A 115,343-nucleotide genomic window follows, 5' to 3' on the forward strand; every position below is an offset into this window, starting at 1 on the left:
TCCCATTAAAGACAAGATTTGCTGGGGACTACAAAACGGAATTTGATTAAAAAACAGCTGTTTCGAATATATAAAACACAATTTTAAAGGTAAAAAACCTACAAAGATTATTGAAAAAATGACTTGTTTAACAAATAATTAACCTTTATTGCCGTTCAATCCTGCAAGTTGGGTTAATATTCTCTTAATTGCTTCATCATATCTTTTTTCATAATCTTTATTTACTCCATTTCCATTTCCCCCATCATAAATAACAATATTATAATCATAAATATGATTTTTTATAATTTTGTAAAATGATGTCCAATTTTGTCCAGACATTACATAGTTTTCAACTAAATTATCAACGGAATTGAATCTTGGTGCTTTTATTTTTTCAAATCCTTTTACTTTGGTTAAAGCACTTGTTTTTGGATTAATTAAATACAGATTGTATGTCCAATTACTCCTTACATCTGAAATATTTTGAACTAAAACATCTTTAACTTTATCATTATTATAATCAACAAATTCAATTTCTTGAAAACTACTAAATATTGTATCTCTAAAGATTTCTTTTTTTAAACCATTTACTTTTTTTTGAAAAATAAATACTGAATTCTTTTCATTGTCATAGCCTTCGTTTTCATTTTCATATCTTATAAGAGTAATAAAAAGTCCTTTTTTTGAATAAATCGAATCACAATCAATATTTAATGTGTCAATTTCATTATTTCCGTTTTTTTCTGAATTTGGATGGCTGAATTTTCCTTTACAGGTTTGTTCCTTTTCAGAAATAGTAAATCCATAAATGCATAATGGAACTAATATTCCTATAAAAAGTGCTTTAATATTTAATAGTGTTTTCAAAATTATTAAATTTACAATTTGTAGTTTTAAGCGATTTACGATTAAATCATAAACAATGTAATCAAATTTCATATTCAAACAAATATAATAATTTGTAATGATTTTGCTTCAACATGCCAACTTAATAACAAAACCCACAAGAATTCAAAATAATTTGAATTCTTGTGGGTTTTGTTATTGATTATAATCTTCATTTTTGTCATTCCGACGAAGGAGGAATCCCAGGCGATGAGATTTCTCCTTCGTCGAAATGACAACTTTATGAGTAAACTCTTAACTTGTAAACTTCAACGGCACATGCACTACTTTCTTCGTTTCGAAGAATTCATCTTCAAAGAAATCGGCTAAATTGTATTCTGTGGCTTTTGGAAAATCTTTTAACTCTTCGGTTAAATCGCCACCTTTTAGATATAGAATTCCATTTTTCAATTCGTGTTTGTTATTTTTCTTGATTTTGGTTTTCACCCAAGAAACAAAATCCGGCATATTAGTGACAGCACGACTCACAATAAAATCAAAATCGCCTTTTACATTCTCGGCGCGAAGTTGTTCTGCTTTTACGTTTTTCAGTTCTAATGCTTCGGCCACAGCCTGAACCACTTTGATTTTTTTGGCAATAATATCTATTAGAAAAAAACGGGTTTCCGGAAAAAGAATCGCCAATGGAATTCCAGGAAATCCACCACCAGTTCCAACATCCAAAACATAAGTTCCCGGTTCAAATTTTATGATTTTCGCAATTCCCAACGAATGCAAAATATGTTTTATGTATAAAGCATCAATATCTTTTCTCGAAATGACATTGATTTTTTCGTTCCAATCGTGGTATAGAAAATCCAATTTTTCAAATTGCTCTTTTTGAATATCGGTTAAATAAGGAAAATACTTAAGAATCTCGTCCATGCTCTAATTTTTTAACAAAAGTACTATTTTTAGATTGTAAATATTTAACTCAATTTTGCATATTGAAAATTTATAATAATTATCTTTGGGGATTATTATAAAATTATATGAACAAGACCGCTCCTACATTTGCAAAGCAAGACAATCTGAAGTTTTTCAGAACGCTTAACTCGCGGGTAAACAATTACTTCAAGGAAAATAACATCCAAAAAACAGGAAATTGGAAACTTTATTTGAAAACCATAATTCTGTTTACCGTTTTTCTTGCGCCCTATTTTTTGATACTAACCCTGGATATGCCATTTTGGGCCCATGTATTATTGACTATTGTCATGGGAATAGGTATGGCTGGAGTGGGAATGAATGTGATGCATGATGGAAACCACGGCTCTTATTCTAATAAAAATTGGGTAAATAAATTCATGGGTGGAACTATTTATGTTCTTGCAGGAAATGTATATAACTGGCAAGTACAACACAATGTTTTACACCACACCTATACTAACATTCCCGGTCATGATGAAGATTTAGATGCTGGACGTGTCATCCGTTTTACAAAAGAAGCAAAATGGTATAATTTTCACCGTTTTCAACAATATTATTCTGTTTTCTTATATGGATTACTAACTTTCAATTGGGCTATAACGACTGATTTTAAACAAATGAGAAGTTACCTAAAAAGAAAATTATCCTATGGTGAAGCTAAAAGCCCAAAAATACTTTGGACTACTTTAATCATTACAAAAGTAATTTATGTTTCCATTTGGATTGTATTACCTATTTTTATAGGAATTACATGGTGGAAAGTACTTATTGGCTTTTTTGTAATGCATTATACCGCAGGATTAATACTAAGTGTTGTTTTTCAATTGGCACACGTAGTTGAAGAAACCACTAATCCTTCTCCAAATGAATTAGGGGAAATGGACAATACTTGGGCGATTCACCAATTATTCACCACAACCAATTTTGCTCCAAAAAACAGCATCGTAAATTGGTACACTGGAGGATTAAATCACCAAATAGAACACCATATTTTTCCAAATATAAGTCATGTACATTACGGTAAAATTGCAAAAATTGTAAAAGAAACTGCTCAAGAATGTAACTTGCCTTATTACGAATATAAAACGATGCGAAGTGCCGTTATCGCTCATTTCAAACATTTAAAAGAGTTAGGAATGAAACCGGAACTTATATAATCGCATTAGAGCACTGCAGTGCGTCACAATAAAAAACTAAAAAAACTAATTACAATTAACTAAAAATGAATCCACTTTCAGACAGAATTAACAATCTAGCTACATCACAAACACTAGCAATGGCTGCTTTGGCCAGAGAATTAAAAGCGCAAGGAAAAGATATCATCAGCTTAAGTTTAGGCGAACCTGATTTCAATACCCCAGACTTCATTAAAGAAGCTGCCAAAAAAGCGATTGACGAAAACTACAGTACGTATTCTCCAGTAGAAGGATATGCTGATTTAAAAGAAGCAATCTGTAGAAAATTCAAAAGAGACAATAATTTAGAGTACAAACCATCTCAAATTGTAGTTTCAACAGGAGCAAAACAATCTTTATACAACATTGCTCAAGTAATGTTAAACGATGGTGACGAAGTAATTTTACCCGCACCGTATTGGGTTTCCTATTTCGAAATCGTAAAATTATCAGGTGGAGTTCCTGTAGAAGTACCAACTTCTGTAGATACTGATTTCAAAATCACACCAGAACAATTAGAAGCAGCCATCACACCAAAAACAAAAATGATGTGGTTCAGCTCTCCTTGTAATCCAAGTGGATCTGTGTACAACAGAGAAGAATTAACGGCTTTAGCAAAAGTGTTGGAGAAATATCCAAACGTTTATGTTGTTGCTGATGAGATTTACGAACACATCAATTTCTCAGGAACTTTTTGTAGCATCGCTTCAATCCCGGGAATGTTAGAAAGAACGATTACCGTAAATGGAGTAGCAAAAGCTTTCGCCATGACTGGATGGAGAATTGGATATATTGGAGCTCCTGAATTCATTGCTAAAGCGTGTACAAAAATACAAGGTCAAGTAACAAGCGGTGCCAACAGTATTGCACAACGTGCTACCATTACTGCTGTAGATGCTGATCCAAGCGTTTTAAAACACATGGTTGACGCTTTCCATAGCCGTAGAGATTTAGTGGTTGGATTATTGAAAAACATTCCAGGAATAAAAATCAACGTTCCAGAAGGTGCTTTTTACGTATTCCCAGACGTTTCTTCTTTCTTCGGAAAAACATTGAAAGGAACTTTCATCAAAGATGCCAATGATTTCTCTATGTATCTTTTGGGCGAAGCTAATGTGGCAACCGTAACAGGTGATGCATTTGGAAACCCGGACTGTATTCGTTTTTCTTATGCGACAAGCGAAGATTTATTGAAAGAAGCGTTACGCAGAATAAAAGAAGCGGTATCATTAACCGAAGTTCCAGCATAATATAAAATTTGTTTAAAGTTTCAAAATAGTTTAAGGTTTAAAGTTTTACCGCTTTAAATTTTAAACTATTTTTTTATGGGCGTGACCCGCTGAAAAAGCGGGTCGGGCTATTCGTTGCAAGTCCTCGCAAAACTCCATTTCATTCCGTCTTGCTGTGGGCTTTCCTCTTCTATCCCTCACGCAAAAAATGCCTGACAACCACTAATCATTAAACCAAAAAATCATCTATATTCTCTGGCGTAACCACCAAAGTTTTATTTATTGCATAATTATCAATAAATGTTTTCGGAAAAGCTTTATTTGATTTTTTAGTATTCCATTTGAATTCAAATGCTGAAAAAGCACCATCTATTTCTTCTATCCAATCTATTTCTTGTTGTTGATACGTCCTCCAAAAATAAAAACGACCATACCAATTATTGTAATTCAAAAATTTTATTCTTTCTGAAATAATAAAATTTTCCCATAAAGCGCCTATATCTTGTCTAAATTCTAAAGATTTAAAATTTCCAATAATAGCGTTTCTAATTCCGTTATCATAAAAATAAATCTTTCTAGAAGTATTCATTTCATTGCGTACATTTCTACTCAAAGGTTGTAATCTAAAAACAACAAAAGCCTTTTCTAATAATGAAATATACTGTTCTACAGTAGCTCTATCAACGCCAACCGTTCTGGAAAGCTCGTTATAATTCACTTCCGACCCCAATTGCAAAGCCAACGCAAGCAACAATTTATCCAAAACTTCGGGTTTACGAATTCCTTGATATTGTAACAAATCCTTGTAGAGATAACTTCCTGCGATTTGTTTCACAACACTTTCGGCATCATTAAAATTAGTAATCACTTCAGGATACATACCATAAATCATATAACGAGGAAGATTTTTAGCATTTTGCATATATCCAAAATGATTTTGCAATTCATGCCATGAAAAAGGAAATAAATTAAACTCCCATTTTCTACCCGTTAGTGGTTCATTAATTTCATTGGTAATATCCAAAGCAGAAGATCCACTTACTACCAAACGAATTCCTTTAATTTGATCATTAATAATTTTGAGCACCATACCAATATTTCTTATTCGCTGTGCCTCATCAAAAAATATCGTTTTGTAGTTTCCAATAATACTTCGTAGTTTATTTTCGCCTGCATTTTCTAAAAGCAGCCTGTCTTCCGGATCATCCCCATTGATAAAAAGATAATTACCCTCCGCTTCGCAGAGTGATTTTATCAAGGTAGTTTTACCAACTTGTCTTGGACCGATAACAATCAAAACTTTGCCTGAATTCCATTTTTCAAGTAAATTATCCTTTAATTTTCTGGCTATTTCTAACATAATTCACTCCTATACATTAATACAAATATATAAAAAATATATAAATATGAAATTATAATCTATTTTTTACATATAAATACGTGATTACATTCTATTATTTACATATAAAAATAGGATTATGAAGAATCCTAAAAGTAAAAATATAATAGAATTCAAAAAGAAATACTTTCAAAAAACAGTATTTTTGCTTTAGTTATAAATTGCATTCATAACCTTACGCAACTTTAAACATTAAACTTCAAACATTAAACTTTTTTCATGAAAATACTACTTCTCGGCTCAGGCGAATTAGGAAAAGAATTTGTAATCGCAGCACAACGCATCGGACAAATCGTAATCGCAGTTGACAGTTACGAAAATGCTCCTGCTATGCAAGTGGCTCATGATTTTGAAGTTATCAATATGCTCGACGGCGAAGCCTTAGATCGAATTGTTGCCAAACATCAACCTGATTTTATTGTCCCTGAAATAGAAGCTATTCGTACGGAACGTTTTTATGATTACGAAAAGCAGGGTATTGCTGTTGTTCCTTCGGCAAAAGCGGCAAACTTCACCATGAACAGAAAAGCGATCCGCGACTTGGCATCCAAAGAATTAGGTTTAAAAACGGCTAATTATCGCTACGCCACAACTGCCGATGAATTACAAAAAGGTGTAGAAGCTGTTGGAATGCCCTGCGTGGTAAAACCATTAATGTCTTCTTCTGGAAAAGGACAATCGACTATAAAAACGGAATCCGATATCGAAAAAGCCTGGAATTATGCCGTTGAAGGTTCCCGTGGAGATGTTGTAGAAGTGATTGTTGAAGCCTTTGTAAAATTCAATTCGGAGATCACTTTATTGACCGTAGTTCAAAATAATAATCCTACTTTATTTTGTGCTCCAATTGGTCATAGACAAGAACGTGGCGATTATCAGGAAAGCTGGCAACCCGCCAGAATTTCCGATGCAGCTTTATACGAAGCGCAAGATATGGCCGAAAAAGTGACAGAAGCTTTGGGCGGAGCAGGTCTTTTCGGTGTCGAATTTTTCCTTGCTGATGACGGTGTTTATTTCTCGGAATTATCGCCAAGGCCTCATGATACCGGAATGGTAACTTTGGCTGGAACACAAAATTTCAATGAATTCGAATTGCATTTACGAGCTATTCTTAGTCTGCCTATCTTCGAAATCACATTAGAAAAAGCTGGAGCCAGTGCCGTGATTTTGGCTTCGGAAAATTCAACAAATCCAACTTACACGGGCATCGAAAAAATTGCTTCTTTACCTAAAACTGATTTCAGAATCTTTGGCAAACCAACTTCAAGATCGTATAGAAGAATGGGAGTAGCTTTAGTCAATGACACTTTAGAAACATCGATTGAAGAAATTGTAGAAAGAGCAAAAAAAGCCGCCAGTTTAGTTACTGTGAATTCGTAGTTACCTTTGACTCTACCACGAATTGTGCGCATTGTGTTTTTTCGCCACGAATTAATTCATTATAATTTTAAAGAAATTAGCGAGAATTCGTGGCTAACTTTTTTTACTCAATTTAGGTCACACTCAACACGTAGTAAACCTCACCTTTTAAAAATACGGAAAGCAGTCGGTGTCATTGCAGTATGTTTTTTAAATAATCGTGTAAAATAGGAATAGTCATCGAACCCTAATTCCGTTGCAATTTCGTTGACAGTCATTTTTTTATCCATCAACATTCGTTTTGCTTCGAGAATAATTCTATCCGTAATTACTTCGGTAGTGGTCTTTTTCAGGATTTCGTTGCATATCCTATTCAAATGTTTTAATGTAATGTGGAGTTGTGATGCATAGAAAGAAGGCGTTCTTTCTGTCTTAAAATTCTTTTCCAAAAGCACTTCAAAATTTTTAATTTTCACATTATATGAATGCGCTTCATGGAGAAGAGTTTCACTATATTTTCTGGCAATTTCAATATGTATACTATCTAGCAGATTCATGATCTTATCTTGCTTCAGCATTTGGTTTCCCTGGGTTTCCGAAATTATATTATCAAAATAAGGCAAAATTGCTTTGGACTCGACTGCATCAAACACCATTTCAGGGGTATTATTCACCGAAGAATAAAAAGGATAGTCGCCAATTATTTTTTGTCCAAAATAGAGATTATACATTTCCTGTGAATAAAAAATCACAAACCCTTCCACATCATCCGATAAATCCCAATGGTGCATTTGTCCGGGCTGCAAAAAAAACATACTTCCCCGCTGAATCGAAAACACATCAAAATCGATTTCATGTGTTCCCGAACCTTTGGTAAAAAAAACCAAAACATACGAATTATGCCGATGCGGTTCCTCAACAAAACTATGGTCGATTAAGTGATTTTTGAATGTATTAATGTACAAATCACTATTCACAGAATTACAGTTAAACCGCTGAATGTTATAAATAGGATATTTTTTCATGATTACCCAATGTCTTTATTGTGCTATAATTAGCGAATATAGAAAACATCCTTGACGTGGATAAGAAATACCTTTGATAAAAATAATAAAAATGTCATACGCTATTGCTCACATCCTAAATAATGATTGCCCTCATTGTCTTGAAGGCAAGGTATTTAAAGAAAAAAACATTTTTTTCAATATTGGATTCCCTAAAATGAATCCCTATTGTTCGCATTGTCAATTTAAATTCGAAAAGGAACCTGGCTATTTCTTTGGTGCTATGTATGTTAATTATGGCCTGACAGTAGCTCAAGGAATTGCCACCTATGTTATTGCCCATTTTTTTTTTAAGGAAACTTTCGATTTAAGAATCATTCCTATTATTGCTGTTGTTATTATTACAATGGCTTCTTTTAATATTCGTTTTTCCAGATTATTATGGATTTATATGTTTAAAAATTATTCAAGCTAAATAGTAACACTTAAAATATAAAAAACTGTTATCTTAGCTAGTGTAAATTCATAAACTATGAAACAGTTAGCAATTCTAATCTTTTTATTTTCTACAGCTTTAGTTAGCGCACAAGATAAAAAAGAACTACCAAAATCACAAATTGCAGAAGCTTCTTGCGGTCAATGCCAGTTTGGAATGGAAGGACACGGCTGTGAATTAGCCGTTCGAATAGATGGAAAAGCCTATTTTGTAGATGGCACTTCTATTGATTCTCATGGTGATGCGCATGCTGATGATGGTTTTTGCTCAGCTGTAAGAAAAGCCGAAGTGGCAGGAAAAGTAGAGAACAATCGATTCAAAGTGACTTCATTTAAACTACTTCCCGAAAAATCAGAAAGTAAATAGGAAGCCAAAAGTTCTAAAATAGCCCCGATAGAGCCGATATCCTCGTAGCGTAGCGAAGAGATAAAGGCGATAGCGGGACAACTCGTGATGAAAAAATATAAAAACACCTGCTCCTAAAAGTCATCCCGATAAATCCCAAAAAAGTAGTATTTTTGTAGCTTAATTTAAATTTTTCCGCAACATTGCAGAACTTTAAACTTTAAACAAAAATATATGAAATGCCTTTTGGCATTCCATCTGACAAATAAAAAACAATAAAAAAACTACAGATGAAAGCATACGTATTTCCGGGTCAGGGCGCACAATTTACAGGAATGGGCAAAGACTTATATGAAAACTCTCCATTAGCAAAGGAATTATTCGAGAAAGCCAATGAAATTTTAGGTTTCCGCATCACTGACATCATGTTTGAAGGCACAGCCGAAGAATTGAAAGAAACCAAAGTAACCCAACCGGCAGTTTTCTTGCATTCGGTGATTTTGGCAAAAACTTTAGGTAAAGATTTCAAACCAGAAATGGTAGCAGGACATTCATTAGGTGAATTTTCAGCATTAGTGGCAAACGGCGCTTTGTCTTTTGAAGACGGATTGCGATTGGTTTCTCAAAGAGCCTTGGCGATGCAAAAAGCCTGCGAAATAAAACCTTCGACTATGGCAGCAGTTTTAGGATTAGCTGACAATATTGTGGAAGAAGTTTGTGCTTCGATTGACGGAATTGTAGTGGCTGCCAATTACAACTGTCCGGGGCAATTAGTGATTTCTGGAGAAACATCAGCAGTGGAAAAAGCCTGCGAAGCGATGAAAACGGCGGGTGCAAAACGCGCTTTATTGCTGCCTGTTGGCGGTGCTTTTCACTCTCCAATGATGGAACCGGCAAGAGAAGAACTGGCTGCTGCTATTGAAGCAACGACTTTCTCGACTCCTATCTGTCCGGTGTATCAAAACGTAACGGCAACTGCGGTTTCAGATCCTGCCGAAATAAAGAAAAACTTAATCATCCAATTAACTGCTCCCGTAAAATGGACACAATCTGTACAACAAATGATTGCCGATGGCGCGACTTTGTTTACTGAAGTGGGCCCAGGAAAAGTATTAGCCGGATTGATTGGAAAAATTGATAAAGAAGCGGCTACTGCTAACGCGTAATTAGTGTTCAGTCGCATCGCAGTGTTCAGTCATAAAATCGTTTACAAATAGAATCCTCATAAATGAAAGTTTGTGAGGATTTTTTTTATCTTTATAGGATAAGTTCACTCAATTATTAATTTTTTAAAATGAAAAAAATGAAAAAAGCACTTTTAGGATTAGCATTTGTTGCAACTTTAATAACTTCTTGTAAAAAAGAAACAAAAGATGAAGTAAAAGAGGCTACTGAAGCTATTGGAAATGAAATGGAGGAAGCGATAGATACGGCAGCTGTAAAAGTTGATGCTGCAGCTGATTCTACTAAGGTTAAAGCAGGGGAAGTTCTTGAAAAAGGGGCTGATAAAATGAATCAAGCCGCGGAAAAACTAAAAGAAGCAGCAAAAAAATAATCCAAAAAAAAGGCTGTCGTTGACAGCTTTTTTTTATTTCCTGATTTTCTGTTCCCACTTCCAGGCACTTGCCATAGCTTCTTCTAAAGTGGATTGTGCTTTCCAGCCTAAAACATTATTCGCTTTATCAGTATTGGCATAAGCCTCTACAACATCACCTTCTCTACGGGCAACTATTTTGTAAGGTAATTTTTTACCGCTTACTTTTTCGAACGCATAAATGACTTCTAAAACGGAACTACCAGTTCCGGTTCCCAGATTGAAAGTCTCTACTTTAGCTGTATTTTTTTTATTTAATAATCGTTGTAAGGCAATAACGTGGGCTTTTGCCAAATCAACTACATGAATATAATCTCGAATACAAGTTCCGTCCAGAGTTGGGTAATCATCCCCATAAACTGATAGTTCATTTCTCAAACCCATCCCAGTTTGAGTAATAAATGGCACTAAATTTTGCGGCACTCCAATAGGTAATTCACCAATTTCAGCCGAGGGATGAGATCCAATCGGGTTAAAATAACGCAATAAAATCGCATTAATATTGGTTACTTTGGCAGTATCAGTGATAATTTCCTCCCCAATTTGTTTTGTATTTCCATAAGGAGACATGGCAGTTTGAATCGAAGCATCTTCAGTAATTGGCATTTTTTCAGCTTGACCATAAACGGTACAAGATGAGCTAAAAATAAAACTGGCTTCTGGTTTTTGTTGCAATTCTTGAAGTAAGTAAACTAACGTATTAATATTATTTTCATAATACAACAATGGATTCCCAACACTTTCACCAACTGCTTTTGAAGCCGCAAAGTGTATGACACCTGAAATATCGTGATGTCTTTTGAAAAAATCCTGTACTTTATCTTTGTCGCGTAAATCTAACTTTTCAAAAGCGGGAACTTTTCCAGTAATATTTTGGATTCCATCTAATACATTCAATGATGTATTTGACAAATCATCTACAACTATCACCTCAAAACCTTCATTTTGCAATTCAACAACGGTATGAGAACCAATAAAACCTAAACCTCCTGTTACTAGTATTTTCATTTTATTTTTTTGTACAGACGCGATTTATCACATCTCATTTTATAAAAAAGACGCGATAAATCGCGTCTCTACATTATTTTAAAAACTCTAAAACGCTTTCCGTAATGAATTTTATTTGCTCATCATCAAGTTCCGTGTGCATTGGCAACGAAATTACTTCTTTTACCAACTGATTCGTTACCGGAAAATCTTCTTCTTTGTAACGAGCGTCTGCGTATGCTTTTTGCGAATGCAAAGGAATTGGATAATAAATTGCACATGGAATACCTTTATCAAGTAAATGTTGCATCAACCCATTTCTATCTGCATCAATGATTCGTAATGTATATTGATGAAAAACATAATCGTCTTCATTTTCATCAAAAAAAGGAACAATTATATTCGAATGACCCAAAAATGCGGCGTTATATTTTACAGCAGCACTCCGACGAGCATTGTTATATTGATCTAATAAAGGCAACTTAACATTCAAAACTGCTGCCTGAATACTGTCTAAACGAGAGTTCACTCCTACAACATCATGGTGGTAGCGTTCGTACATTCCGTGATTTACAATTCCGCGAAGTTTGTGCGCCAAAGCATCATCATTCGTAAAAATAGCACCGCCATCTCCATAGCATCCAAGATTTTTTGAAGGAAAAAACGAAGTTGCCCCTACGTGCCCAATAGTTCCGGCTTTCTTTTTGGTCCCATTCGAAAATTTACAATTACCACCAATGGCTTGTGCATTATCTTCGATAACGTATAGATTGTGTGCTGCGGCAATAGCCATAATTGCTTCCATATTGGCGGTACGACCAAACAAATGCACCGGAACAATCGCTCTGGTTTTTGGCGTAATTGCTTTTTTAATTCCTTCGATAGAAATATTCATATTATGCATATCCACATCAACCAAAACCGGCGTCAATTGCAGTAAAGCAATCACTTCAACGGTTGCTGCAAAAGTAAAATCGGCAGTAATTACCTCATCGCCAGGCTTTAAATCCAATCCCATCATCGCAATTTGTAAGGCATCGGTTCCATTGGCACATGGAATTACATGTTTTACATCCAGATATTCTTCTAAAGATTTTTGGAATTGATGAACTTGAGGTCCGTTGATATAAGTATTTGTGTCTAAAACTTCCTGAATAGATGCGTTTACAACGGCTGCAATTTTATCATATTGACTTTTTAAGTCAACCATTTGGATTTTTTTCATTGAAATTTTTTGTTTAAAGTTCGAAAGATTACCGTTTCTGGAAACAACAAACACTTTCTTAAAACGAAGAACAAAAATAGTTATTTAATGAGTTTAAACCAATGAAACCCACATTAAAAAAGATATTATTCCGATGAAATAAAAAAGTGGGTTCCTGACAACCAAAATTTAAATATTTCTTTCGGAAGAAATTAATATAAAGAAAACGTATTTTAGCCACAAAATTTCAATGATGCTTTTTCTTTATAATCTAATTGTTCGAATTGCAGGTTTTTTATTAAAAATCATAGCCTTTTACAGTCCAAAAATCAAACTTTTTATTGAAGGCCGGAAAGTTGTTTTTCCTACTTTGGAACAAAAAATAAAACCTTTTGATAAAACGATTTGGTTTCATGCTGCCTCATTAGGCGAATACGAGCAAGGCTTGCCTGTAATTGAAAAAATCAAAGAAAAATTTCCTTTACACAAAATCGTGGTTACATTTTTCTCCCCTTCGGGTTACGAAGTTCGTAAAAATAATACCGCTGCTGATGTCACGGTTTATTTGCCTTTAGACACAAAAAAAAATGCACAGGAGTTTTTGAAACTCGTTCATCCCGATTTAGTGTTTTTTATCAAATATGAATATTGGCTGAATTATTTAAGCGAGCTTAAGAATCAAAATACGCCTACTTATTTAATATCCGGAATTTTAAGAGAAAATCAGATGTTCTTCAAATGGTACGGAGGATTTTACAGAAAAGCTTTAGATGCTTTCACTTATTTTTTTGTACAAAATGAAAACTCTAAAAAATTATTACTCCAATTAGGCAAAACCAATGTAGCCGTTTCTGGAGATACGCGTTTTGACAGGGTTGCTGCTATTTTAGAAAAAAACAATGCTTTGGATTTTATCGCCAATTTTAAAAACGATACTTTAACAATCGTTATTGGCAGTTCTTGGCCAAAAGACGAACATTTAATAGTTGATTTTATTAACTCCAACAATTATAATGTCAAATTTATAATTGCGCCTCATAATATAAAAGAAGAACAGATTCAACAGCTGAAAAACAGCATTACTAGAAAAACGATACTTTTTTCTGAAAAGGAAAATGCAGCTCTTGCCGAATATGATGTTCTGATCATTAACACCATTGGTATCCTGACCAAAATCTACAGTTATGCAGATATTGCTTATGTTGGCGGTGGCTTTGGAAATCCTGGAGTACATAACATCCTTGAACCTGCGACTTTTGGTGTTCCAATAGTGATTGGACCAAACTATTCTCATTTTGCCGAAGCAACTGCTTTAGTGAATCTGGAAGGCTGTACTTCCGTTTCCAATAAAAAGGAGTTGGATGCTGCTTTTACAAACTTAATTCTAAATGAGGTGGAAAGACAGGAAAAAGGGCATATTTGCAGCACTTTTGTACAAATGAATAAAGGCGCAACAAATATGATTATGAATACCATTTCAAAATTTGGAACTCATTAACCTTTCAGTATTTACGCTATGTAAGCTAACAATAAAAAATAATTTACACCAATATTCCATCATTAATTTTTTTTTAACAGGAACAAAACTGGACTGCTATTAGTTAAAATCGAATTACTTAAAAAGTCTGTAAGAGTATTACCCATTAAATTTGCACTATATTTTTCACACAATTGTTCTTGTGGCATAATAGTTGTTGCAAATGGGAATGTTGGACTTAAATATTATTTTAAAAAAAAAAATAAAAAAATATTTTACATATTAAAAAATTTATATCTTTGCCACGAATTAATAATTAACCTTTTATATTAAATTAAGATGAAAAAAGTATTTTTAAGTTTAGCTGTTGTTGCTGTTTTGACTGTTGTATCATGTAAAAAAGCTGATGCTCCTGCTGAGGACGCTGCTGCTGTAGTTGATTCTGCTGCTGCTGTTGTTGATTCTGCTGCTGCTGTAGTTGATTCTGCTGCTGTTGTTGTTGATTCTGCTGCTGCTGTTGCTACTGATGCTGCTGCTACTGCTACTGAAGCTGCAAAAAAATAATTAGAATTTAAATTCTAAAAATTTTAAAGCCATCCGCTATGCGAGATGGCTTTTTTAATTTATAACATCCCCATCTTTCAAGAAACTGAATTACAAATAAAAAAAGAGAGCAATTGTAGGTAGGTACAATTGCTCTCTTTTTTTATTTGTAATTCAGTTTTTTTCAATCTTAATCACTGAAAACAAAATCATTTGCAGAGAAATCTAATGTTTCCGACATTGATCCATATCGTACAATTTCATCAATTCCTTTTTGAAGTCTTAATGAAGTGGTGTATTTTCTACTTGTTGCAAAATGATTACCTCCTAACATCAATTTAAAAAAGTACTTCCCATTGGAAGACTTAAACTTTAAAAAGTCAGCCGATCCAATACCTGCTTTTAACTTTTCAATATCTTCTTCACATTCAAACTTAAGTTCATAACTTAAACTTGTAAAAATAATTTTCCCCTTTCTTGAAGTAAAAACAAATTTATACTCTTCATTATATCTTTTACTTATTACAAAAGCTCCCATACTATACCTTGAAATGAATTGCATCATTAAAGTTAAAACTGAAATGATTATATTTTTAAATTACATAAACACTAAAAGCACTGCACTTTTAAGTACTTGTAATTAACACTATAAAAATCTAAATGGATTTATTTTAAAATAAAAAAAGCTCCAAACATAGTTTGAAGCTTTTTTAGTACTCAGAGCGGGACTTGAACCCGCACGAACATTGCTGTTCACTGGATTTTAAGTCCAGCGTGTCTACCAATTTCACCATCCGAGCATTATGTGGTGTTGGAGCGAAAAACGGGGCTCGAACCCGCGACCTCGACCTTGGCAAGGTCGCGCTCTACCAACTGAGCTATTTTCGCATTTTCAATTCTTAGAAAGAACCGCGATACTTGTCCTGTATTGCGGATGCAAATTTAGGACATTTATTGAATTAAACAAGCCTTTTTTATAAAAAATTTACATATAAAAGTTAACGTTCTGATAACCTAAACATTAAAATAAATAAAATTATTTTCTAGTCAACATTCTTTTAATTTCATTGAGTTTCATCAATGCTTCCATAGGTGTAATGGTATTTATATCTAAATTGAGAATCTCTTCTTTGATTTCCTCCAATAAAGGATCGTCCAGATTGAAAAAACTCATTTGCATTTCGTCTTTCGCAGCTTTTATTCCGTTCAGCGCATCGCTAGAATGATTCTTTTCTAATTTTTTCAAAAGCTTTTGTGCTTTCAGAATTACGATTTGTGGCATTCCAGCCATTTTCGCCACGTGTATTCCAAAACTATGCGCACTTCCGCCTTTTACCAGTTTTCGAATGAAAAGCACCGTATCTTTCAATTCTTTGACAGCCACATTATAATTCTGAATTCTAGGCAGTGATTCACTCATTTCATTCAACTCATGATAATGCGTTGCAAATAATGTTTTAGGCTTAGAAGGATGTTCGTGTAAGAACTCTGCAATAGCCCATGCGATTGAAATCCCATCATACGTGCTGGTTCCTCTCCCAATTTCATCTAAGAGCACTAAACTCCTATCAGAAATATTATTCAAAATGGAAGCTGTTTCATTCATTTCGACCATAAAAGTGGATTCACCCATCGAAATATTATCGCTAGCTCCTACTCTTGTGAATATTTTATCAATAATACCCATTCTCACGCTATCTGCGGGAACAAAACTTCCCATTTGAGCCAAGAGCACAATTAAAGCAGTTTGACGCAAAATAGCCGATTTACCAGACATATTGGGTCCAGTAATCATTATCAACTGTTGCGTTTCTCTATCCAAGAAAACATCATTGGCAATATAAGGCATACCAACCGGCAGTTGTTTTTCGATAACAGGATGTCTTCCGTTTTTAATTTCCAGTTCGAATGTCTCGTCTAATTCTGGACAAACATATTTATTTTCGATAGCCAATTGAGTGAAAGAGCACAAACAATCCAGTTGTGCAACCAAATTAGCATTCATTTGAACCGGTTTGATATAAGTGGCAATCCAACTGACTAATTGTTCGAATAACTCTACTTCTATTTTATGAATTTTTTCTTCGGCACCAAGGATTTTGGTTTCATATTCTTTTAATTCCTCAGTAATATAACGTTCCGCATTGACCAAGGTTTGCTTTCGAATCCATTCCGAAGGAACTTTATCTTTATGCAAGTTTCTAACTTCGATGTAATATCCAAAAACATTATTAAAAGATATTTTCAAAGAAGAAATACCTGTCAATTGTGATTCCCGTTTTTCAATTCCTTCCAAAAATTCTTTACCAGAAGTTGATATTGCTCGCAGATCATCTAATTCTGCATTGATTCCTTTAGCAATAGCATTTCCTTTGGCAATAGCCACGGGAGCATCCTGATTTAAAACCGTTTTTATTTTTTCCCGCAATAATTCGCAGCTATGCAAACTGTCACCAATCACTTTTACTGCTTCTTGCGGACTTTCCAAGGCCAGCGTTTTTATTGGAATAATAGCATCCAATGATTCTTTCAAATAAACTACTTCCCGAGGCGATACTTTTCCGGCAGCAATTTTCGAAATCAAACGTTCTAAATCCGAAATCTGTTTGATTTGCTTTTGAATATTTTTTAAAACGTCTTGATTGTCTTTCAAGTAAGAAACTACCTGATGACGGCTTTTTATTTTAGTACTGTCTTTCAAAGGAAGCGCCAACCATCGTTTTAACAATCGTCCGCCCATTGGCGAAAGCGTTTTGTCAATAACATCGAGAAGCGTAACCGCATTTGGATTATAACTATGGTACAATTCCAAGTTACGAATCGTAAATCGATCCATCCAAACGTAAGCATCTTCGGCGATACGCTGAATTGCGGTGATATGTTGAACTCTATTGTGTTGCGTTTCGGATAAATAATACAAAATGGCTCCCGAAGCAATAATTCCTTCTTTCAATTCTTCGATTCCAAATCCTTTCAAGGAAATAGTTTGAAAATGCTTGGTTAAGGTTTCGAATGCATAATCTTCTTTGTAAATCCAGTCTTCCAGATAAAAGCTATGATAGTCATCCCCGAAAATTTCTCGAAAATCATTTTTATTATTTTTTGGAATCAGAACCTCACTTGGATTAAAATTCTGTAACAACTTATCAATATATTCTGCATTCCCTTGCGCTGTTAAAAATTCTCCTGTTGAAACATCCAAGAACGAAATCCCTATTGATTTATTTGCAAAGAAAACAGAAGCTAAAAAATTATTGGTTTTAGATTGTAAAACCTCATCGTTCATAGAAACACCCGGAGTTACAAGTTCAGTAACACCCCGTTTCACAATCGTTTTTGTCATTTTTGGATCTTCGAGTTGATCGCAAATCGCCACTCGAAGCCCTGCTTTGACCAGTTTTGGCAAATAGGTATTCAAAGAATGATGCGGAAAACCTGCAAGAGCTGTTTCGGTCTCGGAACCTGCTCCACGTTTGGTTAATACAATTCCTAAAATTTTTGAAGCCCTTACAGCATCCTCTCCAAAAGTTTCATAAAAATCTCCTACTCGAAACAACAAACACGCATCAGGATATTTCCTTTTGATCTCGTTGTACTGCTTCATTAATGGCGTTTCCTTAACCGTTTTATCTTTAGATGCCAAGTTATTTTATATTTAATAAATGAAAAAAAAATGTGTCAGCGAATTTATATATTTTATAGCGAATAACTATCACTTCAAAAATTAAAATATTTTTAAGGAAAATTTAAGATGTAATTTCTATTTTTTCTATAGATTTGTGTTTAATTCTTAAATTAAAACTGACATGAAAAAAATAGTTACTCTAGCGATGCTAGTAGTTTTAGGAGTCACAGCTTCTAATGCACAAGAAACATCAAAGGTTACAAAAAAAAAAGCTACAACTACTAAAGTAAGTGGCGCTGGAATGGTTTTTGTAAACGAAGTTATTGATTACGGGACTATTGCACATAATGCAGATGGAAAACGTGAGTTTGTTTTTACTAATAATGGTACCAAACCATTAATTATTACAAATGCCCAAGGTTCTTGTGGTTGCACAGTACCAACGAGCCCAAAAGAACCAATTGCACCGGGTGCAAAAGGAGTTATTGGTGTAAAATATGCTACTGATAGAGTTGGTGCATTTACAAAAACGGTAACAATTACTTCAAATGCTGAAGGACAACCTACTAAAGTACTTACAATAAAAGGAACTGTTTTAGCAGATAACGCAAAGAGCTAAATTCTAAATTAATTATAACAAAAAAGCTTCCCTAATTTCGGAAGCTTTTTTTATTAAAACAAACCTAAAAATATATGAGAAAACTGGAAAACAGCGAACTCGAAAGAAAATCCATTGAAGCTTTTAAAGAATCCGAAAAAACACCCCTCATTTTGGTGTTAGATGATATTCGTAGTTTGCATAATATTGGTTCCGTATTTAGAACTGCCGATGCTTTTTTAATAGAAAAAATATATCTGTGCGGTATCACTGCAACACCTCCAAACAAAGAAATTCATAAAACAGCACTTGGCGCAACTGAAACCGTAGCTTGGGAACATAATAACAGCGTTCTTGAAGTTATTGAAAAATTAAAAAAAGAAAATATTACCACACTTGCAATCGAACAAGTAGAAAGCGCTGTTTTTCTTCAAAATTTTGAAGTTGAAAAGGAGAAAAAATATGCTTTAGTTTTTGGAAATGAAGTATACGGCGTTTCTCAAGAAGCAGTTGCACTATGCGATGGCTGTATTGAAATCCCACAATTAGGAACCAAACATTCTTTAAATATCTCAGTAAGTGCAGGCATTGTAGTCTGGGATTTGTTTCAAAAATTAAACTGGCCAAAATAATTTTTTTTTAAAATAAGAATAGCAATACTTTTATCGCATGAGAATTTATCATTTTTTGAAAATAACTTTAGCTTTTTTATTTATTTCGAATGTGACTTACGCAACAATTCTATTTTATCCTATAAAAAAAGACACCATAACAGCACCTAATCAAGTTATTTATTTATTGTTTCATTCGGAAACTAAAAACAAGTTTGCCATAGCTATTACACCGCCCGTAATTAAAGCTACTGGAAATCAAATATATTGCCCCGGTTCTTCAATAAAAATTGTAGAAAATATAACAATAGCAAACGATCCAATTGAACCTAGTACTGATGCCATTTATATTCAAATTTCTTCAGGTTATGTAAACGGACAAGACCAATTATCTTTTTCAGACGCATATAATATTACATCGAGTTGGGATTTTACAACTGGAAAGCTAAAACTATACAGCCCAACTGGAATAAAAGTAGCTTATACTGATTTTGTAAATGCCATAAAAGAAGTTGAATTTAGTAATTCATCAGCTTCTCCTTCAGGCATTCGAAATTTCTCAATCACAATAGGACAAGCAAATTATTTACCTAGAAACAAACATTTTTACGAATATATTTATAACCCAGGAATCAGTTGGACAGAAGCAAAATTAGCTACGGAAACAAAGATTTATTATGGGTTAAAAGGTTATTTAGCCACTCTGACAGCGGCTGATGAAGCCCAATTGGCAGGAGCTCAGGCGGCTGGAAACGGCTGGATTGGAGGCAGTGATACCGAAACAGAAGGCGTCTGGAAATGGGCTACAGGGCCGGAGACAGGAATGGTAATGTCTTATACAAATTGGAATGCTGGTGAACCAAACAACAGTAATGGTAATGAACATTATGCACACGTTAAAGCACCTGGAGTATCTGGAATTCCAGGATCATGGAACGATCTGCAATTAAATGGAGATTCAACTGGAGATTATCAATCAAAGGGATATATTGTAGAATATGGCGGAATGGTGCCAAATGATGTTGAAAATCTTCAAATTTCAGCTAGTACAACTATAATAATTCCTCAAATTACTTCTACTACACCAGCTTCAAGATGTGATTCAGGCACAGTTACGCTTCAAGCAACCGCTTCTAACGGTAGCGTAAACTGGTATGGTGCGGCAAGTGGTGGAACTTCATTAACAACTGGAAACACTTATACAACACCATTATTAACAGCCACAACAACTTATTATGTTGATGCCGGATGCACAACATCAAGAACTGCAGTTACAGCAACCATATACACAATTCCAACTATAATAGCTACCAATTCCCCCGTTTCCAGATGTGGAGCAGGAACCGTAACACTAGAAGCAATCGCTTCGACTGGAAATATAAACTGGTATTCTAGTCTAACCGGCAGCACTATCATAGGAACTGGGACAAGTCTGACTCTACCCAATGTTACTCAAAACACAACATTTTACGGAGAAGCCATAAATAACGGATGCACTAATGGTAATCGGATTTCGGTTGAAGTTAATGTTTATACTCCACCAGTTGTTATGGATCAGGAATTAACACTATGCAAATCCAGTACACTAACACTTGATGCACAAATTCCTAATATGACTTATTTATGGTCCACTGGTGAAACAACTCAAAAAATTGTCGTTTCTACGCCAGGAACCTATACTATAAATGTAACAAGCCCAGCTCCCGAAAACTGCACTAGTACAAAAAAAATCACTGTTATTGAACTCAACACCCCCGAAATAGACCGAATTGACGTCAATAAAAGTACCGTTGTCATTTATTTAAAACAAGAAGAAGTTTATTTTGAATATTCCGTTGACGGAATCAATTACCAAAGTTCAAATGTGTTTTTTAATGTGCCAAGTGGATTGCAAACTGCCTATGTAAGGGAAATAAACTATTGCGGTTACGACGCAGAAAATTTTATTGTTCTTATTATCCCTAAATTTTTCACCCCAAACAACGATACTTATAATGATTTTTGGGAAGTAAAAGGATTAATTAATTACCCTGAAGCCGAAGTGACCATATTTGACCGATATGGAAAAATGATTACCCAATTAAATGCATCAAAACTAACTTGGGACGGAACATTGAATAAAAATCTATTGCCCGCATCCGATTATTGGTATATCTTAAAAATAGACAATACCAAACCCGAAGTAAGAGGTCATTTTTCACTTAAAAGATAGTTTTGTAAATTACCTAATTTTCTGCTGAATTTCATTTAAAACATACAGATAATCTTCCTGGTTTTTTACAAAATCCCGATTAGAGACATCAATAATCAGAACATTCAGTTCCGTTTGTGATTTAATGTAATCAAGATATCCGTTATTAATTTTATCTAAATATTCTGCCGGGATTTTTTGCTCATAGCTTCTGCCCCTTTTCTTAATGTTTTGTAATAAGCGTTCTGAATTTTGGTACAAATAAATATACAAATCTGGTTTCGGCATTTCTCTGTAAATGATATCAAACAAATTTCGATACAAACGGTATTCGTCTTCAGCGAGTGTTATTTTGGCAAAAATTAAAGATTTAAAAATATGATAATCAGCCACTAAAAAATCTTTAAATAAATCAAATTGCGATAAATCATCTGATAATTGCTGGTATCTGTCGGCGAGAAATGACATTTCCAATGGAAACGCATAACGGTTTTGATCTTTATAAAATTTAGGTAAAAAAGGATTGTCTGCAAAACGTTCCAATACGGTTTTAGCATTAAAATCCTCAGCAATTTTCATAGCCAAAGTTGTCTTTCCTGCTCCAATATTCCCCTCAAAAGCAACATAATTAAATTGCTCCAAAGCAATACTTTGAAGAGGATTTTCTAAATCTTGTACAACTTCACAAACGCTTAGATCCGGAGAGGCTTCAAGCAACTCCGAAATTGTTTTTTTTAAAACAGGATGCTTCCAGTCTAAATTCAAATCTTGTATTGGCAACAAAACAAATTTTCTGTTTTGCATTAATGGATGAGGAATTTGGAGTTTTTCAGAATTAATAATTGCTGAATCGAAAGTGATTAAGTCAATGTCTATAATTCGAGATTGGTATCCTAATTCTTCTCTGCGAATACGCCCCAATCTTTTTTCAATTTTCAAAACCTGAGACAGAATTTTATTTGCCGAGCTAAAAGTGTGAATTACCAATGCGCAATTATAAAATGCACTACTGTCAAAACCCCAAGACGGCGTTTCATATAGTTTTGAAACTTTGATTACCGTTCCCACTTCTTGGTGTATCAATTGCAAGCAACGCTCGATGTTTTCCAATCGGTTTCCTTGGTTACTTCCTATCGCTAAAATAACTTGATGTTGTGATTTCATATTAAGCACAAATTAACTAAAAGAATTTTAGAATAGAAGTATCTTTGCAAAGAGTGTTGATAACTAAATTTAGATTTTACAAAATTAAATCTGTAACAATTCAACCTCTTTTTAGACTTATTAAAAAAATACAATTATGAAGTTTTTAGGAAATGTGTTGGCAACCATTATAGGTATTTTCATCTTTTTTATGTTATTCTTTTTTGGGATACTAATTATTGGAGCCATTTTTGGAGGCGAATCCGAAGGTGTAACCGTAAAGAACAATTCAGTTATCGAACTGGACTTAGAAAACATAAAAAACGACTACGCCGGTAAATACAAAGACCCTTGGATGGAGTTATTTTCCGATGGCAAAAACATAGGTCTTTCGGACATTATCAATGCAATTGAAGAAGCAAAAACTGACGATGACATCAAAGGAATCTCGATTTTGAATACCGATTCTTCACTGGGAATGGCACAAAGCAAAGCATTACGAGATGCATTAGAAAGCTTTAAAAAATCAGGAAAATTTGTAATGGCTTATGCCAATTCATATTCGCAAAAAGAATATTATTTAAACTCCGTTGCTAATCCCATTTATTTGAACCCGGTTGGAGAAATGGATTTTAAAGGATTGTCTTCAGAAATTATGTTTTTTAAAGATTTTCAGGAAAAATCTGGAGTAAAAATGGAGGTGATACGCCACGGAAAATACAAAAGTGCCGTAGAACCTTTTTTAGAAAACAAAATGAGTGATGCTAATAGAGAACAAATCTCAGCATTATTGAATGCCGTGTGGAACTCCGTTACAACCGATATTTCTAAAAGCAGAAACGTATCAATAGCAAAACTAAACGAAATTGCAAACGGGCTTCTAGCCAGAACTCCTGAGATGGCAAAAAAACAAGGATTAGTTGATATTGTGGCATACGAAGATGTGTATCATAATGCAATTAAAAACCTATTAAAAGTAGCCAAAGACGAAGATTACAATAAAGTAACTATTTTGGATTATGCCAAAAAAGTGGCTACTACTTCAAAAATTACTGATGCTAATGACAAAATTGCCATCATATATGCTCAAGGTGAAATTCATAGTGGTGAAGGTGATGTAAACGTTATTGGCGAAGGCTCTATGCGTCGTTCACTTCAGGAAGCCAGAAAAGATAAGAATGTAAAAGCAATTGTGCTTAGAATTAACAGTCCGGGCGGAAATGCTTTGACTTCAGATTTGATTTGGAGAGAAATTGAATTAACTAAAAAAGTAAAACCTGTGGTCGTTTCTATGGGTAATTATGCAGCTTCAGGCGGGTATTATATTGCATGTAACGCGAATAAAATTTTTGCGGAAAACAATACCATTACAGGTTCTATTGGTGTTTTTGGAATATTGCCTAATTTTAGTCAATTGATAAAAAAAATCGGGATAAATGTAGAGCAAGTAAAAACTCATGAAAACGCTGCAAAATATAGCCCTTTTGTTCCATTGGATCAAAAATTAAAAGCAGTTACTCTGGAAGAGGTTGAAAAAATCTACAAAACTTTTGTTACTCACGTTGCCGAAGGACGAAAAATGACATTTGCACAAGTCGATGCTATCGCACAAGGAAGAGTTTGGGCTGGTTCCGAAGCTTTAAAAATTGGGCTTGTAGATAAAATTGGCGGCTTGGATGATGCTATACATGAAGCTGCTGCTTTGGCAAAAACTAAAACATACAGTACTCAAAACTATCCTGAATACGAAAAAGATTTTAATGATGTTTTAGCCCGTCTACCATTTGCAAAATCCAAAGAAACGTTTATTAAAGAAGAAATAGGTGCAGAAAACTATAAAATCATGGAAGGAATAAAAAGATTGCAAGCGCAGACAGGAACTCAAACAATGATGCCTTTTGAAATTAATATCCATTAGAATACAATCATAATTCACTAAAAAATCCGTTTAATCAATTGATTAAACGGATTTTTTTATCCTATAAAGTTAAATTATTGTTTATAAAAAAACTCAGAAAACCACTACATTATAAAAACACTATTTTTGTAAAAAAATACAAGGCACCATTTTTGCTCCGTTTATAGAATCTAAAGAAATTAAATTATGATGAAGAAAATTTTAAAAATCATTGGAATTCTGATTATCCTACTCGCAGCATCTTTATTTGCTGTTCCCTATTTTTTTAAAGATCAAATAAAAGCCAAAATTTCAAAAGCTATCAATGAAAAAGTAGATGCCAAAGTTTCTTTTGCAGATGCTGATTTAAATTTATTCAAAAATTTCCCAAATGCGAATGTAACTTTAGACCAATTGGTCATTATAAACAAGGCTCCTTTTGAAGGAGACACGCTGGTATTGTTAGGCGAATTGAATTTAAAAATGTCTATCAAAGAACTTTTTAAAGGAAAAGAAGAAGTGATAAATATTGACGGAATAACTTCAAAAAATGGATTAATCAATATCATCTTCAATAAAGACGGAATAGGAAATTATGACATTGCTTTGAAAGATGACAAAACCAAAGACGATGGAAAAAGCAGTCCGTTGTCATTAAAAATCCAAGATTATAAAATCGAGAATTTCAAGTTCCGCTACTTTGACGAAAAATCAAAAATCAAAATGGTAATCGACAGCTTAAATCATGAAGGAACTGGAGATTTTGCAGCACAGAAATTAGATTTGGTTACTAAATCTACTGCGAAAATATCTCTCGACATGGATAAAGTCAATTATATGAAAGATATCGCTTTGACTTTAGATGCAGTTTTAGGCATTGATTTAGAAAAAAGTAAATACACTTTCAAACAAAACAAAGCGTTAATCAATCAATTGCCACTAGAATTTGATGGATTTATTCAAATGGTTGAAGCGGGTCAGGAATACGATTTAAAATTTAAAACTCCCACTTCCTCCTTCAAAAATTTCTTGGGTGTTATTCCGGCAGCTTATGCCGCCAGCTTAAATGACGTAAAAACAACCGGCGATTTTACCGTTGTAGGTTTTGCAAAAGGATTATATTCCGACACCACTGTACCAAAATTCAAAATTGAAATTGTCTCCAATAATGCTTCATTTCAATATCTTAATTTACCGAAATCGGTTCAAAATATTGTTATTGATACTAAAATAATAAATGAAACAGGAATTCTGAACGATACTTATGTCAACCTTGATAAACTTTCTTTCAAAATAGACCAGGATGTTTTCAATGCAAAAGCCAATATCAAAAATATAACACAAAATGCAATCGTCGATGCAGCTTTAAAAGGAACCATCAACTTGGCCAATCTTTCCAAAGCTTATCCTATAAAGTTAGACAAACCTTTATCAGGTATTTTAAAAGCAGATGTAACAACGAAATTCGACATGCAATCCGTTGAAAAAAATCAATATGAAAACATTAAAAACGCGGGGACAATGAGTTTATCCGGTTTCAACTATGTGGATGAAAACGGCAAAACAATGAACATTAGCAATGCCTTAGTTCAGTTTAATCCAAGTCAGGTGAATTTGAAAGAACTTAATGCGACAACTGGGAAAAGCGATATAAGTGTAACGGGAGTTTTAGAGAATTTTTACGGTTTTATATTTAGAAACCAAGAATTGAAAGGAAACTTCAACATGAATTCAAATCAATTGGCCGTAGATGATTTTATGACAACCGGGGAAGCCACTAAAACGCAAACTAAAAAAGCGGAAGCCATGAAGATTCCTGCTTTCTTAAATTGTACGCTAACCGCAAAAGCGAATACGGTATTATATGATAATTTAACACTGAAAGACGTTTCGGGAAAACTGATTGTGAAAGACGAAAAAGTGACTTTGCAAAATGTAAAAACCTATATTTTTGGTGGAACAATTGGAGTAAACGGAGCTGTTTCCACAAAAGGAAAAACGCCCATTTTCAATATGGATTTAAATTTAAATCAAGTGGATATTGCACAGTCTTTTACACAACTCGACATGTTGAAAAAAATTGCGCCAATAGCCGGAATCATTAATGGAAAATTGAATTCAACCATCAAATTAAACGGAAATCTTGATGCAACAGAACTAACTCCTGACTTGAAAACACTTACGGGAGATTTATTGGGACAACTGCTTTCAACCACTATAAACTCCAGTAATTCGACTTTGCTGACTGCATTGGGTTCCAACTTGAAGTTCATCGATGTAAGCAAAATCAATCTGAATGATTTAAAAGCAGCGGTGACTTTCAAGGACGGAAAAGTGAATGTAAAACCATTTAACATAAAATACCAAGACATTAAAGCAACAATTGGCGGTTCTCATGGTTTTGACCAAAGTATGAATTACAATATCAAATTTGATGTTCCCGCTAAATACCTTGGTTCAGAAGCGAATGCACTAATTGCAAAATTATCACCAGCTGATGCTGCAAAATTGGAAAATCTCCCTATAAATGCCCTTTTAACCGGAAACTTTACTAATCCAAAAATCACAACTGATATAAAAAGTGCTGTTAACAATCTGACTACTCAATTAGTAAAACAACAAAAAGAACGATTGGTAAAACAAGGAACTTCGGCTTTAACTGATTATATCAATAAAAATAAGAAACCAAGCGATACCACAAAAACTGCTACTCCTACAACCAAGGAAGAAACTACAACTGCAGTGAAAACAAAAGCCGCTGATTTATTAAATGGCTTGTTTAACAAAAAGAAAAAAGTGGAAGAACCTAAGACAACACCTTAAACTGTTTTCCAGACTAAGAAAGCCTAAAAGTTTCAAATCCTTTTAGGCTTTCTTTTTATACATTAATCTTAACCACATATCCTTCGGAACCTCTTATATTGAAAACCGTTCCATCATCAAAAAGCAGATATTGTCCTTTTATTCCGGTAAGTTTTCCTTGAAACTGTGGTGTTTTATCTAAACTCAAACTATTTACTTTATTTGGATATTGTAAAACGGGATAATGCATCTCGTATAAGTCATTCTTTTGCGAATAGAAATACTCCTGAACTTCTGTCGGAATTAAATTTTCTACTTTCAATCTTTCAGCAACTAAATCAATTTGTTCTATGTTGTTGGTCAACATTTTTCGCCAATTGGTTTTATCGGCATAATGATTTTTCAAAGCAACTTCGGTAATTCCGGCTAAATACCGATTCGGAACTTCCACAATAGAAATGGCTTGTGTTGCGCCTTGATCTATCCAACGAGTTGGCACTTGTGTTTTTCTGGTCACTCCCACTTTTACTTCACTAGACAAAGCTAAGTACACAATATGCGGCTGCAACTGAACCTTTTCTTCATAAACCAAATCTCTATCCTGAATTCCAAGATGAGCGGTACTTAATTCGGGTTTCATAATCCAATCTCCAACTGCCGGACTGGAATAAAAACAATCATAGCAAAATCCTTGTCGGAATATTTTTTTCTTCTTTCCGCAATTCAAACATTGATATCCGACAAAATTAATTTCGATATTTTTATTCAACAACTGATTCACATTCAAAAAACTATTCTCAAAAACCAGATAATATTGAATTGGGTTTCCAAATTCAGTTTGCATTTTTGCTAGTACACCTTCGTAAGTCATTCTATTTAAAGTTTCGGATTAACGTTTCAAGTTAAACAAATTTTGTTATTTTTGGTAAAGTTATAACTCGTAATTCATAATTCATAATTTAAAAATGCCACTAACCATAATCAATTCGTTTGCCTCATGGGTTCTGAAACAACGAATCCATCAGATTGAACTTTTCCTAAAATATCCTAATGAAGTTCAGGAAGAATTGCTTATGAATCTAATTCAGCTATCCAAAAATACTGCTTTGGGCAAGCAATATGATTATGCTTCGATAAATTCTTATGTCACCTTCGCAGAGAGAATTCCTATCTCGACTTACGAAGAATTACAACCATTGATTGAAAGAACTCGTAAAGGTGAACAGAATGTTTTTTGGGAAGCACCCATAAAATGGTTTGCTAAATCAAGCGGTACCACGAATGCCAAAAGTAAATTTATTCCGGTAAGCAACGAAGCGCTGGAAGATTGCCATTATAAAGGAAGTAAGGATTTGTTGTGTTTGTATTTAAATAACAACGAAGACTCCGAACTATTTCTTGGAAAAAGTCTACGTCTTGGCGGAAGCTCTCAAATATATGAGGATAACAATACTTTTTTTGGAGATTTATCTGCGATATTAATCGAAAACATGCCCATTTGGGCTGAATTCAGCAGTACGCCAAGCAATAAAATTTCACTAATGAGTGAATGGGAAACAAAAATTACTGCTATTATAAATGAAACAAAAAACGAAAATGTAACCAGTTTTGCAGGAGTTCCTTCGTGGATGTTAGTTTTAATGAATAAAATGCTGGAGGAAACCGGAAAAGGAAATTTATTGGAAATTTGGCCTAATTTGGAAGTGTACTTTCACGGCGGTGTAAATTTTGAACCCTATCGAGACCAATATAAAAAAATACTACCCAAAAAAGATTTTAAATTTTACGAAATATACAATGCCTCCGAAGGTTTTTTTGCTATTCAAGACCTCAATAATTCGAGCGATTTATTATTGATGCTGGATTATGGAATTTTCTATGAATTTATCCCAATGGATACTTTTGGAACACCAGATCAAAAAATAATTCGTTTAGCAGATGTGGAGCTTTTCAAAAATTATGCATTAGTGATTACTACAAATTCCGGTTTATGGCGTTATTTGATAGGAGACACGGTTCGTTTCACCTCATTGAATCCATATCGAATTCGGGTTACGGGTAGAACCAAACATCACATTAATGTTTTTGGAGAAGAATTAATGGTCGAAAATACGGATCAGGCTATTGCCAAAGCCTGTAAAATGACTCAAATGGAAGTCGTTGAATATACCGTTGCTCCTGTATTTATGAATGGAAAAGAAAAAGGCGCTCACGAATGGATGATTGAATTTAAAGACAATCCTGCTGATGTATCCCAATTTCAAAAAGCATTGGATGAATCCATACAATCCCTAAATTCTGATTACGAAGCGAAACGGTACAATAACATGACGTTAAATCCGTTAGTAATTAATGTAGCCCGAAAAAATTTGTTTTATGACTGGCTAAAAGGAAAAAATAAACTGGGTGGACAACATAAAATTCCAAGATTATCAAACCAAAGAGATTATCTGGAACAATTGAAAAGCATGCAGTTTCAAACAGTATAAAAAAACAGGAAGATGAAAAACACCTTCTACATCTTGATAACGCTAGTTTTTCTGAGTTCCTGCGGACCACACAGAATGCGTTGTGGAGCCAGAGGAATTTGTAAATCTCCCGAAAAACAAACATTGGAAAATCCTGAAAAAGTATCTACCATTAAGGTATAAAAAAAGACTGTCCGAAAAGTAATTTTAGACAGCCTCTTTTTGTATTATCATTTGCACTATTTACTCCTCATCCATCATATCAATATGCCTGTCGTGGTAGCCTAACAGGTATAAAACACCGTCGAGACCCAGGCTAGAGATTGAAGTAGCTGCATTTTCTTTGACTGTTGGTTTGGCATGAAAAGCAATTCCTAAACCGGCCAGGTTCAACATAGGTAAATCATTTGCACCATCACCCACAGCAATGGTTTGATTGATATTTATGCCTTCTTTTTCCGCAATAGCTTTTAGATATTCGGCTTTCTTTTGTCCATCAACAATTTCACCCAAATATTTACCTGTCAATTTACCGTCTTTAATCTCCAATTCATTAGCGTGAACGTAATCAATCCCTAATTCCTTTTGTAAATAATTACCAAAGTAGGTAAATCCTCCTGATAAAATAGCGGTTTTATATCCGTAATATTTTAAGGCCTTCATCAAGCGATGTGCCCCTTGTGTTATGGGCAGATTTTCAGCGACTGTTTGTAGCACATCTTCACTTAAGCCTTCTAACAAAGCCATACGTTGTTTGAAGCTTTCACTAAAATCAATTTCGCCATTCATAGCCGATTCAGTAATGGCTCTGACTTGTTCGCCTACACCCGCTAATTCAGCTAATTCATCAATTACTTCCGTTTGAATTAAGGTAGAATCCATATCAAAACACACCAAACGTCTGTTTCTTCTATACATATTGTCTTCTTGAAAAGAGATATCCACATCTAAAGTTCTGGAAATTTCCATAAAACTAGCAGTCATCGACGTTTTATCCACAATATTACCCGTTACGGATAATTGTACGCAAGAACGAGGATATTCTTCTTTTTCAACCACAGAAATTCTACCAGTTAATCTTATGATAGAATCTATATTCAAATTTTGGTCCGACATTATTTTGGTCACAGCCGCCAATTGTACAGCTGTCAATGTTTCTCCCAAAACATTGATGATGTAGCGTTGTTTGCGTTGTGCTTTTACCCAAATTTCGTAATCCGGAATAGAAATTGGACTAAAGTTAACTTTAATCCCCAATTCATAAGCTTTGAACAATAAATCTTTCAAAACAGGTGCCGAACTTGACCCTGCTTGTATTTCAAATAAAATCCCCAAAGACAGCGTATCATGGATATCGGCTTGACCAATATCTAAAATAATGGCATCATAAGTCGCTAATATGGATGTTAAACCAGCTGTTACTCCAGGTTTATCCTGACCAGAAACTTTTAACAAAATAATCTCTTTATCTTCTACTGCCATTTTTATTACTATTGATTTACAAGGGGCAAAAATCGGCAATCTATTGCTTATAAAAAAGAATATCCCGTATTTTTTCACAAAGAGAAAATGGAAGTTTGAATTTCTTATGTCATTTTTAATTCTCTAAATTAATCATTAGCTACAAAAAAAAACCTGCTCCAATAAATGAACAGGTTTAGTATTACCCTTTGTCAAAGTTTTAAACTTTGACAAAGGTATTTTTATTAAAACTTTAAGATGCAATCTCCAATCGCTTCAATAAATTTTATTCAAGGTTTTTTTTACATAATCCACGTTGATTTCTACTATTGTAGCATCAGAACTTCGCAATTCAAACATCGCATCCGTTAAGATCGCTTCGCATAAAGAATGCAATCCCAGAGCAAACTAAAATTTGTTTTAACGATAATTATTTTTCATTTTCATCAAAATTCATCATCCAATTGATTCCAAATTTATCTGCAAACATTCCAAAATAAGCGCCCCAAAAGGTTTGATTCATTGGCATAGTTACCGTTCCTCCTGCCGAAAGTCCGTTAAACAATTTGTCGGCTTCTTCTTTGCTCTTAGCATTGATTGAAAGTGAAACGTTTTGTCCAAAAGCAACTTCTCCACTTGCCGAATTACTGTCGCTTCCCATCAGGATTGATCCATCACCGATTGGCAAAGTAACATGCATAATTTTATTTCCCTCTGCTTCAGAAAGCACGGGATTCCCTTCTGCCGGTGGCATGTCTTTAAATTTTCCAATATAAGGGAACTCCCCACCAAATACAGATTGATAAAATAGAAATGCTTCTTCGCAATTTCCATTAAAAATTAAATACGGATTAATTGATGCCATAATTCTATTTTAAGATTAATATCTTATTTTTCCTCTGAAAGTTTCTTTACCAAATCTAAGCCTTTTGGCAATGTAGTTTTGAAATAATCGACATGCTTTTCTACTGAATCCATTTTAACCTCTAAAACAGTCGAACCATTATTTTCAGTCAATTGATACGTTTCCATAGCACCAGCCCATTCTTGAGTTACATCATCAACAGGCATTTCCTTAAAGTTTTTGATTTCACCCAAATGTTTAAAAGCAATATATTCATTATCCATTTTCTTGTAAATAATACTATTCATCCCGTCCCCATTTGGAGATAAAAAATGAATTTTACTGCCTTCTTTCCAATCACTTACTGCATAACTCCCTTCACAAAAAACGGATGTCCATTGTTTGTATGTTTCTTCATTCCATAAAACGTCCCAAACTTTTTCTTTTGGAGCATTTATCTCGATTTTAAATTCCAGTGTTGTCATTTTGTGTTTTTTTAGATTAACTTGCAACCTACTGTTTTGGTACTTTACTAAAATCCATATATAACATATTCCAGCGATGTCCGTCTAAGTCCGCAAAGCCACAACCGTACATCCAACCTTGAATTTCGGCTGGTTTGTCGAAAACTGTACCTCCGGCTTCTTCTACTTTCTTTGCGAATTCATCCACTTCTTCTCTACTTTCTGCATCAATAGAAATTAGAATTTCTGAGCTTGATTTAGTATCTGTAATTTTATTTTGCACAAAACCTTCAAACATCGATTCCTCAAAAAGCATGACCGCAAAATTAGTAGCTCCAACTGACAGACATGTTGATTGCGGAGTAGCGTATTGTTCATTAAAAGAAAAACCTATTTTAGCGAAAAACTCTTTTGATTTCGCCACCTCTTTTACCGGCAAATTAAGCCATATTTGCTTTGTCATAATATTATTTTTAGGGTCAAATTTTCAATTATAAATTTACAAAAATATTTAAACTTCGTTTTGATTTTATAATCAAAAAAGGACTTTGAAGAATTAACAGAAAATAATTCATAAAAAAAACCTGCTCAAATAAAATGAACAGGTTTAGTATTACCCTTTGTCAAAGTTTTAAACTTTGACAAAGGTATTATCTTAAAACTTTAAGAAGCAATCTCCAGTCGCTTCAATAAGTTTTTATTCAAGGTTTCTTTTGCATAATCCATGTCGATTTCTAAAATTTTAGTATCAGAACTTGGCAATTCATACATGGCATCAGTTAAGACTGCTTCGCATAAAGAACGCAATCCACGAGCACCTAATTTGTATTCTAAAGCTTTATCAACAATAAAATCCAATGCTTCATTTGTAATGATAAATTCAACATCGTCCATTAAAAATAATTTCTCGTATTGTTTGATTAACGCATTTTTAGGTTGAGTCAAAATCGCACGCAAAGTTTCTCTGTCTAAAGGATCCATGTGTGTCAATACTGGCAAACGACCAATAATCTCCGGAATCAATCCAAAATCTTTGATATCCTTTGGGATAATGTATTGCAACAAATTGTCTTTGTCAATATTATCTACATTTTTAGAAGTACTATAACCAACGGCTTGACGATTCAATCGTTTTGAAATAATACGTTCGATTCCATCAAAAGCACCACCGGCAATAAACAAAATGTTCTGTGTATTCACCTCAACAAATTTTTGGTCTGGGTGTTTACGCCCTCCTTTTGGTGGCACATTCACAACGGTTCCTTCCAATAATTTCAATAATGCTTGTTGCACACCTTCCCCAGAAACATCACGCGTAATAGACGGATTGTCACTTTTACGTGCAATTTTATCTATTTCGTCAATGAATACAATTCCGCGTTCGGCTTTCGCAACATCATAATCAGCAGCTTGTAAAAGACGAGTCAAAATACTTTCGACATCTTCCCCAACATAACCTGCTTCTGTTAAAACTGTCGCATCAACAATAGCTAAAGGCACATCCAACATTTTTGCAATGGTTTTAGCAACCAATGTTTTTCCTGTTCCTGTTTGTCCCACCATGATGATGTTACTTTTTTCAATCTCAACCTCATCGTCCAGTTGCTGTTGCATCAAACGTTTGTAGTGATTGTAAACTGCAACCGACATTACTTTTTTAGTTTGGTCCTGTCCAATTACATATTGATCCAAGAACGCTCTGATTTCTTTTGGTTTCTTCAAAATCAAATCTCCAACCAGTTTTGAACTTCCGCTAGATTTCAATTCTTCTAAAACAATTCCATGCGCCTGTTCGATACATTTATCACAAATATGTGCATTGATACCAGCAATCAACAAATTGGTTTCTGGCTTCTTTCTTCCACAAAACGAACACTCTAATACTACTTTTGCCATCTTCTTCAGTTAGCAGTGGTCAGTGGTCAGTAGTCAGTGGCAGCGGTCAGTCATCGTAGTTCGGCAATCAGCATTATAATAAAAAACTGAAAACTGAAAACTATCTAACTGAAACTGATTACTGAATACTGAACACTGAACACTAAATTTATCCTCTTACTAAAACTTCATCAATCATTCCGTATACCTTTGCTTCTTCGGCAATCATCCAGTAATCACGCTCACTATCAGCATGAACTTTCTCGAATGTTTGTCCTGAATGATGAGAAATGATTTTATACAACTCATCTTTTAGTTTCAACATTTCGCGAAGGTTGATTTCCATATCGGTAGCAACTCCTTGTGCACCACCCGATGGTTGGTGAATCATTACTCTTGAATGCGGCAAAGCCGAACGTTTTCCTGCAGTTCCTGCACATAATAAAACGGCACCCATTGATGCTGCCATACCCGTACAAATAGTTGCTACATCTGGTTTGATGTATTGCATCGTGTCATAAATCCCCAATCCTGCGTAAACGCTTCCTCCGGGAGAATTCAAATAAATTTGAATGTCTTTTGAAGCATCAGCGCTTTCAAGAAACAACAACTGTGCTTGAACGATGTTTGCAATTTGGTCATCAATTCCTGTCCCCAAGAATATAATTCTGTCCATCATCAGCCTGGAGAAAACGTCTAATTGTGAAATATTCAACTGACGCTCCTCGATGATATATGGAGTCATGTTTTTAGGAGTCATTGCGCCTACGATTTTATCGTAATACATTGAGTTTACGCCGTGGTCCTTTGTAGCAAATTTTTTAAATTCTTTACCGTAGTTCATGTTTAAAAGTTTAAAGTTTAAAGTTTAAGGTTGCTCAACTTTGAACTTTAAACCTTAAACCAATAAAAATAAAGAGCGTCAAAAAAAAATATCCTTTTGACGCTCAAATATACTTATTTTTTTAGAAATTATTCTCCGTATGAAGCGGCAATAAATTCTTCGTAAGTTACTTCTTTAGTAGTAGGATTTGCTTTCTCTTTGAACAATTCCAATAATTTCTCCGCAACAACTTGGTCCGAAAGTCTTTTTACTTCGTCTTGGTTTGACAAAACTCTTGCAACAATTCCCTGAACTTCTTCGTCAGTAGGATTTGTTTGCCCGAATTGAGCCATTTGTTGTCTGATTGATTTTGTAGTAAATGATTTCAAATCTTCAAAAGTAATTTTGATATCACTTGAAGCCATTGCTCTACCTTCGATTAACTGAAAACGCAATCCTCTTTCAGATCTTGCATATTCTACTTCAGCTTCTTCAGGAGACAATTTTTTATCTCCAACCGTTTGCAACCATTTTTTCAAGAATTCAGATGGCAAGTCGAATTTTGTGTTTTCGATCAAGAAATCCTGAACATCAGCCAATAATTTTTGGTCTGCTTGTTGAGCAAATTGATTTTCAGCATCTTCTTTGATTTTTGCTTTCAATTCTTCCAGTGAAGCAACAGTTCCTGCTCCAAAAAGTTTATCAAACAATTCTTGGTTCAATTCAGCCAATTCAGCTGTATTGATTGCTTCGATTGTGAAATCTACATCAACTTCTAATCCGTGAACGTCATCATGATTTACTTTCATAACATCCATCAATTGATGATCGTCTTCGAATAAACCTTTAGTGTTTACAGTCACGACATCCCCTACTTTTTTACCGATAAATTTATCAGCAGTAGCTTTGTCTTTGAAAAGATCCAAAGAAATAGTGGGAGCGTTATTAATTCCTTTTTCTTCGTTTGTGAAAGTCCCGGTAATATCCGAACCTGCTTCAACCACATCTTGAGGAATTGCTTTTCCAAATTGTTTTTGGATACGTTCTACTTGACCTTCGATTAATTTATCATCAGCAGAAATTACATATTTTACAATGTCGTTTTTAGCTTCTAAATCCAATTCGAAGTTTGGCACTAAACCAATTTCATATTCAAAAACCAATTCTTCAGTATCCCAAGAAAAATCTTCGTTTACTTTAACAAGTGGCGTTCCAAGAAGGTTTAATCTTTCCGATTGTACGAAACGCTCTAAAGCTAAATCCACAACTTTCTGAACTTCTTCTTGTTTGATGGCGCGACCGTATTGTTTTTCAACAAGATCTTTAGGCACAGCCCCTTTTCTAAATCCTTTAACAGTTGCCAAAGGCATTTTTTCGTTTATTCTTTTTGCTACTTGCCCTTTGTAATCCATATGAACAACTGTCATTACAATTGTCTCAGTTACAGCGTCTGTTGCTACTCTTTTAATATCCATCTTCTTCTTTAATTTACATAATAAAATTGGACTGCAAAATTATAAAATTTTTCCAACCCAAACAAGCTTTTTAGTCCTGAACCTTCGGGATTGAATTTTAGGCGGTTATTTGAAAAAATCCCAAGCCTGAAACGGAAAATAATTTGGGCGTGTCCCTCCGTAAAAACTACGGGTCAGGCTGTACGTTCCCGCTTTTTATCGCCTGCCAAAAAAAGGCAGCCCATAAAAGAGCTCCACTGCCATCCTTCACGCGGCTCGTGGTATTCGACAATAAAAAATTACTTTGAAAATTTGTAATAATTTATTTATATATTTGAAATTAAATAATATATGGCTATTATCGCACACATACACCTAATATGGGTGACTTTGTGTAATTTCGTCACACCTATATACAAGTTGTACGTAATCTTAAAAAAAATCGTAAATGAAAAAACATCTGCTTTTAATCATAATTTTTATTTCTAATTTTATTTTTTCGCAAACACCACATTTAGAAAGAACTATAAATTTAGATATAGAGAAAGGTTTGGTTACTTGCGTTTTTAAAATTTCAAATATTGACAGAAATAATTCTTATTCTATATTACTAAATAGAGGTTTTAATGTGAAATATTTCAAACTTAACAATCAAGTTTTAGATGCAGGCAGAAAACCAAATTATAATTCAATAGAATATGATATTTACAAATCAAATTCAACTGAAACACATACCCTACAAAGAAAACGAAACAGATTTTTATTATAAAACCCAAATAAATTGTAACTATGATCCCTATAAAAATAAATGGATTAATAATAAGAATCATTAGCTTTTTTGTTTTATTCTTTTTGATTTCTTGTGTAGCTAGCAAAAGCAAACTTGCTGAAAGAAACTACTTTAACAAGAATTATTTTTACAATGACTCCCTCAAGGTTGCCATAGATTTTGAAGATGATTTAGAGTTTTCGGACGTTTCTTTTTTGAAAACTAAAGAATACAAACAGTTTTTGAATCTTCATAAACAATTAGTATTTAAAGATTTGTTTTTAGCCGTAAAATCGATTAAAAATGAATATGAATTATCTTTGTTCACTAATAAATTAAAGGATTTTAAAGATACTTTAATAAGTCAAAAAATAGTATTTAAAGATAGCATAAACAATACAATAATTTTTGAAAAACAAAAAGGTTTAAATAAAATTATTGGTTTTTTGAAAAATAAATCAAAAAATAATATTTCAGACTTTTCATTGCAATTAGCCTCAAAAATCAATATGGATTCTGTGGAGAAATGGCAGTTTTCTTCTAAATCAATTTTTGAAAATTATTTTGAAAATACACATCCAAATGACCTACTGGCTCGTAAAAAATTTGACAAACAACCTTTTAAAAATTATAGAAAGGATGAATGGAGATTTGATATTGTAGCGGCTGTTAACTCATTTATTTCAAACAATATAAAATACGATTCAATAATAAAAATATACGAAAAAGTAATTAAAGAGAAATACAATCCATTTATTTCGAATATAGCCGGTAAAGTAACTACTTATAAAAATAATTCGGTTTTTGATAAAATAGCCGAAATTGCTAAAAATAATCAAGTAATAATGCTCAATGAAAATCATTTTTACCCAAACAATCGCATTTTTTCCATGCAGATGCTTAGTGTTTTAAAACAAAATGGTTTTACACATATTTCATTAGAAGCCTTTGACCCACCAGTAGATAGCAAAATGCAATATTCGCCAAAATATGAAGACGGACAATACACCAGCGAGCCTTATTATGCCCATTTTTTAAGAAAAGCCAAAGAACTTGGCCTTGTAATACAAGGTCATGAAAGTTATGGCGGATGTGAAGGTAGAGATAGTAGAGAAATTGGTCAAGCAAAAAACATATATAAAATTTTGAAAGAAAAACCAGCTGCAAAAATTTTTGTTTATGTTGGTTTTGGGCATATAGAAAAAGACACTGTAATTGGTGATAAAAGAAAGAAAATGGCTTTTTATTTTAAAAAGTTATCAGGCATTAACCCTATAACAATCAACCAAACGCTATTACATACTGATAACAAAGAAGATTTATTATTGATAGCTCGCACTATCATAAATGATAGTATTAAGAATGAATCGTCGGCGGATTATTTTTTGGTCAATAATATAAAACCAAATTTAAAACTTATATATCCTAATGCAGTTTTTGTAAAAAGCAAAATTCAGAGTAAAAAATTTAAAAACTACAGAAAGAAAGAGGTATTGGTAGAAATCATAAATTTTGTAGAGTATCATTTATTAAATAAATCGGCAGTACCTATTTCGAGTTTTTTAGCAACTCCAAAAAACAAAGAAATCGATTTTGAATTGCCTATTGGTAAATACCATGTTTATGTAAAAACAACTGATAATACTATTATTTATGATGATAATTTAATTGTAAATTAACTTCTATTATTTACCATCTATATTCCCCCGCTAGCGCGAGCGTCCCGCTCGTGCCCACAAACAAGAGCAGGAAAACAAAAGCTAAATCTTAAAAAAGTCAAATTTTTTCTGCTTATAAAGAAAGATTTAGAAGGAATTTAATTAGTTTTTCAGCTTATAATTGGAGTGGTTTGAGTACTTAAACATAAGCAAATCTATGAGCACAAAATATAAATTTGGAGAAAGTACAGGAGCTTATTTTGTAAGTTTTGCCACAGTAAATTGGATAGATGTATTTACAAGGGATGCGTATTTTGGGAATATCATTGAATCATTGGACTTTTGCAGAAAAAATAAAGCGATGGAAATTTATGGGTATTGCATTATGCCAAGCCATGTTCATTTAATATTTCGCTCAGGAAATGGCGATCCATCAGGATTGATGCGAGATTTCAAAGGATTCACATCAAAAAAAATGCTTCAAACAATCGAAGAAAATGCTCAAGAAAGCCGACGAGAATGGATGCTTTGGATGATGGAACGAGCAGGAAAAAAGAACAGTAATGTAACGTATAGACAGTTTTGGCAACAGGATAATCATCCAATAGAAATTTGGTCGTTGAAGGTTTTTGAACAAAAACTTAATTATATACATCACAATCCCGTCGAATCTGGTTTTGTAACTGACCCAATAGATTGGAAATATAGTAGTGCCAGAAATTATGGAAATAATGATCAAACGATTTTAGAGATAGATTTGAATTGATTTTGATAGTGGGCACGAGCGGGACGCTCGCGCTAGCGGAGGATCGTGCTCCAAACCTCGATCTGTCACTTGAGCTTCTTGCAATTTAATTCCACCTAATGATTTTACAGGATAAATCCAGATTTCTGAAAGTTGTAACATAGCACTATATTTTTCCCAAAATTATAAAAACAAAGTATTCTGTTTTTAATAATTCAAACTCAACCCAAAACCCATTCCCATATCGCTATCATAGTGCGTTCTGATACCAAAGTTTCTTTTGATAATATATTTTAAACTAGCCATATATTCTTTATCCGTATTCCACATTAAATCCATACGTAGTCGTTTAGAAACAGGAATGTCTTTTCGTTCGAATTGCAATCTGAAATTTCCGTCTGTAAATACTTCTGCTTGAGCTTTGATAAGCATTGGCAAGGTATATTCGACTCCGGCACTAAAAACTGCTCGATTGTCTTTGGTGTTTGTTTGACCAAATAGATTTCTTTCCTGTTCGTCTATCCCCATTTTTCTGTAACGCCAATCAAAACCTACAAAAGGCATTATCCATTGCATTTTGTCGATGTATCGCCCTACATGGGTTTCGGTTTCATAACCGTGGTGTTCTTTGTAACCTAAACGCCATTCGGTACCAATACTCCAACGTGTGCTTCCTAACATCACCTCACCATCGTTTCCGTTTGTGGCAAAATCATTTTCAGCCATAAAATGAAACTCTCTATCGTCAGCAAATAATTTTCGTTGTGCCAATTTTGGATTTGGAATTTCGGGATTTGGTGCTTGATTTTCGTAACTAAAAACCCTACCCATTCCACTCATCATATGATACAAAATATGGCAATGAAAAAACCAATCACCACTTGCATTTGCATTAAATTCTAATGTATCTGTTTCCATTGGCATAATGTCAACAATATTTTTTAATGGTGCATGATCGCCTTGTCCATTGAGCAACCTAAAATCGTGACCATGTAAGTGCATTGGGTGTCGCATCATAGAATTATTGTGTAAAACGATACGCACATTTTCCCCTTTTTTAATTAAGATTTTATCGGCTTCCGAAACTACTTTGTTGTCCAAACTCCAAACGTAGCGGCTCATATTTCCTGTTAGTTCAAACTTCAACTCTTTCACCGGCACGTCTTTTGGAAGATTGGTTTTTGTAGGCGATTTAAGCATCGCATAATTCAACGTAACGATATCAGAAAGTGCATTAGAGTCATACATGTTATGGTTTGCATGCGCATCATCCATTTTCATATCGGTTTTTTTAGCCTCCCCTCCTTCGGAGGGGTTGGGGGAGGATATTTCAGGATACATTACCACGTTCATATCCATTTGGTTAAGCGACATCTGCATTCCCATATCGTCCAAATCACCGTTCATTTTCATCATGCCGTTCATCATCTTCATTCCTTCAAAATATTTTAATTTTGGTAGAGGGGAGGCCAATTGCCTGATCCCATTACCCAGATACAGGGATGCCGATTTGGTACGATCCTCCGGTGTAACCAAAAATTCATAGGCCGTATTTTCGGCTGGAATGGTGACGATAACATCATAGGTTTCGGAAACGGCAATAAGTAATCGATCCACTTCAACGGGCTCTACGTCGTTTCCATCGTTTGCCACAACGGCGATTTTGCCACCGGCATAAGTAAGCCAAAAATTAGTTGACGCCCCGCCGTTTGAAATTCTTAAACGGGCTTTATCGCCTGCTTTAAATTGGGAAAGTTGGCTTTCGTTTTTTCCGTTAATTAAAAATTTATCGTAAGCCACATCGCTCACGTCCATGGCATTCATACGTTTCCATTCGTTTGTCAATTTGGTTTTAAAATGCCCGCTTCTTATGGCCTCTGCATAACTTTGGGTTGTTCCTTTTTTAATGGCAAACCAATCAGAAGCATTATGTAGCATTCGGTGTACGTTCTCAGGATTCATATCCGTCCATTCACTTAAAACTAATGGAACGGTTGGCAAATCATCAATACCTTTTCTAAAATCCTCTCCCTCCGCCCTCTCCGAAGGGGAGGGAACTTTTTTGTTCATGATAAAGGAACCATACATACCAATTTGTTCCTGCAGACCGGTATGACTATGGTACCAATGCGTTCCGTGCTGAATGATTGGGAACTTGTACAAATGCGTGGTATGGGGCTTTATGGGCATTTGCGTCAAATTGGGCACGCCATCGTATCGATTAGGTAACATTAGTCCGTGCCAATGCAAGGATGTTTCTTCGTTCAATTCATTGTGCACATAAATTTCAGCGGTATCACCTTCTGTAAATGTAAGTGTTGGCATTGGAATTTGTCCGTTTACGGCAATGGCTCTTTTAGGTTTGCCTGTAAAATTTACAATGGTGTCTCGCACATATAAATCGTATCGAACTGTTCTTGGCGGTGTGTTTTTCCCTATTCTTTTAACAGGTTCCTCTTTCACTTTGATTTTATCTACAGGAACATTTGAATGATTTTGATGCAAATCATCACTTGCAGTTTCCGTTTGAATAACGCTTGTTTTTAAAGGCACTTCTTTTTTCACAACTGCTTTTGGCGCTTGCTTTTTTGGAACGGATTTTTTTACAGGTTTTGCTTTTTCTTTAATTAAATCCATACCGCATTTGGGGCATTTTCCCGGTTTACTTGCATGAATTTCAGGATGCATTACACAGTTATAGGTTGCAGGCTGCACCTGGAAAATTTCCGATTTTTTAGAAATGCTTGTCTCATTCCTATTTTCTGCTTGTGCAAAGGAGTTTATTGCGAGTATAAATACTAATAGTACTGTTTTTTTCATTTTTATATTTGATTTTTTAACAACATTTATCTCCTGCCTGAATTGGAGGACACTTTACAGTTCCATAGCTACAATAAACGCAACAGTCACCCTGTTTTGGTTTTAATACAGTCTTACAATTCTCGCATTCGTAAAAGAATTGACAAGCATCGGCAGGCATTCTTTCGTCTTTTTTACAGCCACAATTTGGACACGTCAACGTTGATTTTAGTTCTACTGAATTACCATTATAGATTACGCAAGTGTCGCATGTACCGTATAATTTATTTCTGTAATAATTAATTCCAGTTGCTAATAACAAACCAAACATCCCTATGTAAATAAAATAAGTATTGCTGTTAAAATAATATTCGTAATAAATTAATACAACCGATGGTATGGCAATTAATAGCGGAAAAACATTCCGATGCTTTTGATAAGAAATAATTAAACCTATAATAGAAATTAAAACCATGAAGAGAAATATCCACATTGTCCATCCGCCAAACAATTCAAAACTACCCAATCCAAATGTCGATGCTCCGAATGCAAAAAGAGGAAAACAGCAAGGTGAAAACAGTGCTGTCGTAAAGAGACCCACTGTCCCTAATTTATCCATATTATTAATTATTTTCATTTTAAAGTTTTAAATTCCTTAATCGTAAGGCATTTGCAATTACTGAAACAGAACTAAAACTCATTGCCAAAGCGGCTATCATTGGCGAAAGCAAGACTCCAAAAAACGGATACAAAACACCCGCTGCAATTGGAATTCCTAATACATTGTAGAAAAAGGCAAAAAATAAATTTTGCTTGATATTTCGCATTACTGCATGACTTAAATTTTTGGCTTTGACTATCCCTTGCAAGTCTCCTTTTACCAAGGTAATTTTAGCACTTTCAATAGCAACATCAGTTCCGGTTCCCATAGCAATTCCGATATCGGCTTGCGCCAAAGCCGGAGCATCGTTAATTCCGTCACCTGCCATTGCAACAATTTTTCCTTCGGATTGTAATCGTTTAATTTCCTTGAGCTTGTCTTCGGGTAAACAGCCTGCTTTATAAGAGCTTAAATTCAATGTTGACGCAACTGCTTTTGCCGTATTCTCATTATCTCCGGTAAGCATTATCACTTCAACGCCTTGACGCATTAATTCTTTTATGGCTTCGACACTTGTAGCTTTTATGGCATCAGTAATTGATACGAATCCCACAGCTATTCCATCAACTGAAATATAAGAAACTGTTTTCCCTAGTTTCTGTTCTGCAATAATTTTATTTTCCAATTCATCCAAAACTGTAGCATTCACTTGCTCCATTAATTTTTTATTTCCGAGTGCCACTTTTTTATTGGTTACCGTCCCAATAACTCCTTTCCCTGAAATCGCTTCAAAATCCTTTACTTCGATTAATGAAGCATTTTTCGCTTTCGCAAAATTAACTACGGCTTGCGCCAAAGGATGTTCGCTGTACTGGTTTAAGGAAGCAATACTTTGCAATAAAGTATTTTCATCACTCTCTAATGAAAACACTTTTTCAACAGAAGGTTTTCCTTCGGTAATTGTTCCTGTTTTATCGGTTATCAAAACATTTACTTTATTCATTCTTTCCAAAGCTTCGGCGTTTTTTATCAACACCCCAGATTGTGCTCCTTTTCCAACACCCACCATGACCGACATAGGCGTCGCTAATCCCAAAGCACAAGGACAGGCAATAATCAATACCGCAATGGCATTGATAAATCCATAAACCATTGCGGGTTCAGGTCCGAATTTTGCCCAAACAAAAAAAGTGATTACCGAAACAAAGACAACAATGGGTACAAAATATTTAGCTATTTTATCTGCTAGTTTCTGAATCGGTGCTTTAGAACGGCTGGCATTATTTACCATTTGTACAATTTGTGAAAGTAAGGTTTCCGAACCCACTTTCTCGGCAATCATCACAAAGGATTTATTTCCGTTGATAGTTCCTGAACTAACGCTATCTCCTATTATTTTATCAACAGGAATGGGTTCGCCCGTAATCATCGATTCGTCGATTGCACTTTCTCCATCGGTTATTTTTCCGTCCACCGGAATTTTATCTCCTGGTTTCACGCGCAATAAGTCTCCTTTTTTGATGTCGTGAATCGAGATTACTTGGTCCTTTCCATCGATTACCAAAGTAGCTTCGGTTGGTGCTAATTTCAAGAGTTCTTTTATCGCACCACTAGTTCGACTATGTGCTCTGGCTTCGAGTAATTGTCCTAATAAGACTAATGTTAATATGACTGTCGTCGCCTCAAAATAAAGCAATACGGTCCCATCTTCCGTTCTAAATTCATTTGGAAAAATATCTGGAAAAAACATCCCAGCTAAACTAAACAAAAAGGCTACTCCAGTACCAATTCCAATAAGGGTAAACATATTGAGATTCCAAGTAACAATCGACTTCCAAGCACGTACAAAAAACATCCAACACGCATAAAAAACTACAGGAAGAGACAATCCAAACTGTACCCAATTCCACTTGGAAGCATCCATAATTCTCATTAATGGATTGTCAGAAATCATATCTGACATGGCAATTAAGAACACCGGAACGGTACATAGTACAGCAATTTTCATTTTGCGCACTAAGTCATTATACACTTTGTTTTCTTCACTTTCGGTTGGTTCCATTGGCACTAAATCCATTCCACAAATGGGACAGGAACCGGGACCGTCTTTGATTACTTCAGGATGCATTGGACAGGTATACATTATTTTTGCCGAACTCAATTCTGGAATTTTTTCTAAATTCATTCCACAAACCGGACAACTTCCTGGTTTATCGTACACTTTCTCTCCTTCACAATGCATCGGACAATAATATTTGCCATATGCATTACTTGGTAAAGCCACAATCTTTTTATCTTGTATTTTATTGGATTCGCAACACGATTTTGTTACTGGTTCTGTTGCTATTTTTGAGGTGATATTGGTTGGGGATTCCATAGAAATGGAATATTTACCAGCTTTGGAAAGCGTTTCTTGTAATTGGGCTGTTGGAATATGGTTTTCCATTGTTATTGTTGCTATTGGCGGATCCAAAGTAACTGTTGCTTGAATCCCATCTATAGCATTCAATGTTTTTTCGACTTTGGAACGACAACCGTCACAACTCATTCCAGTGATAATATAAGTATGTTTCATAATTTTGAATTAAAAAAAATCGGTCCCATAAAAAATTATAGAACCGATTTGAAAGAATTTTAATGTTGATGATTTTCTTCTTTTTTATCACTCTTTTTTGGAATCATTTGCATTCCGCATTTAGGACATTTCCCAGATTTATCACTCATTTCTTTCGGATGCATGGGACAAGTGTACATTGTTTTTTGAACTTCTTCAGGAGTCATTTTCATTCCACATTTTGAACATTTTCCTGGTTTGCCAGAAGTTGTACCATCCATTTTGCAAACGTATTTTGTCACAATTTCAGTACTTGTTTTTTTTCCTTTACCCGAGGTGTCGTGTTTTAGGACCTTTGTTTTTACCAGTTCCATTCCACATTTACTGCATTCTCCTTCTTTGTCACTCATTTCTTCCGGATGCATTGGACAGGTGTAGGATGTTTTTTGAGCTTCCTTTTGCGAAGGCTTTGCAACTTCTTGAGCTGATGCCATTGAATTTACTGCTAAGAATAGGCTTAGTACGATAATTAATGTTTTCATTTTTTACTATTTTAAAATATTAAACTAAAGATTCATTTCTACTACCCAAAGGTACATGACCTGTATTTTGACTTGTTGTAGAATTTTGGAAATGATTTGTAAATTTTACAAATTATCAATTTGTAATCTGTTGTTTTCTTTTAATTGTTTAAAATGAGTTGGTGTAAAACCTGTTATTTTTTTAAACTGATTACTCAAATGTGCTACATCGCTATAATTCAATTTAATAGCAATTTCGCTTACTGTTAATTCTTTATACATTAATAACTCCTTTACTTTTTCAATCTTTTGAGCAATAAAATAATGCTCAATCGTTGTCCCTTGAACTTCAGAAAACAAATTACTCAATATGTTGTAATCTTGTCCTAATTGTTCCGACAAATAGCTTGACAAATTAGTTTTTAATTCATTATTTTGATGGTGAACCAAATCAACAATTAGGCATTTAATCCTCTCAATAGTTATAGTTGTTTTATCCTCTAATAATTCAAATCCGAGTGATTGCAATTTTATTTCTAAATCTTGCTTCTGATTCTCTTTGAAATCTTCTAATAATTCAATTTCGCCTAATTCAACTGAAATTGGAGTAAGTCCCAATTTTTCCAGCTCGAACTTTACAACCATAATACATCGATTGCATACCATATTTTTAATAAAGAGTCTCATTTTACGTGATTATTTTGGCATATATTCTTGCTAAACATTTTTAATAGTATTTTATGTTTCATAAATTTATTGATCATATAAACCAACCTTGTCAATTTTACAGCAAGGTTGGTTTGGTTTGAATACGAAAAAATTAAGCTTTTATTTATCGTTTTTTATGGATAATTCAGTAACTGGCTCGGTTAACTTCATTCCGCATTTTGAGCATTTATCATTCAAATTACCTTGAACTTCCGGATGCATCGGACAGGCATACATTTTTTTAGTATTGTTCATCATTTTTGAGTTTTTTCCCATCATTGTTGTGTCATTATCCATCATTGTAGAATCATCATTCATCATATGAGTCTCATCAGTTGCTTTTCCTTTATTTTTATCATTGCAAGAAAGCATTACAAAAGCCATTAGCAGGCCTAAAAAAATAGATTTTTTCATTTTAATTTATTTTAATAATACATTTTGAAGTCTCCAGCTCTTTTCTATAAAAGATGCCATTAAATTTCTGCCTTATAATAGTACAATACAATGGTATTTACACAGTTATAAAACTAATTATTTTACTTATATAATTAACACAAAATAATCACTTAATCTCTTCAATTGTTTTTCCACAACTCAACATTTGAGAACCATAATAAGGGTTCTTAATCGTGTCATCTTTGCTCAACCAATTAGCACCTTTTCCATCATTTGCCATTGGGCAAAACTGGTAAAAAACAGGCGTTTCATACTTAGCGACTTTTATCAAATCGTGCATGTTTTTTGATAAAGACATAAACAGCGTTCTTTGTTTTTTAATATCTTGTGTTTCGGAAATGCTTTTAGCTCCAGTTGTCAAATCTTTCATAACTTTCATCCAAACCAAGTGAGCATCCATAGCAAGTTCATCCATTTTCACGGCGTTTAATGACGCTAATAAATCTTTTGCTACAGAAGAAGCCATTTTACCATCCGTTTTGACCAAGGCATCTTTCAACGAAAAGTAATTATCAAAAACTGGTTTTAATTGATTATTGGTTGCCTGTTCTTGATTTAGAGTATCCAAATTTTTATCGTGATCTTCATGATTTTTCATAGTTCCCATTTGCTTCGCCTGTTCGCTATCGCTCGGGTCAGTTTTAGTTTCGGATACCACAGCCACTTTAGCTTCTCTGTCGTATTGACAACATCCGGGAAGATTATTATAAGCTGCTGTTGGAGCAAGAAAGCTGTTGCTGTCATAACCCGCCAAAGCAATGCGTTTTAATATTTCCTCTTGATTCGTTTTTTGTGAATCATAAGTCAGGATAGCCATTTTGGTATCTTCATTCCAATCTACCTGAGTCACTTTTTTCAAGTTCCCAGCTTTCTCTATAGTTGTTTTACACATTCCGCAATTCCCGTAGATTTTTACCGTTTCGGTTTTGGTATTTTTAATTTGCGCATTAGCCCCCGTGATTGAAAGCAATACTGTAATTGCCATCACTATTTTTTTTATTGAGTTCATTTTCTAATAATATTGAGGTGAATTAGTCAAAAGCAATATTGAAACAATAGCATGTATTGCTAAAAATTGAATTTGACTATAAATTTAATATGACTATCCATAATGCGGACTAAAATCATTTCGAATACAATTTTCGTCGTTTGTACATTTATAAAGCATAAATAGTAGCCCACAGATTGTACAGATTATACCGATTTACACGGATTTTTTTACTCGGCGAATCAAACTGTTATTTAAATCTGTACAAAATCCGTTCAATCCGTGTTATCTGTGTGCCATATTTTATCCTTTGGAACATATTACGGACTGTCATAAAATTTAATGATTTTAAAGTATTACACTTTGAATTAAGCCCATTTATGGCTGTCTAAAAAGGAATTTAGCTTATTTTAGGTGGAAGCCAAATGGAACGAAAATCAGAAGAAATGAAGATTTCCGAATAATAATAATTTTGTTTTTCTGAAGAAAAATGGAAGATTTTATTGTTTAAATCAGTGTAAAACAATGAAGTCAAACCCAAATAAACGGTTGAGTTACTACAAGAAATATCCTTACAAGCTCCATTACAACCCTCATGATTTTTATTTTTAGAGGCTTTTTCTTTGTTGCAACAGTCGGCCTTCTCTGTTTTTGAAGAAACCTCTTTTTTGCAACACGCTTTCTCGGATTTAGTTTTACATGCAAAAGCTATGCTTGGTGTCATAAAGAAACCAAACACAACTAATAACATTATATAAAACTTTTTTGACATTGTGTATCCTATAGTGAAGTACAAAGGTATTAAATCAGCAGTCAAAGTGAATTTATTCACTCCCAAATACTTGTTAAAAATAATTGATTATTTTCCTTCTCCTAATATCCCATTCATTATAGATTGCAATAATGACAATATGATACTAAAAAACAAGGCTGTCCAAAACGTGTCGACACTAAATCCACCCACAATTTTAGTACACAATAAAATAATCAATGCATTAATGACCAATAAAAACAATCCCAATGTAATAATGGTAACCGGCAAAGTTAGTATTACCAAAATTGGTTTAATAAATATATTAAGTAAGCCAAGAACAACAGCTACAACTAATGCTGTAGTAAATCCAGCCACGTGAACACCCGGCATAAAATTAGCGATTAGCAATACTAAGCCTGATGTAATAAGAATTCTGATTAGTAAATTCATAAATTTTTGTTTTAAAATTTTAATAAATGTAGTGAAAATTTAAAATCATTTAATTTATTTCAAAAAAGAACTCACTTTTTGATAAAATTCGGTTGGGTTTTCGGCATGAAGCCAATGTCCAACATTAGAGATAGTTTCGATGCTTGAATTAGGAAAATGATGCTTTATATTTTCGAAATCACTGTCCAGAATATAATTGGAATTTCCGCCGCGTATAAACAACGTTGGTTTCTCAAAAACTAAATTTTCTTGCAATGAAACTCCTATTTCATCCATTTTTGTATTGAAAACCGCCAAATTAAATCGGAATGCTAATTGTCCCGGCTCTTGCCAATACAAATTTTTCATCAGGAATTGTCTTGTTCCAAAATCAGGGATATATTTTGCCATAATTTCCTCGACTTCGTTTCGGCTTGGTTTTTTCGAAAAATCAACGGCATTTAATCCCGCCAGAATATCCTGATGGTGTTGCGGATAAAATTTTGGTCCGATATCAGCAACAATCAATTTATCAACCAATTCCGGATGAGTCGTTGCCAAAAGCATGGCTACTTTTCCGCCCATAGAATGTCCGATGACATTTATGTTTTCTAAATTATGTGCTTGACAATATTCGAAAACATCCCGAACCATTATTTCATAACTGAATTCTTCGGAATGTAAGCTTCGGCCGTGATTGCGTAAATCAAGAATGTGAACTTGAAAGTCGGAAGCGAATTGTGTTCCTAGTGTTTTCCAATTGTCAGACATTCCAAGAAATCCGTGCAAGATTAAAAGTGGTTTTCCTGAGCCTTCTGTTTTTGAGTAGAGCATAGTATGGGGTTTGGGGAGCGCGTGAGGGATAGCAGTGAAAAGCCCGGAACAAAACGAAATGAAATGGAGTTTTGTGAGGACTTGTAACGTATAGCCCGACCCGTTTTTCAGCGGGTCACGCCCAAATTATTTTATTTTAATTTTTGCAAGTACATATTGATCACATTATCCAATCCCAGATAAATGGCTTCGGAAATTAAAGCATGACCTATAGAAACTTCGAGTAATCCCGGAATATTTTCTTTGAAAAACTGAATGTTATCCAAGCTTAAATCATGACCTGCGTTGATTCCTAAACCTATTTGATTGGCCAAAATCGCTGATTCCATATACGGCTGTATGCCTCTTTCGTTACCCAAACTGTATTCGTGTGCGAATGCTTCGGTGTATAATTCGATTCTTTCGGTTCCAATTTTTTTCGCACCTTCGATCATTTCGAGAACTGGATCGACAAAAATGGAAGTTCTTATCCCATTTCGCTGAAATTCCTGGACAATCTCTTTGAGATAATCAGCATGTTTTATGGTATCCCAACCTGCATTGGAAGTTATGGCATCTATCGCATCAGGAACCAAAGTGACTTGGGTAGGTTTTATCTCCAGAACGAGATCAATAAAGGTTTTCTCAGGATTTCCTTCAATATTATATTCGGTATAAACAATAGATTTCAAATCGCGAGCATCTTGATAACGAATGTGACGCTCATCAGGACGCGGATGAATCGTGATCCCTTCCGCTCCAAACTTTTGAATGTCGGTTGCCACTTTTAATAAATCGGGAACATTTCCACCGCGAGCATTTCGTAAAGTAGCTATTTTATTGATGTTTACACTTAACTTTGTCATTGGAACACTTTTTGATTATGTTAATAGTATTTATTGACGCAAAAATACAAAGTAAAAGGTAGGAGTTTTTGCTTATTTTTGATTATTTTGCATGAAATATTTCCGATTGATTTATGACAGAAATTACAAACTATATTACCAATGATTTTAAAGCGATTGACAGCCAAGAAACTATTGCGGTTGTTCAAGACTTTTTCAATGAATTACACTTTTCACACTTTCCGGTAGTCGAAGAGGGAATTTATATTGGCAGTATTGTATCCGATGATATAGAAACATTTGACAGGGATAAAAAAGTAATTGATTATAGATTCACACTTGAAGGATTTTTTACCAGAACAAATACAATTTGGCTGGATGTTTTAGAAATTTTCGCAAAAAATCATACCAATTTAGTTCCTGTATTAGATGAAAATAACAAATATGTTGGTTATTATGAAATAGAGGACATCATGAAGTTTTTTCATGAGACGCCATTTTTAAAGGAACCTGGCGGAATCATTGTTGTCAAAAAACCGATTTTGGATTATTCGATGAGTCAAATTACTCAAATTGTTGAAAGCAATAACGGAAAGCTTTTGGGTTTATTCATCTCTGACGCTGATGTTGATAGTGTTCAGGTAACTATGAAAATAAGTTTAGGAGCCATGAATGAAATAATACAAACTTTCAGAAGGTATAATTATGAAATTATATCGGAGCATCAAGAAGACAATTACATTAATAATTTAAAGGAACGTTCTGATTATTTAGACAAATACCTTAATATATAGTTTACTCTTTAATTTGTTTATTTACTTCAACAAATTAACAGATTTAACTAAATAACGATTAAACAACAGATGAAAGTAGCTATATACGGACAATACTATCTTGTAAGCACAGAACCAATCATAAAAGATATTTTTGTTTTTTTTAACAAAAACAATGTTGAAATGGTTATTGAAGCAGAATTCCTTAAAATGCTTTATGAAAAGAAAATCATACAAAAAGAATACAAAACTTTTTCATCACATACAGAATTAGACCAAAGTTTTAATATGCTAATCAGCATTGGTGGTGATGGAACTATTTTAAGAGCTGTTACATTAGTCCGGAATTCTGGAGTTCCAATATTAGGGATAAATGCAGGCCGGTTAGGTTTTTTGGCAACGGTTCAAAAAGAGAATATTGCCGCATTTATGCAGTTTGTCATTGATAAAAAATACACTATTTCAAAAAGAACATTATTAAGTTTGTCCTGCACTCCCGAAAACGAATCCCTATTAGACATCAATTTTGCTATGAATGAAATTTCAGTTAGCCGAAAAGATTCCACCTCGATGATTACCGTAGAAACGTACTTGAATGATGAGTTTTTAAATTCCTATTGGGCAGACGGTTTAATTATTGCCACTCCAACAGGATCAACAGGATATAATTTAAGTTGCGGAGGTCCTATTTTAACCCCAGATGTAAAAAGCTTAGTTATTACCCCAATTGCTCCTCATAATCTAAACGCCAGACCACTCGTTGTCCCAGACGAAACAGAAATTAGATTGAAAGTTTCCGGCAGAGAGGATCAATATTTAGTATCCTTAGATTCCCGAATTGCATCTGTAAAAAACGAATCGATTCTAACCATTAAGAAAACTCCTTTTCAAATAAACATGGTAGAAATCCCAGAAGAAACCTTTCTAAAAACATTACGCACCAAACTGCTTTGGGGAGAAGACAGAAGGAATTAATCCATTTTAATTAAACACTATACGATTCTATCTGTTTTTCACGTTTGGATTTATCTAACGCCTATTTATTGTTAATTACTCAAAAGAGAGGACAATTAACTTAATAGGTATTGAATCGTATTGATAATTATTATATTTGCACGCAATTTTAACTAAATGAACAAAATTTTTAATTTTTTGTTATGCCTATTTCCATTTTTAGCAATTCATGCACAAATTCATGAAGTTGGTATTTTTGTAGGAGGCAGTAACTACGTTGGAGATGTTGGCCCCACGACCTATATATCTCCAAATGAACCTGCATTGGGATTGCTTTATAAATGGAATAAAAGCCCAAGACATGCCTACCGATTTTCGTATACACAATCAAAAATTGTTTCTAACGATTTGGATTCTGAAGAAGGTGGTAGAAACCAAAGAGGATATCGTTTTGAAAATAGTATAAAAGAAGTATCTTTAGGCCTTGAATTCAATTTTTTCGATTTTAATCTTCATGAATTGAGGAATAAAATCTCTCCTTATGTATATTCCGGAATAAGCTATTTTAGATATGACGAGTTATATATTTTAGCAGGTGAAACCAGGAAAGATAAAGGTTCCGGCTCTTTTGCAATTCCAATTATCTTAGGAATAAAATCAAACATTACACCTAATTTCATATTGGCTGTAGAAGTTGGAGCTCGATATACGCTTACGGATAACCTGGATGGGAGTAATCCGAAGAATGAGAATTTGAAAACGTTACGATTTGGGAATTTAAATAATAATGATTGGTATGTTTTTTCGGGATTAACCCTTACTTATACCTTTGGAAACAAACCTTGTTACTGTGCAGAATAAAGAAATGGATTTACTACCTACAATAGACGCAACAAATTTACCCAAACATTTAGCCATTATAATGGATGGCAACGGTCGTTGGGCAAAACAAAAAGGGCTTTTAAGAGCTTTAGGGCATGAAAGCGGAACAAAATCAGTTAAAAAAATAATTCAAGCTAGTGCCAAATTAGGAATAGAATATCTTACGCTATATGCCTTCTCTACCGAAAATTGGAACAGACCAAAACTGGAGGTAGAAACTTTAATGAGGGTGTTAATCAATTCATTAAAAAAAGAACTGATAACACTCCAAAAAAACAACATCAAACTGAATGCTATTGGTAATCTGGAAAAATTACCAAAATCTGCGCAAAAGGAACTTCTCGATGTAATAAATAAAACAAAAGACAATACGCAAATGACATTAACACTGGCATTAAGCTATGGCTCCAGAGAAGAATTAGTCAATGCAGTTAAAAACATTTGTAGTAAAGTTAAAAATAATATAATTTCAATAGACACTATTGACGATTCAATTATAAATGAGCATCTTTACACGCAAAATTTACCTGATGTAGATTTATTAATACGAACCAGCGGAGAACATAGAATAAGTAATTTTTTGTTGTGGCAAATTGCCTATGCAGAATTATATTTTACTGACATCTTGTGGCCAGACTTTAAAGAACAAGATTTATATGAGGCTATTATTAGTTATCAAAAAAGAGAACGTAGATTTGGAAAAACAAGTGAACAAATTAAATAATTTTTTAGTGTTACATAAAAGCATAAAAACAGTCCTTACAATTTTGATTTTTGGTAGTTTTACTCAAATTAAAGCTCAAGATAGAGTTCCTTTTGACCAAGGAAAAAAATATATTCTAGCCGATGTAGCAGTTATTGGAAAAATAAGTTTCAATTCTCAAACCGTGGTAACTTTTGCAGGACTTCAAAAAGGACAGGAAATAACAATTCCAGGTGAAGAAATAAGCAGTGCCATTAAAAAACTTGGAAAACTAGGCCTTTTTGATGAAATTTCATTTTATGTTAACAGAATCCAAAACGACAGTATTTATCTTGACTTAAACATTGCAGAATTACCCAAGTTAAACGAGGTAAAATTTGTTGGTATTAAGAAAAACAAAACCGAAGCTTTAATTAAAGATAACAGTCTTACTAAAAATAAAATTGTAAACGAAAATTTAATTACCACCACTAAAAATTATATTGAAAATAAATACAAAAAAGACGGTTACTACAATACTAAAGTAACTATAAATACCACCAAAGACACTGCAACAGTAAATCAAGTAAACATGCTTGTAAATATTGATAAAGGGGAAAAAATAAAAATTCAAGAGATTGGTTTTGTAGGTAATACAAAATTATCTGACAAGGTTTTGCGTAAAGCAATGAAAGATACGAAACAGAAAAATCCAATTCGAATCTTAAAAGCGTCTAAGTTTATACAAGCAAAATATAAAACCGACTTAGAAAAAGTAATCGCTGCCTATAAAGAAAAAGGATACCGAGATGCTCGAATACTTTCGGATTCAGTTATTTACAACAAAGACAAAAATGCATTGTCGATTAAAATAAATGTAGAAGAGGGAAACAAATACTATTTTGGAAACATTAAATTTTTAGGAAATACGGTTTATTCAGACCAATTATTGAGCAGAATATTAAGTGTTAAAAAAGGAGAAACTTACAACGGTGTACTTCTAGAGAAAAGAATCGCAGATAAATCTAAACCGGACGGTGAGGATATTACCAATTTATATCAAAATAACGGGTATTTATTTTCAAATATAAATGCCGTAGAGGTAAAAACTGCAAATGACACTATCGATTTTGAGATAAGAGTTACCGAAGGACCTTTGGCTTATTTCAATAAGATTACGGTTGTAGGAAATGACAAAACAAATGACCGTGTTATTTATAGAGAATTAAGAACTAAACCAGGAGAAAAATACAGCAAAGAAGAACTGGTAAGAACCATTCGTGAGATAGGACAATTAGGATTTTTTGATCCGGAAGCAATTGATCCAAAATTCAAAAATGTAGATTCTGGAGCCGGGACTGTTGATATAGAATATAACCTTGTTGAAAAAGGATCAAGCCAGATAGAACTACAAGGTGGTTATGGCGGTGGTGGTTTTATAGGTACTTTGGGACTGTCATTTAACAATTTTTCGGCGAGAAACATTTTTAAAAAAGAGGCCTACAAACCTTTGCCAATGGGTGACGGTCAAAAAGTTTCCTTACGATTACAAGGAAGTACTTACTTTCAAACCTATAGTATGTCATTTTCTGAACCATGGTTTGGAGGAAAAAAACCAGTTCAATTTAGTACGTCACTATCGTACAGCAAACAGTTTTTAAATAATTACATAACACAAAGAGTAGATAAAACTAAAAGTTTTAATATCATGACTTTGTCTGTAGGTCTAGCTAAAAGATTAACTGTACCGGATGATTTCTTCGTTTTATCACAATCAATAAGTTACCAACATTACGATTTACAAAACTACAACACAGGATTATTTACATTTGGAAACGGAACGTCAAGAAACTTAGCCTATACCGTAGGATTAACACGGAGTAATAAAGGGGTGAATCCAATTTTTCCAACGTATGGTTCAGAATTTAGTATTTCAGCAAAATTGACTCCTCCTTATTCGTTGATAAATGGCGTTGATTATGCAACATTAGGGGATCAACAGGAATACAAATACAAATATACCGGTACAACCTATACAGGTTCAAACGGAATACAAGTAAACGAGGGGGATTATGTTGAGGCTATTCCTAGTTCAACAAATCTTACTCCAAATAAAGTTTCCAATTATCAAGATGCTGCTGCTGACCCTGCAAAAGTGGATCAGAAGAAATTTAATTGGTTAGAATATTATAAAATTAAGTTCAAAGCAGACTGGTACACAAAAATTTATGGTAAATTAGTACTCCGAACGTTAACTGAATTTGGATTCCTTGGAGCATACAACCAAGAAAGAGGTGCTGTACCATTTGAAAGATTCTATGTAGGTGGTGATGGATTAGCCAATTATTCCATGGATGGTAGAGAAACCATACAGTTGAGAGGATATCCAAACAACTCATTGACTCCGGTAAACAGTGCTGGTGAACAAATTGGAGCAACGGTTTATAATAAATTTTCATTAGAAATGCGTTATCCAATAACATTAAAATCATCGGCATCTATTTATGCATTAACGTTTTTAGAAGCAGGTTCATCTTATGCTAATTTCAAGAGCTATAACCCTTTTGCATTAAGTCGTTCTGCAGGAGCTGGTCTACGTGTATTTATGCCGGCATTTGGATTACTGGGAATTGATTTTGGATATGGATTTGATGCCTTACCTGGAACAGCAAAAGCAAATGGATGGGAAACCCATTTTATCATTGGACAACAATTTTAAAAAAAATTAGTTAAAAATTTTTCTAATACTTTGAAGTTATGAGAAAACAATTTTTATTTCTATTTTTAGCCCTGATAGCTGCAAATACAGTTGTAGCCCAAACCAGAGGAACCAAAGTTGGTTATATTGACATGGAGTATATTCTTCAGAATGTACAAGATTATACGGAAGCCAAAAATCAATTAGAGCAAAAAGCTCAAAAATGGAAGCAAGAGGTCGAAGTTAAAAAAAATGAAATTGATAAGCTCAAAAATGCGCTAAAAGCAGAACAAGCTTTGCTGACAAAAGAACTTATTGACGAAAGAGAAACCGAAATTAAGTTCCTTGAAAATGAGAATTTGGATTACCAACAGAAACGATTTGGAGCTAATGGTGATTTGATTCAACAAAAATCAGTACTGGCAAAACCAATACAAGATCAGGTTTTTACAGCTATACAAGACATTGCAGAAGCAAAAAAATATGATTTCATTTTTGATAAATCATCTGATTTGACAATGCTTTTTGCAGCAAAAAGATTTGATATCAGCGATCAGGTTTTACGTGTATTGAATCGAACTGAAAAGAGAGAACAGTTAACCAAGAAACAGCTTAAAGAAGAAGAGGCTAAGGAAAACAAAGAGGATGCAATGGATGAGAATCCAGTTTTGGCTGACAGACAAAAAGCACTGGATGAGAAAAAAGCAGCGAGAGACAAAATTATAGCTGACAGAAAATTAATCCAGGAAGAAAAGAAAAAACAATTTGACGAAAGAAGAAAACAACTTCTATCTGAGAGAGAAGCAAAAAAAAATGGCACGGTTTCTGTCTCTGCTAAAACAGAAGATTTAAAAACAAAAACGATAGTTAATGATTCGACTGAAGTGGCTTCAAAAAAAGCAGTAGAAGATGCTAAACTGAAACAAGCGGAACAAAAAGCAAAAATTTTAGAAGATCGTAAAAAAGTCTTGGAGGACCGTAAAAAAGCTTTAGAAGAAAAAAGAAAAAAAATACTGGAAGAAAGAGAAGCTATTAAAAAAGCTGCAGCCGAAAAATTAAAAGAAAATACAAACAAAAATTAATACTAAATATTTTAAAAACGATGAAACAAATCAAAACTTTACTAATTGCCGGAATACTTTTCTTTGGTGCAAACCAAACTATTAACGCACAAGCAAAAACTGCTCATGTTGACGTGAGTGAAATCATGTCAAAAATGCCAGCAATGTTAGACGCTCAAAAACAATTGGAGAAATTGAGTGGTACTTATGATGCTGATTACAAAAAAATGGTTGAAGAATACCAAGCAAAATTAAAAAAATATGAAGCAGAATCTGCAACAGTAACTGAAGCTGTAAATGGAGAACGTTCTAAAGAAGTTCAAGATATGCAAAAAAGAATTGTTGATTTTAGAGACAATGCTCAAAAAGAATTGCAACAAAAAGAATCTGATATTGTAAAACCTTTAATGGAAAAAGTAAGAACTTCTATCCAAAAAGTTGGTAAAGCAAAAGGGTTTCAATATGTGTTAGATGGTTCTACACTTTTACTTGCAGATGGTCCAAACTTGACTGCTGATGTAAAAAAAGATTTAGGTTTCTAAAAAACCGCTCTAATAGTTCAAAAAACTGCTCACCCAAAATTTGGTCTTGAGCAGTTTTTTTTTGTTAAAATAAATTTTAGGAAATTTAAATGCTAGCACTTAACTTTGTTTTTATGAATAACAATCAACCAATAGGAATTTTTGACTCAGGCATTGGAGGCACTTCAATTTGGAGAGCCATTCATGATTTACTCCCTAATGAAAAAACAATCTATTTAGCCGATAGTAAAAATGCCCCCTATGGCCAAAAATCAAAAGAAGAGATTGTTGCTTTAAGCATGAAAAACACCGATTTTCTGCTTAAAATGAACTGTAAACTAATTGTTGTAGCTTGTAATACTGCAACTACAAATGCCATTCGAGAATTACGCGAAAAGTATGATGTTCCTTTCATCGGCATTGAGCCTGCCATAAAACCCGCAGCGACTCATTCTAAAACACAAATCATAGGAATTCTTGCTACACAAGGCACATTGAACAGTGAGCTTTTTAATAAGACTACTGAAATGTATCAAGACACAAAAATAATTGAACAAGTAGGGCATGGATTAGTGCAACTAATTGAAAATGGTGATATCAATTCCCCAGAAATGACAAAACTGCTTCACTCCTATCTCACACCCATGATTGAAGCCAACATCGATTATTTAGTATTAGGCTGTAGCCACTATCCGTATCTGATTCCTCAAATAAAAAAAATACTTCCAGAACATGTAAAAATTATCGATTCTGGTGAAGCTGTAGCTAAACAAACTCAAAAACTATTAGGCGAAAAAATAGGTTTTTCCTCGACCGAAAAAAGCAATCCTGTTTTCTTTACCAATACCAATCCGAAAGTATTATCTGAGATTTTAGAGCATAAATATTCTGTTGAAAAAATCGATTTTTAGTCTATTCAAACTTTCTTTTGACAAACCAAATTCCATCTAAACATAAATTAAGTGACAATTTGTGATAATTTTCTTTGATAAGTCCATCGCTGATTCTACCCTTTTGCCCGTAGGAATAGGTGATATTCAGCGCTGAAAATGTGTTTTCGACAGGAAGTGAAACCCCAAGAGAAAATGACATCGAATTAATTCTTTTATTATCAACCTCCAGATAACCCGTATCATAATTTAGTTCTGTTGAATATTTAATCCTATCAGAATAACTTCTTATCTTTTTTGCCCATTTTTATTTAGAAATTCATAAAGAAACAATTACCCAAAAAAAAATCTAAATCCTATTCCTCTTTAAACCAACTGGAATACATTACATAATTATTCGAAATGCGTTCGATTTCACCTGCAAAATCAGATTGATTAATGTCTTTTACTTTTTTGGCAGGAACACCGGCCCAAATCGAACCTGAAGCAACAACAGTATTTTGAGTAATAACAGCTCCGGCAGCAACAATAGAATTGCTTTCGATAACACAATTATCCATTACTATAGCTCCCATTCCAATCAATACATTGTCATGAACCGTACAACCATGAACAATGGCATTATGGCCAATAGAAACATTATTTCCTATAATTGTTGGATGTTTTTTATAGGTACAATGAATTACTGCACCATCCTGAATGTTTACTTTATTGCCTATTTTTATGAAATTCACATCACCTCTTATTACGGTATTAAACCAAACACTGCATGAAGTACCAAAGCTAACATCACCAACAATAGTGGCATTCTCGGCTACATAACAATCTTCAGGTATTGAAGGCGATTTTCCGTTAACAGATTTAATCAACATGGATAGAGTAAATTAATTGATTGCTGGACAGTAACATTCGTATTTTTCAGCCTTGCAAAATAAATTGATTCCCAAAGTAATTTGATGGAATCCTCCATTATCAAATTTTACAGGACCCGATACATTTGAATACGTATAAGCGAACATAAAATTATTAAAATTGACTCCAACTATAGGAGTAATATATTGAAGTTTTTGTTTAGAAACTCCAGCTCCATCAGTATATTCAGCTCCGTCTAAACTTCGACGGTAAGACAAACCTCCCCAAAGTTTTCCGAAATCCATACTTTTATATGCTTTAACATTAAAGTCAATCGATTTTTCTTTCGTCTTATCTACAAGTTGAAATAAAATCGATGGTTCCCATAATATTTTTTCTCTGTTTCCAAAAACATAACCAGCGCTCAATAAATATTTTCTTAAATTATCACTTTCATATTCAGTGTAAATATCTCTTCTGGTTTCAATCGCATTTTTAACCGTCCCATGAACATAAAAATCTAAATAATTATAGGATGCTCCAATATCAAAATTAAAATAAGAATCTTTTTGCACAATAGTTCCATTAATAATTGGATCGAAATCCCCAGACTGCCTAAACTCCGTTTCATCCAGTTGGCTTTGAATCAATCCAGCACTAATACCAAAAGACAATTGATTCAAATCAATTTCATCTCTGGAAAACATAAGATGATACGCATACGTAAGTTTTATCCCTTTTTGAGAGTGATACCCATTTTTATCATTAAAAAGAATAATCCCCGCTCCTGCTTTTTCCCCCACTCTTCCATTAAAACTTAACGTCTGAAGTTCTGGTGCATCCTCTTGACTAAACCATTGTTTCCGTGCAGTAAGTCTAATTTTTGCACAATTTGCAGCTCCAGCCATTGAAGGATGGATTAAATAATAATTATCTGATAAGTAATCAGAATAAACTGCAACTCCTTCTTGTGAAAAAGAATATTGACACACAAAAAATAGGACCGCAAAAAATTTAATTTTGTTATACATAGAAATACTATTATATAAAGGTGATTGCTGACTCAATGAAAGGTATAAATACCTAGTTAATAACTAAATTTCTGTTAATTTATTTTATTAAAATTCAAATATAGCTATTCGTAGAAAATAACTTTACTAAATTTGTAAAAATTTACAAAGATCATGACAAAAGTTACCATAAAAGAAACACAAAACCCTACTATATTAAAATTTGAATTTCAGGATTTCATTACTCAAAATGAGAGTTTCGAATTCAAAAATATAGATGAGGCTAAATCTTCCCCTCTTGCACAACAATTGTTTTACTTGCCATTCGTAAAAACAATTTATATCTCGGGAAACTTCATTGCTATCGAGAAATATAGCATTGTAGAATGGGAAGATGTAAAAGATGCAGTGGCAGAACAAATAGAGAAATTTGTAAATGATGGCGGAACAATCATAACAATAGATGAAAACAAAACTAAAAAACAGCCCATTACGGTTTATGGAGAAACAACTCCAAATCCAGCTGCTTTGAAATTTGTGGTGAGCAAAATGTTGACCAAAAATGCTATTGAATTCAAAAATATTGATCAAACTGGTGCTTCGCCATTGGCAAAAGAACTCTTCAAATTTCCTTACGTAAAAGAAATTTTCATTGACGAAAACTACATCTCCGTAACCAAATATGAAATCAATGACTGGCAGGAAATCACCTTAGAAATAAGAAGTTTCATTAAACAATATATCGAAAACGGAGGAACCGTTTTAGATGAAAATTTTATTGAAGCCGTAACAGCTGAAGAAAATACTAAAGCAAAAGAATTTGACAATCTGGATGTCACTTCACAACAAATCATCAACATATTAGAGGAATATGTAAAACCAGCCGTACAAGCTGACGGAGGTAATATTGCATTTGACTCTTATAACGAAACTGATAAAACCGTAAAAGTAATTTTGCAAGGCGCTTGTAGTGGTTGCCCGTCATCAACATTCACTTTGAAAAGTGGTATAGAAAATATGTTGAAAAGTATGCTGAACGACGAAGGAATTAAAGTGGAAGCGATAAATGCATAAAAAAAATACACACTTAACTGATAATGTTATAGTTAGATGAAAATAATTGCCATTTTAAATTGAAATTTTAAATAAAATAGGTACATTTAATCTTTAACTTAACAAATAGAAATTATGTCAGTATTAAAAGTAATTGAAATACTTTCCAGCTCAGATATAAGTTGGGAAGATGCAGCTCGAAAAGGAGTTGCGAAGGCGGCAAAATCCGTAAAACACATCCGTTCGGTATACATTAAAGACCATAGTGCAGCCGTAAGTGGAGGAGAAATCACAGAATATAGAGTAAATTTAAAATTAACTTTCGAACTCGAATAGCTTAATTTGACCCAATTAATTTAAGCGTTTCATTTGAGACGCTTTTTTTATTTATAATTTATTTTAGGAGCTATTTCCAGCTATACGTTACAATCTTTCTAGTCCAGAACTTGTTTCAGTATCCTGAAACAAGTTCTGGACTAGAAAGGATTTCCACTTCAAACGAAGTTCACTGAACTCCGATGAAAATGTGGATTAAGTGAAGTAATCTGGGCTAAAACAATCCCAATGAACGAACTAAATTTAAAAACCTGCCTCTATTTATTACAACGCCAACAATCCTGTTAATTGGAAAGCTTAGATTTAGCTTCAAATTATTTGGCAAAAAAAAGAATTGACCCTTTGCGGAGCATAAGCTCTAGATTATTCCGCCAAAACAAACAGCCTTTATATCCCAAAATATTGTTTTGGCAGTAACCCAAAAAACATCAAATCTTCTATTTTTAGCTTCACCGTTTAAAAACGACGAAACACTTTTTTATGCTTATCAAAAACAAACGTATTCAGCATCAAATACTGATTTTCAGCAAATTATTAACGATTTAATAAAGCAATCCTAGAAAAAATTGTTTAATATTGTAACACTAATCAATTTCAAAACACCATGGGACTATCTTCATTTTTTAAAAATTTGTTTGGCTCAGCCAAAGAAACAGCCAGCGAATTAGCAGACAAAGCGGAAACAACTTTTGAACAAGCAAAAGAAACTGCTGCACCTTATATTGAAAAAGCGGAAACATTTGCCGAAGAAACATTTGAGAAAGTAAAAGAAACCACATCCCCATATCTAGAAAAAGCAGAAACTTTTGCGGAAGAGGCATTTGACAAAGTAAAAGAAACAGCTGCACCAATCATAGCGAAAATAGAGGATTTTACTGATCAGGCTAAGGAAACAGCAAGTGATGTTTTAGGAAAAGTGGTAGAAACTGTAAAAGAAAAAACTGGCGTAACTGCAGATAAAGTTGAAGAGGTAGCAACTGAAACCAAAGCTGTAACTTCGGATACCATGGAAACCATAAAAGAAAAAGCTGCAGCTTCGGACACTTTGGAAACTATTTCTGAAAAAGCGAGTGCATTTGCAAGTGATGCAGATGCTGAAGCAAAAGAAATTGCCAAGAAAACCATAAATAAAATAGAAGAAGACGCCGATTAATTGATATAAAAATAATTTATTTATATTTTTGCACTTCAAATTTAACCTTCTCTTTTGAGAGGGTTTTTTATTACTCAAAAAATGAACTTAAATCCTAATCAACTTACTGATTATGCCAATACTTTTGTAAAAGCATTAATTGATTATTCCCCAAAAATAATTTCTGCCTTTGTAATTTTATTTGTAGGCCTTTACACGATTCGACTTATCAATAGATTCATTAGAAAAATAATGATAAAAAGGGATTTAGACCCTACATTAACAAAATTTCTTGCCGATATATTGCTTTGGATTTTAAGAGTATTATTATTTGTGACTTTTATCTCAAAACTAGGAATAGAAACTTCTTCTTTTGTAGCTATTCTTGGCGCAATGGGACTTGCAGTAGGTTTATCGCTTCAAGGTTCTTTATCTAATTTTGCAGGGGGAATGCTGATTATTCTCTTCAAACCATTTAAGGCTGGTCATACAATTGAGGCGCAAGGCGTTATTGGAACAGTAAGCGAAATACAAATATTTGTAACCAAATTAATTACGGCTAACAATCAAACTATTTTTGTCCCAAATGGATCTTTATCAAATGGCACTATTATCAATTACTCCTTACAAGGATACAGGAGAGCCGATTTGACAATTGCCATTTCCTACGATACCAATATTAAAAAAGCAAAAGATATAATTACTACCGTTTTAAACAGTAACCCCAAAATACTAAAAACTCCAAGTGCTGAAGTTTCTGTAAAGAATTTGACTGATAACGCCATCCAACTTGCAGTTAGACCATGGGCAAATAACGAAGATTTTGGTGTTGTTTTTTCTGAAACTTTAGAAAGCTGTAAACTAGCATTTGATACTGCCGGAATTGTCATTCAACCTTATGTAAGAGAATCATCCAAGGCTAATTCTTAATTTAAGTATCTTATTTCTTTGAGGTAGTAATCATAAAATCTTTCAAATAATACGGTTCAAAATAAGCGACATCTACCGTGTCGCTTATTTTGTATTTTTCAAAACTTAACAAGCTCATTTCCTTTGCCGAAGGAAACTTGATTTCATCTAAAAAAACAAAAGTTTCTTTAGTCAGAACTGTTTTGCACTTCTCTGAGCAATCTCCCACAAAATAAAGTATTTCCTGAAAATCTTCAAATGAATTTTCAGTAATGATTTCGGCCAAAGTTGCTCTCCTATTTTCAAAATTAGGGGTAAAAACAGCGCTGTACACTTCCATTCTTCTGGCATCAATCATTGGAATAATCAAGCCATTTGAAACTTTAACCTGAGAAGCTAATGTTTTCAAGGTATCAATAGCTATCAAAGGTATGCCTAAAGCGAAACACAGCCCTTTTGCGGCAGAAACTCCTATTCGCAATCCCGTATAAGACCCAGGACCTTGACTTACCGCAACAGCAACTAAATCTTTGAAAGTAATTCCTGCTTCTTGTATAATTTCTTCAATAAAAACATGTAATCGTTCCGCGTGAGAATAACCTTCTTCAGCAATTTCTTTGCACAGAATCGTTTTTCCTTCTTTTGCAAGAGCAACAGAACAGTTTTTAGTTGCGGTTTCGATGTTAAGTATATAATCCAATTTTATATTTTATTTTTAATGTGAAAATCACAATCATAAAATAAAATTTATAATTGTGATTTTCAAATATATGTACTTTATGTATTACTTCTTGCTTTCTTCTTTATCTTTTTCTGTTTTTAATGTTACTTTATCTCCAGAATTTAGCTCCTTAGAAACTGTAGTGTAAGGACCCGTAATAACTACATCTCCTTTTTTAAGCCCAGTTAAAACTTCAATATTAGTATCATCTTGAATTCCGGTTTTAATGATTCTTATTTTAGCTTTATCACCTACTTTTACAAAAACACATTCAAATTTTTTATCACTTTTAGGTGCTACTTTTTTCTCATCGGATTTAGGATCCTCAATTTTTATTTCCTTAACTGCAGCTGTATCTGATTTTACTACAACTGAACTTATTGGCACAGATAATACATTCTTTTTTGTTTTGGTAATAATATCAACTGTTGCCGTCATTCCTGGTCTAAAAGGAGAATATGCATCTGGTTTTCCTTTTAATAAATCTTGATATGATTCTTTAAGTATTCTTACTTTAACTTTAAAATTAGTTACTTGGTCAGCGGTCAAAGAAGAACTCGCCGAATTAGAAATGCTTGTCACAATCCCTTTAAATTGTTTTTTCAAATAAGCGTCAACTTCAACTTTTGCTTCGTCACCTACTTTTATTTTTACAATATCATTTTCATTTACATCAACTTCAACTTCCATGTTATTTAGATTCGCAACTCTCAATATTTCGGTTCCAGCCATTTGCTGGGTTCCCAATACACGTTCACCTAACTCAACATTAAGTACCGAAACAGTCCCGTCAGCAGGTGCATAAATAATTGTTCGTCCAAGATTATCTTGAGCTTCATTTACTGAAGCAGAAGCACTTCTTACATTAAAATAAGCCGTTTGCTTGGCCGCTTTTGCAACCTCAAAAGAAGCGATAGATTTATCCCAATCTGATCTGGAAATAATTCCTTTATCGAACAAAGTTTTATTTCTGTCATAACTTGCTTTGGCTTCTTTAAAAGAGGCATCTGCCTGACTCAAACCTGCTTTAGTTCCAGACAAATTAGCAACTGTTCTATTTAATCCCGAAGTATACAAATCAGGATTTATCTTTACCAATAAATCTCCTTTTTTTACTACTTGTCCTTCTTTCACAGGTAATGAAATAATTTCACCAGAAACCATAGAAGATATTTTAACTTCAATTTCAGGTTGAATTTTTCCTGTAGCCGAAACGGTTTCAACAATTGTAGTTGCATCAACCTGGGCTATTTCTACTTCTTTCCCTTTATCTTTATTTCCTATAATTCCTTTTTTTGAAAGCACTATCAATAATGCAATAAGTACCACAGCACTACCAATTAAGATATAAATTGTTTTTTTTGACATAATAATCTAGTTTTTAATGATTGGAATTCCAAAATAGAATTCTAAAATTTTGATTTTAAAAATATAATCGTATTTCGTTCTAAGAACCTCTGATTGTGCATTAGTGAGTAAGGTTTGTGATTGGTTGAAATCAAAAGAATTCATCAACCCCACTGCATATTTTTCTTTGGCATAATTATAGGCTTCTTGTCTTGACTCTAATGCTACAACTGAAGATTCATGAGCATTTAGCGCCCCTTTAGCATCCGTGAAAGCAGTATAAACATTTCTTTGCAAATCCAATTCTTGTTGTTCTAATGCGATTTTTGATTTTTCTAAACTCACTTTGGAACGCTCTACATTATTTTTTGCTGAAAATCCATTAAATATTGGAATTGACAATTGAGCACCAAAAGATTGTCCCTTGTTGTCACTAAATTGAGTCCAAAAAGGATCAGGCTTTTGAGCTCCAATTATAGTTCCTGTAATAGGGTCATATTGAGGAACGTCTGCATACGATACACGGCTATTGAAACTATAAAACCCTTGAAGTGTCGGTTGAAAAGCCCCTTTTGCAATAGCAACATTTTTCTCGGCAATTTCCAAATTGGTTTTGGCAATTTTTAATTCTGTTCTACCTTCTTTAGCCTTATCATAAATAACAGTTGGGGTTTGAGCCAAAATATTATTTTCATCTTTAGCGGAAGTCCCATCAATTATATCAAAATTCTCAAAATCTTTTAATTGTAATAATTGGGCTAGACTCAATTTTGAAATTAATACAGCATTATCTGCAGCAATAACATTTTGGTTGTTTGAAGCTACTGTGGCTTTTATATCTAATAAATCTCCACGCGGAATAGATCCTGCGTTTACTAATTCTTGCGAACGGGCATACTGTTTTTCATTAATAGCCAATTGTTCTTTTTGTACTTTTAGATTTTCCTTATTAAACAGCACTTGCAAAAAAGAATTAGCAACATTCAGTGCGACATCTTCCTGCATTTTAAGCAATTGATATTTCGCTGCAACTATCGAAAGATTGGCTTTACGAAGGTTGTTTTGATTTTGCAAACCTTTGTAAATATCTACACCGACATTTGCACCAGCGGAGGTAAACTGAGTAGTTTGATTGCGCAGAAGTCCTGTTGTAATATCCTGATTCAAACCAATATTCCAAGAGTGAGAAGCATTGGCATTTAAAGATGGAAGAAAATTTCCTATCGCGCCTTTTTTATCAATAGCTGCCGTTTTAGAATCTAATTCGGTTTGTTTGATTGAAATGTTGTTTTGTATGGCATATTTTATGCATTCTTCCAAGGTCCAATTTTTAGATTGCGCCTGAATTGTTATGCTACAAACTAACATTAGAATTAAACTAAAAAAACTTCTTTTTTTCATATATTTTGAATAAAAGTACAGTATCACTGCTAAACAAATTTAACTTTTTCTAATAAAGAGCCATGGAATAATATGAAATATTTCACCCATAAATCAGTTATAAAAACAATTAGACTTTGAAAATTACCATTTGTTACAAAAAATCCTAAAAATATATTTCTTTTGTTAATTTTGCTCTTTTAAACTAAAATAAAATGCTAAAATCCTTTACAGTCTTACTGATTACCCTTCTTATTGTGTTGATTTCCGGTTGTTCCACATCTCAAAAAATAGCTACATTAAAACCCGAACCAGATGATGCTATTCCCTTAGTTTACGAAAACATACCTTCTTTTATTAATTTACCAATTAGCATAAAATTAAAGGATATTGAGAACCAAACTAATTCACTCTTAAACGGATTAATCTATGAGGATAACAACATTGAAGATGATGATATTGAAATGAAAGTTTGGCAACAAGCACCAATCACTATCACGAATGATAACGGATCCCGAAGCTTCGGGGCAGGAGAAAAAATAAAAACGATTTTGCCATTGAAGGCTATAATAAAATATAGAATTGGCACAAAAAAACTGGGCGTTGAACTTTATGATACACGCGAATTTAACCTTGATGGTGTAGTCACTTTAATAAGTGATGTGGATTTAATCAATTGGAAATTAAACACAAAAACCGAATTAAAATCATTAGATTGGAATGAAAGTCCAACAATGACCGTTTTTGGAAAAAATATGCCCGTCACTTATTTAATTAATCCTGGTATAAAACTTTTTAAATCGAAAATCGAAAAAAAGATTGATGATGCTATAGCAAAATCTATGGACTTTAAACCTAATGTTCTTTCCGCATTAGAAAAAATTTGCACTCCTTTTCAAATGAGTAATACGTATGAAAGTTGGCTTCGAATTGTTCCTATTGAAATTTATTCTACCAGCGCCAAACTAAAAAACGACACTTTCATACTGGGAATGGGAATGAAATGCAACATGGAAACATTGATAGGACGACAACCAGAATCTAAATTTAACAAAAACAAAATCGTTCTGAAACCCGTCACAAAAATCCCGGAAGAAATGACAGCAAATATTGTTGCAGTTTCTACCTATCAAGAAGCTTCAAAAATAATGACCAAAAATTTCTCTGGACAGGAATTTGGCTCAGGAAGTAAGAAAATTAAAGTGCAAAACGTAGCTATTTGGCATAAAAACGGCAAAATGATAATTGCTTTGGATGTATTGGGATCTGTTGACGGAACTATTTATCTGGCTGGATTTCCACAATACAACGAACAAACCAAAGAAGTATTTTTTGACAAATTGGATTATGCCTTAGACACAAAGAATAAATTAATGCGCACTGCTAACTGGCTTGCTCAAGGATTAATTTTAAAAAAAATTCAGCAAAGTTGTCGCTACTCTATAAAACCAAATTTAGACGAAGGAAAACAAAGCATGGTAAATTATTTGAAGAATTATTCGCCCATGCCAGGTGTTTATGTAAATGGAAAAATGGAAGATATTCAATTTCAAAAAATTGAACTAACAAATCAGGCTATCATTGCCTTTATACAAGTAAAAGGAACTGTAAATGTATCGGTAGATGGTTTAAAATAGAGATCCCCTCCCCAACCCTCCCCGAAGGGGAGGGAGCCATTCAGATAAAATGGAATTTGGGTTGTTTTTTTAAATTTTTAACCCTTAGGCTTTCTTCTTTTTCATTCTATAGATAGCATAACCAATAGCCCCAACTAGAATATAAGGAATTACCATTAAGTAAACGATTCCGTCATTGACAGCTGCCGCTTTCGCTGTATTGCCTTCACTAGCCAATGCTGCACGACACATAGCACATTGTGCATAGGAAGCAACTTCAAAAAACAAAAAACAAAAAACAAAAAGTAAATTTTTCATGTTTAGCACTGAATACTGAACACTAAAAACTGAACACTGAACACTTTCTTTTCTATACATAATATGGTGAAATCATTAAGTAAACAACTACTCCGGTAACAGCAACATACAACCAGATTGGAAAAGTGATTTTGGCAATCTTTTTATGGGTATCAAATTTTTGCGATAATGCTCTAACATAAGTTATTAAAACCATTGGAATAATAGCAATGGATAAAATTATGTGCGTGATTAAAATGAAAAAATAAACGTATCGAATTGTCCCTTCACCACCAAATTTTGTAGAATCAGCAGTCATGTGGTACGCAACATACATAACAAGAAAAGCTACAGATAAAGCAATTGCTGAAGCCATCAATCTTTCATGAAGTATTCTTTTTCCGTTTTTAATGGCAAGTACAGCGGCAATTAAAACAAGAGCCGTCATTCCATTGATAGTAGCGTAAATTGGAGGTAAAAAAGAAAGCGGCTCAACATTGTAGCCAAAATCTTTTAGTTTCACTCCAAAAAGAATCGCGACTACAACCGGAATCACAATCGATACAATGATTATAAACTTACTAAATTTTTGTTCTAATGAATTATCTTCCATTTTTATTCTTCTAATAATATATTGATATCCTGCTGAATGTTTCTTACTCCTTTTTTATCTAAACCATCGTAATATAAAATCGGGTTTCCAAAATCATCTTTTCGGCAACGAATATTACCATTTTTATCAATTAAGGCAAATAATCCCGAATGCTCAAACCCTCCTGTCACCTTAGCGTTTTCACCCGCATAAAGGTTAAATCCCTTATTGGCTAAATCAAAAACATAGGCTTTATCTCCGGTCAAAAAATTCCAATTTGAAGATTTAACACCTAAAAGAGCAGCATGCTTTTTCAACACTTCCGGCGTGTCATTTAAAGGATCTATTGTAATAGAAACAATTCCAAAATTAGGATTCCCAAAAAAACTCTTTTCAATAGCCAACATACTTGCATTCATTTTTGGGCAAATTGTTGGGCATGTTGAAAAGAAAAACTCCAAAACATACACTTTTCCTTTGTAAGTCTCATTAGTTATCTTTTTATTATCCTGGTTTACTAATTCGAATTTTGGTGCCGGACCAATTTTGACTAATTTCTCATCTCCCTTAGTTGTCGGATTGACTTTATCCAGTCGATCCCCTCTTACAACTTCGTTATTTTGAATTTTATCTATTATTTTAGGTACAGCATAAATTCCGAAAATTAATACAATAAATGAAATTCCTATGTATGATTTATTTTTAAGCATAAATTAAAAATTAAATTTTTCTGGTGGCATTATTATTTTTTTTAAGAGCAGCACGATATTCATAAAGAATAACTTTAAAATCATCTAACATTTCGTTACTTAACTCTGCCGGATGAAACGTATTATAACCTTCTTTATAATCCTTCACCAGTTTTCTTCCTCTAAGATTTCTTTCTTTATCAATTATATATACGTTTGGTGTACCTAAATTCCCATCAAGTTCCCCTACCAGTTTTAATTGATCATAATAAGTATTAATCTCCTGAGGAGAGGTGAAAAGAAAATGCCATTGAGAAACATCGGTAAAAGCAGCTAAAGCATCAATCACTTTTTTAGCATCATTTTCAGTTCCGACAGGGCAAATTACAACAAATTGCAAATCTTTGAAGTCATGATACCTTTGATAAATTTTTTGATTTAGATTGAAAAAATTGCCTCTGTTTTTCAAAAGTTCAGTACCTGAAAAACCAAGAATAGTGACTTTTCCGTCTAAACTGATTTTTTTTCCGTCTAGAGATTTCCATTTACCAAAATCAGCAGTTTTTGGAGTTATAACAGGTAATTTTGTAAAACTATTTACACCCGAAGCAAAAAAAAGATAAGCAACTATAGGCAAAATGAAAAGGACAAATAGAACAATATTTTTTTTCATTGTAATGATAAAATTTAAAGTACAAAAATAAAAAAAGGTACGCAATGCGTACCCTTTTTTTGAATTAATATCTTGTTAAAAATTCCATTTAATAGTAGAATTTTTAAAAACCTCATAAATATAATTCCCTTCAGTCAAAAGAATGAAGAGCAAATATAATATCAGAAAAATTACGGGAAAAACAACTGCACTTCTTAAAGTACTTTTTTCACCTTCCATGTGCATAAAAGCCCATACAATATAGTATGCCTTAAAAATGGTAAGAGCATAAAATATCCAATTAAGTAAATTCATACTTAAAAAACTGTTCATGTGGAGAAAATCTGGTTTCAAAATACCAAGATAAACTTCTATTATTGTTACGGCAGATAATATTCCGAAAACTTTCCAGATTCTACCTGTATTAGATACGTGTTCGTGTGACATGATAATTACTTTTTTGAAAATTAAACGAGATAGAAAACTGTAAATACAAATACCCAAACTAAATCGACAAAGTGCCAGTAAAGCCCCACTTTTTCTACCATTTCATAGCTTTTTCTTTTTTCGTAAGTTCCAATTAATACATTAAAAAATATAATAATATTTATTATTACTCCTGAAAATACGTGAAAACCGTGGAATCCTGTTATAAAGAAAAAGAAATCTGCGAATAATTTACTTCCGTATTCGTTTCTGGTTAAGTTCGCACCTTCCACTACATAGCTGGCTTGGCTTAACCTCAATTCAGATTCTTCTCTAGAAAGAATTGTTTTATGTTTTTCTTTCGTTATCACCTCAGTTCTGATCAAAAGATCAGGATGAGCTTTGAAACCTGCCTGAACTTCGGCTACAGAATAAGAAGGCAAACTAGACTCATTCATAAACCATTTCCCTTTATTTCGAGTCAATTGTTCTCTTTCTTCCGGCAAAGTAGCCGCAAAATCAGCAAGAGCCACTCGGTGTCCTTCCTTATCAACAAACTGAAGTAAACTACCTCCTTTTGTTTCAATTGCACCATATTCACCTTTTATGAAATTTTTCCATTCCCAAGCTTGAGATCCTACGAAAATCAAACCTCCGATAATGGTTAAAAACATATAAATAACAACTTTATTTTTTTTCATTTGATGACCTGCATCAACAGCCAAAACCATTGTTACAGATGAAAAAATCAAAATAAAAGTCATTAATGCCACATAATACATTGGAGCGGACACGCCATGCATAAATGGAAAGTGAGTAAACACTTCATCGGCCAAAGGCCATGTTTCAATAAATTTAAATCTAGAAAAACCATACGCCGCTAGAAATCCAGAGAACGTTAAGGCATCTGATACGATAAAAAACCACATCATCAATTTGCCATAACTTGCTCCCATTGGCTCATTGCCGCCTCCCCAAGTTTTTTCTTCACTATTTGCAGTAGTAACTGTCGCTTCCATAAAAGTTATTCGTTAAAAAGTTCCCAAATTTACGTTTTTTTCTTATTTAAAGAAATATAAAAACAAAAACAAATAAACCCATAATATATCAAGAAAGTGCCAGTACATCGCACCTAGTTCAATTCCAAGGGTTTGAGTTGAATTGTATTTTTGTTTAAAATGATTATAAATTACAATTAGAAGTGAAATTACGCCACCAGCAAGGTGAATCATGTGCACAACCGTTACAACGTATAAAAAAGTAGTCGTGATTGAGCTTCCGCTTCCTGTGAAATAATAGCCATTTTTCACTATTTGTCCAAAACCTACAAATTGCAAAATTATAAACAATATTCCCAATGCTAAAGTAGCAAAAAGAAATTTAGTAGTTGCATTTTGATTGTTTTTTTGAATGGCTTTTTTAGCCAAATGAAACGTCACACTGCATCCTATGATTGCTAAAGTACTATAATAAAATGCTGTCGGTAATTGAAAATCCTTTAACCAATCGGCTCTGGATTTACTTACTACGAATGCACTTGTAAGTCCTGCAAACATCATGGTCATACTGGCCATGGCAAACAGCAATATCAATTTATATGATCGCGCTGTTCTAGATTCATGTTCGTCTGTTGTCATTGTCATTTCCATAACTATCTTAAAAATTTATCAAATATATAAACTAATTGCAACAATGTAATATAAGAAACGCTTACCAGCATCAAGGTTCTTGCTGCTTTTGCGGTTCTTAATTTGTATAATTGCACTGCATAATAAAGCATCCAAACACCTAGCAAAAACACAACTATTGCTGTCACCGGGGTAATATATAAACGACCTGTATAACCCAAAACCGGTATCAGCGAAGCTATAATAAGCCAAACTGTATATAAAATAATTTGTAAAGCTGTTCCTTTATCTTTTTTTCCAGTAGGCAACATAAAGAAACCAGCTTTTTCATAATCTTCATACAAAAACCATCCAATAGCCCAGAAATGAGGGAATTGCCAAAAAAACTGTATCAAAAACAACGTCCCTGCCTCTATCCCAAACTCTCCTGTTGCCGCAACCCAACCTAACATAAAAGGGATTGCTCCCGGAAAGGCACCTACAAAAACAGACAAGGATGTCATGGTTTTTAAAGGTGTATAAACACTCGTATAAAGAAATATTGAAATCGCACCAAACATCGCCGTTTTTGGGTTAATCGTATAAAGCAAGACGATCCCAATAATGGTAAGAAGACTTGCGATAATTAAAGCCGCACTTCGAGACATTCTACCTGCTGGAACGGGACGATTTTTCGTTCGATCCATCAAAGCATCTAAATCTTTTTCGATAACCTGATTAAAAGCATTAGAAGCACCCACCATACAATACCCCCCAATCGCTAGTTTCAACAATGTCATCCAACTAAAAGAATGAATATCATAAATCCCAAGCATAAAACCCGCAACAGACGAAAACACAACGCTAACAGCGAGGCGCGCTTTGGTTATTTCGCGGAAATCAATGTAAATAGATTTTAATGAAAGGGTATTTTGTGTTGCGTCCAATGCTACTGTTTATTTGCTCTGTAAAAACTTTTGCAAAAGTAGGCTATCAAAAGCGATTTGGCAAAAAACAATTCATAAAAAAGCTTTTTTAGAAATATAATTAAAACTAATAATCAAAATACCAGTTAAAAACATCGGAACGTATCCCTAAAGTAAACCAATTGGTACTTTCATTGAAAGTGGTTGCCGTATTTTTAGTTGGATCAAAACTTCTATAAATATAGCTTCCAAAAAACTTCAGATTAGTTGCAGGATTTATCAAATAACCGGCTTGAATATCTGTAATAAAAACAGCCGTTTTATTTCCTTGACCTACTTTTACACCGCTGTTTAACGCTCTCTTTTCATCATAATCCTTATAAATATTCCCTCCATAGTTAAAACTGTCTTCTGTAGTATCAAAATCCAATCCACGAGTACCCACAGTTATTTTTGCATCAGCAAAATACCTGTCTTTATGATAACGGGCTATCGCGATGAACTCCTTGAAATTTCCTCCCCATTGATGCCCTATACTTTGGTTGTTATGACCGTAATTTGTGATGGGAACACTATGAGAATATACATAAGGACGCACATGATTATATTCTAACTGCAATACTAAATTATCCACTTTGAAAGCATTGTAATACTTAACTCCTAACTGATAACCATATTTATTTTTCCAACTATTATCCCTTTCTTTAATGTCTCCAAGAGAAAATTCATCAAGTATAAATTGTCCGTATAGGTTTATCTGATTATTCCATTTGTATTTATACGTCAAGCCTAAAACCGCATTTCCCGTTCTGGCAGAAGAAGCAAATTCAACCGAACGATAAAAAATAATTGGATTTACAAAACTCACATCAAATCCTCTATCATTCGTATTAGTCCAAATTACCGATTCAAAGAAACCAAGATTCAATTTATTTGACACATTCCAGCTCAAATAATGGTTTGCCATAAACTTTGTAGCATAGGTTCTTTCGAGTGTAACCTCGGGTCGAACATCTTTCAGCCACATGTAAGTATTGGTGTATTTTATTTTCCAAAAATTAGTATTCAATTTAAAATAGGGATACGAACTCGCCCCATCACTTTCTAATAAAGAACGGTATCCATCCCCAATAAAATTTCTTCCATAACCCAATTGTAAATCGACGTATTTACTAGGTGCAAAAGTTATATTGGCTTCAGCCAAAGGAAAATCATACGCATCTGTTTTAAAATCTTTGGCAATTCCCATACCCAGAATAATCGCAGGATTTCCACCAGCAGGCTTTATAGATTCTGCATAACGATTAAAATAATCCGCAAATCTTCCCTGACTTTCAAAAACCGTAGTCGTAAAATTAAGCTGCTTTCCTAATCCACCACGAAAATTGATTGCGCGCGTATTTATATAAGTGTAATTTGCTTCCGTTTGAGATGCTTTACCAACTTGTAAATCCAATATAGGATTCAAAGTAAACCAATATCCATCACCTTGAATTTCAACCGTATTTTCATTCCATAATTTTCTGGTCCACCAGCCGGAAACATGCTTCTTAAGTTTATCATTTACGGCTTTAAGGTCGTAATACTTTGAAACTTCTACATAAGTATAAGGTTTTGATGCCGTATGATTGTTGCTGCCCACTTGATTTAAAGAAGCGTCAAACTGAGCATAGTAACTGTGCGAAAAAGGAATATTCAAATGACTTTCAAACTGCGGATTGTTGAACTTTTTATAGACCATACTATCTAATTCCGTAAGTTGTTTTGTTTCATTTGGCAAAATTTCTGCTCGAGCAAGTGCTTCCGAAGCCAATTGCTCCGGACTTTTCAATGGAATAGCTATTGCATTTGTATATTTAGAATAGGTTGGTTTCCCATTATAAGTTGCTGGTTTAATTTTAGGGAAAACACCAAAAACTCGTTTAGTTTCTTTTAATAAATCCTCATCGATGGCATTTACATAAATTACTTTGAAAACACCATTACTATCTACTTCAAAAAGCACCTCTACACTTCCTTTGAAGTTGTTTTGCTTAAGGTTTTCAGGAACTTCAAAATTTTGAAATACAAAATTTTGCACTTGATAATAAAAACAATTTTCTAATTCTTTAGATTGTAAGTTTTCACAATTCAAAAAAACAGGAAATCGTTCGGCTGACATACCCGATTGTACTGTACTATTATTTATTCCTTGCGAATAAATAAAAAATGAATAAAATGATAAAAGTAACGTTGACAAACCTTTTTTCATGCTGTTTTCTTTGTGAATTTAGTAATCAGTTTGTGAATTTTGCCCATTCGCAATTGCTTTTGCTCCCGAAGTTCCAATACGTTTTACACCCAATCGAATCATCTCCACAGCTTCTTCATAAGTCCTTACTCCTCCAGCTGCTTTTACCGGAAGTGGCGAAGCATTTTCCAACATCATAATAATGGTTGGAATAGTAGCGCCATTTGGTAAATTATCCTCTGTTTTATAAAACCCTGTTGATGACTTTACAAAAACCGACTGGTACGATTCTTCGGTGAAATTTGAAATAACACTGTTTTTTATCAAAGCAGACAATTGTATAATCTGTTTATCATCGAGTGCTGCCACTTCAATAATCCATTTTACAACCTTATTATTTTCAAGTCCTAATAGCGTGCATTTCAGCACTTCATCTTTAACCAAATCAACATCCCCGTTTTTGAATGCTTCGTAATTACAAACGAAATCCAAATCATCAGCTCCGTCTTCAATCGCTTGAATTGCTTCAGCAATTTTTTCATCTACACTAGACTTCCCTTCAGGAAAATCAATCACTGTCCCTATTTGTAAATTTGAATTGGCATCAACAATCATTTTTTTTGCTGTAGAAACCATGTCAGACCGAATCATAATAAGTTTAAAATGCTCATCGATGGCTTCCTGAATGAATTTTTTAGCTACAATAGCATTTTCGACTTCACTAAGACCTGCTTGTGTTGCGGTTTTTAAATAAGTAGAATCTAAATATTGTTTAATATTCATTTTTCTTGTGATTTTATGATACCATTAAAGTCCAATTAGCAAAAATACATTTTAAATTCACATTTATTTAATATAAATAGTTACTTTATAAACAGGTTTCTTTATTTATAAAATTCTTTGTCGTTAAGAAAGAAAAACTTTCTAACTATAAAAAAAAATCCCACCAAAGTGGGATTGTATTATGGATCAGTTTTTATTCAAACTAGTGTACTTATTAAACATTAAAATCATACAAACAGCAAGAGTCGCTCCTGATAAATTTGCTAAAATATCAAACAAATCTCCTTTTCTAGTTGTGGTAAATAGCGCTTGTGCTATTTCAATTGCTATTCCAAAAAAAATGGAAAGCATAAATGATATTATCAAAGGCTTAAAGACATCTAAACTATTCATTTGCTTCTTAAAAAATAAAAACCAAAGCGATGTAAACACAAAATGAAAAAAGGAATGAACAACTTTATCTAGATTCGTAATCTGAACAACTGGGATATCGTTTGATTTTATTAAACAAAAAAAGACTATTAACCCTGTCCAAGATAAAGCTGCCCAAAAATAGAATTGTTTATGCACCAATAAGCTCTTTGTAAGATTCACTCGAAAGCAACGAATCTATTTCAGCTTCGTTTGCAATCTTTATTTTTATCATCCATCCCGCTCCATAAGGGTCTGAATTTACACTTTCCGGTGTGCTTTCTAATGCATCATTAAACTCGACAATCTCACCTGACAATGGAAGAAACAAATCAGAAACAGTTTTAACCGCTTCAACAGTTCCAAAAACTTCATCTTTTTCTAAAGTCTGGTCTAAAGTTTCCACCTCAACATACACGATATCCCCTAATTCTTTTTGTGCAAAATCAGTAATTCCTACTGTTGCGATATCGCCTTCAATACTAACCCATTCGTGATCTTTAGTGTACTTTAAATTTGCTGGTATGTTCATATAAATACTAATTGATAATTATTAATTGATAATTGAATTTTAGGTGACAAATGTAACAATCTCAATTCAAATCTTGTTTAGATTTTAAAAAAATTAATTCCCAAAATTATAACGTAGCGTAAATCCAGATCTAATATTTGTTAAAGGAAAAGAAGTTGATATTACCGCTTTCGAAAATGAATGATCATAATAGAAAATTGCTGTCAAATTTTTGCTGAATGCATAATCCGCAGTAATTTTTAAAGACCAAATATTTTGTCCTCCCGCCAACTGATTGTTATCATAATCTAAATACCGAACAATCGTTTGATTATTTCGATACGAAAGATCTCCTTTTAAGTTAATGTCACTTTTTATAATTCCTGTTGGGTTGTCCGCTAATCTAGAAGAGAAAATCACATCTTTAAATCGGTAACCAAGTCCTACAACATATTCAATTCCTTTTACTTCCGTCAATAAATTATTGTCAAAACTCATCGATAACGCTCTGTCTTTCTTTATTTCGGTAAGCACTTTTAATGAACTTTTCAATTCAAAATCCATTCTTATAAGCGGACTGAATTGCTCCACTAAATTGATATTTGACATGATAGTTTTATTGAAAATATTTCCTCCCAAATCTGTATTTAGTTCTCCATTAGGTTTGTATCCTGATGGTGCTTTGTCGTATTCAAAATTAGACCTAAACGCATTTATCGTATAAGAAGCTCTGTAACTATGCTGCATAGAAAAGCGTTTGAAATTCTTCTTAAAAAAAGCAAAACGCATCAATCCATTGTATTTTACAGCCCAATTTGGTATTGGAAAGCTTCTGAAAATTCCAAGTGAAACATCCGATGCATTAGTCCCCGAATAAGCAGATAAAAAGGCCGGTAACAATACGGCCTGGCTATTTTTACCAAATCCAATTGGGTAACCCTCATTTGTTAAATAAATGTCCCTTTGCGTATATTTTGGATCTGATGGATCTGTCGGGATAGGATTTGCAGCATCACCATATCTTGGAATTGATCCACCATAAAAATTCTGAGCCAATCGATCAGCGATCATCAATCGATTAGTTTTTAAATCATCAAAAGCTGCTGATGCATTTTCATCACTGGTAGAGAATGACGTTTTTATTAAAACCGTAGAAATTGAAAAAAGACCATAACTGTATGGAGATCGTGGATTATATTCCCCATTAGTAACATCATATTGCTCAGAAAAATTTTTGGAATAGGCTCTGTCCAATGACAAATCAATTTTTAAATCAGGTAACAAATCCACATTAGCTGTAGCTTTAAATAACCTATTGGTAACTTGTGAGTAATTTTGATTAAAATCAGGATAATTGGTAAGCCATCCGTTCTTAGCCGTTTCATATCGAACGTCATCTTGGCTTCCAAAAATAAATCCTAAAGAAGGTCTTGATGAACCCAAGAATCCTACACCCGGTGTATATCCTGGCAAAATTGTACCACTATTTTCAGTGTAATTCATTTGGACATTCTTAATGCTGGTTAAAATACCTCTCAACCCATCTACAAATTCATTGCTTTTTGCAATTTGTTGTGTATTAGTATTCACAACTTTTTCCCCAGGTTTTGGAGCGGCTGCCTTAGGTTTAGGTGCAGATTTGTTTGTGTTTTTTGTTAGCCCCAAATACTTATAAAGCGCATCCATATTAAATGTTGCATTCAAATTATTTGAGCTTGCATTTTGAACAGTATTCCCTAAATTATAGCTATTCCCTTCAATTTCTATTTGTGATAAGGCATTAGACGCACGTTGCCAGCTGTAATCACCTGTATAAGAATAATTCGCTTTTATAAAACTAAACAGCGGAATTTTATTAATGGGTATTTCATAATTCACAACCAATTGCTGCATGTGTTGATTAGGATCTCCCATATCCCAATAACTATCCCATATTGTGAAACTATCAATAGGTTCATTGTTTTCGTTCAAATAGCTTTTCACAATATTACTGGAAGAAGCTGTATAATTTAATTTTAACGATTTTGTCAAATTATAATTAAACCCATACTGGTAATTAAACGCAAAATTTCTTCTGTATAATGGATCAAGACCTATTCCTTCCACATCAACTTGTCTAAATTGCTGACGGTTGTACTGTCTGATAATATTGGTATTAAAAGAAATATTGGAAGGCAGATAATTAAAGTTGAAATCACTCAGTAATTTCCAATAATCACTTTTCTTCATGAAAGCTGTTTTCTTGAACGGCTCGACAGGTTTTGGCTGAAAACTATAGGCATAATCTATAGATGAATTGGCTTGTTGATCTACATAATCCTCTATTTCAAAATCATGACGTTCTACCTGATTAAAAGACTGCGAAAAAGTGAAATTTTCCGGATCATAAACACGTTGTTTTTGCTCTGGACTTCTTTCTTTTCTAACCCCGATAAAATTGATGCTTTGACGTTTCGTATAATCAATCGCTCTCCTTTCAATATTATCTTTTTCGGCTTGGTCAGTCGTATTATCCAATAACTGTTTTAATTTGATGTCTTGATTAAAAGGGTCATATTCCGGAGTAATTGTTTCTTCACCAATGGCATAATTGAACGGTAAATTAACCCCCCATTTTGGAGGCAATAATTTCCCTAAATTGACATTAGTTACTATATTATATTGTTTAGTGTCCTCACGATTTCTTTCATTTGGACCTTCTTCTAATGCTCCAAAACCAATCGTACTTTTTTTACCTGTGGCAGAAACCGTGGCAAAATCAGCGAAATTCGAATCTACATTCAACACGGCTGCCATCCCGCCCTGATTATCCATATCAGCTAAACGTAGCTCATTGAACCATACTTCACCTTTAATGTCTTGATGGGTTTCATTACTTTTTACACCAACCATTAATGTTCGTGCTAAACCAAAATTAGGATTTCCTTTTATACCTAATCTCAACTTATTATTTTTGTTTGCCAAAGACGGATCAAGCTCTTCTTCATTTTGATAATAAATTCCATCCAGTGGAAGTGTGCTTGGATCAATGCTCATAGCCAGAATCTTCAATTTGGTCAATAATGCCAATGACAAATCTATTTCATTATCTTCAGGCCAAACAGCTTCGGCACTTAAAGCAGCACAATCAGAACTAGATCCAGAAGAAGGAACAGTAACTTTTAAGGGAATCTCTATTTGATAAAAATTTTGTGTAAAATCATTTCCAAAACGAATAAAACCTACCATTTGATTATCACGAAGCGCAATCTCATTTGGCAAAGATTCTGCGTGTAAGAACATTTTTAATTTTTTGAACTGACGCATGTCTATATTCACATTTTTAAAAACAGCTCTTGAATCTTCCGGTTCCAATCCGTCTCCTGATACTCTTAAAGAAAGCGATTGTTCATTCTGATTAATAACGGTATTATTGTTATACAATTGTTCCCTAACCACTCCTGGTGGAGTGATATAATTCACAGGACATCTCTCATTATTTTCTTGAACATTTACTGCTAATACATCTAAAGTAGTTTTGTCATCAGCAATATTTGTATCATTAAAATCAAGTGTATTGGCATATCTTCTCCATTCTCCTCTTACTAAATCTAAAGCTCCAAAACGAACCGTTACCCGATCATTAAACCCCGTCATGAACATTCTCATGAAACGAATTGATCTAAAATCGGAAATATTTCCAATAGTATTTTCGGGTTGCGAAACAGGTATTTTAAACTGAATCCATCTAGCGTCAGTAATCGCCCCGTTTGCCAATGTGACTTGAGTACTTCTTATATCAGTAATGTAATTTTGTCCAATACTCATATTAGGTTTAACATCAATACTGTATTCATAATACGCATTGATCGTATTCATAGTATTATCTCTATTAATATCTTCCACATCAGGAACGGTAGAAGCCCCTCTATTGGGATCATTAATATCAACAGCTGAGTTACCGTCTACACCATTATACTTTTTGTATCGGTCCAAAACATTTCCTGAAGCATTCAAATAATAGGTATAATCATCTGCAGCGGGATCCGATTCAGACGCAAAATTATTGTAAATCGCACCTTCTTTGGCATTAGCCAAACCATCTAAACCTACATCCTGATTGGTTCTATTATCTGCATTGGTATCAAAAGCATAAATTAAGGATTGTGATGCGGGTACATCTCCCCAATTGGCTGTTCCTGGATTTGGTTTTGAAATAATTTGATCTGGCCCAAGTCCATTTTCATATTGCTTTTTTCCATCTTTCAAAACATCCTCTGAGACTTCTCCTAAATTGAAATAGATTTTACCGGTATTGGATTGAGGTATTTCACCACTTCCCACATAAGGATCTAATATCCAAAATTGAATATATTCTACATTTCCTTGTTCGAAATTAGTAGAATTTAAAGATCTCATAATCCCTCCAAAATTATCTGTCGGGTTTGTAGAAACGTTGGAACTATTATTATACGGACCTCTATCAGAAGGATAATAACTTAAATCCAATGTATTAACAACTTGAGATTGTCCTTGTGCAATATCCGTTAAGGGATATAATTCTTCACTGAAAATTCTTCTGGTAGTATTAAACGACAATTCTTCATTTGAAATTCCAGATGGTTTTTGAGTATAAAATACAGGATCTATGGAGTACCATGCCAACTTGGCTCTTTTAAAACCATAACTCAAATCGTTAGCACTGGCATTAAAATCATAAGTGCTTCTGGCATTTTTCTCCGGAGTCGATGACAAACTCCAAGAATACGGAGAACGCATGTCGATGGTCGATTGTGAACCTTCAAAATCATCTACGTATATAGTTGATTCCCCTTCAAAACGATCTGCTTTTGGAGAATCCGGTTTCAAAAATGCAATTTCTCCTCTCACCGAAAGATTAGAAGGCACATCAGTATCCAGATTAGGCAATTTATTTACTAATCGGGTTAAGAAGGGAACTTCAGTAGAAAAATTGGAATTAAATCCAAAAATAGTATTATTTACAGATTCCTGACCAAAACTGGATTTTTGGGTAAATGGCTTCTCCGTCATTTTTAAAAAAGTCGCTCCAACCAAAAAATTATCAGAAATTTTATGTTCTACATTTACACCCATAAACCTTCTGGTTTGCTGACCAAAAATAGAATTGTTTTCTAAAGAAACTTCAATAGGTGTATTTGAAGCCTGAAGAGATGGATCTAGAATTTGAACTCTCCCCAATTGATAATTCACACTATAATCAACTCCTTCAACTAAAACTCGCCCTCCAGCTGTAACCACAACTGAACCTCTGGGAACATTGAAAGCACCAATTGGTATTCCGTCACCACCCGTGGATTTGTATTTCCCCCTTAATAAGAATTTATTTTTTTCACTGTCTTGTAACGCACCAGATTGTGTGTTACGATACATGTTTCTGAACACGTATTTCTTTTGGTTCTCATTATAATCTGCAATAGGGTCGCCATTATATCTCTCAGTCTGATCACTTCTTAATTTTTCAAACAAGAGTTCTCCAAATGGCTCTTTGGTGGTAAATATAATTCTACCATTTTGAGCGTCTATGGTTAAGCCTTGCATAAAATCAAAAAAACCATCACCACCCGCTTGAGGGTCATTATTATAATTGAGTTTATCCAAATTAAACACTTTCAGCAAAGGGGTACTGGTTACCAAATCTTCCGGTTGTGGTAACGGTGCGACAATATTAATATAATTTAGAGGTGATGGATCCGTATATAAAATATTAAATCTGAAGTCTTCTTGTTTCACTTGATAAGCACCTGGAATCTGATAAATATTTTTCATCATCAGGTTCCAAACAGGATTTTTGACATTGGTCAAATTGCTTTTCAGCATTTTCAATATCAAACTCTGTGTAATAATTGCCTGATTTGATTGATTAGTCCCCGTTACAACGGTTGCATCTACTCCGTCATTACCAAATTCACCCACTTGATAAACTTTATCTCCAATTGTATATTGATACGCAACGGCTAAAACCTCATCATTAGCTAGTCGTTGTTGCAATGAAATATACCCTAATTGACTATTAAAAGTATATTCATTAGGGTTCAATTTTCTGGCATTTTCCAATTTAGAATAGTCCTGTCCTTCATTTACGGTAACTCCAGTAAAACCTGAACTTGAAGTTACAATTTCACGGATATTATTATTCAGCAAACCTCCATTATCAATTAATTTTGGATCATATCTGTTATTTGAATTATCAGATGGATAATCCTTCATTTGATCTTTAAAAAAATCTCCCGGTATAGGATCTAACACAACTACTTCATTATCTGCTAAACCTGTTAATTGCCCCTCCCCTAAATCCTGAAGCGCAATAATATTTCTTAGATTATTATTGGTCGTATTTACACGATTTTGCTTGTTGGTAACCCAAATCTCCAATCTTGAAATCTGAACTCTACTGTCAATAAAAGGATAATTTTTTAAAGACGCATCATATTTGTTTCTAAAATATTGAGACAAGAAAAAGTGTCTGTCGTTATCATAATCCAGCGCATACATATCAAAGTCCTGAATTGTTCCGCCTCCTTGAGCAATTAAACTTTTGGTTTGGGATTTTTGTTCCGAAAATATACCTGTGACAGTAGTTTTACCAAATTGTAATTGTGTTTTTACACCAAATAAACTCTGTGCTCCCCTAATCAGCGAGCTATTCAAAGGCATGCTTACATTCCCCACTTCAATTTTTTGAATAATATCATCTTCTGAAGGTGCGTATTCTAACTTCATAAGATTTTGAAAAGCAAATGTTGACTGGGTATCGTAATTAGCATTTACATTGAGTCGTGTTCCCACTTTCCCTATCAAACTCATACTTATCCTTTGATCGAAATCGAAAGAAAGATTTGATCTGTTTCTTGGTGAAAATGAAGGATTATCTTGTTTTGTATAGCGCATTCCCAAATCCAGTTCTATAGATCCAGTTGGTTTTACATCGATGGTATTACTTCCAAAAATGGACTCGAAAAGTCCTGATTTTACATAATATCTTGGCAATAAATCTTTTTTAGCTGCTTCACTACCTTCTTTTTTCCCGTCTATGGCATCTACTTTCTTCTTGAAATAATCTCGCATAGATTCTTTCAAGACCAAGCTTTCATATTCTTTTGGAGTTAAAATAATAGGATAGTTAATAGAAAACCCATCTACAGAATTGGTATAAATATACCTATCAGTAACAGGGTCATATGTGTAAGCGGAGAGAACACTTTGAGGATCTTTTAACTGGACTTTCCCTGTAGAGAAACCAGTTACAATTGTATCCTGAACGGCTGGTGTTCCCTGAGCTTGCGATACAAAACCACAAAATATGACTAGCAAAAAAATACAAATTTTATGCATATAATCCGTGTTTTGAGTACCTTTTATAAGTTCTTTAAAGCTTTCTTAATAATCGATTCAACAGAAGCATCTGGATCCTCTTTTACAATTTTTTCTACGATTCGTTCTGAAGTTTTTCGAACAAAACCTAGTACCTCCAAAGCAGATAACGCTTCATCTCGATTTGTATTGCTTTGCGACATAGAAACTTCATCTAAATCATACAATTTCAACACTTTCTCTTTCAAATCAAGTATTACTCTTTGCGCCGTTTTGCTACCAATTCCTTTTATAGATTGAATCGTAACAACATCACCTGATGCGATAGCATTTGTAATTTGCTTTGGGTCTAATGATGACAACATAGTTCTGGCAATGCTAGCCCCAATACCAGAAACTGATAATAATAATTTAAAAATCTCCCTTTCTGATTTTTCTACAAAACCAAATAAAGTATGCGCATCTTCTTTTATTTGAAGATGCGTATACAATTTTATAAAGTCAGCATTGGGGAGTAAAGAGTAGGTATGTAAGGATATATTTACATGATATCCTACACCTCCACAATCAATAACTACCTGTGTTGGTGTCTTTTCTACTAATTTCCCCTGTATATGTGCAATCATTTTTTATAATATATGTCACCAAATATAATAAAATTAGCACATAATTTTGCTAAAATCATCTGTTTAAATGCTCTTTTCGTCAAAGAACTATCTAATTTACATTATTCTTTTTCTTCTCTTTTTCTTGTGCATCAATCACTGCAATAGCGGCCATATTTACCATTTCTTCTACGCTTGCGCCAAGTTGAAATATGTGAACTGGTTTCCCCATTCCTAACATGATAGGTCCTATTGAATCTACCTTATTCAATTCTTTCAAAAGTTTATAGGTAATATTAGCCGATTCCAGATTAGGAAAAATCAAGGTATTTACTTTTTTACCTGCTAGTTTAGAAAACGGAAACTTTGCCTTCAACATCTCTGGATTCAAAGCAAAATCAGCTTGAATTTCTCCGTCAATCACCATATCAGGATGATTTTTATGCAAATAAGCCACCGCTTCTCTCACCTTAGCGGCACTTTCATTTGTAGAAGAACCAAAATTAGAATACGATATCATCGCAATTACTGGCTCCACTCCGAACATTCTGGCAGTTTTTGCAGTCATAATAGCAATTTTAGCTAAATCATCTGCAGAAGGATTTATATTTATGGCGGTATCCGATAAAAACATGGGACCACGACTGGTCATCATCATATTTGTAGTGGCAACTAGAGAAGCGCCATGAGCTTTTTCAATAAGTTGCAACATTGGTTTTACAACAGACGGGTAACTTCTGGAATGTCCTGTGACAAGCGCATCTGCTTCACCTTCATTGACCATCATGGCGGCAAAATAGTTTCTTTCACGCATTAATTTCTGAGCATCCAATAAAGAAATCCCACGTCTTTGTCTGGATTTCCAATAGGTTTTGGCAAACTTATTTCTTCTAGGCTCCTCTTCTTTAATTTTTGGATCTATAATTTGAACATCGGCATCAAAACCTAATTCTTCTTTTAATTCCAAAATAATTTCTTTATTTCCCAATAAAATTGGAAAACCAATCCCTTCTTCCAATACAATTTGAGCTGCTTTAAGAACATCTAAATGATCTGCTTCCGCAAAAACGATTCTTTTTGGATCCATTTTAGCTCTATTGGTAATCAATCGAACCATCTTGTTGTCATTCCCCAATCGGTCTAAAAGTTCCTCTTCATACTTTTTCCAATCAGTGATAGGATTTAACGCTACTCCTGAATCCATAGCCGCTTTTGCAACAGCAGGTGCCACAATAGTTATCAATCTTGGATCGAATGGTTTAGGAATAATATATTCTTTTCCAAAAACCAATTTAGTTGCTCCATAAGCAACATTTACTTGTTCAGGAACGGATTCTTTAGCTAATAATGCAAGCGCTCTTACCGCCGCCATTTTCATAGCCTCATTTATTTTGGTAGCGCGAACATCTAGTGCCCCTCTAAAAATATAAGGAAATCCAAGAACATTATTTACCTGATTAGGAAAATCAGAACGTCCCGTAGCCATAATAACATCTTTCCGAGTTGCAACAGCTAGATTATAATCAATTTCAGGATCTGGATTTGCCATCGCAAAAACGATTGGATTTTCTGCCATTCCCATCAACATTTGCGGAGACATAATTCCACCTGTTGACAAACCTAAAAAGATATCTGCACCAACTAATGCTTCCTCAAGACTCATTGGTTTTATGTCTCTGGCATATTTTTGTTGCAAAACAGAAAGAGAAGGATTGTCTTTCGTCAAAACTCCCTTACTGTTAAACATCAATATATTTTCAATTTTTACTCCTAACAAAACATACAAATCGGCACAGGCAAGAGCGGCAGAACCCGCCCCAGAAACGACCATTTTTACATCCTCTGATTTTTTATCAGCCAGTTCTAATGCATTCAATAAAGCGGCCGATGATATAATGGCAGTTCCATGTTGATCATCATGCATTACTGGAATATTCAATTCTTCCACTAATCTTCTTTCTATCTCGAAAGACTCCGGCGCTTTAATATCTTCTAAATTAATTCCACCAAAAGTTGGTGCTATATTTTTAACTGTCTGGATAAATTCCTCAATATCTTTAGTTCCAATTTCGATGTCAAATACATCAATATCGGCAAAAATCTTAAATAATAATCCTTTACCTTCCATTACTGGTTTAGATGCTTCAGGACCAATATCACCAAGTCCTAATACCGCGGTACCGTTCGTAATTACTGCTACTAAATTCCCTTTTGCTGTATACTTATAAACATTGTTTACATCTTTTGCAATTTCTAAACATGGTTCAGCCACACCTGGAGAATAGGCCAAAGACAAATCTCTTTGTGTTGCATATTTCTTAGTGGGAACTACTTGAATTTTACCTGGAGTTGGCTTTGCGTGGTATAATAATGCTTCTCTTCTTTTGCTATTTTTGTCCATTGTTTTTAGATTTTATTCTAGTTTGCAAAGATAGAAGACTTGGTTTAAAAAGTCAGCTTTTATCCTACTTCTTTTATAAAAAACAGACTAGTCCCAGCAGATACAAATAAAAATAGCTGCAAAAATTCGCAGCTATTCTTATTTGTTGGACAATTTAACTTTATTGTGTAATGTAAGAGTTTAAATGTTGAATCGTATCTTTTTGGATTTCGATTATGGCTTTCACAACATCACTTATAGAAATAATTCCTATAACTGTATTGTTTTCTAAAACAGGTAAATGTCTCACTCTTTTAGTACTCATTAATTCCATACAATAATCTAAATTATCGGAAGGTTTTACTGTAACTACATCTGTTTCCATAATTTCATGAACCAAAGCTTTCTTTGAAGATTTGGCTTTCAAAACAATTTTTCTGGCATAGTCTCTCTCAGACAAAACTCCTTTTAAAATTCCATCTTCGATTATAAGAATCGCCCCAATGTTTTTTTCGCTCATCACTGTCAATGCTTCGTATACAGTGTTAGTGGAAAGTATGGAATAGACTTCCTTTCCTTTTGTGCTTAATATTTGATTAACAGTCATAATAGATAAGTTTAATTTACCATAAAGTTAAAAAAAATAGTATTCAAATGGTAAATTTATTTATTTATTTTACATTAAAACAATTCATCAGGCGAAGTCAGCTTATTTAGTTCTTGTTTTAAATTATCACTCAATATTTGCAAACCATATTGATACGATGCGTTTACCCAACCAAACCCTTCCTTGGCTATATAATCAAATTCAGTTCCTACGTTGCCATATTCCGCAAAAACTTTGTGCGAACTAATTTCTAAATCAAATTTTTCAGGAATAGTTCCGTTATATTCCACCGCATTTTTAGTGATTAACCACAACCATCTGTAGACCATTTCCTGAGCCTTATTGAAAAATTTATAGTTAATTAAACCCTCCCACAATAACATTTGATGTGGTGCCCAACCAAATGGATAATCCCATTGTCGTTGTGGCGCATCTTTTGAAAAACTGTCAGTACTGGCTTTTGTACTTCCTGTAATTCCACCCGTTTTTATAAATTGAGGCAATGCTATTTCTATTAATTTTTTAGCTTGGTGTTCACTACATAACCCAGCCCATAAAGGAAAAAATGTAGTTGCTGCTTCAAATGGGAATTGTCTTTTATTCACAAAATCATAATCAAAATACATACTTGATTCTTCATTCCAACACAATTCATCAATTTTCTCTTTTCTAAAAAGTGCTTTCTGGCCCCATTCTTCCGAAGTATACGTTACATCTCCAACTTGGAAATTATTATTAAAATACTCCTTTATCAAATACGCAATGTCCTTTTCGTATTTGTAAAGAAAACTATTGACATCCACCGAGTTTAAATTGGCACACGTATTTATAAGTCTATCGGTTGTGTCATGACCACTTTCTCTCAAGCTACGATCATGAACAAAATAGACGTCAAGCTCAGCATCAACAAGAGTTCGGTTTAAATATTGTTTTTCAAACTCTCGGATTGGCAAATTGTATTTTTTAGCATACGGCTCTAAGACATCATCAAAATGTCCAGGCTCCACTTCGAAGGGCATTCCAACTCCATCGGCTTTGTATCGATTTAAACCTGTTGGCGTCAATCGGTTTCCTTGAACCATCCAAACCGTATTGTATTCCAAGATAACTGTTCCCAAATGACTTCTCAGCCATTCTAAACTTGGCACTTTCTTTTTTACAATTTCAATTATCAACGAAGAATACAATGGTGGCTGCGTTCTTGTTAAATAATAACTTCTATTTGCATTTAGAATTTTACCGTAATGTATGATTTGATATTTAAAGTTTTCGGCAATAGCCATAGCTTTATCCAGTTGATTATCTATAATCAAACCAACTCCAATAAAATAACTATCCCAGCCATACATTTCGTTAAATCTTCCGCCGGGAACTACAAAAGGCACTCCTTGCAAGCTGTAAATTTTTTGCTCTAAGGCTAAAGCCAAAATACCCGGCTTTGTATTTAATGTATCCACATATTCCATCGAAAAATTTTCCGGCAAAATCCCTACTTTAAAATTTTGAAGTTCTTTTTCCAATGCCTGAAAATAGGCAACACCCTGTTTATCTTTAGCTGAAACATAAAGAGTAGGAACTTCGTTAGTAGTTTTTTCGTCCTTAAGAATTTGTTCTAAACCTTTTTTATCAATAGTTCTGGTCAGTTCATCCCAATAATCATCTCTAATTTTTCTTGAAATTCGTTCTACAGGATTTTCTTGGATACGACTTAAATCAATCTCACCTTTATCCACTTTATTTTCTTTTAATAAAGCCAATTCTTGAAGCAAGTTTGACAAATGATACGTTCCCTCAATAACAATTTCTTGTTTTGTGTTTTGATCAACTAAAGCAAACTTTTTAGGTCCATTATCATCCTTAGTGATTTTTTTATCCTTATCGGTATCTTCTTGAAGCAGTAGTTCATGGAATACCTTGTCTATGTTAATTAAGAAATTCATATTTTAGAAGTAAGTTTTTTTAGAATAAAGAATGAAACAAGCAGTAACGACATTGGAATTAAAGTATAGAAAAATGCATTTTCAGGCCCTTCATTTTTGAACAGATAACCAATTATTCTTGAACCAATTGTACCGCCAAGAGCGGAAAAAACGACTATTAAACCCGTCATTGAACTGTGCATTTTTTTGGGCAAAGCGCTTAAAACAACCGAATTTAAAAGTGGATAAATAGGTGCTATAAAAAGTCCAACTAATGGAAATGCAAATCCTATCAATGGAATATCACTAAGAGAATTGATTTCTTTCACCTCTAATCCAACTGTTTTTGGAAGTAGAAAAACAACAATTAACATAGCCATTACGATACAAAAACTGAGTACCCAAATCCAATTTATTTTTTTAGTAATCACACCCGCTAAAAGTCGTCCAACAGCTAAAGTAATTGCCAATATACTCGCCATCATGATGCTGATATTCTCAGGAAGATGCAATACTTTACTATTAAAAGTTGGCAGCCAAGACATGATCCCTTGTTCAATCATTACAAACAAAAAAGCACTAATTACAAAAACGATCGTTAGAAGCTGAGCAAATAATTTGAACATTTGTTTGAAATCATCCGCTAAGTCAACTCCGGGAATTTCAGTTTGGTTTTCAAATTTGGTGAAAAACAAAAATCCAAATGATACTACTGAAATTCCAGCCAACAGCCAATACACATTTAACCATGAATCAGGATTTGTTTCTGAATTGAAAGCGGGAAATAAAAAGTAAGCCAACGCAATTCCTATCATAAAAACCCCTTCAATACTACTCATCAAGCTATTATGCTCCTGCTGATTTTCTGTAACTGTTCCAATTAGGGAATAAACGGAGACTTTTATCAAAGCAAAGGAAACACCAACAGTTGCAAAAAGTATTTTTGCGGTATCAAACGAATTACCAAAATACATGTTTACACAAGCTACTGAAACCAATGCCAATCCAATCAACATGGCTCTTTTGTACCCTATTCTTGGCAAAAATGACGCTATCAAAAAAGAAACTATCGCAATAGGCAAATCCTTGAATGCTTCCAAAACACTGGCTTGCAATTCATCTACCCCATAATTTGTTTGCGATTTTAGTATAACAATCCCAACACTATTTAATAATATTGCAAACACAAAATAATTGAGATACATCGCAATTTTGATAGCGTTTTTTTTCATTTTCCTAGTTCTTTAAGTTTGTAGAATTGAATTATAAATTGGTATTTAAATACTCTTGAATATTTATTCCTTCCGGTAATCTTCCCACATTCTGAAGTTTCAGTACCGCTAATTTTTGAGCTATCGTAATGGTTTCTTCAAAATCTTTATTCAATAATTGCGCATATAAAAAACCGGTCCAAAAAGCATCTCCTGCTCCTGTGGTATCTTTTATCTCATCTATATGCGCAGCTTTTTGATGAAACATTCCACAATTCTTATCCGATAATACTACACCATCTTTTCCTTTTGTCAGGCAAATAGTTGAAGCCCCTAATTCATGGAAATATTCAAAAATATAATCTTCAGTTTTGGATTCCGAAAAAAGTCTATAGCAATCATCCTCACTCAGTTTGACAAGAGGATCAGTTGACAAATATTCTCTTAAAACTTGTTTCGCTTCTTCACGATCAGGCCATATTCTTTCCGAAAAATTAATATCAATACTGGTTTGTAATCCTAATGCTTTTGCTTTTTTGGCACTTTCCAAAATCGTTGTTCGAGCCGGATTTTTGCTTAAAGCAAAACAAGTGGTATGAAAAATCTTGGCACTTTCCAGTAACTCCTCTGGAATTTGACTTTGGTTTATTTGATAATCCGCTTCTCTGTAAGGAATAAAATCTGGCGTACCAGTTGATTTTGATACAAAAATAACGGAGGTTGGCTCGGTATCTGATTTTCTTACTTGGGAAGTAATTACATTATTTGCTTTTAATTTCCGAACAATATATTCTCCCAAACCATCCTGACCGCAAGTGGCTACTAATACGGATTTCAATCCCAATCTTGTGGCATTCACCGCTACATTTGTAGGTGAGCCACCCAGAAAACGGTGATAATCTTTTGTTCTATTTATCGAAGTATTTACTTCATGACCAATGAAATCAATCAATACTTCTCCTGCGCATATTATGTCTATTGTTTTTTCCAATTTAAACTAAAAATTTAAAGTTTGTATGTATACTTTGATGCAACATCACTGTTGCTGCTGCGCTCCAAGCACAAAATGGGACTCCATTTGGCGCTTTGGTTTCACTATTGAAATTTTCGTAAAAACTAAAATTTTCAATAGCATTTGCTTCATTTATGGCATTCAAAAGTTGGTTAGCTTTCTCTCCTTTTTCTTTGGCGAGCAAAGCCAATCCGAAAAATCCATTAACCATGGACCAACTGCCACCATTGTGAAACTCATTTGGATAATTCCTAAATTCGTATTTACAATTATTTCTAAGCAGATTCCAATCTAAATCACTTTCTTTTATTGGTGGCCAAAAAGCGGGAATTAATTTTAAAGGCCTTTCATTTGAAAGATTTATGGCGTGTTCTAAAATACTTTTTTGAAAATTTTGATCGCCAATATTCAAATACAAAGCCAGCGAATTCGCAAAAGCATCAAACTGTATTTTGTATCCTGCAGGCGAAAAAGAACAAGGCATATATTTTTGAATGTTCACTTCATTGTACGCTCTTTCGTGGTATTTCTCTCCAATTGAATTTGGAGTAAAATTAATTTCGATCTGTTCGGTTATTTTTTCAATTTTAGCCGCAATCGAATTGTCTTTTGCAAAATGATTATAACTTTTTAAAGCCCAAATTCTAAGTAATTGATCGTATAAAACATACCCGTCGGTAATGTATTCATCAGCCCAATTTCCTGATAGAGGAACGTATAAAAGTCCTTTATTATTGAATTCCCAAGCTTCCAAAAGTTGCAAACATTTCAAGATATTGTTTTCGTATTTTTTAACGAAAGTGGAATCCTTTTGATAAAAAGCATATTGGCAAATCCCAATAATAAACCAAGTTACGGCATCCACTCTTCCCGCTAAACCTCCATAACTCACTTCAACAATGTCACCATTCGTCATTACATTTGATGGAATAGTTCCATTATAATGTTGATTATTAGCCAATGTTTCTAATGTCTTCCGAAAAGTCTCAATCAAATCATCATCTCCGGAAGCTAAAGCAGCTAATCCACAAATCACACCATCACGTGCCCAGACTCTTTTGTAATTGGAAATATTTTGAGCACTTGCCAGAAACCCTTCTGAGGAAGATACTTTTTGAAGCAATTCTATTGCCTTTGTGTAATTTAAATCACTATTCATATTGTATTAATTTGTAGCTTTTTTACTTTTAATCAAGAGTGTAAAAAAGGCACTGATGAGTAAGAGAACACCTGCAAAGCTTATTGCTAATCGAGGATCATTATTTAAAAAATGTTTAAGAATGTAACCAAATGATAAATTTTGGATGATCATTGGAATAACAATCATCATGTTAATGATTCCCATATATACACCATATCGTTCTTTTGGTATATCCGAAACAACCATCAGATAAGGTATCCCCATCATACTTGCCCAACCAATACCAAAACCTGTTATTGCAAAAAACAACAAATTTTTATCTTGTATATGCGGAAACGTCAAAAAACCAATTGCTGCTAATAATAAACAAAAAGCATGAACATTTTTCGCACTGTATTTTCTGGCAAACCCTACTAATGCAAATGCGGTCAAAAAAGTTACAATATTATACCATCCATTAACTAATCCTGTCCATCCAACCGCTGTTTCATATGCCGCCGGGTCGCTTTTAGGTGTAGCGTTCCAAACAGACAAAGCAATACTTTTAGAAGAGTTTTGCCAATAACAAAATAAAGCATACCACTGAAATAAATAAACCAAAGCTAATTGCCACATCACTTTTGGCATATCTCCAATTGCTGAAAATATTTCTACAATTGGCTCAAACAAACCTCGTTTTTCAGCTCTTAAATGAGCTAATTCTTCTTCTGACGGGGGTATTTCACTTGTAGTTCTGATGCTCCACCATATAGAACCTATGGAGCAAAATGCTCCTAAAAAAAACGAAGCATAAACCCATGTGGGCAATGAACCCGTTTTTCCTATAAAAATCATTGGAAAAATAAATAACGATAAGTTGGCCAATGTTTGTCCCAAACCGGTAAAAAAACTTTGCATCTGGAAACCAACAGGTTGTTGTTCATCATCTAATTTATCAGCAATAAAAGCTCTGTAAGGTTCCATTGCAGTATTATTACCGGCGTCTAGAATCCAAAGTAAACCTGCTGCCATCCACAACGAACTACTGTAAGGAAATAATAGTAAACAAATACTACACATCAAGGCGCCTATAAAAAAATAAGGCTTACGTCTTCCCCATCTTGGGTGCCACGTCTTGTCGCTTAATGCCCCAATCAAAGGTTGTATTAATAATCCTGTAACAGGACCCGCAAGATTAAGTATTGGAATTTGGTCAGGACTTGCCCCTAAAAAATCATATATTGGATTTACAGCACTTTGTTGTAACCCAAAACTATATTGAATGCCAAAAAAACCGACATTCATATTCCATATTTGCCAAAAATTTAATTTTATTTTACTTCCCATTCTTTGGTTGATGCATTGGTGGTTTGTTAATTTTTTTTTTAAATTTAATTTTTAAATTCCCAATTCAGAAAGGAATTAAAACAAAAACGTTTTCGGAATAACCGAAAACGTTTTCGAAATGTTAAAGTAATCTAAATTTTTAACCTTTATTTTTCGCAAATGGAATAATTATTTTTGCTTCCCATTTCAGTTCATCGCCACCATTAAAAGGATTTGCAAGAAAATGCTCTAGTGGTTTATTGTCTAATTTAATGTCATGCTCCTTCGCATAATCCAACAATGCAAACCATGCTCTGTCAGAAGTTCTGAAACTCCCATAATAGGTAGCCTTCAAACCTCTTATGGCTGGCAATGTTTTGAATTTAACAAGCTCATTTTCGATAATTTTGGCCTTCTTATCAATTGGAAAACAATAATTAAAGCTAATCGTTTCTTTATCAAGATTCCAACTTTCAATTTCTAAATAAGGTCTTCCTATTATCTTGATATTGTTCTGTTGCAAAAAACCTGTTATAATTCCATTATTGGCAATCATGCTTTGTGCTTTTTCCTGTAATACACTTGTCAGTTTTAAATATGCTACAAATGTTTCTTCAGAAGTACCTTCACCATCAATTTTGACTTTAAAGTTTTTTATATAATTATTTAAGCCGTTTTTAAAATCAGTTATTTTTTTAATTTGCTCCACTTTAAAACTGGTATTGTAAAAAGGAGCAGTAAATCTATTGAACAAACTATTATTTAAATCTTTTATGCCAACTGTCACTGAAGTTATTGAGTCATCAATTGAGTTCATTTCCCAAGTATATTCCATATGGACATTCCCTTTTTTCATTTCTTGCTTGATGAAATCAAAATTTCTCTTTTCCAGAGTAGTATAATTTTCTTTTTGATTTACTAATTGAGCGGCTGACCATTCCTGAACACCTTGAAAAACGGTTCCTGTAGCAGTTTTAACTTCAAATGAAATAACATAGTCACTCTCTTTTATAAGTAAATACCAAACTAAAAACAATGAGAAAAACGCACCAAATCCTATTATAATTTTTTTTCTAACTGTCATTGTTATTTAATCATCTTTAATTTTTTTACAATAAAATCACCTACATTCTTTCCTTGACCAATTCCATTAATAATTGCTGCTTTGTAATGAATTCCACCGTAAAAACGGCTCATTGCCGCCTCTTTAGCAGCAGCATCAAAAGAAGTGAATGTTCTTTTCGGCAATCCAAATTGCAGTTCAGTATCGTCTACAAAAGCAAAATTATCGCCAAAAACAGATGTCAAAACAGTTGCAGAACTATTAGAAACTACAGAGTGACCACTAGAATATTCAGGAAATGGTGGTGTTTGTAATAAAGGCTTCCAGTTTTCATCAATATTTTGGTTGATTACGGTTTCCGGACGCACCACATTACTTCTAAATTTTTCATCCCAACAACTAATAAACCCTTCAAAAATTCCAATCGACGTTTTGGTGTAGGCAAAAACTGTTTTTGCAAAATCGGCATTCGATTTTCTACAGGCAATTTGTACAATTCCCATCCAATGCCCTCCTGGTGTGATTTTCTTTTTGGCAAACATCATGTGACCCTGACTCACTGACACATAGGGATTACAATCCCAGAATTGGGCAATTTTAATTTCCTCTGAATTGTCTCCTTTTTTAATCATCTCTTTGCTTATGTCATACACTTCTTGTACTTCTTTAAAAAATGGTGATTTTTTTTCTAAAGAAAATGACAAAGCAGGCACTGGCTTAAACTGCGAAGCCGAATCCAAAACCAAAGTCCTGATTTCTCCCCAATGCGGCTCTACGGCATCCATATAGGCTGGAGGAGTTGGCTGCCATCTTCCCGGTTGATTTGCATAAACAGAAAATTTAGACATGGTTCGGGTTTGTTTGTAATTATCCTTTCCCATCCATTTTTTGATACGTTCAGCCACTTTAAGTCCATATTCTTTGGAAGCTTCAAACTCTACTTCATTTTCATCACTCCATTTTTGATACAAACTATCTCTGAATTTTTCCACTAATTCTTCAGAAAAAACCAATTGCTTGGTTACTTCCATGTGTGCAATCAATGCAGCTATTGGTTGATTCACACCACTCTTTGAATCTAATTTTGGTATAGAATCCAATCCGTTCAGTTGATTTTGGAGACTTGCATAGGTTTTACTGTTTTGGGCTATTACTTCATAAGCCGCAATATTCGGGTAGACAAAAATTCTACTCGCAACCGGAGGCGAAAATATATCGTGAACCATAATTTGAGTCACATTATCTATTGCCGCATGATATTCATTGGTAGTAACTATAATAGATTTATCCTTTTTACAAGAAATTAAAAGAAGGCAAATCACCGCAATACTTAAAATTTTCGTTTTCATTTTTTTATTAATTTGTAGGTTCCTTTTTATATTGTTATTTCTTTATTGAAGGCATTTCATACAACTCCGCCTTTTTATTATTTATGGTAATCAATACATATTTTTTACCATTGAAATTGATTAGATCCAAATGTCTGACTGCCTTTTGAGTCAAATCAATCCCGATTTGATTTCCTAAAAATATTGTTTTTTCATTTTTGATTAAAGCCCCGGAGAAACCATCAAATCTACTGTGATAAGGGGAAACTCCAAAATAATTACCTGCTGCAAAAACTTCCTCCTTGGCATCTGAATCAAAATTGGATTTCACAAAACAAGTAATTGGAGCCACTTGCATTTTATTCGAAAATGGCACGAAAGTAAATTTTCCATTATTGTTTTTCAAATAACCCGATTTCAAATTATGAACTTCAAATAATTTCCCTTTTTCAAGCATTTTAGGATCAAAAACTTCTTCGAGTGTTTTTCCGGCAAAAGATTTATAACTGTTGAATTTCTTTTTTAGCATCCCGCTGAATTGTTCTGCCAATTCGTCGAGGCTCATTGTGGTATAATACTGTCCTTTCTTTTCTATTGCCACAATCGTTTCAAAAGATCCGTTGGCATCAAAATCATCATAATACATCTTCATTGGAAAATCCCGCGACGCTTTAAATTTGGAATTCATTCCCCAGTTTCCTACCAAATAATCGGCATCACCATCCTGATCAATATCAAAAGAAATTACCGATTGCCACAATCCATTGCTTTTTTCCGGAAAAACCGTTGCTGTTACATCCGTAAATTTACCGTTTTTATTCGCAAAAAAAGTAGGTTTCATCCATTCTCCAACCACTATTAAATCTGTTTTTCCATCTTTGTTAAAATCAGTAAAAACTGCATCCGTAACCATTCCGATTTTTGAAAACGTTTTACTTTCAGCGATAGTGAATGTTCCTTTATTGTTGTTCAATAAATAGCAATCCGGCATACTTCCAAATCTGTTATTCACAGAATTATTTGCAACGAAAATATCTAAATCACCATCTTTATCATAATCAAAAGTCTTCACAACCGATGCGTTTTGGGTCAATTTTGGTAAAGTTGTTTTTAGAAATTGATTGTTTTTATTTAAATAGAGTCGGTCTTGTAAATTAGATGCGTTTTCACCTCCACCGGAAGCTACATATAAATCATTGATTTTGTCATTATTGAAATCTCCTATTACAGCCGAAGCGTCTTCAAAAACGGAATCCTTTTCGATTTCAGCAAATTCTTTTTTAGCAAATCCACTTTGATTTTGAAAGTAAATTGCAGCTTTTTTACCTTTGGAACCACCAAAGAAAACATCCTCTTTTCCATCGCCATTCAAATCCCCAATTGCAGTTGCAGATCCACGATCAGAACGTTGGTATGGAATTAATTTTTGGAAAACAAAATCAATATAATCATTTTCCTGATGTGTAAAATCAATTCCTAATCCCGTTTCCACTTTTTTGAAAATTGGTAAAACGGCAGGATGTAATTTTTTGTAATCAAAAGCTTTCCTGTCCTTGTTCGCTTTTATGGTAAGCGTTTGACACGTTTTAACATTCTTCAATGTTTGGTATGTTTTGTCAGGCCAAATAACTACTAAAGAATCTACTTTGCCAATTTTTCCATAACCAAAATGAATCATCGGCTCTGATGAAGATTCAAATCCTCTTGTGGTTTGTAGTTCTTTGAATTGTTTTTTACCTTTGGCATACGAAATTACTTTGGCACCAATTCCGAAAGTATTTTTTCCAGCAAACTGCAATTTCAATTTTAAATAATTAGAATTTTTATTGGTTGCATTTATATATACTGATGCTACGCTGTTTAAATTATTAGTAATAACATCCAAATCTCCGTCATTATCAATATCGGCATACCCGCTTCCATTTGAAATTATAGAATCATTTTCTATCCAATCATTCGATCTGTTTTTAAATTGCAAATCAGATGAACCTTGAAAAACATAATTCGTCACGCTTCCCTTTGGCATCCGCTTCAAAGCTTCTTTATCCAATAACTTTGTGGTGTTGATTTTGCTTTTTATTTGATCATTTGAATAGTATTTCACATAATCCAAATCATTTGGACGCTTCGGAATTCCGTTACAAACAAATATATCCTGTTCCCCATCTTGATCATAATCCGCAAATAAGGTACTCCAACTCCAATCTGTTGCCGCTACACCACTCAACAAAGCGATTTCGGTAAAATGATTTCCTGCTTGATTCAATTGCAACGTATTTCTGGTGTACTGATAATGATAGCCTAATTTTTCGGTTCTCATTTTTAGCATTTGAGCGTTATCATCCCCCAATGAAGATTTCAAGACTTTCTCCTCTTCAGGAAGCATGTCTAAGCTAAAGATATCCGGAAACCCATCATGATTAACATCGGTAACATCAACACCCATCGAGAATCTACTTGTATGCCCGAAGTATTGTTTTAAACTTTCCGTAAAAGTGCCATCTCCATTATTTAGGTAATAGTAATCGTCTTCATGAAAATCATTGCCCACATAAATATCTGGGTAACCATCCAAATTAAAATCAGATACCGCCAAACCTAAACCGTATCCATTGGCTCCACCAAAAATTCCTGCTTGTACACTAACATCTACAAATTTCCCATCATCGTTTCTAAATAATTTGTCACCACATTCATAGTTTCTATTATTTCGGATACTGGCTGCCCCAAAGGATAGCTCAGAGTGCACTGCGTGATTTAGCAAATACATATCTAAATCCCCATCTAAATCATAGTCCAGAAAAGCAACTGAAGTACTATAATTATCAAGATCTAAACCATATTCTGCAGCACTTTCTGTAAACGTATTGTCCTTATTATTGATAAATAATTCATTATGCCCCTCAAAACCATTGATACCAACAACTGCACACACATAAATATCTAAAAACCCATCCCCATTTACATCGGCCATTACGGTTCCAGTATTCCAATCACTTTGACCATCAACTCCTGCTTTTGCGGTTATATCCTCAAACTTATTATTGCCTTTATTCAAATACAATTTATTTTTACCTTGATTTGAAGTAAAATAAACATCAACCAAACCATCATTATTAATATCTCCAAGAGCAACACCTCCTCCATTATAATAATAGAGATAATCTAAAATGGAGATGTTTTTGGATTCTAATAATTGGTTATTGAACGTAATATTGCTTTCCTCCGAAGAAAGCTTTTCAAACAATTGGTTTTGTTTTTTGGAACAACCAATAAACAGCAATGAAGCCAGTCCTATTCTAAAAAAATTATTCATTGCGTTTAAATATTTTAGTGGTATTATCATTTACAACGGCTATAATTGAAACAGTTTTATTCTTGTCTTTTATTGTTTTTAGCTGTTTCACCTCTCCCTTTATGAAGAAACCTGACTTGTTGTAAGGTGTCCAAGAAAAAGCACCTTTTTTATTTCCTAAAAGTACACTGCCATAATTCGCGTCCAATCTGGAGAATTGTGGTTTGAATTCGTATTGGTTACCACCCAAGATTAAATCCAAAATCCCATCATTATTCACATCCATAGTACAAATAGTATTCACACAGGAAAACTGAACTTCTTTCGGAAGCAGTTTTATTTCAAATTTGCCATTTCCTTTATTAATAGCAATTACACTTTCTTGAATATTCACTGTCTTTTGAATAGAATTTTCAACCACTTCCTTAGCAAATAATTCCTGAAATGTTTTCTTGGAATAATCGGCATAACTCAAATTTTTCTTCTTAATGGATGGAATTTGTTTGGCCAATTCTTGTTTCAGATTGATTGGTAAATCCTTCCCATCAATGGACCGGGTTGCTATTTGTTCAATGGTTCCGTTATTATCAAAATCATTGGTAAACAATTTCATTGGATTTGCATTTGTTGCTTTGTACGATGTATTCGTTCCTTTATTTCCAAGAACCAAATCTTTCTTACCATCATTATTCAAATCCACACAACTAACAGTATTCCAAAAACCGTGATAATCCGTAAGATTCGATTTGAATTCTGTCAATCTTCTTCCAGTATTTTTGAAAATCATTGGTGCTGTCCAATCTCCTACCAAGATTAAATCCTTTTTGGAATCGTTATCAATATCTTCCCAAACCGCATCGGTTATCATTCCAACCGAGTTAATTTTGAATGCTTTTTTATCAGTTACGTTTGTGAAATTTCCTTTTCCGTCATTTTCCAATAACAAATGTTTAGGATCAATTCCATAAACACCTGGAACACTTCGACTCCCAATAAACACATCAATATCACCATCATTATCAAAATCATTTGGCGCGATTACCGAGACGTTATTATTAGTTGTTGGCATATTGGTTTTGCTTTTTACAAAAACTCCTTTTCCGTTGTTCAAATACAAGCGATTTTTATAATTCGCCTGATCGGATTTTTCATTTCCACCTGAACCGACTAATAGATCTTGATCTCCATCATTATCAGCATCAAAAAAACTGGCTGCAGTATCTTCAAAATTAGCATCTGCATCTAAGTCTTTTTGGTCAGTAACTGAATAATTACCATTTCCTTTATTTAAATATATTTTACCGGCTTGCCCTTTGGCTCCGCCAATAAAAACATCTTCATTTCCGTCGCCATTTATATCAGCAACAGCTAATGATGGACCCTCCTGCGAAAGCATTTTTGAGATTAACCCTTCATAATCAAAATCGATATAATCGTTTTCTTTGTGTGCTAAAAAAGATGTTTTCTTTTCAGAAAATAATGGTTTTGAGATATCCTTTTTAGGCACATAATTCAATTTAGCATCTGCAATATTCAAATTGATTGTGCAATTGTTAGCAATTTTTTTAAGAGTCTGAAATTTATCATTTGGCCAAATTACGTGTAGCGAATCAATTTTTTTGGTTCCAATTCCAAAAGTCATCACATAATCAATAGAAGATTGAAAACCTCTGGAAGGAATTAACTCTTGTCTAATAATTTCGTTATCCGAAAATAATTCAACTATACTTCCCACACCAAATTTATTTTGGTTATCTCCTTTAAGTTTTACTTTTACGAAATGGTTGTTTTTATTTTTCTCTGAATTATTTTGGTATACAAAAGCTTCCATGTTCACATTATTGACAATCAAATCTAAATCGCCATCATTATCCAAATCTCCATAAGCGGCACCGTTAGAAAAACTTGGCGTATCCAATCCCCATTTTTGGGCTTCATTAGTAAATGTTAGGTTTTTATTATTTTTGAAAGCATAGTTAGGAATTGCTGTGCTTGGCATTTTGTTGATAATCGTTTCGATTTCTTCTTTCTTGCCTGTAACTACCATTTTTTGCATGAATTCATTGGCAAAAAAATCAACAAAATCCTGATTTGTTAAATCGTGGTAAATTCCGTTGCACACATATATATCTTTGTATCCATCATTATCCATATCAAATAGCAAAGCTCCCCAACTCCAATCGGTTTTGGAAACTCCGGCATGATTGGCTATTTCAAGGAATTGATTGTTACCATTATTGAGTTGCAACGTATTTTGCATATATTGATTGAAAAAATCCAAATTTATTTTTCTAAGATATAAATCATAGTTTTCAAAATTTGTGGTAGTTTTCAAACGTTCATCATGTTCAGGTAACATATCCGTAACGAATATATCAGCTTTACCATCATTATTGATATCTGCCATATCTGCCCCCATAGAAGACTGACTGATGTGTGATGTCCATCCCTGAATTTGTTCTGTAAAAGTTCCGTTTTTATTATTAATATATAAATAATCTCTTTCATAAAAATCATTTGAGATATAAATATCTGGATATAAATCGCCATTTACATCTCCCACTGTAACTCCTAGACCAAAACCTATAAGGCTTCCATAAATACCAGATGCTGCACTCACGTCAACGAATTTTCCATTATCATTTCTCAGTAATTTATCCCCTCCTCCTTTAAGGATATCGGCTACATCCCAGTCTTTATCTCGTAGATCTCTTTTGTTGGAATAGTTAAGACTACTCACAGGAATAAAACTGTTATTTAAAATATAACAATCTAAATCACCGTCTTTATCATAATCAAAAAAAGCAGCATGCGTAGTTATACCAGTATCGGCAAGATTGTATTCATCTGCTTTCTCAGTAAAGGTATCATTACCATTATTGATAAAAAGTTCATTTTTTTGTTGATCACCCTTACTATTTCCGGCATTACACACATAAATATCAAGTAAACCATCTGCATTAATATCGACCATCACCACACCTGTTGACCAGGATTTAGTTCCTTCAATACCTGCTTTTTTAGAAATATCCTGAAATTTAAAATTTCCTTTATTCAGATAGAGTTTATTGGTGCCAAGATTAGAAGTGAAATATACATCAGAAAGTCCATCATTATTGATGTCTCCTATAGCAACTCCCCCTCCATTATAAAAATTCCTGTACTTGAATACATTCATATCCACACCATTCTTAACTTCATTAACAAAATTAATTCCTGTTTGCGAAGCATCAAGTTTGGAGAATAGAGAGTCTTTATTTTCTAAGTTTTCTTTGGAACAATTAGTAAAAAAAAGGAGAAAAGGGAAAAATAAAATAATACGATTAAACATATTTAAATACTATTTGATTAGGTAATTAGAGAATGCCAATTTATACAATATTCATTATAAAAAAAAATAAATAACCCAATAAAGTAAACAGAAATATGTTAAAAAAGAACGAATTTCAACTACATTAAGAGGAATAAGAAAAGACTTCTAACTTTCTTTTGTTTACCATTTAAAAATATTTTTATTCTTTAATAAAGAAACAAGAAACAAGAAAACAGACTCGTGTAAAAAAGATAAAGAGGGTGAAAAACACCCTCTTTATAACTAATTCAAAACATAATTAATTGTAAACATGCCCTTAGTAACCAGGGTTTTGTTTTAAATTCGCATTAAACAAAGCGTCTGCTGGTATAGGAAACAAAACATATCTGTTATCAGAAACATATGGTTTTAGTTCTCTTGCTGCCAAGAATTTACCAAAACGAATCATATCATTTCTTCTCCATCCTTCCCACCATAATTCTTTTGATCTTTCAAGATAGATACCATCTAATGTTGCTGGAGAAGCTGGTTTTCCTGTTCTAACAGCAATGTCTGTCATAATTGTACCTATACTACCTGCTCCACCTCTAGCTATAGCCTCTGCTTTCATCAACAAAGCATCAGAATAACGCATCAATTCATAGTCATTTTCTGGAGTACCTAAATTAGCAGCGTCCGGTATGTATTTTTGACCTCTGACGCCTGCTGTTTCAAGAGTAGCACCACTTGTAATCAAAGTTAAAGCAGCGGTATAAACTAATGGGTTACCATTTCTATCTTGCAATGGTGTTACCCCGCCTGGTTTGTACATTTGACCTATTTGAAATCCAACTGGGTTACCAAAAGCAGCAATAATGGCTGGATCTGCATTTTTGATACGTTTATCATTAGGATCAAATTTGTTATAGTATTCAGCTACAGTGGCAAAACCATTCCATCCATCAGGTGTTTGGTTGTAATGCATACCCGCTCTCCATCTTGATTGGATTCCTCCACCAGCTCCACCTCTTAAATTTTTAGAAGAGAATAAAATCTCTGGTGAAGTGTTGTTATTCGGTTTGAAGTTATCCCAGTAATCAGCTGCCAAAGAACTACTTATTGCGTCTACGTGAGATACCACTTTAGTCATATCAGCTGCATCAAAAACATAAGGCCCGGCAGGATCCGCAGCATTGAAAACTCCTTTATTCAAATATAATTTAGCCAATAAAAAGTGAGCGGCATCCTTGTTTGCAATACTCGCGTCCCCAGCAGTACGTGCAGGTAAACTTCCAACAACAGCCTCTAATTCACTAATTACAAAAGCAGTTGCTTCTTGTCTTGTCCATACTTTTGGATCTTCCTCTAATGAACTACCAACCTCTCTGTAAGGCACTTGACCAAACAAATCAATCACATTATAATAGTAAAAAGCTCTTAAAAAACGGGCCTGAGTCACTTCAGTAGCCGTACCGTTTTCTACAACTAAATTACAGTTGTAAACGTTTGATAACAAAGAGTTCCATGCTCCTTTAACTTCATTATGATCTGGTGCCCAAGTATGGGTATGCAATTGTCTCCATTTTGCATTATCATCCCAGTCACCCCCACGGGTAGGCCCCACTAAAGCATCAGTTGACATTTCATCTAAGGCATACATTCCGCCTATATCTTGAAAGCTTCTTAATCCTTCGTAAGATTTGGTTAACAAAGATGCAGTATTAACCGGAGCAGTTGCTCCACCCCCTATAACTACACCATCTAATACTTCCTCATCTAGATTAGTACAACTTACTCCCAGTACAACTGTACCGGCAAACAAGATGCTTTTTATAATATTTATTCTTTTCATTGTTTTTTTAATTAAAATGTTACGTTAAGTCCCACAGCTACACTTTTCTCTCTTGGGTAAGACAAATATTCCATCCCAGCAGAAGGCACACCATTCAATGATTTATCAGTATCTACCTCAGGATCTGACCCTGAATAACCAGTAATTATAAATAAATTAGAAGCGTTTACATAAAAACGAGCTGATTTAATTTTATATTTCTCTAAAGCATCTCCTTTAATTGTATAACCAAAAGTCAAATTACCCATTCTCAAGAAATCACCTTTTTCTAAGTATTTAGTAGATGGCGAGTTTGGATCTCCTTGTGCCTGAGCAGAAGTTGCAGCCTCTTGAGTAACGTTTCTTCCTCCAAGGAAAGCTCCTTTAAAGAAATAGGCATTCGTAGTGTTATTGTAGATATAATGACCAAATGCACCATAAAAAGAAGCACTCGCATCAAATCCTTTGAAAGTAAGATTAGTAGAGAAACCAACATTTATTTTAGGCAAAGGCTGTTTGTCTAATAATTTTTTGGCTGCAGTACCTAAACCAGTATCGTTACCGGCTGCGTCAGCATAAATAGAGTTCCCGTTGGCATCATACCCTCTCCATTCATATATATAATATGTATATGCTGGATGATTATTCGTAATTACCTGCGCATAAGCATCTGACAATCCTTGACCATTCAATCCACCTGTAGAGATGAAACCGGCAAAGTTTTTAACTTCATTGCTTAAGAAAGACGCATTTCCTGAGATATCCCAAGTCAAATCTTCTTTATCAATCACTTTGTAGCTCAAAGCAACCTCAACACCTTTGTTGATTAAGTTACCAGGTAAGTTTTTGAAACGTGGCGATGGCGGACCTGGTTGAGTAGCAGCTGCAGGTACAGGGAAAATCAAATCCTTGGTATCTCTTTGGAAATAATCCAATGAACCTGTCAATTTATTATTAAACAACTCAAAATCAGTTCCTACACCATACGACTTAGTTGTTTCCCATTTTAAATCAGCATTAGCATTACTATCTATACTTAAAGTACCATTGATACCATAAGAACCTCTTGAAATTGCAGAGTTTGGAGCAAATTCTTGATTTCCTGTAATACCGTAATTCCCTCTAATTTTGAAACTGTTTACCAAACCCTCTTTGTTGTCTATAACTTTATAAGCTATACCGGCAGATGGGAAATAATCGTATTTGTTATTTACCCCTAATTTAGTAGATCCATCAGAACGTAAAGTACCAGTAAGAATTAATTTTTTATATAAAGTAGCATTAACCCTTGCAAAATAAGATTGTAATTCAGTTCTGTTTCTATAAGAAAAAACTCTAAACTCATTTTGAAGACCACCTTCAATATTGTCAATCAAGTTGGTTTGAGCCAAATCATATCCTAAACCTCTTGAAAAACTTCCATCAGCAGTATAGTCATAATAAGAATATCCTGCTAATGCATCTAAATTAAAGTTATCCCCGAAGTCATTGTTATAATTCAAAGTATGTTCAAAAGTTTTATTAAACTTGTTTTGGCTATTGATTGAAGCCTGACCATGTTTAACTTCAGTTGATCCAGGAACAGCTGCCTGAGCAACATTCAAGATATCAATAGTTGGCAACAGTTGACTTTTTCTGCTAGAAGTAGAACTTTCTATACCAAATAAGAATTGGTATTTCAAGTGACTATTAATCTTCCAAGTAGTATTAATACTTCCTAAAACTTTATTAGTATTAGTATAATCTTTGTAAGCATTTAACAACTGTACAGGATTCAAATACGTATTACTTACTACATTATAAGAACCATTTGCATTATAAATAGGTAACGTTGGGTTCCAATACAAAGCTGTACCAATCAAATTCCCAATAAAACCTGCATTATTAGACAACAATGTAGTTTCATCTTTTATAGAAGCATAAATCAATCTTGATTCTACTTTTAAAGCTCCACCAAAGAAATCATTTGAATTATAAACTGAAGCACTATATTTATCCAAACCTGAATTTTTTACAATACCGTTAGTGTTTGCTGCTCCAAAAGATACTCTAGTATTAGAGTTTTCAGTTGTTTTGCTAAAAGACAAATCATGATTCATAGAAAAACCATTACGTAAAACTGCATCTTTCCAGTCGTAAGTTCTTGAACCCTTATCAACTCCACCAGCAGCAACAAATTCGTCTGCGCTCATCACACCAAATTTACCTGCCATTTTGCTGAATTGCACTGACGTACTGTAAGTCAATTGAGGTTCTTTAGATTTTCCTTTTTTGGTAGTAATTACAATTACACCATTAGCACCACGAGAACCATAAATAGCAGTAGAAGATGCATCTTTCAATACACTGATACTTTCTATATCATTTTGATTCACAAAGTTCAATGGATTTCTAGATGAAGAAGTTCCTAATAAATCATCTCCACCACCTGAAACATTTCCACCATCCAATGGAACTCCATCAATAACAATTAATGGTCCGTTACCAGAACGAATAGAGGAATTTCCTCTCACTCTAATTGCAACTCCACCTCCTGGCTCCCCACTTGATTGAGTTACTTGTACACCTGCAACTTTACCTCTTAATAATTGAGCTGGAGAAGGAGAAGATACATTGTCAAAATCTTTTGCTCCAATTTGATCAACTGCACCAGTTGCATCTTTCTTTCTAACGGAACCGTAGCCAATAACTACTACTTCTTTTAATTCAGCTGAGTCTTCTTTTAAGATTACTTTAACTGAGCTTTTTCCTGCTACATTTACTTCTTGACTTTTAAGACCAATGTAACTAAAAATCAAAACTGCGTTTGAGCCAACATTTTTGATAGTAAAATTTCCATCGAGATCTGTTTGTGCTCCATTTGTTGTTCCTTTAACTAATATAGAAGCCCCTGGAAGCGGACCGCTAGCATCAGATACTGTACCGGACACATCTTGCGAATAGGCCAAACTAGTACATAGTATCGTTAGAAACACCATCAAGCCTTTTAGTAGACTATTTTTCATACGTAATAAATAAGTTGGTTAATAATTTGTTTTAATGGTTTGTTTTAAAATATGTCGTAAACATAATACTAATTTTATGATAATTTTAAGAAAATTACTAACTATAACGTTTTCGTTGAACCGAAAACGTTTTCGATTTTAAAAATTAATACTTTAAAATATTAATATAAAAATTATATAAAATTTAAAAAAAGAGGCAAAAAAAACACATTACAGCAATTTGGATTAATTTCTCAGATTAAAGATTTGAGCATTCATCAATAAAAATGTATTTTGACAAAAATCATTGAAGATTCTTTAACTCAAGAGCCTTTTATATGCTTATTCAACAAACTAATCTTAAATTGAAATACCATGATTCAACTTATCTTTTATGGAATACTTTATTAAAATCTAAGCATTTTTGGATTTCACTATTTTTTATAATAATTTTTATGTAAAAAAAATGAGATAACTGTTTTTTGGGTAATTTCTATAAAAAAGCCACGAATACAACCCTTTTAATAATCTCAAACAGATTAAAAAGTGTATTCATGGCAGAAAGTATTAGTTTTATGTTATATGACTATCCGTAATGCGGACTAAAATCATTTCGAATACAATTTTCGTCGTTTGTACATTTATAAAGCATAAATAGTAGCCCACAGATTGTACAGATTATACCGATTTACACGGATTTTTTTACTTGGTGAATCAAACTGTTATTTAAATCTGTGCAAAATCCGTTCAATCCGTGTTATCTGTGTGTCCTATTTTATCCTTTGGAACATATTGCGGACTGTCATATTATGTTATTATTCTATCGTGATAGTTTTATTGTCTAATCCTAAACCAATTATCTTTAAAGACTTCCATTTTTTTGGCAGCAGCCCTTTATTGTATTTCAATCCAAGATCAGTTTGTTCCACACCACCAAAACCATAAATAACAGCTTGAAGCATCGCGCCGGCACCAGTGGCAAAATAAGGATTGTTGCTATTAGCAGATTCTGAAAACACACCAAAAGGAGGGCGGCTATTTGGCAAATACGATTTTACAAAATAACTGTAGGCTTTTTCTTTATCTCCTAATCGCGCATATAAAACTGACAAAACTCCTGAAGCCATTGCAGGGCCATCTTTTTTATCAATTTTTTCGGCATAGTATTCCAAATCTCTTTTTATTTGATCTTTATCTGTGATTACGTGTAAAGGATACGCTAGTAAATTAACATCCGCTTGTTTAATAATTTGCCCTTGATATCCTTTATAATTTTGGGTAATACCATTTTCGACATGAATTGCCAATTTATCCGATACTGCTGCCCATTTTGGATTAATTGGTTCGTTCAAAATTGTTGCTGCCTTAATCGTATTTTTCAGGGATTCAATAGCCGAGGCATTCGTAAAGGCATTGTCATCTATATGTTGCGCATATTCATCAGCCCCTACCACATTTAAAATAGAAAAACTTCCATCCTGATTTTTAACCACTCTACTCACCCAGAAATCAGCTGTCTCTTTTAATACGTTCCATTCTTTTCTCAACCATGACTTATCTTGTGTGTAGGCATAATAATTCCAAAATGCAATCGAAACATCAGCCGTAATATGTTGCTCAAAAATTCCTGTCAAAGCCCAAGTTGGCGTGGCTTCCTCTCCAGTATCATCAGATTCCCAAGGATACATCGCTCCTTTGTAGCCATAAATAAATGCTTTTTGTTTCGCTTTTTGCAAACGATCTGAACGGTAATCCAAACATGATTTTGCCATATCAGGTTGCAAGGCCAAAAGTGTTGGATACATCCAAAGTTCACTATCCCAAAAAATATGACCATTATATCCCTGAGAAGACAATCCCATAGGCGCAATACTTTGTCTGGTTTCCGGACGGATGTAGGAATACAAATTATACAACGCAAAACGAACGCGTTGCTGTGCATCTAAATCCCCTTCGATTTGAATATCACCCGTATTCCATAATTCAGCCCAAGCTTGTTTATGACGATTCAGTAATTTATCAATTCCCTCTTGCAATGCATATATAGGTTGTCTTTCGGATTCATTCAAAGGATCCGTAACATCTTTTGACGTGCAAATTCCTCCCGCTACAGCAAATCGGTATTTTTTTCCTTTCAATAATTTTTTGGTAAACCCAACTTCGTTACCAGTTTGTTTCAGGGATTCGCTTTGTCCGTCAAAAAGAAAAGTCGTCGAAGCCGCAACAATATATTTCCCAGTCAATGTTCTGGCAGTTGTTCCAAAAACAGGCATCATATACTGATTGTCTTTTAAAACTCGAAATTGACTTTTAGCGTCCTTCAATTCATCTGGAACAATCATATAATTATTAGCAATTATTTCGATGTCTTTATTAGGCATAATTTCAACAATAGCCATTGCAGAAAAAGGAATTGCTCTATTGGTCAAAATCGTATAATTAATCCTTGCAAAATCCTTGAAATTAAATGAAGTTGTACTTGTTCCTTCTTTCATGGAGACCACTTGGCTCCAGTTATCTATATTATCTGATTTTATATCTTGATTATTTATAGTCAAATGAAGATTCAAAAATTCTATTCCTCTTACAATTCTGCTAATTCCATTTTCAGGACTGCCATCGTAAACTCCATTTAGGATAATTTCTTTTGTTTTTAAAGGCGTATCGTCTGTAACAATCCCTATTTGTCCATTTGCCATAGCAACTCCATAATAATTTTCTCTGGAGTTTGCATATAAATGCCACTCATCTGATTTTATTTGACCAAAAACAATTGGGCTGACCAAAAGCGTTAAGAACAGACTTTTAAAATTTGAAATCATAGTTGTAATTTTTAATAATATTTTCAAACTTATATAATTAATTCCTTAAAAAATTAAATATTTAGACATAGTACATTAAATATAAATCGAAAACGTTTTCGATGTAACGAAAACGTTTTTAATTATTACAGACTGAATAATTTAAAAAAAGAATTCTATTTTTATGGAGATAATATAAAAATAAATCCTTTTTTAAATGAAGTTCGCAAGTACTATTCTATTGATCCTATTCTTTCTAAGGACCGTATTATTAGCATTTTATTGTAAAAAAGAAGAAAGCAATGATATCATTACTGCTAATTCATCTGAAAAAATAGAAATTTTCTTGAATAATTGGATTTATAGCTTCATTGAACAGCTCTTCCCCAAAAACCATATACAAAATTGAGCATTCAGTCAGAAGAAATTCAAGAAATTAAAATCTAATTGTTAATAAAATAATAGGCATTTGGGAAAACCAAAAGGCTTTAAACTAAATAACCAAACCAAAAAACTATAAAAAATGAATAACGTCCGAAATTGGTCTCTTACTGTAGCGGTAGCGGGATTTTTATTTGGCTTTGATACCGTAGTAATATCCGGTGCGAATTTGCCAATCAAAGAATTATGGCACACCACGCCATTATTTCATGGAATTTTTATCATGTCTATGGCATTATGGGGAACCGTTTTTGGCGCTTTATTCGGTGGAATTCCTTGTGATAAATTAGGCCGAAAAAAGACCCTTTTTTGGATTGGCATCTTATTTTTAGTATCGGCGTTAGGTTCTGCATTAGCACCAGATCCTTATACATTTTCATTCTTCCGCTTTATAGGAGGAATAGGTGTTGGAGCTTCTTCAGTAGCGGCGCCAATTTATATTTCTGAAATTTCCAGTGCAAAAAACAGAGGAAAGCTAGTCGCCTTATTTCAATTCAATATCGTATTTGGAATCTTGATTGCTTTCTTCTCCAATTATTTGTTCGAAGGTTTTGGAGGAGTAAATGACTGGCGTTGGATGATAGGAATTGTAGCTGTTCCTGCATTCATCTATAGTATTATTGTTTTACAAATTCCGGACAGCCCGCGTTGGTTAATATTAAAAAAGAGAGATGATGTCGCCGGTTTGAAAGTATTGGAAATGATCTACGAAAAAGAGGAAGCTTTAGAAAGTTTTAATGAAATTAAAAAAGATGTCATTGATGCTTCTGTAAAAGAAACTATTTTTTCAAACAAATATAAACTACCGGTAATATTAGCTTTTCTGCTTGCTTTTTTCAATCAATTATCAGGCATCAATTTCATCTTGTATTATGCTCCTGAAATATTGGAAATGGCAGGATTAGCCTCCAAAGAATCTTTGCTTAATTCCATTCTAATTGGATTAACAAATTTAATATTCACTATTGTTGGCATGCGATTAATAGATGTTCTGGGAAGAAAACAACTAATGATAATAGGTTCAATTGGATATATTGTTAGTTTAGGAATGGTCGCTTTAGCATTTCACAATAATTTAGGTGCTATTATTTTAATGGTCTCTATCTTATTGTTTATTGCCTCACATGCCATAGGACAAGGAGCTGTAATTTGGGTTTTTATCTCAGAAATATTCCCCAATAATGTTCGTGCCAACGGACAATCATTTGGCACAGGAATTCACTGGATATTTGCGGCTTTGATTACACTAGCAGGCCCCGTTGTGATTGACTTATTTAAAGAAAATCCTTGGCCAATATTTGCCTTTTTTGCCTTTATGATGGTTTTACAACTGGTATTTGTATTATTCAT

96 protein-coding genes, 2 tRNA genes and 2 pseudogenes (1 of these 100 running past the window's edge) are annotated in these 115,343 nt (G+C 33.7%); 33 read left to right on the forward strand and 67 right to left on the reverse strand.

All coding sequences use genetic code 11. The annotated features are described in order from the left end of the window. Positions 1 to 138: 138 nt before the first annotated feature. On the reverse strand, positions 139 to 849 hold the full coding sequence (locus tag FNW38_RS02625; protein WP_143386060.1) for an XAC2610-related protein: 711 nt from the start codon (positions 847 to 849) through the stop codon (positions 139 to 141). A gap of 273 nt (positions 850 to 1,122) precedes the next feature. After that, positions 1,123 to 1,752: a 16S rRNA (guanine(527)-N(7))-methyltransferase RsmG gene (rsmG, locus tag FNW38_RS02630; RefSeq protein WP_143386059.1), complete on the reverse strand. Its 630-nt coding sequence runs from the start codon at positions 1,750 to 1,752 to the stop codon at positions 1,123 to 1,125. A gap of 107 nt (positions 1,753 to 1,859) precedes the next feature. Here rsmG and FNW38_RS02635 point away from each other — a divergent pair, with 107 nt between their 5' ends. Both FNW38_RS02635 and FNW38_RS02640 read left to right on the forward strand, forming a co-directional pair. Beyond that, on the forward strand, positions 1,860 to 2,954 hold the full coding sequence (locus tag FNW38_RS02635) for a fatty acid desaturase family protein (protein WP_143386058.1): 1,095 nt from the start codon (positions 1,860 to 1,862) through the stop codon (positions 2,952 to 2,954). Positions 2,955 to 3,019: 65 nt separating this feature from the next. Beyond that, positions 3,020 to 4,222: a pyridoxal phosphate-dependent aminotransferase gene (locus FNW38_RS02640; protein WP_143386057.1), complete on the forward strand. Its 1,203-nt coding sequence runs from the start codon at positions 3,020 to 3,022 to the stop codon at positions 4,220 to 4,222. Positions 4,223 to 4,430: 208 nt separating this feature from the next. Here the strand turns inward: FNW38_RS02640 and FNW38_RS02645 are convergent, their stop codons facing one another. Then, positions 4,431 to 5,561 (reverse strand): ATP-binding protein, encoded by a 1,131-nt coding sequence (locus FNW38_RS02645; protein WP_143386056.1) that lies wholly within the window; start codon positions 5,559 to 5,561, stop codon positions 4,431 to 4,433. A gap of 258 nt (positions 5,562 to 5,819) precedes the next feature. On the opposite strand from FNW38_RS02645, the gene purT reads away from it, so the two are divergent. Further along, positions 5,820 to 6,980, forward strand: coding sequence for a formate-dependent phosphoribosylglycinamide formyltransferase (gene purT / locus FNW38_RS02650; RefSeq protein ID WP_143386055.1), 1,161 nt, complete (start codon positions 5,820 to 5,822; stop codon positions 6,978 to 6,980). A 140-nt stretch (positions 6,981 to 7,120) separates the two neighbouring features. Here the strand turns inward: purT and FNW38_RS02655 are convergent, their stop codons facing one another. Beyond that, entirely contained in the window at positions 7,121 to 7,984 is an 864-nt protein-coding gene (locus tag FNW38_RS02655) for a helix-turn-helix domain-containing protein (protein WP_143386054.1), read from the reverse strand. Between the two features lie 91 nt (positions 7,985 to 8,075). Here FNW38_RS02655 and FNW38_RS02660 point away from each other — a divergent pair, with 91 nt between their 5' ends. From FNW38_RS02660 to FNW38_RS02675, 4 genes are all read left to right on the forward strand, one after another. Then, complete coding sequence (locus tag FNW38_RS02660) at positions 8,076 to 8,438, forward strand: structural protein (protein ID WP_143386053.1); 363 nt, start codon at positions 8,076 to 8,078, stop codon at positions 8,436 to 8,438. 57 nt (positions 8,439 to 8,495) lie between these two features. After that, positions 8,496 to 8,825: a DUF6370 family protein gene (locus tag FNW38_RS02665; RefSeq protein ID WP_143386052.1), complete on the forward strand. Its 330-nt coding sequence runs from the start codon at positions 8,496 to 8,498 to the stop codon at positions 8,823 to 8,825. A 269-nt stretch (positions 8,826 to 9,094) separates the two neighbouring features. Beyond that, entirely contained in the window at positions 9,095 to 9,970 is an 876-nt protein-coding gene (fabD, locus tag FNW38_RS02670; RefSeq protein WP_143386051.1) for an ACP S-malonyltransferase, read from the forward strand. 137 nt (positions 9,971 to 10,107) lie between these two features. After that, positions 10,108 to 10,359, forward strand: coding sequence for a hypothetical protein (locus tag FNW38_RS02675; RefSeq protein ID WP_143386050.1), 252 nt, complete (start codon positions 10,108 to 10,110; stop codon positions 10,357 to 10,359). 33 nt (positions 10,360 to 10,392) lie between these two features. Here FNW38_RS02675 and galE read toward each other — a convergent pair whose 3' ends face one another. Beyond that, complete coding sequence (gene galE, locus FNW38_RS02680; protein ID WP_143386049.1) at positions 10,393 to 11,406, reverse strand: UDP-glucose 4-epimerase GalE; 1,014 nt, start codon at positions 11,404 to 11,406, stop codon at positions 10,393 to 10,395. 73 nt (positions 11,407 to 11,479) lie between these two features. Then, entirely contained in the window at positions 11,480 to 12,610 is a 1,131-nt protein-coding gene (locus FNW38_RS02685) for a DegT/DnrJ/EryC1/StrS family aminotransferase (protein WP_143386048.1), read from the reverse strand. Positions 12,611 to 12,842: 232 nt separating this feature from the next. Here FNW38_RS02685 and FNW38_RS02690 point away from each other — a divergent pair, with 232 nt between their 5' ends. After that, entirely contained in the window at positions 12,843 to 14,087 is a 1,245-nt protein-coding gene (locus FNW38_RS02690; RefSeq protein ID WP_143386070.1) for a 3-deoxy-D-manno-octulosonic acid transferase, read from the forward strand. 318 nt (positions 14,088 to 14,405) lie between these two features. Continuing rightward, complete coding sequence (locus FNW38_RS02695; RefSeq protein ID WP_143386047.1) at positions 14,406 to 14,630, forward strand: PG1828 family lipoprotein; 225 nt, start codon at positions 14,406 to 14,408, stop codon at positions 14,628 to 14,630. 169 nt (positions 14,631 to 14,799) lie between these two features. Here FNW38_RS02695 and FNW38_RS02700 read toward each other — a convergent pair whose 3' ends face one another. The 4 genes from FNW38_RS02700 to mutS form a co-directional block, all read right to left on the reverse strand. Continuing rightward, on the reverse strand, positions 14,800 to 15,147 hold the full coding sequence (locus tag FNW38_RS02700) for a DUF1508 domain-containing protein (RefSeq protein ID WP_143386069.1): 348 nt from the start codon (positions 15,145 to 15,147) through the stop codon (positions 14,800 to 14,802). A gap of 176 nt (positions 15,148 to 15,323) precedes the next feature. After that, positions 15,324 to 15,409 (reverse strand) — tRNA-Leu (locus FNW38_RS02705). Positions 15,410 to 15,421: 12 nt separating this feature from the next. Then, positions 15,422 to 15,497 (reverse strand) — tRNA-Gly (locus tag FNW38_RS02710). Positions 15,498 to 15,645: 148 nt separating this feature from the next. Continuing rightward, positions 15,646 to 18,252: a DNA mismatch repair protein MutS gene (mutS, locus tag FNW38_RS02715; protein WP_185963064.1), complete on the reverse strand. Its 2,607-nt coding sequence runs from the start codon at positions 18,250 to 18,252 to the stop codon at positions 15,646 to 15,648. Between the two features lie 163 nt (positions 18,253 to 18,415). On the opposite strand from mutS, the gene FNW38_RS02720 reads away from it, so the two are divergent. From FNW38_RS02720 to FNW38_RS02730, 3 genes are all read left to right on the forward strand, one after another. Then, the gene (locus tag FNW38_RS02720; protein WP_143386046.1) at positions 18,416 to 18,853 is read left to right on the forward strand and encodes a DUF1573 domain-containing protein; all 438 of its coding nucleotides are present in this window, start codon (positions 18,416 to 18,418) and stop codon (positions 18,851 to 18,853) included. Between the two features lie 74 nt (positions 18,854 to 18,927). Next, positions 18,928 to 19,464: an RNA methyltransferase gene (locus FNW38_RS02725; RefSeq protein ID WP_143386045.1), complete on the forward strand. Its 537-nt coding sequence runs from the start codon at positions 18,928 to 18,930 to the stop codon at positions 19,462 to 19,464. A gap of 37 nt (positions 19,465 to 19,501) precedes the next feature. Further along, a complete protein-coding gene (locus tag FNW38_RS02730; protein WP_143386044.1) occupies positions 19,502 to 21,655 on the forward strand; it encodes an Ig-like domain-containing protein in 2,154 nt (717 codons plus the stop codon). Positions 21,656 to 21,664: 9 nt separating this feature from the next. On the opposite strand, the gene folK is transcribed toward FNW38_RS02730, so the two are convergent. Next, the gene (gene folK / locus FNW38_RS02735) at positions 21,665 to 22,798 is read right to left on the reverse strand and encodes a 2-amino-4-hydroxy-6-hydroxymethyldihydropteridine diphosphokinase (protein WP_143386043.1); all 1,134 of its coding nucleotides are present in this window, start codon (positions 22,796 to 22,798) and stop codon (positions 21,665 to 21,667) included. A 136-nt stretch (positions 22,799 to 22,934) separates the two neighbouring features. Here folK and sppA point away from each other — a divergent pair, with 136 nt between their 5' ends. Further along, a complete protein-coding gene (gene sppA, locus FNW38_RS02740; RefSeq protein ID WP_143386042.1) occupies positions 22,935 to 24,695 on the forward strand; it encodes a signal peptide peptidase SppA in 1,761 nt (586 codons plus the stop codon). A 186-nt stretch (positions 24,696 to 24,881) separates the two neighbouring features. Next, positions 24,882 to 27,497 carry an AsmA-like C-terminal region-containing protein gene (locus FNW38_RS02745; protein WP_143386041.1) on the forward strand — a complete coding sequence of 872 codons (2,616 nt, stop codon included), beginning with the start codon at positions 24,882 to 24,884 and terminating at the stop codon, positions 27,495 to 27,497. A 55-nt stretch (positions 27,498 to 27,552) separates the two neighbouring features. Here the strand turns inward: FNW38_RS02745 and FNW38_RS02750 are convergent, their stop codons facing one another. Then, positions 27,553 to 28,347 carry a DUF2797 domain-containing protein gene (locus FNW38_RS02750; protein WP_143386040.1) on the reverse strand — a complete coding sequence of 265 codons (795 nt, stop codon included), beginning with the start codon at positions 28,345 to 28,347 and terminating at the stop codon, positions 27,553 to 27,555. Positions 28,348 to 28,441: 94 nt separating this feature from the next. Here FNW38_RS02750 and FNW38_RS02755 point away from each other — a divergent pair, with 94 nt between their 5' ends. Next, positions 28,442 to 29,965, forward strand: a complete 1,524-nt coding sequence (locus FNW38_RS02755; protein ID WP_143386039.1) for a GH3 auxin-responsive promoter family protein — start codon at positions 28,442 to 28,444, stop codon at positions 29,963 to 29,965. A gap of 12 nt (positions 29,966 to 29,977) precedes the next feature. Continuing rightward, positions 29,978 to 30,127: a hypothetical protein gene (locus FNW38_RS17400; RefSeq protein ID WP_185963065.1), complete on the forward strand. Its 150-nt coding sequence runs from the start codon at positions 29,978 to 29,980 to the stop codon at positions 30,125 to 30,127. A gap of 60 nt (positions 30,128 to 30,187) precedes the next feature. Here FNW38_RS17400 and serB read toward each other — a convergent pair whose 3' ends face one another. From serB to FNW38_RS02790, 8 genes and pseudogenes are all read right to left on the reverse strand, one after another. Beyond that, positions 30,188 to 31,426, reverse strand: coding sequence for a phosphoserine phosphatase SerB (gene serB / locus FNW38_RS02760; RefSeq protein WP_143386038.1), 1,239 nt, complete (start codon positions 31,424 to 31,426; stop codon positions 30,188 to 30,190). A 232-nt stretch (positions 31,427 to 31,658) separates the two neighbouring features. Next, positions 31,659 to 31,810 (reverse strand): annotated as a pseudogene (locus FNW38_RS17950) (ATP-dependent Clp protease ATP-binding subunit ClpX); the annotation flags it as partial. A 25-nt stretch (positions 31,811 to 31,835) separates the two neighbouring features. Next, the gene (locus FNW38_RS02765) at positions 31,836 to 32,270 is read right to left on the reverse strand and encodes a VOC family protein (protein WP_143386037.1); all 435 of its coding nucleotides are present in this window, start codon (positions 32,268 to 32,270) and stop codon (positions 31,836 to 31,838) included. 23 nt (positions 32,271 to 32,293) lie between these two features. Further along, positions 32,294 to 32,734: an SRPBCC family protein gene (locus FNW38_RS02770; protein ID WP_143386036.1), complete on the reverse strand. Its 441-nt coding sequence runs from the start codon at positions 32,732 to 32,734 to the stop codon at positions 32,294 to 32,296. 28 nt (positions 32,735 to 32,762) lie between these two features. Continuing rightward, positions 32,763 to 33,176, reverse strand: a complete 414-nt coding sequence (locus tag FNW38_RS02775) for a VOC family protein (protein WP_143386035.1) — start codon at positions 33,174 to 33,176, stop codon at positions 32,763 to 32,765. Between the two features lie 200 nt (positions 33,177 to 33,376). Continuing rightward, the gene (gene clpX / locus FNW38_RS02780) at positions 33,377 to 34,609 is read right to left on the reverse strand and encodes an ATP-dependent Clp protease ATP-binding subunit ClpX (protein ID WP_143386034.1); all 1,233 of its coding nucleotides are present in this window, start codon (positions 34,607 to 34,609) and stop codon (positions 33,377 to 33,379) included. A 148-nt stretch (positions 34,610 to 34,757) separates the two neighbouring features. Then, on the reverse strand, positions 34,758 to 35,432 hold the full coding sequence (gene clpP, locus FNW38_RS02785) for an ATP-dependent Clp endopeptidase proteolytic subunit ClpP (RefSeq protein ID WP_143386033.1): 675 nt from the start codon (positions 35,430 to 35,432) through the stop codon (positions 34,758 to 34,760). Between the two features lie 128 nt (positions 35,433 to 35,560). Next, on the reverse strand, positions 35,561 to 36,886 hold the full coding sequence (locus FNW38_RS02790) for a trigger factor (protein WP_143386032.1): 1,326 nt from the start codon (positions 36,884 to 36,886) through the stop codon (positions 35,561 to 35,563). 427 nt (positions 36,887 to 37,313) lie between these two features. On the opposite strand from FNW38_RS02790, the gene FNW38_RS02795 reads away from it, so the two are divergent. The 3 genes from FNW38_RS02795 (at position 37,314) to FNW38_RS02805 (ending at position 40,058) form a co-directional block, all read left to right on the forward strand. Further along, positions 37,314 to 37,634: a hypothetical protein gene (locus tag FNW38_RS02795; RefSeq protein WP_143386031.1), complete on the forward strand. Its 321-nt coding sequence runs from the start codon at positions 37,314 to 37,316 to the stop codon at positions 37,632 to 37,634. Positions 37,635 to 37,654: 20 nt separating this feature from the next. Next, the gene (locus FNW38_RS02800; protein ID WP_143386030.1) at positions 37,655 to 39,313 is read left to right on the forward strand and encodes a hypothetical protein; all 1,659 of its coding nucleotides are present in this window, start codon (positions 37,655 to 37,657) and stop codon (positions 39,311 to 39,313) included. A gap of 196 nt (positions 39,314 to 39,509) precedes the next feature. Beyond that, positions 39,510 to 40,058 (forward strand): REP-associated tyrosine transposase, encoded by a 549-nt coding sequence (locus FNW38_RS02805; RefSeq protein WP_143386029.1) that lies wholly within the window; start codon positions 39,510 to 39,512, stop codon positions 40,056 to 40,058. Here the strand turns inward: FNW38_RS02805 and FNW38_RS17955 are convergent. From FNW38_RS17955 to FNW38_RS02865, 13 genes and pseudogenes are all read right to left on the reverse strand, one after another. Beyond that, positions 40,038 to 40,199 carry an MOSC N-terminal beta barrel domain-containing protein gene (locus tag FNW38_RS17955; RefSeq protein WP_143386028.1) on the reverse strand — a complete coding sequence of 54 codons (162 nt, stop codon included), beginning with the start codon at positions 40,197 to 40,199 and terminating at the stop codon, positions 40,038 to 40,040. The two genes, FNW38_RS02805 and FNW38_RS17955, sit on opposite strands and share 21 nt — an antisense overlap. A 45-nt stretch (positions 40,200 to 40,244) precedes the next feature. Next, positions 40,245 to 42,857: a multicopper oxidase domain-containing protein gene (locus FNW38_RS02815; protein ID WP_143386027.1), complete on the reverse strand. Its 2,613-nt coding sequence runs from the start codon at positions 42,855 to 42,857 to the stop codon at positions 40,245 to 40,247. A 16-nt stretch (positions 42,858 to 42,873) separates the two neighbouring features. Next, a complete protein-coding gene (locus FNW38_RS17695; protein WP_235890135.1) occupies positions 42,874 to 43,092 on the reverse strand; it encodes a GDCCVxC domain-containing (seleno)protein in 219 nt (72 codons plus the stop codon). 51 nt (positions 43,093 to 43,143) lie between these two features. Next, positions 43,144 to 43,473: pseudogene (locus FNW38_RS17700) on the reverse strand (MerC domain-containing protein); the annotation flags it as partial. A 1-nt stretch (position 43,474) separates the two neighbouring features. After that, a complete protein-coding gene (locus tag FNW38_RS02825; protein WP_143386025.1) occupies positions 43,475 to 46,012 on the reverse strand; it encodes a heavy metal translocating P-type ATPase in 2,538 nt (845 codons plus the stop codon). Between the two features lie 59 nt (positions 46,013 to 46,071). Further along, positions 46,072 to 46,533 carry a heavy metal-binding domain-containing protein gene (locus tag FNW38_RS02830; RefSeq protein ID WP_143386024.1) on the reverse strand — a complete coding sequence of 154 codons (462 nt, stop codon included), beginning with the start codon at positions 46,531 to 46,533 and terminating at the stop codon, positions 46,072 to 46,074. Between the two features lie 105 nt (positions 46,534 to 46,638). Beyond that, complete coding sequence (locus FNW38_RS02835) at positions 46,639 to 47,157, reverse strand: helix-turn-helix domain-containing protein (RefSeq protein WP_235890133.1); 519 nt, start codon at positions 47,155 to 47,157, stop codon at positions 46,639 to 46,641. Positions 47,158 to 47,340: 183 nt separating this feature from the next. Next, positions 47,341 to 47,634: a heavy metal-binding domain-containing protein gene (locus FNW38_RS02840; protein WP_143386022.1), complete on the reverse strand. Its 294-nt coding sequence runs from the start codon at positions 47,632 to 47,634 to the stop codon at positions 47,341 to 47,343. 148 nt (positions 47,635 to 47,782) lie between these two features. Beyond that, the gene (locus FNW38_RS02845) at positions 47,783 to 48,685 is read right to left on the reverse strand and encodes a DUF3347 domain-containing protein (protein ID WP_143386021.1); all 903 of its coding nucleotides are present in this window, start codon (positions 48,683 to 48,685) and stop codon (positions 47,783 to 47,785) included. Between the two features lie 379 nt (positions 48,686 to 49,064). Beyond that, positions 49,065 to 49,415, reverse strand: a complete 351-nt coding sequence (locus tag FNW38_RS02850; protein ID WP_143386020.1) for a hypothetical protein — start codon at positions 49,413 to 49,415, stop codon at positions 49,065 to 49,067. 108 nt (positions 49,416 to 49,523) lie between these two features. Further along, positions 49,524 to 49,868, reverse strand: a complete 345-nt coding sequence (locus tag FNW38_RS02855; RefSeq protein ID WP_143386019.1) for a phage holin family protein — start codon at positions 49,866 to 49,868, stop codon at positions 49,524 to 49,526. A gap of 54 nt (positions 49,869 to 49,922) precedes the next feature. Next, on the reverse strand, positions 49,923 to 50,681 hold the full coding sequence (locus tag FNW38_RS02860) for an alpha/beta fold hydrolase (protein WP_144064472.1): 759 nt from the start codon (positions 50,679 to 50,681) through the stop codon (positions 49,923 to 49,925). Between the two features lie 131 nt (positions 50,682 to 50,812). Continuing rightward, positions 50,813 to 51,526 (reverse strand): pyridoxine 5'-phosphate synthase, encoded by a 714-nt coding sequence (locus FNW38_RS02865; protein ID WP_144064471.1) that lies wholly within the window; start codon positions 51,524 to 51,526, stop codon positions 50,813 to 50,815. Positions 51,527 to 51,639: 113 nt separating this feature from the next. Between FNW38_RS02865 and FNW38_RS02870 the strand changes: the two genes are divergently transcribed. The 8 genes from FNW38_RS02870 to murI all read left to right on the forward strand — a co-directional run bounded on the left by FNW38_RS02870 (position 51,640) and on the right by murI (position 59,987). Further along, the gene (locus FNW38_RS02870) at positions 51,640 to 52,299 is read left to right on the forward strand and encodes a CBS domain-containing protein (RefSeq protein WP_143386016.1); all 660 of its coding nucleotides are present in this window, start codon (positions 51,640 to 51,642) and stop codon (positions 52,297 to 52,299) included. Positions 52,300 to 52,368: 69 nt separating this feature from the next. Beyond that, on the forward strand, positions 52,369 to 53,253 hold the full coding sequence (locus FNW38_RS02875) for an NAD kinase (protein WP_143386015.1): 885 nt from the start codon (positions 52,369 to 52,371) through the stop codon (positions 53,251 to 53,253). Between the two features lie 156 nt (positions 53,254 to 53,409). Then, positions 53,410 to 54,093 carry a type IX secretion system protein PorG gene (gene porG / locus FNW38_RS02880; protein ID WP_143386014.1) on the forward strand — a complete coding sequence of 228 codons (684 nt, stop codon included), beginning with the start codon at positions 53,410 to 53,412 and terminating at the stop codon, positions 54,091 to 54,093. Positions 54,094 to 54,097: 4 nt separating this feature from the next. After that, positions 54,098 to 54,838 carry an isoprenyl transferase gene (locus tag FNW38_RS02885; protein ID WP_143386067.1) on the forward strand — a complete coding sequence of 247 codons (741 nt, stop codon included), beginning with the start codon at positions 54,098 to 54,100 and terminating at the stop codon, positions 54,836 to 54,838. Next, entirely contained in the window at positions 54,771 to 57,515 is a 2,745-nt protein-coding gene (locus FNW38_RS02890; protein WP_143386013.1) for a BamA/OMP85 family outer membrane protein, read from the forward strand. The genes FNW38_RS02885 and FNW38_RS02890 overlap by 68 nt, the downstream gene beginning before the upstream one ends. A 38-nt stretch (positions 57,516 to 57,553) precedes the next feature. Next, positions 57,554 to 58,576 carry an OmpH family outer membrane protein gene (locus tag FNW38_RS02895; protein ID WP_143386012.1) on the forward strand — a complete coding sequence of 341 codons (1,023 nt, stop codon included), beginning with the start codon at positions 57,554 to 57,556 and terminating at the stop codon, positions 58,574 to 58,576. Positions 58,577 to 58,596: 20 nt separating this feature from the next. After that, positions 58,597 to 59,097: an OmpH family outer membrane protein gene (locus FNW38_RS02900; RefSeq protein WP_143386011.1), complete on the forward strand. Its 501-nt coding sequence runs from the start codon at positions 58,597 to 58,599 to the stop codon at positions 59,095 to 59,097. Positions 59,098 to 59,210: 113 nt separating this feature from the next. Continuing rightward, the gene (murI, locus tag FNW38_RS02905) at positions 59,211 to 59,987 is read left to right on the forward strand and encodes a glutamate racemase (RefSeq protein WP_143386010.1); all 777 of its coding nucleotides are present in this window, start codon (positions 59,211 to 59,213) and stop codon (positions 59,985 to 59,987) included. Position 59,988: 1 nt separating this feature from the next. Here murI and FNW38_RS02910 read toward each other — a convergent pair whose 3' ends face one another. The 3 genes from FNW38_RS02910 to FNW38_RS02920 form a co-directional block, all read right to left on the reverse strand. Further along, complete coding sequence (locus FNW38_RS02910; protein ID WP_235890132.1) at positions 59,989 to 60,168, reverse strand: hypothetical protein; 180 nt, start codon at positions 60,166 to 60,168, stop codon at positions 59,989 to 59,991. A gap of 154 nt (positions 60,169 to 60,322) precedes the next feature. Then, positions 60,323 to 60,838 carry a gamma carbonic anhydrase family protein gene (locus FNW38_RS02915; RefSeq protein ID WP_143386009.1) on the reverse strand — a complete coding sequence of 172 codons (516 nt, stop codon included), beginning with the start codon at positions 60,836 to 60,838 and terminating at the stop codon, positions 60,323 to 60,325. A 12-nt stretch (positions 60,839 to 60,850) separates the two neighbouring features. Then, entirely contained in the window at positions 60,851 to 61,849 is a 999-nt protein-coding gene (locus FNW38_RS02920) for a PorP/SprF family type IX secretion system membrane protein (RefSeq protein WP_143386008.1), read from the reverse strand. Between the two features lie 153 nt (positions 61,850 to 62,002). On the opposite strand from FNW38_RS02920, the gene FNW38_RS02925 reads away from it, so the two are divergent. The 4 genes from FNW38_RS02925 (at position 62,003) to FNW38_RS02940 (ending at position 65,279) form a co-directional block, all read left to right on the forward strand. After that, the gene (locus FNW38_RS02925) at positions 62,003 to 62,902 is read left to right on the forward strand and encodes a NifU family protein (RefSeq protein WP_143386007.1); all 900 of its coding nucleotides are present in this window, start codon (positions 62,003 to 62,005) and stop codon (positions 62,900 to 62,902) included. A gap of 114 nt (positions 62,903 to 63,016) precedes the next feature. Further along, positions 63,017 to 63,217: a dodecin family protein gene (locus FNW38_RS02930; protein ID WP_143386006.1), complete on the forward strand. Its 201-nt coding sequence runs from the start codon at positions 63,017 to 63,019 to the stop codon at positions 63,215 to 63,217. Between the two features lie 604 nt (positions 63,218 to 63,821). After that, positions 63,822 to 64,370 carry a YtxH domain-containing protein gene (locus tag FNW38_RS02935; RefSeq protein ID WP_185963066.1) on the forward strand — a complete coding sequence of 183 codons (549 nt, stop codon included), beginning with the start codon at positions 63,822 to 63,824 and terminating at the stop codon, positions 64,368 to 64,370. An 81-nt stretch (positions 64,371 to 64,451) separates the two neighbouring features. Then, positions 64,452 to 65,279 (forward strand): mechanosensitive ion channel family protein, encoded by an 828-nt coding sequence (locus FNW38_RS02940; RefSeq protein WP_143386005.1) that lies wholly within the window; start codon positions 64,452 to 64,454, stop codon positions 65,277 to 65,279. Between the two features lie 10 nt (positions 65,280 to 65,289). Here FNW38_RS02940 and tsaB read toward each other — a convergent pair whose 3' ends face one another. The 3 genes from tsaB to FNW38_RS02955 form a co-directional block, all read right to left on the reverse strand. After that, entirely contained in the window at positions 65,290 to 65,958 is a 669-nt protein-coding gene (tsaB, locus tag FNW38_RS02945; protein WP_143386004.1) for a tRNA (adenosine(37)-N6)-threonylcarbamoyltransferase complex dimerization subunit type 1 TsaB, read from the reverse strand. Positions 65,959 to 66,042: 84 nt separating this feature from the next. Then, positions 66,043 to 67,347: an efflux RND transporter periplasmic adaptor subunit gene (locus tag FNW38_RS02950; protein ID WP_143386003.1), complete on the reverse strand. Its 1,305-nt coding sequence runs from the start codon at positions 67,345 to 67,347 to the stop codon at positions 66,043 to 66,045. Positions 67,348 to 67,353: 6 nt separating this feature from the next. Next, a complete protein-coding gene (locus tag FNW38_RS02955) occupies positions 67,354 to 68,727 on the reverse strand; it encodes a TolC family protein (protein ID WP_143386002.1) in 1,374 nt (457 codons plus the stop codon). A gap of 194 nt (positions 68,728 to 68,921) precedes the next feature. Here FNW38_RS02955 and FNW38_RS02960 point away from each other — a divergent pair, with 194 nt between their 5' ends. Then, entirely contained in the window at positions 68,922 to 70,343 is a 1,422-nt protein-coding gene (locus FNW38_RS02960; RefSeq protein ID WP_143386001.1) for a DUF4403 family protein, read from the forward strand. Between the two features lie 84 nt (positions 70,344 to 70,427). Here FNW38_RS02960 and FNW38_RS02965 read toward each other — a convergent pair whose 3' ends face one another. From FNW38_RS02965 to FNW38_RS03100, 28 genes are all read right to left on the reverse strand, one after another. Further along, the gene (locus FNW38_RS02965) at positions 70,428 to 70,640 is read right to left on the reverse strand and encodes a hypothetical protein (RefSeq protein WP_143386000.1); all 213 of its coding nucleotides are present in this window, start codon (positions 70,638 to 70,640) and stop codon (positions 70,428 to 70,430) included. 52 nt (positions 70,641 to 70,692) lie between these two features. Further along, positions 70,693 to 71,232, reverse strand: a complete 540-nt coding sequence (locus FNW38_RS02970; RefSeq protein ID WP_143385999.1) for a DUF420 domain-containing protein — start codon at positions 71,230 to 71,232, stop codon at positions 70,693 to 70,695. Positions 71,233 to 71,234: 2 nt separating this feature from the next. Beyond that, on the reverse strand, positions 71,235 to 71,921 hold the full coding sequence (locus FNW38_RS02975; RefSeq protein ID WP_143385998.1) for an SCO family protein: 687 nt from the start codon (positions 71,919 to 71,921) through the stop codon (positions 71,235 to 71,237). Between the two features lie 10 nt (positions 71,922 to 71,931). Next, entirely contained in the window at positions 71,932 to 72,573 is a 642-nt protein-coding gene (locus FNW38_RS02980) for a thioredoxin domain-containing protein (protein WP_143385997.1), read from the reverse strand. Between the two features lie 75 nt (positions 72,574 to 72,648). After that, positions 72,649 to 72,999 carry a cytochrome C oxidase subunit IV family protein gene (locus FNW38_RS02985; protein WP_143385996.1) on the reverse strand — a complete coding sequence of 117 codons (351 nt, stop codon included), beginning with the start codon at positions 72,997 to 72,999 and terminating at the stop codon, positions 72,649 to 72,651. A 20-nt stretch (positions 73,000 to 73,019) separates the two neighbouring features. After that, entirely contained in the window at positions 73,020 to 73,997 is a 978-nt protein-coding gene (locus FNW38_RS02990; RefSeq protein ID WP_143385995.1) for a cytochrome c oxidase subunit 3, read from the reverse strand. Positions 73,998 to 74,039: 42 nt separating this feature from the next. Further along, the gene (locus tag FNW38_RS02995) at positions 74,040 to 74,627 is read right to left on the reverse strand and encodes a cytochrome c oxidase subunit 3 (protein WP_143385994.1); all 588 of its coding nucleotides are present in this window, start codon (positions 74,625 to 74,627) and stop codon (positions 74,040 to 74,042) included. Between the two features lie 2 nt (positions 74,628 to 74,629). Then, positions 74,630 to 75,532 carry a heme o synthase gene (gene cyoE, locus FNW38_RS03000; RefSeq protein ID WP_143385993.1) on the reverse strand — a complete coding sequence of 301 codons (903 nt, stop codon included), beginning with the start codon at positions 75,530 to 75,532 and terminating at the stop codon, positions 74,630 to 74,632. A 106-nt stretch (positions 75,533 to 75,638) separates the two neighbouring features. Next, a complete protein-coding gene (locus FNW38_RS03005; protein ID WP_143385992.1) occupies positions 75,639 to 77,762 on the reverse strand; it encodes a capsule assembly Wzi family protein in 2,124 nt (707 codons plus the stop codon). Between the two features lie 18 nt (positions 77,763 to 77,780). After that, positions 77,781 to 78,524 (reverse strand): deoxyribose-phosphate aldolase, encoded by a 744-nt coding sequence (gene deoC, locus FNW38_RS03010; protein ID WP_143385991.1) that lies wholly within the window; start codon positions 78,522 to 78,524, stop codon positions 77,781 to 77,783. A gap of 186 nt (positions 78,525 to 78,710) precedes the next feature. After that, a complete protein-coding gene (locus FNW38_RS17875) occupies positions 78,711 to 79,118 on the reverse strand; it encodes a VanZ family protein (protein WP_317129712.1) in 408 nt (135 codons plus the stop codon). Beyond that, the gene (gene gcvH / locus FNW38_RS03020) at positions 79,087 to 79,467 is read right to left on the reverse strand and encodes a glycine cleavage system protein GcvH (protein WP_143385989.1); all 381 of its coding nucleotides are present in this window, start codon (positions 79,465 to 79,467) and stop codon (positions 79,087 to 79,089) included. Before gcvH ends, FNW38_RS17875 begins: the two co-directional genes overlap by 32 nt. Positions 79,468 to 79,560: 93 nt before the next feature. Next, a complete protein-coding gene (gene sov / locus FNW38_RS03025) occupies positions 79,561 to 86,799 on the reverse strand; it encodes a T9SS outer membrane translocon Sov/SprA (protein WP_143385988.1) in 7,239 nt (2,412 codons plus the stop codon). Positions 86,800 to 86,822: 23 nt separating this feature from the next. Then, positions 86,823 to 87,404, reverse strand: a complete 582-nt coding sequence (ruvA, locus tag FNW38_RS03030) for a Holliday junction branch migration protein RuvA (protein WP_143385987.1) — start codon at positions 87,402 to 87,404, stop codon at positions 86,823 to 86,825. A gap of 91 nt (positions 87,405 to 87,495) precedes the next feature. Beyond that, positions 87,496 to 89,784: an NADP-dependent malic enzyme gene (locus FNW38_RS03035; protein ID WP_143385986.1), complete on the reverse strand. Its 2,289-nt coding sequence runs from the start codon at positions 89,782 to 89,784 to the stop codon at positions 87,496 to 87,498. Positions 89,785 to 89,944: 160 nt separating this feature from the next. Beyond that, a complete protein-coding gene (locus tag FNW38_RS03040; protein ID WP_143385985.1) occupies positions 89,945 to 90,370 on the reverse strand; it encodes a CBS domain-containing protein in 426 nt (141 codons plus the stop codon). Between the two features lie 74 nt (positions 90,371 to 90,444). Next, a complete protein-coding gene (locus tag FNW38_RS03045; protein ID WP_143385984.1) occupies positions 90,445 to 92,310 on the reverse strand; it encodes a trehalase family glycosidase in 1,866 nt (621 codons plus the stop codon). Further along, on the reverse strand, positions 92,307 to 93,521 hold the full coding sequence (locus tag FNW38_RS03050; RefSeq protein WP_143385983.1) for an MFS transporter: 1,215 nt from the start codon (positions 93,519 to 93,521) through the stop codon (positions 92,307 to 92,309). Before FNW38_RS03050 ends, FNW38_RS03045 begins: the two co-directional genes overlap by 4 nt. A gap of 31 nt (positions 93,522 to 93,552) precedes the next feature. After that, positions 93,553 to 94,491: a carbohydrate kinase family protein gene (locus tag FNW38_RS03055; RefSeq protein WP_143385982.1), complete on the reverse strand. Its 939-nt coding sequence runs from the start codon at positions 94,489 to 94,491 to the stop codon at positions 93,553 to 93,555. Position 94,492: 1 nt separating this feature from the next. Next, entirely contained in the window at positions 94,493 to 95,671 is a 1,179-nt protein-coding gene (locus tag FNW38_RS03060; protein ID WP_144064467.1) for a glucosidase family protein, read from the reverse strand. Positions 95,672 to 95,677: 6 nt separating this feature from the next. Further along, positions 95,678 to 96,979, reverse strand: coding sequence for an MFS transporter (locus FNW38_RS03065; RefSeq protein ID WP_144064466.1), 1,302 nt, complete (start codon positions 96,977 to 96,979; stop codon positions 95,678 to 95,680). A 139-nt stretch (positions 96,980 to 97,118) separates the two neighbouring features. Next, positions 97,119 to 98,042, reverse strand: a complete 924-nt coding sequence (locus tag FNW38_RS03070; RefSeq protein ID WP_143385979.1) for a hypothetical protein — start codon at positions 98,040 to 98,042, stop codon at positions 97,119 to 97,121. Positions 98,043 to 98,044: 2 nt separating this feature from the next. Then, complete coding sequence (locus tag FNW38_RS03075) at positions 98,045 to 99,370, reverse strand: vanadium-dependent haloperoxidase (RefSeq protein WP_143385978.1); 1,326 nt, start codon at positions 99,368 to 99,370, stop codon at positions 98,045 to 98,047. A 34-nt stretch (positions 99,371 to 99,404) separates the two neighbouring features. Then, positions 99,405 to 102,665: a VCBS repeat-containing protein gene (locus FNW38_RS03080; RefSeq protein ID WP_143385977.1), complete on the reverse strand. Its 3,261-nt coding sequence runs from the start codon at positions 102,663 to 102,665 to the stop codon at positions 99,405 to 99,407. Continuing rightward, complete coding sequence (locus FNW38_RS03085; RefSeq protein ID WP_143385976.1) at positions 102,658 to 105,975, reverse strand: VCBS repeat-containing protein; 3,318 nt, start codon at positions 105,973 to 105,975, stop codon at positions 102,658 to 102,660. Before FNW38_RS03085 ends, FNW38_RS03080 begins: the two co-directional genes overlap by 8 nt. A 298-nt stretch (positions 105,976 to 106,273) precedes the next feature. Then, the gene (locus FNW38_RS03090) at positions 106,274 to 107,788 is read right to left on the reverse strand and encodes a RagB/SusD family nutrient uptake outer membrane protein (RefSeq protein WP_143385975.1); all 1,515 of its coding nucleotides are present in this window, start codon (positions 107,786 to 107,788) and stop codon (positions 106,274 to 106,276) included. 11 nt (positions 107,789 to 107,799) lie between these two features. Continuing rightward, positions 107,800 to 110,772: a SusC/RagA family TonB-linked outer membrane protein gene (locus FNW38_RS03095; RefSeq protein ID WP_235890131.1), complete on the reverse strand. Its 2,973-nt coding sequence runs from the start codon at positions 110,770 to 110,772 to the stop codon at positions 107,800 to 107,802. Between the two features lie 794 nt (positions 110,773 to 111,566). Further along, positions 111,567 to 113,573, reverse strand: a complete 2,007-nt coding sequence (locus tag FNW38_RS03100; RefSeq protein ID WP_143385974.1) for a glycosyl hydrolase family 95 catalytic domain-containing protein — start codon at positions 113,571 to 113,573, stop codon at positions 111,567 to 111,569. A gap of 502 nt (positions 113,574 to 114,075) precedes the next feature. Between FNW38_RS03100 and FNW38_RS03105 the strand changes: the two genes are divergently transcribed. Next, positions 114,076 to 115,343: the 5' portion of a sugar porter family MFS transporter gene (locus FNW38_RS03105; RefSeq protein WP_143385973.1), read on the forward strand. Its footprint extends 64 nt past the window's final position; only the first 1,268 of its 1,332 coding nucleotides appear in the window; the start codon lies at positions 114,076 to 114,078; its stop codon lies off the right edge, out of view.

Source organism: Flavobacterium gawalongense, from assembly GCF_007097265.1.
Classification (GTDB): domain Bacteria; phylum Bacteroidota; class Bacteroidia; order Flavobacteriales; family Flavobacteriaceae; genus Flavobacterium; species Flavobacterium gawalongense.

Excerpts from the sequence above, each read along its gene's own strand:
- rsmG (WP_143386059.1), bottom strand. The coding sequence starts at position 1,752 with ATGGACGAGATTCTTAAGTATTTTCCTTATTTAACCGATATTCAAAAA.
- FNW38_RS02635 (WP_143386058.1), top strand. The coding sequence starts at position 1,860 with ATGAACAAGACCGCTCCTACATTTGCAAAGCAAGACAATCTGAAGTTT.
- FNW38_RS02640 (WP_143386057.1), top strand. The coding sequence starts at position 3,020 with ATGAATCCACTTTCAGACAGAATTAACAATCTAGCTACATCACAAACA.
- FNW38_RS02645 (WP_143386056.1), bottom strand. The coding sequence starts at position 5,561 with ATGTTAGAAATAGCCAGAAAATTAAAGGATAATTTACTTGAAAAATGG.
- purT (WP_143386055.1), top strand. The coding sequence starts at position 5,820 with ATGAAAATACTACTTCTCGGCTCAGGCGAATTAGGAAAAGAATTTGTA.
- FNW38_RS02655 (WP_143386054.1), bottom strand. The coding sequence starts at position 7,984 with ATGAAAAAATATCCTATTTATAACATTCAGCGGTTTAACTGTAATTCT.
- FNW38_RS02660 (WP_143386053.1), top strand. The coding sequence starts at position 8,076 with ATGTCATACGCTATTGCTCACATCCTAAATAATGATTGCCCTCATTGT.
- FNW38_RS02665 (WP_143386052.1), top strand. The coding sequence starts at position 8,496 with ATGAAACAGTTAGCAATTCTAATCTTTTTATTTTCTACAGCTTTAGTT.
- fabD (WP_143386051.1), top strand. The coding sequence starts at position 9,095 with ATGAAAGCATACGTATTTCCGGGTCAGGGCGCACAATTTACAGGAATG.
- FNW38_RS02675 (WP_143386050.1), top strand. The coding sequence starts at position 10,108 with ATGAAAAAAGCACTTTTAGGATTAGCATTTGTTGCAACTTTAATAACT.
- galE (WP_143386049.1), bottom strand. The coding sequence starts at position 11,406 with ATGAAAATACTAGTAACAGGAGGTTTAGGTTTTATTGGTTCTCATACC.
- FNW38_RS02685 (WP_143386048.1), bottom strand. The coding sequence starts at position 12,610 with ATGAAAAAAATCCAAATGGTTGACTTAAAAAGTCAATATGATAAAATT.
- FNW38_RS02690 (WP_143386070.1), top strand. The coding sequence starts at position 12,843 with ATGCTTTTTCTTTATAATCTAATTGTTCGAATTGCAGGTTTTTTATTA.
- FNW38_RS02695 (WP_143386047.1), top strand. The coding sequence starts at position 14,406 with ATGAAAAAAGTATTTTTAAGTTTAGCTGTTGTTGCTGTTTTGACTGTT.
- FNW38_RS02700 (WP_143386069.1), bottom strand. The coding sequence starts at position 15,147 with ATGGGAGCTTTTGTAATAAGTAAAAGATATAATGAAGAGTATAAATTT.
- FNW38_RS02720 (WP_143386046.1), top strand. The coding sequence starts at position 18,416 with ATGAAAAAAATAGTTACTCTAGCGATGCTAGTAGTTTTAGGAGTCACA.
- FNW38_RS02725 (WP_143386045.1), top strand. The coding sequence starts at position 18,928 with ATGAGAAAACTGGAAAACAGCGAACTCGAAAGAAAATCCATTGAAGCT.
- FNW38_RS02730 (WP_143386044.1), top strand. The coding sequence starts at position 19,502 with ATGAGAATTTATCATTTTTTGAAAATAACTTTAGCTTTTTTATTTATT.
- folK (WP_143386043.1), bottom strand. The coding sequence starts at position 22,798 with ATGAAATCACAACATCAAGTTATTTTAGCGATAGGAAGTAACCAAGGA.
- sppA (WP_143386042.1), top strand. The coding sequence starts at position 22,935 with ATGAAGTTTTTAGGAAATGTGTTGGCAACCATTATAGGTATTTTCATC.
- FNW38_RS02745 (WP_143386041.1), top strand. The coding sequence starts at position 24,882 with ATGATGAAGAAAATTTTAAAAATCATTGGAATTCTGATTATCCTACTC.
- FNW38_RS02750 (WP_143386040.1), bottom strand. The coding sequence starts at position 28,347 with ATGACTTACGAAGGTGTACTAGCAAAAATGCAAACTGAATTTGGAAAC.
- FNW38_RS02755 (WP_143386039.1), top strand. The coding sequence starts at position 28,442 with ATGCCACTAACCATAATCAATTCGTTTGCCTCATGGGTTCTGAAACAA.
- FNW38_RS17400 (WP_185963065.1), top strand. The coding sequence starts at position 29,978 with ATGAAAAACACCTTCTACATCTTGATAACGCTAGTTTTTCTGAGTTCC.
- serB (WP_143386038.1), bottom strand. The coding sequence starts at position 31,426 with ATGGCAGTAGAAGATAAAGAGATTATTTTGTTAAAAGTTTCTGGTCAG.
- FNW38_RS02765 (WP_143386037.1), bottom strand. The coding sequence starts at position 32,270 with ATGGCATCAATTAATCCGTATTTAATTTTTAATGGAAATTGCGAAGAA.
- FNW38_RS02770 (WP_143386036.1), bottom strand. The coding sequence starts at position 32,734 with ATGACAACACTGGAATTTAAAATCGAGATAAATGCTCCAAAAGAAAAA.
- FNW38_RS02775 (WP_143386035.1), bottom strand. The coding sequence starts at position 33,176 with ATGACAAAGCAAATATGGCTTAATTTGCCGGTAAAAGAGGTGGCGAAA.
- clpX (WP_143386034.1), bottom strand. The coding sequence starts at position 34,609 with ATGGCAAAAGTAGTATTAGAGTGTTCGTTTTGTGGAAGAAAGAAGCCA.
- clpP (WP_143386033.1), bottom strand. The coding sequence starts at position 35,432 with ATGAACTACGGTAAAGAATTTAAAAAATTTGCTACAAAGGACCACGGC.
- FNW38_RS02790 (WP_143386032.1), bottom strand. The coding sequence starts at position 36,886 with ATGGATATTAAAAGAGTAGCAACAGACGCTGTAACTGAGACAATTGTA.
- FNW38_RS02795 (WP_143386031.1), top strand. The coding sequence starts at position 37,314 with ATGAAAAAACATCTGCTTTTAATCATAATTTTTATTTCTAATTTTATT.
- FNW38_RS02800 (WP_143386030.1), top strand. The coding sequence starts at position 37,655 with ATGATCCCTATAAAAATAAATGGATTAATAATAAGAATCATTAGCTTT.
- FNW38_RS02805 (WP_143386029.1), top strand. The coding sequence starts at position 39,510 with ATGAGCACAAAATATAAATTTGGAGAAAGTACAGGAGCTTATTTTGTA.
- FNW38_RS17955 (WP_143386028.1), bottom strand. The coding sequence starts at position 40,199 with ATGTTACAACTTTCAGAAATCTGGATTTATCCTGTAAAATCATTAGGT.
- FNW38_RS02815 (WP_143386027.1), bottom strand. The coding sequence starts at position 42,857 with ATGAAAAAAACAGTACTATTAGTATTTATACTCGCAATAAACTCCTTT.
- FNW38_RS02825 (WP_143386025.1), bottom strand. The coding sequence starts at position 46,012 with ATGAAACATACTTATATTATCACTGGAATGAGTTGTGACGGTTGTCGT.
- FNW38_RS02830 (WP_143386024.1), bottom strand. The coding sequence starts at position 46,533 with ATGAAAACATTAATTATCGTACTAAGCCTATTCTTAGCAGTAAATTCA.
- FNW38_RS02835 (WP_235890133.1), bottom strand. The coding sequence starts at position 47,157 with ATGGTTGTAAAGTTCGAGCTGGAAAAATTGGGACTTACTCCAATTTCA.
- FNW38_RS02840 (WP_143386022.1), bottom strand. The coding sequence starts at position 47,634 with ATGAAAAAATCTATTTTTTTAGGCCTGCTAATGGCTTTTGTAATGCTT.
- FNW38_RS02845 (WP_143386021.1), bottom strand. The coding sequence starts at position 48,685 with ATGAACTCAATAAAAAAAATAGTGATGGCAATTACAGTATTGCTTTCA.
- FNW38_RS02850 (WP_143386020.1), bottom strand. The coding sequence starts at position 49,415 with ATGTTATTAGTTGTGTTTGGTTTCTTTATGACACCAAGCATAGCTTTT.
- FNW38_RS02855 (WP_143386019.1), bottom strand. The coding sequence starts at position 49,868 with ATGAATTTACTAATCAGAATTCTTATTACATCAGGCTTAGTATTGCTA.
- FNW38_RS02860 (WP_144064472.1), bottom strand. The coding sequence starts at position 50,681 with ATGCTCTACTCAAAAACAGAAGGCTCAGGAAAACCACTTTTAATCTTG.
- FNW38_RS02865 (WP_144064471.1), bottom strand. The coding sequence starts at position 51,526 with ATGACAAAGTTAAGTGTAAACATCAATAAAATAGCTACTTTACGAAAT.
- FNW38_RS02870 (WP_143386016.1), top strand. The coding sequence starts at position 51,640 with ATGACAGAAATTACAAACTATATTACCAATGATTTTAAAGCGATTGAC.
- FNW38_RS02875 (WP_143386015.1), top strand. The coding sequence starts at position 52,369 with ATGAAAGTAGCTATATACGGACAATACTATCTTGTAAGCACAGAACCA.
- porG (WP_143386014.1), top strand. The coding sequence starts at position 53,410 with ATGAACAAAATTTTTAATTTTTTGTTATGCCTATTTCCATTTTTAGCA.
- FNW38_RS02885 (WP_143386067.1), top strand. The coding sequence starts at position 54,098 with ATGGATTTACTACCTACAATAGACGCAACAAATTTACCCAAACATTTA.
- FNW38_RS02890 (WP_143386013.1), top strand. The coding sequence starts at position 54,771 with ATGAGGCTATTATTAGTTATCAAAAAAGAGAACGTAGATTTGGAAAAA.
- FNW38_RS02895 (WP_143386012.1), top strand. The coding sequence starts at position 57,554 with ATGAGAAAACAATTTTTATTTCTATTTTTAGCCCTGATAGCTGCAAAT.
- FNW38_RS02900 (WP_143386011.1), top strand. The coding sequence starts at position 58,597 with ATGAAACAAATCAAAACTTTACTAATTGCCGGAATACTTTTCTTTGGT.
- murI (WP_143386010.1), top strand. The coding sequence starts at position 59,211 with ATGAATAACAATCAACCAATAGGAATTTTTGACTCAGGCATTGGAGGC.
- FNW38_RS02910 (WP_235890132.1), bottom strand. The coding sequence starts at position 60,168 with ATGTCATTTTCTCTTGGGGTTTCACTTCCTGTCGAAAACACATTTTCA.
- FNW38_RS02915 (WP_143386009.1), bottom strand. The coding sequence starts at position 60,838 with ATGTTGATTAAATCTGTTAACGGAAAATCGCCTTCAATACCTGAAGAT.
- FNW38_RS02920 (WP_143386008.1), bottom strand. The coding sequence starts at position 61,849 with ATGTATAACAAAATTAAATTTTTTGCGGTCCTATTTTTTGTGTGTCAA.
- FNW38_RS02925 (WP_143386007.1), top strand. The coding sequence starts at position 62,003 with ATGACAAAAGTTACCATAAAAGAAACACAAAACCCTACTATATTAAAA.
- FNW38_RS02930 (WP_143386006.1), top strand. The coding sequence starts at position 63,017 with ATGTCAGTATTAAAAGTAATTGAAATACTTTCCAGCTCAGATATAAGT.
- FNW38_RS02935 (WP_185963066.1), top strand. The coding sequence starts at position 63,822 with ATGGGACTATCTTCATTTTTTAAAAATTTGTTTGGCTCAGCCAAAGAA.
- FNW38_RS02940 (WP_143386005.1), top strand. The coding sequence starts at position 64,452 with ATGAACTTAAATCCTAATCAACTTACTGATTATGCCAATACTTTTGTA.
- FNW38_RS02950 (WP_143386003.1), bottom strand. The coding sequence starts at position 67,347 with ATGTCAAAAAAAACAATTTATATCTTAATTGGTAGTGCTGTGGTACTT.
- FNW38_RS02955 (WP_143386002.1), bottom strand. The coding sequence starts at position 68,727 with ATGAAAAAAAGAAGTTTTTTTAGTTTAATTCTAATGTTAGTTTGTAGC.
- FNW38_RS02960 (WP_143386001.1), top strand. The coding sequence starts at position 68,922 with ATGCTAAAATCCTTTACAGTCTTACTGATTACCCTTCTTATTGTGTTG.
- FNW38_RS02965 (WP_143386000.1), bottom strand. The coding sequence starts at position 70,640 with ATGAAAAATTTACTTTTTGTTTTTTGTTTTTTGTTTTTTGAAGTTGCT.
- FNW38_RS02970 (WP_143385999.1), bottom strand. The coding sequence starts at position 71,232 with ATGGAAGATAATTCATTAGAACAAAAATTTAGTAAGTTTATAATCATT.
- FNW38_RS02975 (WP_143385998.1), bottom strand. The coding sequence starts at position 71,921 with ATGCTTAAAAATAAATCATACATAGGAATTTCATTTATTGTATTAATT.
- FNW38_RS02980 (WP_143385997.1), bottom strand. The coding sequence starts at position 72,573 with ATGAAAAAAAATATTGTTCTATTTGTCCTTTTCATTTTGCCTATAGTT.
- FNW38_RS02985 (WP_143385996.1), bottom strand. The coding sequence starts at position 72,999 with ATGTCACACGAACACGTATCTAATACAGGTAGAATCTGGAAAGTTTTC.
- FNW38_RS02990 (WP_143385995.1), bottom strand. The coding sequence starts at position 73,997 with ATGGAAGCGACAGTTACTACTGCAAATAGTGAAGAAAAAACTTGGGGA.
- FNW38_RS02995 (WP_143385994.1), bottom strand. The coding sequence starts at position 74,627 with ATGGAAATGACAATGACAACAGACGAACATGAATCTAGAACAGCGCGA.
- FNW38_RS03005 (WP_143385992.1), bottom strand. The coding sequence starts at position 77,762 with ATGAAAAAAGGTTTGTCAACGTTACTTTTATCATTTTATTCATTTTTT.
- deoC (WP_143385991.1), bottom strand. The coding sequence starts at position 78,524 with ATGAATATTAAACAATATTTAGATTCTACTTATTTAAAAACCGCAACA.
- gcvH (WP_143385989.1), bottom strand. The coding sequence starts at position 79,467 with ATGAACATACCAGCAAATTTAAAGTACACTAAAGATCACGAATGGGTT.
- sov (WP_143385988.1), bottom strand. The coding sequence starts at position 86,799 with ATGCATAAAATTTGTATTTTTTTGCTAGTCATATTTTGTGGTTTTGTA.
- ruvA (WP_143385987.1), bottom strand. The coding sequence starts at position 87,404 with ATGATTGCACATATACAGGGGAAATTAGTAGAAAAGACACCAACACAG.
- FNW38_RS03035 (WP_143385986.1), bottom strand. The coding sequence starts at position 89,784 with ATGGACAAAAATAGCAAAAGAAGAGAAGCATTATTATACCACGCAAAG.
- FNW38_RS03040 (WP_143385985.1), bottom strand. The coding sequence starts at position 90,370 with ATGACTGTTAATCAAATATTAAGCACAAAAGGAAAGGAAGTCTATTCC.
- FNW38_RS03045 (WP_143385984.1), bottom strand. The coding sequence starts at position 92,310 with ATGAATTTCTTAATTAACATAGACAAGGTATTCCATGAACTACTGCTT.
- FNW38_RS03050 (WP_143385983.1), bottom strand. The coding sequence starts at position 93,521 with ATGAAAAAAAACGCTATCAAAATTGCGATGTATCTCAATTATTTTGTG.
- FNW38_RS03060 (WP_144064467.1), bottom strand. The coding sequence starts at position 95,671 with ATGAATAGTGATTTAAATTACACAAAGGCAATAGAATTGCTTCAAAAA.
- FNW38_RS03065 (WP_144064466.1), bottom strand. The coding sequence starts at position 96,979 with ATGGGAAGTAAAATAAAATTAAATTTTTGGCAAATATGGAATATGAAT.
- FNW38_RS03070 (WP_143385979.1), bottom strand. The coding sequence starts at position 98,042 with ATGACAGTTAGAAAAAAAATTATAATAGGATTTGGTGCGTTTTTCTCA.
- FNW38_RS03075 (WP_143385978.1), bottom strand. The coding sequence starts at position 99,370 with ATGAAAACGAAAATTTTAAGTATTGCGGTGATTTGCCTTCTTTTAATT.
- FNW38_RS03080 (WP_143385977.1), bottom strand. The coding sequence starts at position 102,665 with ATGAATAATTTTTTTAGAATAGGACTGGCTTCATTGCTGTTTATTGGT.
- FNW38_RS03085 (WP_143385976.1), bottom strand. The coding sequence starts at position 105,975 with ATGTTTAATCGTATTATTTTATTTTTCCCTTTTCTCCTTTTTTTTACT.
- FNW38_RS03090 (WP_143385975.1), bottom strand. The coding sequence starts at position 107,788 with ATGAAAAGAATAAATATTATAAAAAGCATCTTGTTTGCCGGTACAGTT.
- FNW38_RS03095 (WP_235890131.1), bottom strand. The coding sequence starts at position 110,772 with ATGAAAAATAGTCTACTAAAAGGCTTGATGGTGTTTCTAACGATACTA.
- FNW38_RS03100 (WP_143385974.1), bottom strand. The coding sequence starts at position 113,573 with ATGATTTCAAATTTTAAAAGTCTGTTCTTAACGCTTTTGGTCAGCCCA.